A 113395-nucleotide genomic window follows, 5' to 3' on the forward strand; every position below is an offset into this window, starting at 1 on the left:
CGAGCACGTCGCCCGGTTGCGCGATGTCGAGGGCGCGGTGCAGCCACAGGTTGTCCCCGCCGGGCGAATGGACCGTCAGCGCCGGGCCGCAGATGCGGAACCCCGGTGCCACGGGCTTGATGACCGGCGAGACCACGCCGATCTTGCCGCCCGCTTCATGCAGCGTGGCGGTGGGCAGCGCGCGCGCATCGTTGACGATATCGGCGCTGACCCGCTCGAATTCACGCATCATGGTGCTGCTTGCGTCGTGTTCCGCCATGGTCAGGCTCCCTTGGTCTGCAGCTGGTGGTAACGGAACTGGCGGCGCGCCTCGTCCAGGCGCATGCCGCCACGCACGGCTTCGCGGATCGCGTTTTCGGCCTGCTCGATCTGCTCGGCGGTGTCGAGCACAGCAGCTTCGTGCTCGCGCGGGATGACCACCACGCCGTCGGCATCGCCGCGCAGGATGTCGCCGGGCTGCACGCGCGCATCGCCGATATTGACGACCACGTTGGTGGCTTCGACCTGCACGCGGTCCTTGCCCGTGCGCATCCAGTGGTCCTTGCTGAACACCGGGTAGCCGAGCTGGCGGCACAGCGCAACATCGCGACACACACCGTCGATAACGGTGCCGGCAATGCCGCGGCGGTGCGCGATCTCGGTCAGGATGTCGCCCCAGACCGTGGCATTGTCACGGCCGCCGTTGTCGAGCACGAGGATGCTGCCCGGCGGCACGTCGTCGATGTAGTCGCCCACGGTGCCGGGCGGGTTCGATGCCGGGCCGTACAGCAGCGTGTAGGCGCGCCCTGCCGTGGAAAAGCCTTCGCCACGGGCCTTGATGCGGTAGCACTGGCCCGCTATGCCGAGCTTGTCCAGCGCGTCGCTCAGCGTGGCCGTGTCCAGCTTCGCGGCGCGCGCGACGTTGATGTCCTGTTGTTCACTCATCTCTCTCAACCCTTCAGCATGTGTTCGTAGTTGCCGCCCATGACTTCCCCGATGGGCGTGCCACCCAGGATGGCTTTCGCCATCACGGACTCCTTGCGCACGATCGCTTCTGCTGTCTCCAGCACGCGCGCGATGTCGCGCGCGGCGATGAAGATCACGGCGCTGCGGTCCGCGACCACATAGTCGCCCTCTCCCACCGTGACGTGGCCGATCTGCACCGGGACATTGGTGCCCTGCTCCACCACGCGGCTGCGAGCGGTGAACGCGGTCAGCGCACGGCTGAACACGGGGAAATCGAAATCGAGTGCTTCGTCGATATCGCGCACCGGGCCGTCCGCCACGACGCCCGCGACGCCGCGCACCTTGGCCCCGAGCGACAGCAGCCCGCCCCAGCTTCCCGCCTCCACGCCGGTGCGCTGCTCGACGACGATGATGTTGTCCGGGCCCGCCTGCTCGATCGCCGTGCAGCCGAGATGGCGCGTCGGTCCGGACGGCGGCGCACCGGTGCCGAGCTTGACGGTGATGGCACGGCCTGCAATGCGCCCGGTGCCGGAGCGCTGCGGCAGGCCGGTCACGGTACCCGGCAGTTGCAGCTTGTCGAGCGCGTCCGATACCGCGCAGCAGTCGAGCCGGCGCAGGCGTTGTACATAGGATTCGGATTCAGTCATGATCGATGGGTATGGCTCTGTTCAGTGGTTCAATCCAGGGTATGCCAGGCCGCAAAGCACAGGCCGGTCCCGGTCATTGCAGGCGTGCGGTAGCCCGGCACGTACGAAACCCAGTCGAGGTCGAGGTCGTGCACGGCCTCGACGGCAATCAGCCAGTTGCGGATCTCCGAGCTGCCCGCCTGGAGCTGGCGCGGATCCAGCGATGCAAGGAAGCCACTGTCCTTCCTGCGGATTGCTTCGATGATCGCGTTGTCGAGTTCGGCATCCACCACGAAGTGGCTCAGGCCGCCGGAGGCCAGCACGCCCACGCGCAGGTCTTCGGGATAGGCGGCAATCAGCTCGCGCAGCGCAGCGCCAAGCTGGATGCAGCGGCGCGGCGTGGGCTGGTTGGGTGGGTCGAAGGTGTTGACGATGATCGGCACCACCGGCAGATCCAGCCCCTGCAGGTAGCGCCGATGAATAAACGAAAACGCATGGCCTTCGAACTGGCCACGCTCGAGGCCATCCATGGCGGCGATGTCGAAGTCGCGGTCGCACAACTCGCGGATCAGCCAGCGGCCCATGTCGGCGTTGACCGGGTAGTCGCGGTCGGCATCGGGCTCCTGGCGGGCCATGCGGGCCTTCTTGTACCAGCTGTCGGACTGGCTCTCATCGCGCTTCGCATTGCGGATGGTATCGCCGTAGTAGATCGCGAAAGCCGGGTTGTTGGTCGTGCGGAACAGCTCGGTCTGGTCATCGCCAACCACCAGCAGCACGTCGAGCCGGGCGGCGCGGATGCGGTCGCGCAACTCGTCCATCGCCGCTTCGGCCTGGTCGTAGCGCTCGCCCATGCGCTCGGGCGTCACCATGGACTCGGCATCGTCCGGGGCGATCGCGAGCAGCGCTTCGTAGGTTGTTGGGTTGCCAGCGCGGTCGAAGTAGTGCGGGTTCTTCGGATCGACCTGGCGGAAGCCGTGTTGCCAGTCTTCACGCTGGCAAACCAGCATGATGCTGTGGGAAGAGCCGAATGCGGCGACGAGTCTTGCCATGGAAGTGTCCTTCGTTCAAACGATGTAGGCGGCGCGCAGCTCGCCGACCTGTGCCGCGCTGTAGCCAAGCTCGCGCAGGATGTCGTCGGTATTAGCGCCCTGCTCCGGAGCGGGCTGCGGCGGCAGCTCGCGCGGATAGCGCGACAGGCGCATCGGCTGACCGACCAGCGCCACATCGCCAAGCTCGGTGTGCTGCATCGGCCAGGCCACGCCAAGGTGCTTCACCTGCGGATCGGCGAATACCTGATCCACGCGATGGATCGGTCCGCACGGCACGCCGGCCTTTAGCAACCGCTCGGTCCATTCGGCGGTGGTGCGCGTGCGCAGCGCCGCCTCGATCGCGGCATTGACCTTGTCGCGGTTGCGCACGCGCTCCGGATCGGAACCCAGGCCGGGCTCGTCGACGAGATGCGGCACTTCCAGCGCCTCGCACAGGCGCTTCCACATGGTCTGGCCGATCGCGGCGATATTCAGGTAGCCATCGCTGGTGGCGAACACGCCCGTGGGCACGGTCAGCGGATGTTCGTTGCCGGTCTGTTCGGGAATCTTGCGGTCGACCAGCCACTGCGCGGCCTGGAAGTCCAGCATGGCGATCTGCGCTTCGAGCAGCGAGGTCTGCACCCACTGCCCTTCGCCCGACGCCTCGCGCTCCAGCAGCGCCGTCAGGATGCCCATCGCGCAGAAGTGGCCTGCACACAGGTCGGCTAGCGGAATGCCGACGCGCATCGGGCCTTCGCCTGGCTTGCCGGTCACGCTCATCAGCCCGCCCATGCCCTGCGCGATGGAATCGAAGCCGGGCCAGCCCGCATAGGGTCCGTCCTGCCCGAAGCCGGAAATGCTCGCGTAGACCAGCCGCGGATTGATCGCGCGCAGCGCGTCCGGGCCGATGCCGAGGCGGTGCTTTACGTCGGGGCGGTAGTTCTCGATGAAGACGTCGGCGCGGCTGACCAGCTCATGCAGGATCTTCACGCCCTCCGGAGTCTTCATATTGAGCGTGAGGCTTTCCTTGTTACGGTGCAGGTTCTCGTAGTCGGCACGGTTGTGGTCGCGCCCGCCGATCATGTCGTCGCCGCCCGGCGCGCCTGGAGGAATCTCCAGCTTGATCACGCGCGCGCCCATGTCGGCGAACAGCCGCACCGCAGTGGGGCCGGCGCGCACGCGCGACGCGTCGAGGATGGTGAAGCGGGACAGCGGGCCCTTGCGCTCGGCCGCGCCGCGTTCGTCTTGTCTGGTGTCAGCCATGGTCGTTGCCTCAGGTGCTTATGCCGGGGTGAACATCGGCACGGCATAACCGCCGTCGCTCGGCTTGAACACGACCTTCACGCGCTGGCCGATCTCGATCTCACGCGGATCGCAATCCACCAGGTTGGTCATCATCGTCACGCCTTCGTCCAGCCTGACGTAGGCGAGCGTCCAGGCGGCCTCGCCCTTGCCCATGGTGCTGAACGAGTAGACCGTGCCGAAGCCGCTGGCATCGCGCCACTCGGTGCGGTCGGACTGGCAATGCGGGCAGATGTCGCGCGGGTAGTAGTGCGGCGCGTCGCAGCCCAGGCAGGTCTTCAGCAGCAGGCGGCCGGCGTCCGCGGCTTCCCAGAACGCCTGGCTTTCCGGCAGCGTGCGCGGCGCGGGAATCTTGCGCGGACCGGCGGGCGGCGCCTTGGCGGCCGGGTTGGCAGGGGTGGCCGGAGTAGCGGGTGTGCTCATGGTGTTCATTCCCTTTCAAGAATCAGCGTGGCCGCGGTATGGCGCGAAGCCAGTGCGCCGCCGATGCCGCTGGCCAGTGCCAGGTCGCAGTTGCCGACCTGCACCGCGGGATGCGCCTCGCCGCGCAGCTGGCGCACCGCTTCAATCACCTTGGTGACGCCGCCGCGATTGGCCGGATGGTTATTGCACAGGCCGCCGCCATCGGTGTTGAACGGCAGGCGTCCCACGCCGGAAATCAGGCCGCCGTCGGCAACGAACTTGCCGCCCTCGCCCTTCTTGCAGAAGCCCAGGTCTTCGAGCTGCATCAGCACGGTGATGGTGAAGCTGTCATACAGCGACGCATACTTGATGTCGGCAGGCGTGACACCGGCCTCGGCGAATGCCGCCGGGCCAGACCAGGCGGCGGCCGACCAAGTCAGGTCGATGTTGCCGCCCATGGCGTGCTTGGGCGCTTCGCCGGTGCCCCGCACCTTCACCACCGGACGCTTCAGCTGGCGCGCGATCTCGGGGCGCGCGACGATCAACGCGCCACCGCCGTCGCTCATCACGCAGCAGTCCAGGCGGTGCAGCGGGTCGGCGACCATCGGCGAATTCACCACGTCTTCCACCGTCACCACGTTGCGCAGCATGGCGTTCGGATTGTGTTGCGCGTGGTGGGACGCTGCGACCTTGATCCACGCGAGCTGCTCGCTGGTGGTGCCGAACTCGTACATATGGCGCTTCGCCACCATGCCGTAGAGGTTCTGCGTGGCCGGGCCGAACGGCAGCTCGAAGGCCACGTCGGGCGCATCCGGGTCCGGGGCCCGCAGCGCCAGCGCGGCGCCGGCCGCGCGGGGGCGCCCGGCCAGCGTGATCAGCGCGACGTTGCAGCGCCCTGCAGCGATGGCCTCGGCGGCGTGCGCGACGTGCAGGATCGGCGCGGAGCCGCCGCATTCGGTGGAATCCACGTGGCGCGGTTTCAGGCCGAGGTATTCCACGATCGTGGTGGTCCCAAGGCCGGGGGCATCGCCGGCGCAGAAGTAGCCGTCGACGTCGGCGGCGGTGAGGCCGGCGTCGGCCAGCGCGCCGCGGGCCACATCGGCATGCAGTCGCGCGACCGACAGGTCATCGGCTTTGCGTGTGGGATGCTCGTACGCCCCCACGATGTAGGCGGATCCGTTCAGGGTCATGATGAAAGGCAGGTACTTGGGAAGAGATGCCGGGCGCCGCTCCGGGCGTTACTGGTCGGGGGTGAAGCCACTGGCCTTGATAACCGGCCCCCAATAGGCAAGTTCCTTGCGCTGGAGGCGGTCCAGCTCCGCGGCCGGCCGGAAGTCGGGGTGCAGCGTGGCCCGCGTCTGCAAGGTGGCGCGCACATCGGGCATGGCGAGCACCTTGCCCAACGCCGCCTGCATGCGGTCCAGTTCCGCCTTGGGCGTGTGCGCTGGTGCCCAGATGCCGGCCCATGCTTCACCACTGTCGACAGCGACACCCTGCTCGGTCGCCGTGGGCACACCCGGCAGCAGCGGCGAGCGCGCCGCGCCGAATACGGCGATGATGCGAACCTTGCCGCTCTTGGCATGCGGCAGGATGTCGCCTGCGGTCATCACGGCCGATGAAAGCTGCCCGCCAAGCAGGTCGGTGACGAGCGGGCCGTTGCCCTTGTAAGGCACGACGTTCATCGGGACGCCAATGGCCTTGCCGAACTGCAGGCCGGTGAAGTGCGTCTGCCCGCCCAGACCGGCGGTGCCGAACATGGCCTTGCCGGGGTGCGCCTTCACCCATTCCACGAAGCCCTTCATGTCGGTGACGCCCGTCTGGCTGCTGACCACCAGCGCCAACGGATAGGAAATCACCACCGCGACGGGCGTCAGGTCAGCCAGCAGGTCGTACTTGAGCGTGGCCGGCGGGTACAGCAGCGTGGGGAAAATGGCGGTGGCATTCGGCGCGACCATATAGGTCAATCCGTCCGGCGCGCTGTGCTTGAGCATGCCGGTCGCCACTCGGCCACCGGCGCCGGGGCGGTTGTCGACGATCACGGTCTGGCCGAGTTCGCCCTGCAGTTTCTCGGCCAGCACACGCGCCACGGTATCGGTGGAGCCGCCTGGCGGAAAGCCGACCAGGAACTTTATCGGTTGCTTCTCCTGCGCCTGCGCGCCGCAGGCGAATGCCAGGCCGAGTGCCAGCACACCGCAAGCTGACCTTAGGGTATGGATGAGGGCCATTGTCTTTGTCTCCTGTGTATTTTTTCGCGAACCGACCAGGCGCCGCTTAACTTTGCCTTGCCTGCCTGGCGAAACTCGCCAGGTGGTATCCGGCGTCGCCGAACAGCTGGTTGATGACCAGCAGGCGCTTGGCGTAGTGCCCGACGCGGCATTCGTCGGTCATGCCCATGGCGCCGTGCATCTGGATCGCCCACTGCCCGACCTGCCGACCTGCCTGGGCGATCACCGTCTTGGCCGCTGATACCAGCCGGCGGCGCTGCACCGGATCGCCGTCGGCGACCGCCATGGCGGCCACGCAGGCCATCGACTTGCACTGTTCGAGCGCGATCAGCATGTCCGCGACGCGGTGCTGCAGCACCTGGAACTTCGCCAGCAGTGAACCGAACTGCTTGCGCGTCTTCAGTTGCTCCGCGGTCAGGACCAGCAGGGCTTCCAGCGCGCCGACGGCCTCCGCGCATAGCACGGCATTCGCGCGGTCAGCGGCGGCAACGATCACCGGCAGCGCCGCACCGGGCTGGCCCAGTACCGCGCCGGCACCGGCGCCGACTTCGCGCAGCGTGAGGTGCGCGGCGCCGCGGCCATCCAGCGTGCGGAACTCGCGCACGGCCAGGCCTGGCGCGTCGGCCGGAACCAGGAAGAGCGTCACACCCTGCTCGTCGGCGGCATCGCCAGCGGTGCGCGCGGCCACGATGAAGGCATCGGCCTGCGCGCCATCGAGCACGAGCGACTTGGCACCGTCGAGAACCCAGCCGTCGCCATCGGGGCGCGCCAGCGTGCTGACGCGCGACAAGTCATAACGTGCGTCCGCCTCGCCAATGGCCAGGGCCAGCCGTGCCTGGCCCGCTGCCAGGGCCGGCAGCCACTGCTGCCGCTGCGTTGGCGTGCCGGCCTCGTCGAGCAGTTGCCCGGCCAGCACCACGCTCGACAGCCACGCGCCGCCGCCAAGCGCCCGGCCCAGTTCCTGGGCCACGAGCATCATTTCGGTCGGGCCCTGCGCGCTGCCGCCCATGTCTGCCGCGAGCGGCAAGCCGAGCAGGCCAAGGTCGGCCATGGCGGCCCAGCGCGCGGCGGCCTCGTCGGCGGTCTCGGCATCGCCACGGCGATGCGCAGGGTACTCGCCGTCGCAGAAGCGGCGCACCGCATCGCGCAGCGCGATATGTTCGTCGTTGAGTGAAAAATCCATGGTCTCGGTACGGTGTCAGGCCGCGAGGAAGGCCTTGCTGATCAGGTTGCGCTGCACTTCGTTGACGCCGCCGTAGATCGACAGCTTGCGCGCGTCGAGGTAGTTGGCCGCCAGCGCCGACAGTTCGATCGGGCTGGCGGGTTCGTCCTGCTCGCCGCGCAGCGCGGCTTCTTCGAACGGCACGGCATGCGGGCCCGCGACTTCCACCAGCAGCTCGTAGATGGCCTGGCGCAATTCGGTGCCGCGCACCTTGAGCATCGACGCTTCCACCGCCGGCACCCGGCTCTGCTGGTTGGCGCTGAGCAGGCGCAGCGCGGTGAATTCCAGCGCCAGCAGTTCGATCTCGAACTGCGCCAGGCGCGACTGCAGCACCGGATCGCCGTCCAGCCCCTCGCTGGCCGCGAGCGCCCGGGCGCGCTGCAATTGCTGCTTGCATGAGCCGATGCCGGCGATGCCGGTGCGCTCATGGCCAAGCAGGTATTTGCCGTAGGACCAGCCCTTGTTCAGCTCGCCCACGAGGTTCTCCACCGGCACCCGCACGTTGTCGAGGTAGCACTCGTTCAGGTCGGTGCCGCCTTCGAGCATGCGGATGGGCCGGACCTGTACGCCCGGGCTGTTCATGTCGATCAGCAGGAACGAGATGCCCTCCTGCGGCTTGGCCGCGTTCGGGTCGGTGCGCACCAGCGCGAACATCATCGAGCACCAGTGCGCATACGAGGTCCACACCTTGTGGCCATTGACCACGAAATGCTTGCCGTCCGGCTCCAGCTCGGCGGTGGTACGCACCGCCGCCAGGTCGGAACCGGCCCCGGGCTCGGAGAAGCCCTGCGCCCACCACGTATTGCTCTGGCGGATGTCGGGCAGGTACTTCGCCTTCTGCTCGGGCGTGCCGAAGGCGATCAGCACCGGCCCCAGCATCTGGATGCCGCTGGCGATAATGCGCGGCGCGCCGCCCAGCATGGTTTCCTCATCGAAGATATAGCGCTGCACATGGTTCCAGCCCGGCCCGCCATGTTCCACGGGCCAGCCCGGCGTCAGCCAGCCGCGCGCTTCGAGAATGCGGAACCAGGTCACATAGTCGGCATGCTCCAGGCGCAGGCCGAGTTCGACCTTGCGCCGGATGTCCGCAGGCAGCTTCGCCTTGACGAAGGCGCGCACCTCCTGGCGGAACGCTTCGTCGGCGGGGGAAAAAGTCAGCTTCATGGTGTGTGTGCCGTGGAGTGTGTGCCCTAGATTCAGGCTTGCGGGACGCAGACGACCAGTGCATCGAGCGCGAGCACGCGGTCGGGATAGGCCACCAGCGGGTTGACATCGATCTCGGTGATCGCGGGGTTGGCACGCATCTGCGCGCCGATCAGCGTCACGGCCCGCGCAATGGCCGCCACGTCGACTGCCGCCGCGCCACGGATGCCACGCAACAGGGACGCCGCCTTGAGCCGACCCAGTTCCGCGATCACATCGGCTTCAGCGAGATCCGCCGGAATCAGTCGCACATCCTTCAGCGCCTCGATCCACACACCGCCCAGGCCCACCAGTACGACCGGCCCCCAGCCTTCATCGCGCCGTGCGCCAACCACCAACTCCAGCCCGCGCGGACCCATCGCCTCGACCAGCACGCCATCGAGCGTCAGCCCTGGCCGGTGGGTGGCGATGTTTTCCTGCAGGCGGTTCCAGCCGGCTCGCAGCGCGGCTTCATCGGCCAGGCCGACAATCACACCGCCCACGTCGCTCTTGTGCGGCAGCTCGCTTGCCTGCGCCTTGATCACGACGGGGTAGCCGATGCGCGCGGCAATCACCGACGCTTCGTCGGCACTCGTTGCCAATGCACCTTCGGGCACGGTCAACCCGGCCGCGGCCAGCCACGCCTTGCCCTGATATTCCGCGAACACGCCCGAAGGCGGAACAGTGCCAGGCAACTGCACCGCCGCGGGAACCGACTGGCTGGCCCGATCGGCGCGCTGCAGGGCTTCGCCATAGGCCGACACCCGGGCAAGCGCGCGCAGCGCGCGGTCGGGCGAACGGAAGAACGGCACGCCGCTGGCGCGGATGGCGTCGACAAAGAATGGCTCGATCGGGCCGCTGTCGCCGGTCACGACCAGTACCGCCGGCTTGTCCGCGCGGGCCAGTGCCGGGACGATGTGCTCGGCTTTGTCGCGCTGCGCCACCTCGGGCCCTGCCGGGATGCTGAGTACGATGCTGCCCACCGCCGGGTCGGACAGCATGGTCAGCAGGACTTCGCCGACCAGTCCGGGGTTGCGCACGCCGATGGTGGTGTAGTCGAGCGGGTTCTCGGCGACTGCGTAGTCCGGCAGCATGGCCTTCAGGCGCGCCGTCGTCTCCGCCCCCAGGGGCGGCAACGCCAGTCCCAGTCCGTCGCAGAAGTCCAGCGCGACGTTCTTCATCGCGCCGGACCCGGTCATAAAAGCCGGGCCACCGGCAGGCGGCACCGGGAAACGCAGCAGGATGGCTGCGGCGTCGACAAGCTCGTCAGGGGTATCAACCAGCACGACCGCCTCGCGCGCCAGCGCCACACAAGCGGTGGCGTGATCGCCGGCCAGCGCGCCGGTGTGGGACTGGGCCGCTTCGCGCGCCCGTTCGCTGCGGCCCGGCATCAGCATCACGATGGGCTTGCCAGCCTGGCGGGCCTTGCGCGCCAGCGAGAGGAACGTACGCGGGCGCCGCACCTGTTCGGCGTAGACGGCCAGCACGCGGGTCTGCGGGTCGTCGATATAGTGGGCAACAAAATCCTCGACGCCGAGCGACGCCTCATTCCCCGTGGATACCACGGCGGTCAGCGGCAGGCCGCGCCCGACGAAGGCGTCGCGCATGTTCGCTGCCATCGCCCCGCTTTGCGCCACCACGCCGATACCCGGGCTAGCGTCGCACGGATAGGGCTGGACGGCCTCGAAGGTCACGGGCACGCCGGCTCCGAAATTCGTGAAGCCCATGCAGTTCGGCCCGAGCAGCAGCATGCCGGCGTCGCGCGCGGCGGCGGCCAGCTGGTCCTGCCGTTCGCGGCCGGCCTCGCCGGTCTCCGCATAACCGGACGCGAACAGGACCGCCGCACGGGTGCCCTTCGCGGCCAGGCTGCGCACGGCATCGAGCACGCCCGCCTCGGGAATCGCCAGCACGGCCAGGTCGATGCCGGCGGGCAGTTCATCCACCGTTTTCACACAGGCGCGGCCGTTGATCTCGGTACTGCTGCGGCTGACCAGGTGAATGGCGCCGGCGTAGCCGAAGCGTTCCAGGTTCGCCAGCACGAAGCCGCCGGACGATCGCGGGTCCGCCGAAGCACCGACGATGGCAATGGAAGCCGGACGGAGAACGCTGGTCACGGCAGCCACCGCGGCTTTGGCCGCCGGTTGAGGCTGTCCGGCCTGCGCGCCGGGAAAGTCAGAGGTCTTCATGGGTTGGGACATCCAGGAAAGAAGCTGTTGTTTCGTGTTGGATGAATTCTGGCATACCAGAATTGCAGTTTCAATACACCAGAAAACCCAATTTTCCAAAATCTACTAGGTGATTTCCCTTAGCCGAAGGGCGGTGACCGGAGGTCCGGCAGGCTCTGCGAAAGCGCTCCAGGCCACTGCCGCGGAGGGACTGTGACCACTGACAGCGTCACATCCTTGCAGGCGCCAGGCCAAGCGCAGCGCGGGATTCCGGGGAAAACGGAGACACCGTTCGCGCGCCCCGCAAGCCTCCCTTCCTCCCAGCATAGGAGAGGAACACGGGCGAACCCCGAACATCTCAGCGGCGAACTTTTACTGGATTCTTTGCATACCACTATTTTTTTGTTGTATATTTTTGAACAACAAAGAGACGCTTGTTTGCGCTCAACCGTATGCAACGAACCAATCCCACCGTGAATCCTTCGCCCCTCGCCGGGCGCCACAGCCGGGCTGAAGACATCCGCGCCACGCTGGAGGCCGAGATTGAAGCCGGTGTCCTGTTTCCCGGCGCACCGCTTGACGAGCGCGAACTGGCGCATCGCTTCGGTGTATCGCGCACGCCGGTGCGTGAAGCGCTGCAGCAGCTGGCCGCGCACGAACTGGTCAGCATTACCCCGCGCCAGGGCGCGGCAGTCGCGCGCCTGTCCGTCGGCAAGGTACGGGCAATGCTCGAATACGTGGGCGAGCTGGAATCCCTGGCTGCGAGGCTGGCAGCGCGCCGCGGCGACGAAGCGCTGCATGCCGCGCTCGACGCGGGCCTGTCGCTGTGCCGGCGGGTCGCCGCAACGCCTGGTGCGGTCGGCTACGCCGCCGCGAACGCCGCGTTCCACGAAGCCATCTACCAGGGCTGCCGCAACGAAATCCTCGCCGGCCATATCCGCACGGCGCGACGCTGCCTGCAGCGCTATCGAATGCGCGACTTCGCCACCGGCCTACAGGTGGCCAAGTCGCTCGAAGACCATCAGCGCATCGCCGATGCGATCCAGGCCGGCGACGAACAGCAGGCCGCTGCCGCCATGGCGCTGCATGTGCCGGCGGGCACCACCGGCTTCGCCGAATTCCTGGCGACTGTGCCGACCCATTTCTTCGACGGCGGCATGGCCGCCGCGTCCTGACCACAGTCCCCCGATCCCTCAGGCATCCCATGACCAGACCACTCCGTTCGCTCGATGTGCCCGGCCTCGCGCACAACGCCCCCATTCCCACCGGCGCCCGCGTGGGCAATGTCATCTGCACCTCCGCCATCTCGGGCAAGGATGCGGCTACCGGTGAATTGCCTCCCGGCGCGGCGGCACAGGCCGCGCACGCGTTCCGCAATCTCGCCAGCGTGCTGGCGGCCGGCGGCGGCAGCGTGGCGGACGTGGTGAAGCTGACTGTCTACGTGAAGGACAACAGCGTGCGCGACGCCGTCAATGCCGAATGGCTGCAGTGCTTCCCCAACCCCGAAGACCGCCCCGCGCGGCACATCGTCGTGCATGACCTGCAGCACGGCATGCTCCTGCAACTCGAATGCCTGGCCGTCCTGGCCGGCGCCAACCAAGGCTGAACACCATGATCATCGATTCCCACGCCCACGTCGTCATGCCTCCGGAGAGCTTCCGCTACATGGCGGAACTCGTTGGCGGACGCGCCAACCCGTCCACCACGCCGAAGATTCCGGATGCCTCCGTACGCAAGGCGGCCGAAGAACTGGTGCGCAGCATGGACGCCGTCGGCACCGACGTGCAGTTCATTTCGCCGCGCCCCTACCTGCAGATGCATTCGGTCAAGCCGGGCCGCGTGACCGAGCTGTGGTCACGCCACTGCAACGACATCATCGCGCGCTTCGTCGCCATGTTCCCGGACCGCTTCCGCGGCGTGGCCGGGTTGCCGCAGCACATGCTGGAATCGCCGGCCGAGCGCGCGGTGCCGGAACTGGAACGCTGCGTGAACGAACTAGGCTTCGTCGGCTGCCTGATCAACCCGGACCCGACCGAGAGCGAAGGCCCGACGCCGCCGGGCCTTGGCGATCCGTTCTGGTATCCGCTCTACGAGGCCATGACGCGCCTGGACGTGCCGGGCCTGATCCATTCCGCCGGCAGCTGCAGCGCCCGCGAGTCGTACACGCTCAAGTTCATTAACGAAGAAAGCATCGCCGTCATCTCGCTGCTGAATTCGAAGGTATTCCAGGACTTCCCGAACCTGAAGATCGTGGTGGCGCACGGCGGTGGCGCGATTCCTTACCAGATGGGCCGCTTCCGCTCGTGGTCGGTGCGCAAGGGCGAGACCGTCGCGTTCGACGAGCAGCTGCGCAAGCTCTACTTCGATACCTGCAACTACTCGACCGAGGCGATCGACCTGTTGCTGAAAGTAGCCGGCACCGACAACGTGCTGTTCGGCACCGAGAAGCCCGGCACCGGCAGCGCGCGCGACCCACTGACCGACCGCGACTACGACGACATGAAACCGGTCATCGAAGGCATCTCGTGGCTGACGGATGCGCAGCGCAAGAACATCTTCGAATGCAACTGCAGGCGCCTGTACTCGCGCGCCTTCCGCACCGACGAGGAGTGCTGAGATGCCGCTGACCCGCGAAGACAATGACCTGCTCACGCGCGTCGAGAACGGCGCGCCGATGGGGGAGATGATCCGCCAGCATTACTGGCTCCCTGCGGTGCCGTCGGCGAAGCTGGTGGCCGATGGCGCGCCCGTGCGCGTGCGGCTGCTCGGCAGCAACTACGTGGCGTTCCGCCGCACCGACGGCCAGGTCGGAGTGCTCGACGAGCTGTGCCCGCACCGCAAGACCTCGCTGCTGATGGCCCGCAACGAAGACAACGGCCTGCGCTGCATCTTCCACGGCTGGAAGCTCGACACCAGCGGCGAGGTCATCGAGGCGCCGAATCATGTCGGCGATCAGGCGCAGTTCTGCAAGCACGTGCGCGTGAACCGCTACGGCGTACAGGAGCGTGGCGGCATCGTGTGGGTATGGCTGGGCAAGGGCGAGACGCCGCCGAAGTTCCCGGACCTGCCCTTCACCTCGCTGCCCGAAGACCAGCGTTCGGTCACCAGCCAGGAAGTGCCGACCAACTGGGTGCAGGGCGTGGAAGCGTCGATGGATTCCTCCCACGTCGGCGTGCTGCACGAATCGACCACGCAGATCACGGCGGGCTCGGGCAACCAGCGCCTGCACATGACGAAGGCCCTCGCACCGCGCCTGGAGTTCGAGGACCGTCCCTACGGCTACCGCTATGCCGCGCTGCGGCCGCTGCCCGACGACCAGTTCTATGCGCGCGTGAACAACTTCGTCATGCCGTGGTACGGCATCATCTGCGCGCCCGATGAAAAGGGCCCGAGCACCGTGTTCTTCTCGACGCCGGTGGATGACGTCACGCACCGCGCGTGGTTCGTGCATTTCAATCCGCACCGCCCGCTCGGCATGACCGTCATGTCGGCCACGCCTGATGTGTGGAACTTCCCGCCGCTGCCGCCGGGCACGCCCGCCGACAACTGGGGCCAGAACCGCGACCTGATGCGCCGCGGCCACGCCACCGGGTTTCCGCAGCACCTCGGCACCGAGGACTTCGCCATGTTCATCGGGCAAGGGCCGATTGCCGACCGCACCACCGAGCAGCTCTGCTCGGCCGACGGCGCGGTGCTGCGCGTGCGCCAGGCGCTGTTGAAGTCGGTCCGCGAGTTCGTCGCCGGCAAAACCCCGACGCTCGCGGACAACCCAGATCTCGACTACAGCCGGATCGTCTCGATCGGCGGCGTGCTGCCTGCCGGCGAAGACTGGCGCTCGCTGACCGCGGCGCCCTGAAGCCGCCGGCACAAGACTGACAAGAAGACGGAGACAAAGATGACCAGCCCCCGCTTCCACTCGCGCCGCCAGCTCTTGCTGGCGGCGTGCGCAGGCCTCGCCGCGCCTGCGGCCTCGTTCGCGCAGCTGCGCGGCAAACCCGCCATCCGGATCCTGCTGGGACTGCCGCCCGGAGGCGGTACCGACGCCATTGCGCGGTTCTTTGCTGATTCGCTGCCTGCGCTGCTCGATCAGCCAGTGATCATCGAGAACCGTGTTGGAGCCGGTGGCAGGCTGGCAGCCGATGCGCTGAAAACAGCCCCGCCGGACGGTCTCACCTACATGATCGCGCCCAATGCGACACCGACCTTCCAGACGCTGGTATTCGGCAAGCAACTCAAATGGGATCTGTGGAAGGACTTCGAGCCGGTGGCCGGACTTGTCTCCTTCCCATGTGGCATGGCGGCCGGCCCCAAGACGCAGGCGAGCAATGCAACAGGCTTTGTACGCTGGGCCAAGGCCAATCCGGACAAGGCGAACTTCGGTGTACCCGGACTCGGAGGCCAGAACCATTTCCTTGGCATCCAGTTCGCCAAGAGCGCGGGAATCGACCTGCCAGTGGCTCCATACAAGGGTACGCCTCCGATGATTACCGATCTCCTCGGAGACCACATCGCCAGCGCCGTCACACTGCTGGAGGATTTGCGCAAGTACCACCAATCGGGGCGCGTCCGGCTGCTCGGCATTTTCAGCGACAAACGCTCCGTGTTGGCGCCTGACATCCCCACGATGGCCGAACAAGGCTTCGACGTTACCCAGGGTGACGGCTGGACTGCGATGTGGGCGCCGGCCCGCACGCCGGCAAGGGAGATAGCGCGCATACAGACGGCACTGCGCACCATCCTGTCTTCGCCGCAATCGCGCGATTTCCTGATGAAGCAGCTTGCTGTCGTACCCGACTACCTGGATGGCCAGCAGATGGCTCGCCGCCAGCGCGCCGAACTTGAAACCTGGGCGCCTGTCATCAAGGCCTCCGGCTTCCGCGCAGAGCTCTAACCGACAGGAGAGACACAGCCATGCTGAGCGAGGACAGGAATCGGCTTCTGACCAGCGTCGGTGCGGGCACACCGATGGGGGAAGTGTTGCGCCGCCACTGGCACCCGGTCGCGGGTATCGACGAACTGGAGCGAGACCCTATCAAGCCTATCCGGCTAATGGGCGAGGACCTGGTCCTGTACAAGGACCTGAGCGGCAACTACGGCCTCGTGGACAGGCACTGCGCTCACCGCCGCGCCGATCTCGCCTACGGGTATGTAGAAGCGAACGGCTTGCGCTGCAACTATCACGGTTGGTGCTATGACCATCGAGGCCGCTGCGTCGAGCAACCGTTCGAGCAAGTGGTCGACCCGGCAGGAAGGCTGCGGGAGCGCGTACACCTCAAAGCGTATCGGGTTGCCCCGAAAGCCGGCATGCTGTGGGCATATCTCGGGCCGGAGCCAGCGCCCCAACTGCCAGACTGGGAGCCCTTCAGTTGGGCCAACGGCTTCGTCCAGGTGGTATTCGCCGACGTCCCCTGCAATTGGCTGCAGGCGCAGGAGAACTCCATCGATCCAGTCCATTTCGAATGGATGCATGCCAACTGGGGACGGCAGTTGCGCGGAAACGCGGGACAGCGCGCACCACGGCATCTGCAGGTTGCCTTTGCGGAATTCGAGCACGGCTTTATCTACAAGCGCATTAGCGAAGATACCGACGAGCGCCACCCGCTCTGGACCATCGGACGCGTGTGCCTTTGGCCAAATGGCTTCTTCCTCGGCGACCACTTCGAATGGCGTGTACCGGTCGACGACACCAATACGCTAAGCGTTACGTGGTCCTTCATCCGGGTGCCCCGTGAAGCCGAGCCCTTCGTGCAACAGGAGATTCCCAGCTGGGCCAGCCCCACCCGCGATCCTGCCACTGGTCGTTGGATCTCCAGCCATGTCATCAACCAGGACATCATTGCCTGGGTCGGGCAAGGCCCGGTGACGGACCGCACACGCGAGACCTTGGGCGCCAGTGACAAAGGCATCGCGATGATCCGCCGTCGGCTACTCGACGATATCGATGCCGTGGCACAAGGACACGATCCCAAGGCGGTAATCCGCGACGCGCAAGCCAACCACCGCGTGATGCTGCCAAGCGATTCGCGTGAATTCTTCCTGAACGGCCTGCCCCGCGCCGAATATGAACGACACCCCAAGTGGGGCAAGCTACTGCGCCACTTCATCTTTCACGCCGGACAACCGGAGGTTGTCCAACGAGCCTATGAGGCTGCCACCGGCGTCGTCATCGAAGACATTGGTGTCGTAGATGTCTGAGCCGGGGAACCTGCCTCCCACGGCAAAGCCCGTGGCTGCTGGCCCATGACGCCATGCCTGGAGATAATCAATGAACCCTACCGATACCCTGCAAGTCCGGGTCAAGTCCATCAGCTGGGAAGCCGAAGGCATCCTGGCCTATGACCTGCGGCCCGAGCCGCCGCTGCGCACCCTGCCTGCCTTCGCCGCCGGTGCGCATATCGACGTGCACCTGCCCAATGGCCTGATCCGCAGCTACTCGCTGCTGAATGCCCAGAGCGAGCCGCACCGCTATGTGATCGGCGTCAACCGCGACGCGCAGAGCCGCGGCGGCTCGCGCTACCTGCACGAGACCCTGCGCTGCGGCGACGTGCTGACGATCAGCCCGCCACGCAATAACTTCCCGCTCGACGAATCCGCGTCGCTGGCGGTGCTGGTGGCAGGCGGCATCGGTATCACGCCGATCCTCGGCATGATCCACCGCCTGCGCGAACTGGGCCGCCCCTGGCGGCTGCACTACGCCGCGCGCACGCGCAAGCAGGCGGCCTTCGTCGAAACGCTGGAAGGCATGGCAACGGAGGGCGGCGAGGTACACCTGACCTTCGACCGCGAGGCTGGCGCCGAGCGCCTGGACGTCGCGGCCATTGCCGCCAGCCTGCCGGAAGGCGCGCACATCTACTGCTGCGGTCCCGTGCCGATGCTGGAGGCCTTCGAACAGGCCACCGCATCGCTGGCGCCCAAGCGCGTGCATCGCGAGTACTTCGCCGCGCGCGAAGCCGCGGCCACCGCGGGCGGCTTCACCGTCGAACTCGCACGCAGCGGTCGCAGCATCGAGATCCAGCCGGGTCGGACCATCCTGGAATGCCTGATCGCCGAAGGCGTCGAGCCCATGTACTCGTGCCAGGAAGGCGTCTGCGGGACCTGCGAGGTGCGCGTGCTGGACGGCGAGCCGGACCACCGCGACCTGGTGCTGAACGCGGCCGAGCGCGCCGCCAACGACCGGATGATGGTGTGCTGCTCCGGCGCGAAGACCCGCAAGCTGGTGCTCGACCTGTAGCCGCCACGCCGACGAACACGCAATGCAAAGAGGAAAGAAGAGGAGCATGAGATGAGCACCGCACTGGTGACCTATGAACTCGACGGCAACGTCGCCCTGATCGGCCTTAACCGCCCCGACAAGCGCAATGCCATCAACGAAGACGTGGTATGGGCGCTGCACGACGCCGTGGTGCGCGCCGGCGAGGAAGCCGATGTCGGCGTGCTGTTCGGCCACGGCAGCAATTTCTGCGCGGGGCTGGACCTGAAGGAAGCGCTGGCGCGCGCCTCGGGCGAGCAGCCGCGCCCGCGCAAGCGCACGCGGCATTCCTGGCACACCGTGTTCGACGGCATTGCGCGCGGGCCCATCCCATTCGTCGCGGCGCTGCACGGCGCGGTGGTCGGCGGCGGGCTGGAACTGGCCACCGCCGCGCATATCCGCGTCGCGGACGAATCGGCGCTGTTCGGCCTGCCGGAAGGACAGCGCGGCATCTTTGTCGGCGGTGGTGGCACCGTGCGCATCCAGCGCGTGGTGGGCTACACCGTCATGGCCGACATGATGCTGACCGGCCGCCTGCTCAATGCGCAGGAAGGCGAGCGCGAACACATCGTGCGCTACGTGGTGCCGCAGGGCCAGGCGCTGGCCAAGGCGCGCGAACTGGCGGCGCTGGTCGCACGCAATACCGCCGACACGAACTGGCGCATCACCAACGTGCTGCCGCGCATCAACGACCTGTCGCACGACGACGGGCTGTTCGTCGAGTACCTGACCTCGAACATCCCGCGTCCGCCAGAGGCGGCCGAACGCCTGCGCGATTTCGTCGAAGGCCGTGCCAAACCTCTCGCCTCCCCCGGTGCGAAATCCGACTGAACGCAGGAACACCATGACGACCACGATTCAATCCGACGCCGACACAAACATGCAGGCCACGGCCGATTATGTCCGCTTCGCCCAGGCCGAAGCGGCGCGCATCCCGGACTTCCCGCAGGACCTGCCGCTGCGCCCCGTGCACGAGGTGGCCGTGGTGGGCGCCGGCACCATGGGCGGCGGCATCGCCATGGCGCTGGCCAATATCGGCATTCCGGTCACGCTGATCGACAGCAGCCAGCAGGGGCTGGATACTGGCCTGCGCCGCGTGCGCGACAACTACGCCGGCAGCGTCTCGCGCGGCAAGCTGGAAGCGACAGCCATGGAAGCCAGGCTGTCGCTCATAAAAGGCTCCGTTACCCTGGCCGATGCCGCGTCCGCCGACATGGTGATCGAAGCCGTCTTCGAGGACATGCCGCTGAAGCAGCAGGTGTTCCGTGAACTCGATGCGCGGTGCAAGCCCGGCGCCATCCTGGCGACCAATACGTCCGGGCTGGACGTCGATGCCATCGCGGCGGTCACGCGCCGCCCGCAAGACGTGGTCGGCGCCCACTTCTTCAGCCCGGCACACGTGATGCGCCTGCTCGAAGTGGTGCGTGCCCGCGACACCGCGCCGGACGTGATCGCCACGCTGATGGATCTGGGGCGGCGCATGGGAAAGACCGCCGTGCTGGCACGTGTCTACCCCGGCTTCATCGGCAATGCGCTGTTCCGCAACTACACGCGCGAAGCGCATTTCCTGGTCGAGGAAGGCGCACTCCCTCATGAAGTCGACCAGGCCCTCACCGGCTTCGGCTATGCCATGGGCATCTTCGCCGTGCACGACATGGCCGGCAATGACGTGGGCTACCAGACCCGCAAGGCGCAGATGGCCACGCGGCCGCAGGACCGGCGCTGGAACGACCTGATCCTCAAGCTGACCGAGCTTGGGCGCCTGGGACAGAAAAGCGGCAAAGGCTGGTACCGCTATGAACCCGGCAGCCGACAGCCGCTGCGCGATCCGGAGGTCGAGGCCTTCATCGAACAGGAATCCGCACGGCTCAGCATCGTACGGCGCCCCATCGGCGCCGAGGAAATCATCAAGCGCTGCGTCTACGGCATGGTCAACGAGGGCGCGAAGCTGCTCGAAGCCGGCGTGGCGCTGAGGCCCAGCGACATCGACACCGTCTACCTGACCGGCTACGGCTTCCCCGCGCGCCATGGCGGCCCGATGTACTACGCCGATCGCATCGGGCTGCGCGAGGTGTACGCCGACATCGAGCGCTTCCACGCGGAGCACGGCTACTGGTGGGAACCGGCGCCGCTGCTGGCCCGTCTGGCGCGCGAAGGAAAGACCTTCGCCGACTACCAGCGCGGTCACGCGTGAGGCCGCGAACCGATTTTCCCGACTTTGCCCCGCACGTCGTTGCATTCCTAATACGCACTAACGTATACCACTATTTTTCTTAAACATACCAGTAAGCGATAGTTCTGCCACTTCCCGAATCGCGGAAATGACAGCCAAAACATGGAGGAGAACATCATGAAAAGAAACCTGGTCGGCCTTGCCTGCGTCATCGCCAGCGCCACCGCGGGCGCGCAGACATCGGGCGTCACGCTGTACGGTGTGGCCGATGCCAACATCGAGTACACCAACAACAACCTGGGAACGGGCCCGGACGGACATTCCAAGGTCGCCGTGAACTCGGGCGGTCTGTCCCCGAGCCGCTGGGGCCTGCGCGGCACGGAAGACCTGGGGGGCGGCAAGCAGGCGATCTTCGCGCTGGAAAGCGGCTTCACCCTGGATAACGGCGTTTCCACGCAAGGCGGACGCCTGTTCGGCCGCCAGGCATGGGTCGGCCTGCGCAGCGGCTCGCAGCAAGTGACGCTGGGCCGGCAATATACGTCGCTGTTCCTGATGATGGCCAACTACTCGCCCACCGCTTATGCCACCACGTATGAACCCGTGGTCGGCATTGCCGGCGCGAACCTGCGCGAAGACAACATGGTGAAATACCATGTGGACCTGGGCCCGCTGACGGCCGAAGCACATTGGGCCTTTGGCGAGCAGGCCGGAACGGTCACGGGCTCGTCGGCTTTCGGCGGAGGCTTCGACTACCGTATCGGCTCGTTCGGCGTCGCCGGTGCCTATGACAGCCTCAACAGCGCCAAGACCGCCGATTACACCCGCACGCAGAAGGCAGCGCTTGGCCTGCGCTACCAGATTACGCCGGAGCTGCTGGCCCAGGCGGCGTACCGGTACAACAACAACGGCACGCGGGCGGCCAATACCGCTGCTCGCGACGACCTGTGGTGGTTTGCGCTGAACTACCAGGCGACCGGGGCGTTGCTGCTCACGGGCGCGTTCTACTACGACAACGTCAAATCGCTGTACACCGCGACCAGCAAGACCAATCCGAGCAATCCGTGGCAGGCCACGTTCATCGCGGATTACTCATTGTCCAAGCGCACTGATGTCTACCTCAGCACGGCGTACACCAAGAATGCGTCGCTGAACTTCGAAAGCCTGAATGGCGCCGCGGCCGCTTACCAGATCGCGCCGAACGAGAAGAGCCAGTTCGGCGTCGCGATGGGCATGCGGCACAAGTTCTGAGCTGCCGCCTCAGGGTGCGCCTCGAAGTGCTGACCCTTCCCATAAGAGAGGAGGAGCTTTCGGGCCGCCCGCCTGGCGGATCAGGCCGCCCGCGAGGCTGCGGGCTTGCGGCCACGCCTGGCGCCGCCGCGGGGTGCGGTGCTTCTGGCGGCCGCCGCTTCGCCGCCGCCCTCGCCCTCGAGGTAGCTGGCCGGCAAGGTGGAAAGGAACTCCGAGAATCCGGTAGTGCCAACCGGCGCATGTTCAAGCATGGCCGCATGCGCGGCGGCTTCATCGCCGCCCAGGATGGCCTCGGCAAGCCGCTGATGGTCTTCCAGGACGCGCTGCCGGCGCGCCGGCGTCTGGAAGATGCGCGGGCGGTAGCGCTGCATCAGCCGGCGGATGCCCTGGATCTGCGCCACCAGGTACTCGTTGTGGCTACCCGCGTAGACCGTGTCATGGAACTCCGCATTGGCCCTGGCAAAGCGCTTGCCATCGTCCTCGGCATGGGCCTGCTCGCATTCGGCGCGGGCCGCCTTCAGGCTGACGCGCTGATCGTCGTCCATGCGGCGCGCGGCCAGCTTCGCCGCCACGGCCTCCAGCTCGCCAAGCAGCTCCAGGGTTTCGCGCAACTGCGTGATCGACAGGCGCGACACAAATACGCCCACGCGCGGCACGATGCGGACCATGTTCTGCACGGACAGCTGCTGCAGCGCCTCGCGCACCGGCGTGCGGGAAACGCCGAAGCGCTCGGCCAGCATGCGTTCGTCCAGCGGGGTACCGGGCGGCATGTCGCCATCCTCGATCTCGCGCTGGATCGTGGCCTTGATCTCGCCGGCCATGCTCTTCTTTTCGGACTGTGTCATCTGATCTGGTGTGAGCCGTCTTTACCACACAGTATACCGAAACAGGATACTGGCATGCCATCCAGCCCCAATGGACAGACATGCCCCGCGTGCTGATCCTGACCGCCCCCGCCCTGCGTGTTGGTGCATCACGCCTGGCGCAGGTTCTCCAGCATGTCCCGGACCATCTCCTCCAGGCCGTACTGCGGTGCCCAGCCCCAGTCGCGCCGCGCCACCGAATCATCGATCGAATCCGGCCAGCCCTGCGCGATCGCCTGTCGGTAGTCCGGTTCGTAGCGCACCTCGAACCCCGGGACCTGCTTGCGAATCGCCGCGGCAATCTCGGCCGGCGTGAAGCTCACGCCGGCAACGTTGTAGCTGCCGCGCTCGGTCAGCTTGTCGGCCGGCGCCTCCATCAGTTCGATGGTCGCGCGGATGGCGTCGGGCATGTACATCATCGGCAGCCGCTCGTCTTCGCGCAGAAAGCAGGTATAGGGCTCGCCCTTCACCGCCGAATGGAAGATGTCCACGGCATAGTCGGTGGTGCCGCCGCCGGGCGGGGTCTTGTGCGAAATCAGGCCCGGATAGCGCAGGCTGCGCACGTCCACGCCGTGGTTGTCGTGGTACCAGCGGCACCAGCCCTCGCCCGCCTGCTTGGAAATGCCGTAGACGGTCGTCGGCTCCATCACGGTCTTCTGCGGCGTGTTCTCGCGCGGCGTGGTCGGACCGAAGGCGGCGATCGAACTCGGCCAGAACACGCGCTCGATGCCGAACTGCCGCGCGTGCTCCAGCACGTTCAGCAGGCTGGTCATGTTGAGGTTCCATGCCCACTGCGGCGCCTTCTCGCCGGTAGCCGACAGCGCCGCGGCCAGCAGGTAGATCTGCGTGATGCCATGGCGTTCGACGACGGTCGCCAGCCCGCCGCGGTCGGTGGCGTTGAGCATCTCGTGCGTCAGGTGCACATGGCGTCCGGTCGGCACCACGTCGGACGTGATGACATTGGTCCTTCCATAACGCTCGGCCAGTGCCAGCGCCAATTCGGAGCCGATCTGCCCGTTGGCGCCGACGATCAGGATTTTCGGTGCCGTGTCGCTCATCGGGCCAGCCCCAGTTCACGGCCGGCCTGACCGAACGCATCGAGCGCCGCCTGCAGCGCCGCTTCGTCGTGCAGCGCGCTCATCTGCACGCGGATGCGCGCCTGGCCCTTGGGCACCACGGGATAGAAGAAGCCGACCACATATACGCCAAGCTCCAGCAGCCGCTGCGCGAGCTGCTGGGCTTTCTCCGCGTCGTAGACCATGATCGGGATGATCGGGTGCTCGCCCGGCTTCACGTCGAAGCCAAGCGTGGCCAGCCCCTTGCGGAAGAACGCGGTGTTGCGCTCCAGCCGGTCGCGCAGTTCCGTGCTGCCTTCCAGGATGTCGAGCACCGCGATCGATGCGCCCACGATGGCCGGCGCCACCGTGTTCGAGAACAGGTACGGCCGCGAGCGCTGGCGCAGCAGCGCGACCACTTCCTTGCGCGCGCTGGTAAAGCCGCCGGACGCACCGCCGAGCGCCTTGCCGAGCGTGCCGGTGATGATGTCGATCTTGCCGAACAGCCCGCGCAGTTCATGCGTGCCGCGCCCGCGCGCGCCGAGGAAGCCCGTGGCATGGCATTCGTCGATGCCGAGCAGCGCGCCATGCGCGTCGCAGAGCGTGCGCATCTTGTCCAGGCGCGCAATGGTGCCGTCCATGGAGAACACGCCGTCGGTGAACACCAGCTTGTGGCGCACGCCATCGGCCTGCGCCTGCGCCAGCTGCGCACGCAGGTCGTCCATGTCGTTGTGCTTGTAGCGGTAGCGGCGGGCCTTGCTCAGGCGGATGCCGTCGATGATGGACGCATGGTTGAGTTCGTCGCTGATGATCGCGTCTTCCGCGCCCAGCAGGGTTTCAAACAAGCCGCCGTTGGCATCGAACGCCGAGCCGTAGAGGATGGTGTCTTCGGTGCCGAGGAAACTGGCGAGCCGGGCTTCGAGCGTCTTGTGCAGGTCCTGCGTACCGCAGATGAAGCGCACCGAACTCAGGCCGAAACCGTGTGTGCGCAGCGCCTCGTGCGCGGCCTCGATCACGCGCGGATGGGAAGACAAGCCAAGGTAGTTGTTGGCGCACAGGTTGATGACCTCCCGGCCATCGGTGGTGCGCACGCGTGCGCCCTGCGGCGTGGCAATGACGCGCTCTTCCTTGTACAGCCCCGCCTGGCGGATGGCGTCAAGCTCTGCACGCACGGATGCGTAGAATGCCTCGGCACTCGACATGGTTTGGCTCCCGATGCTAGGATCTGATCGATAAATCGAACACGTTCGTTATAAAGAACGTTTTGTGCAATATAGCGAACCACTCGCCATGACGCAACCCCCTACCCAGAAGCCGCAGGGCGATGGACCGCCCGCCGTCGGCGCCGCGCTGCAGGCGCTGCGCCAGGCTCAGCAACTTTCGCTCGACGACCTGTCGCGCCGCGCCGGCGTGTCCAAGTCGATGCTGTCCCAGATCGAACGCAACCTGACCAACCCGACCGTGGCGGTGCTCTGGCGCCTGGCGAACGCATTGGGCATCAATCTTGCCGACCTCCTGTCCGCCGATGCAGGCGGTCGCCCGGTCGGCGGCATCGCGCTGGTGCAACCGCACGCCATCCCCTCGCTCAAGAGTCCTGACGGGCACTGCGAGCTGAAGATCCTCGGACCGATCGAACTGGCCGGGCGCTTCGAATGGTATGAACTGACGATCCAGGCCGGCGGCGTGCTCGCATCGGAGGCGCACGAAACCGGCACACAGGAACACCTTTCGGTGCTCAATGGCGCCATGTCGGTGCAGGCTGGAGCAGAGGAAAAGAAATTGCGGCATGGTGAAACGGCGCGCTATGCGGCGGACGTGCCACACGCCATCCGCAATCGCGGCAAGGCGACGGCAACGGCCTTATTGGTTGTAGTGCACCCGGCTTAACTGCGGCAAGGCGCAAACGCTGATCTTCTGCGGAACCGGGCCGCTGACCGGACGTCAAACGCCTTAGTCTTCGGAAACGCATTGACGCGCCGCAGCATCGGGCGAGACCAGATGTGTGGCGCAGGCATGTGTCTTGCGTAATTCCGTGGCTTCGAGCGCGCGGCTATCAGCCGCGTCAGTCCCAGCAAAGCGACCCCCTTCATTCAAGGAGACGAACGTGCTGAGCCCGCATGAACTTGCTACGCTGCTGCTCATCAGCGGCGGCGCCGAATCCCTCGATACCACCGACTCCCGGCAGATTGATCCGGTCGACCTTCACGCGCTGGTCGACAAGGAACTCGTCCGGCTGGAAATCCTGCATGGCCAGCGGCAGAGTCCGCGCCTGACGAACGACGGCCACTCGATGTTGCGCGCCATGGGTTGCAGCCGCTGAGCCGCTTCCGGGCTGCTCCCGTCACCGAACGCCGTCACCGAACGCCTATACTGACCCGCATCGGCCCACGCATGGGTGCGTGCGGGCCTGGCTTCGGACGCTGATATTTCGACGCGAGGCGACCCCTACTCTCTCACGAACGGCGCGCAGCACAACATCCCCGCGCGCCTCGACCGTCTGCCATGGTCGCGCTGGCACTGGCGCGTGGTGCTGGCGCTTGGCATCGCGTGGGTGCTCGATGGCCTCGAGGTCACGCTGGTCGGCTCGGTCGGTGCCGTGCTCGAACGGCGCGACACGCTGGCACTGAGCGCCACCGAAGTCGGCTGGACAGGTTCGCTCTATATCGGCGGCGCCGTGCTCGGCGCGCTCGTGTTCGGCCGCATGGCGGACCGCCTGGGCCGCAAGCGGCTGTTCCTGGCCACGCTGCTCGTCTATCTGGTAGCGACGCTGGCCACGGCGTTCTCATCGGGCTTCGCCATGTTCGCGCTGTGCCGCTTCTGCACGGGCCTGGGCATCGGCGGCGAATATGCAGCCATCAACTCCGCCATCGACGAATTGATTCCGGCGCGCGTGCGCGGCCGCGTCAACCTGGCCATCAACGGGAGCTTCTGGCTGGGCGCGGCGCTCGGTGCCGGGCTGAGCCTGTTGCTGCTTGACCCGCGCGTGCTCGGGCCGGTGTGGGGCTGGCGCGCGTGTTTCGCGCTGGGCGCAGTGCTGGCCGTCGCCATCATGCTGGTGCGCCGGCACGTGCCGGAGAGCCCGCGCTGGCTGGCCACGCATGGACGGCTGGCCGATGCGGAGCAGGTGATTGCCGACATCGAGGCGCAGGTGTACCCGACGCGCCAGGTCCCTCCACTCGCATCAGCCATACGTTGCGAACCGTTCCACGCATCCACCTCCCCGTCCGTGCGCGACGTGATGCATCTTCTGATGCGGCGCTATCGGCAGCGCAGCCTGATCACGCTCGCACTGATGCTGGCGCAGGCCTTCTTCTACAACGCCATCTTCTTCACCTACGCGCTGGTGCTCACGCGCTTCTATGGCGTGCCGGATGGCCGCGTGGCGCTCTACATCTTCCCGTTCGCGCTCGGCAACGCGGCCGGGCCACTGTTGTTGGGGCCGCTCTTCGACGAAGTCGGCCGGCGCCGCATGATCGCCATCACCTACGTGTTGTCAGGCATCGGCCTGGCTGCAACCGGATGGGTCTTCACGCAAGGCTGGCTCGATGCCACGGGCCTGGCCCTGTGCTGGTCCGCGGTGTTCTTCCTGGCGTCGGCAGCGGCCAGCTCCGCCTACCTGACGGCGAGCGAAGTCTTCCCGCTGGAAATGCGCGCGCTCGCCATCTCGATCTTCTATGCGCTGGGGACGGGGATGGGCGGCTTCATCGCGCCGGTACTGCTAGGCGCCTTGATCGAACGCGGCAGCCGCGACGCGGTGGCGGCGGGCTATGGCCTTGGGGCCGCGCTGGTCATCGCTGCGGGGCTGCTGGCCTTGCGCTATGGGGTCGATGCGGAACGGCGACCGCTCGAAGACGTGGCACGACCGCTGGGAAATGACTGGCGCAACACACTGGATTGATATGGGCGCAGTGCCCCTATCTGGCTCGCGAAAATTCCAGAATGCCGCGCGCGCTCATTGTCGCGTTACTATAAAAAATCATTCTTTCATTCCGATGAATGATTGATGATTTTTTCGAACAGACTGACCAATCAATCCAAAGATGAAAATTACACTTGATGCGCTTCAGGTGGTGGAGTCCATTGCGCGCTGCGGCACGTTCGGACTGGCCGGCAAGGAGTTGCATAAGGCCCCCTCTTCGCTGAGCTATGTCGTGCAGAAACTCGAAAGCGACCTGGGCGTCACGGTGTTCGACCGCAGTGCGCACCGCGTCAGCCTGACCACCGCGGGCGAAGTCCTGCTCGAAGAAGGCCGCCGGCTGCTGCGCGCCGCGAATAACCTCGAGGAGCGCGTCAGGCGCGCCGAAGCCGGCTGGGAATCCGAACTCCGGATCGCCACCGACGCGCTGGTGCCGTTCGACGCGGTGCTGCCGTTCATCTCGGCATTCCAGGCCGAGAACAGCTATACCCGGCTGCTGTTCTCGCAGGAGATGCTGGGCAATAACTGGAAGGCGCTGGCATCGGACAGCGTCGACCTGCTGATCGGCGCCGTGGGCGATCCGCCCGCGGTCCAGGGCCTGTTCTCCGTGCCGGCCGGGAGCGTGCGGTCTGTCTTCGTCGTCGCGCCGGGGCATCCGCTGGCGGCGGTGGAAGAGCCGATCGATTGCGCCGTGCTGTGGCAGCACCAGTTCGTGGAGGTGAGCCTGCCGCAGGAAGACGCCGCACAAGCTGCGCCGGCTCGTCCGCTCGTGGACGGGCAGCGGCACATCAGCGTGCCGACGCTCGATGCCAAGCTCTCGGTGCTGCTGTCCGGGCTGGCGTGCGGCTACCTGCCGGCCTGCGCGGCGCAGCCGTACCTTGACAAGGGGAAGCTCGTGGCCAGGCGGCTGGGCGAGGAACGTCCGCCGCAGATGCTGCATATCGCCTGGCGCAGCACGGACCCCGGCCGGGCCATCGGCTGGTGGATCGAGCGCAAGGACATGCTGGCCGAGACCCTGCGGCAGCAACTGGGGCTGCAGGCCCCCGGCGGCTCCCGCGATCAAGACCGGTCATCGACCATCGAGCGCATGCCAGCCACGTGACTGGCGCCGCGCTCGCACTCAGGACCTGTCGCGCAGATCGTGCCAGGCGACCAGCAGGAATCCGCCCACCAGTCCCAGGTGCTCGAAGAACGCGTTCGCCATCATGAAATGCGCGTCGCCGGAGACTTCCCAGAAGCGATTGGCCAGGAACGTGGCCATCAGCGTGAAGCCGGCCAGGCCCAGTGCGCCGAGCCAGCGGTAGAAGCCCGTCAGGATCATGACGGAGGCGCCCAGTTCCAGCGCGATGGTCGCTGCCGCCAGCGGCCCGGCAGGTGCCAGGCCGAAATGCTGCATCTCCGCAATGGCGGCCGGGAAGTCCAGCGCCTTGTTCAGACCGCCCTGCAGATAGGCGGCGCACAGTCCCAGCATGGCCACCCAGCGCACGGCCGGCGTGGCGAACCGGGATACCCCGGTCCCGGCAGCGGGCGAGGTGACACGGCCTTGTTCGATCATTGCAGACCCTCCCTGTTCGCGCAGTGCTTGCCCCCGGCCCGCGACGGCGCCGCCCGGCGAAGCGATGCCATATTAATTCATCATGCGTTGGTGAAAGGGTGTCATTCACGAGTTTATTTTCTCGACGCCGGCCCACTATGGTTGCGTTGATTCATCACCGCCTCTCCATTCGATCTTCCATCCAGTTCTTCGAATAGTCTGTTCGAAATAATTCGTTATGCCGGCCACCGATGCGTCGATATACTTTCGCCACGCGACGCGGACGGTCCGGCGAGTACACCGTTCCATGCGTCGTGCGGATATCGTTGCCAGCACGCAGACTCGCACAGTCAGCCGAAACGCATCGCCCCGCCATGCCGCCGTGTGCCCGCGTGCCAGACCGGTGACATGGCAGCCTTTCCATCCCAGGAGAAAACCGTGAGCAATCCGAAGCTTGAAGTTCTGACCCCGCAGAACTGCCAGTTGATCTTCATTGACCAGCAGCCACAGATGGCATTCGGCGTGCAGTCGATCGACCGGCAAACCCTGAAGAACAATGTGGTCGGGCTGGCCAAGGCCGCCAAGATCTTCAATATCCCGACCACGATCACCACCGTCGAGAGCGAAAGCTTCTCCGGCTTCACGTACCCGGAACTGCTGGACGTGTTCCCCGACCACAAGCTGCTGGAACGCACCTCGATGAACTCGTGGGACGACCAGAAGGTGCGTGATGCGCTCGCGGCGGCGAATCGCAAGAAGGTGGTGGTCTCAGGTCTGTGGACCGAGGTGTGCAACAGCACCTTCGCGCTCAGCGCGATGCACGATGCCGACTATGAGATCTACATGGTCGCCGATGCGTCGGGCGGCACCTCGAAGGAAGCGCACGACTATGCGATGCAGCGCATGATCCAGGCCGGGGTCGTGCCCGTTACCTGGCAACAGGTCCTGCTCGAGTGGCAGCGCGACTGGGCACACCGCGACACCTATGAGGCCGTGATGGCGCTGGTCAAGGAACACTCGGGTGCCTATGGCATGGGTGTGGACTACGCGTACACCATGGTCCACAAGGCGCCGCAACGCACGGCGAAGACGCACGAGGCCATTCCCGCCGTTCCTGCGCGCTGACACCATCGCCAACTGAGCGCGGGCGCCGCGGCGATGGCCGTGGCGCCCGGCCCGCCGCCAGTTCTTTGCCGCAGCCGCAGCGCCCGGCGCAGCAACTGCCCACAGGAGTTTCTCCATGAATGCCTCGACCGCGCCTGACCTGATTCTCGTCAACGGCAAGTTCACCACGCTTGACCGGGCCAATCCGCAAGCCGAAGCCGTCGCCATCCGCGATGGCCGCTTTGCCGCCGTCGGCACGAAGCAGGAGATCATGCAGACCGCCGCCGACGACACGCGCGTGATCGACCTCGGCGGTCGCCGCGTGATTCCCGGGCTGATCGACAGCCACATGCACATCATCCGCGGCGGCCTGAACTACAACATGGAGTTGCGCTGGGACGGCGTGCGGTCGCTGGCCGACGCCATGCACATGCTGCGCGACCAGGTGGCGCGCACGCCGGCGCCGCAGTGGGTGCGCGTGGTCGGTGGCTTCACCGAGCACCAGTTCGCCGAGAAGCGCCTGCCGACCATCGACGAACTGAACGCGGCGGCGCCGGACACGCCCGTATTCATCCTGCACTTGTATGACCGCGCCATCCTGAACGGCGCCGCACTGCGTGCGGTCGGCTACACGAAAGACACGCCAAACCCGCCGGGTGGCGAGATCATCCGCGACGCGCGTGGCAATCCCACCGGTCTGCTGCTGGCGAAACCCAATGCCACCATCCTCTATGCGACGCTGGCCAAGGGGCCAAAGCTGCCGCCCGAGTACCAGAAGAACTCCACGCGCCATTTCATGCGCGAAGTGAACCGTCTGGGCGTGACGGGCGTCATCGATGCGGGAGGTGGCTACCAGAACTACCCCGAGGACTACAGCATCATCGAAGAACTCCATCGGGAAGGCCAGCTCACCGTGCGGCTTGCATACAACCTGTTCACGCAGAAGCCAAAAGACGAGCTGAGCGATTTCCGCACCTGGGCCGGCAAGGTCAAGCCCGGACAGGGCGACGACCTGTACCGGCACAACGGCGCCGGCGAGATGCTGGTCTATACCGCCGCCGACTTCGAGGACTTCCGCGTCGAGCGGCCCGAGATGCCGCCGTCGATGGAAGGCGACCTGGAGCCCGTGATCCGCCTGCTGGTGGAGAACCGCTGGCCGTGGCGCCTGCATGCCACCTATGACGAGACCATCTCGCGCGCGCTGGACGTCTACGAGAAGGTGGCGCGCGACATGCCGTTCGATGGCCTGCACTGGTTCTTCGACCATGCCGAGACCATCACCGACCGCAATATCGACCGCATCGCGGCGCTGGGCGGCGGCATTGCCGTGCAGCACCGCATGGCCTACCAGGGCGAGTACTTCGTCGAACGCTATGGCGCGAAGCCGGCCGAGCACACGCCGCCGGTGAAGAAGATGCTGGAACGCGGCGTCAAGGTCGGCGCAGGCACCGATGCCACGCGCGTGGCCTCCTACAACCCGTGGGTATCGCTGTACTGGCTCACCACCGGCAAGACCGTGGGCGGCTTGTCGATGTATCCGCAGGCCAATGTGCTCGACCGCGAAACCGCGCTGCGGCTCTGGACCGAAGCCAACACGTGGTTCTCGAACGAAGAAGGCAAGAAGGGTCAGCTTGCCGTGGGCCAGCTGGCGGACCTTGCGGTGCTTTCGCAGGATTACTTTGCCGTGCCCGGCGACGATATCCAGGACATCACTTCCGTGCTGACCGTGCTCGGCGGCAAAGTGGTCCACGGCGACGGCGACTTCGGCAAGCATGCGCCGGACCTGCCGCCGCCCATGCCGGACTGGTCGCCGGTACGGCATGTGGGCGGCTACCAGCCGCGCCCGACGGCGCAGGCCCGCGCGCTGGCGCTGGGCACCGCGTGCGGCTGCGACAGCGCCTGCGGCGTGCATGGCCACGGGCATGCCAGGGCATGGACGTCCGATATGCCGGTTTCGGACGAAGGCACATTCTGGGGCGCGCTCGGCTGTTCGTGCTGGGCATTCTGATCCGGCCCGGTCACCACCTGAAGCGGTCCTCACCAACAGGAGGCCAATGATGAAGGTCTATATCGTCTCTCTCGCCGCCGGCATCCTTGTCGGCGTCATCTATGCCCTGATCCAGGTACGCTCCCCGGCGCCGCCGGCCATCGCGCTGATAGGCTTGCTCGGCATGCTGATCGGCGAACAGGTCGTGCCGACGGTGAAACGGATGGTTGCCGGCGAACCGGTCACCGCCGCGTGGTTCCGCAGCGAATGCGTGCCGAAGATCACCGGCGCGCCGCCCAGGGCGGATGGCACTGCCGAAGCGCCGGTCACGCTCGCCTCGCGCGGCAAGGAAGACGGCCCGTGAGCGAGCGCCGCCACAGACCTGCCAAGCGGCATCGATGACAACCCGCGCCAAGCGGCGGTGCCGCTGCCTTGCCGCATTGGCTGCGGCGCAATGCGCCATGGCAGCAGCACCGGCGCTGGCAGACAATGCCGTGACCCTCTATGGCCGGCTCAACACAGCCGCCGAGTACGTGACCGTCACCACGGCCACCGACGGCACCAGGCCTGGCAACCTCTCGCGCCTGACGAACAACCGTTCGGTATTCGGCCTGCGCGGCGAAGAAGAACTCGGCTACGGGCTCAAGGCGATCTGGCAGGTCGAGAGCACGCTGTCGATCGACACCGGTGCCGGCCAGATCGCCGCGCGCGATACGCGGCTCGGCCTGCAGAGTCCCTACGGCACGGTGTTCATGGGCAACTGGGACACGCCCTATACCAGCTCGACCAAGGGCTACGATCCGTACTATCCGACCACGGCCGGCTATATGGCGCTGATGGGCAACGGCGCCGCGGCCACCACCGACAACGTCGAGAACACCAGCTCGTTCGACCGGCGCCAGAAGAACTCGCTGCACTACCAGACCCCGAAATGGAATGGCCTGGGTGGTGCCTTCGCGTGGGGGTTGCCGGAAGAAAGGAACACCGTGCCGCGCAACCCCGCGCTGTACTCGTTCGCGGCGGGCTATGACCGCGGCCCGCTCAACCTGACCCTGGCCTACGAGATCCACCACGCCTACCAGACCGCCGGCCGCAACGACGATGCGATCAAGGCCGGCGTGTCCTACCAGTTTCCCTCCACGCGCATCAGTGCCGCCTACGAGCGCCTGCACTACCGCACCGCCACCGGCGACCTGACGCGCAACGGCTACTATGTCGCATTGGTGCAGCAGCTCGGCACCGGCAGCGTGCGCGCCGGCTTCACCTTCGCGTCCGACGGCGCGGGCAGCGCCACAGAGACGATCGGCTCTGTGCGCAGCGGCGCGCAGACCGGCGCGTTCCAGGTGACGGTCGGATATGACTATCCGTTGTCCAGGCGCACTGCCGTCTATGCTTACTACAGTCGCATCAACAACCGCAGCAACGCCGCCTATGACTTTGCCATCAACAGCGTTGGCGTCCACGCGGGCGCGGACCCGCAGACCTTCGCGCTCGGCATGCGCCACAATTTCTGACGGGCGCTCCGCGCCCTCGCGGAGACAGCCTTGAACCCCGCCCAGCCTGCTGACGCCGCCGCTCCCGTGGCAGGGCCGGCGACTGGCTACATCCTGTCCTTTATCGCGGGCTATGTGGACGTGGTCGGTTTCATCTCGCTGTTCGGCCTGTTCACGGCACATGTGACGGGCAACTTCATCATGATCGGCGTCGATATCACCGGTCATGCGCCGGGCCTGCTGGCCAAGTTGCTGGCACTGCCGGCCTTCGTGCTGGCCGTTGCGGCGACCCGGCTGGCGGAGGTGCGCATCGCCCGGACGGGACGCTCCCCGGTTGCGCCGTTGCTGCTGGTGGAAGCCGTGCTGCTGGCACTGTTCCTGGCCGCCAGCCTGCACGCGGCGCCGGTCACCGACCCGTCGGCACCGGCGGCGATCGTGGCCGGCATGCTGGCCGTCGTGGCCATGGGCATGCAGAACGCGCTGTCGCGGACTTCCCTGCTGGATCTGGGCCCGACCACGATCATGACGGGCAATACGACGCAGATCGTGGTCGATCTCGTGGACCTGCCGGGCGCATCCGGTCCGCAGCGGGACGCGATCCGGCGCAGGCTGCGCAAGATGGGGCCGGCCCTGGCCGCGTTCGCGCTGGGTGCCATCCTCGGTGCGCTCGGCTTTGCCAGGTTTTCGGTCTGGTGCATGCTGCTGCCCACCGCCTTGCTGGTCGCGATCTGCGTTCCGGCCTGGCGGCGCGGCCAGGTGTCCGCAACCGGCTGAACGGAGCCCACATAGCCGGGAGAAAACCAGGTGCCAGACGACCACCCTGCCATCCTCTTCGGCGCGTTCGACCGTCACAACTTCGGCGACCTGCTGCTGGCACATGTCGTCGCCGATGTCGCGGCAAAGGGCATGAGCGGGCGTGCGCTGCACTATGGCGGGCTGGCGGAGCGCGACATGTCGGCGTGCGGCGGCCACGCGGTGCAGGCGCTGGCGCAACTGGCCGCGCGCGTGGGCGACACGCCGGTCGACATCCTCCATGTCGGCGGCGAGATCCTGACCTGCAGCGCCTGGGAGGCCGCCGTGATGCTGCTCCCGCCCACCCAGGCGCTAGCCGTCATCGCGCGGCTCGATGCCGATCCGGCCGGACGCGCGGCCTGGGCACGCGAGCAGCTTGGACTGCACGATCTTGCGCCCTACCTGCTGCCCGATGGCCTGTTTGCCAACGTCGTGAAGGTGAGCTACCACGCGATCGGGGGGATCGATCTCGACCGGCTGGAGGCCCCCATGCGCGCCGAAGTCGTGGCCAAGCTCAAGGCCGCCAACTGCGTTGGCGTGCGAGACCGGCACACCCACGCGATGCTGGAATTCGCGGGCGTCGGCTGCCATCTCGAGCCGGACCCTGCCGTGATGGTGGCCGAGCTGTTTGCGCCACGCATCGGCCGGCATGCGCGGCGCGGCGAGCCGGCCGGCGTCATGGCCGCATTCCCGCACGGCTACCTGGCCGTGCAGTGCAGCGCAGACTTTGGCGACGACGCCACGCTGACGACGCTTGCCCGTCAACTCGAACAACTGGCCCGGGCGGCGAATCTTGGCATCGTGCTGTTCCGCGCGGGCGCGGCGCCCTGGCATGACGACCTGGACGTCTACCGGCGGCTGGCGACGCGCATGAACGGCGTGCACGTAGCCCTGTTCAGCTCGCTCGACCTGTGGGACATCTGCGCGCTGATCGCCCATAGCCGCGGCTTTGCCGGCAGCAGTTTGCATGGCGGCATCGTCGCCGGCGCCTGGGCGCTGCCGCGCATGGGACTGCTGCGTCCGGGGCAATCGCTCGCGGCAAGCAAGCAGGCCGCCTTCGATGCGACCTGGGGCACCGGCAGTACACCCTCGGCAGTGCCGGTCGACGCGCTTGCGTCCGGCATGGCGCAAGCCATGGCCGAGGCGCCGGCGCAGCGCAAGGCACTGGCCCGGGACCTGGTGCAGGCCTGCCGGGCGGGCTTCGCCGGGCAGTGAGTTCATGAAGCTGGCCGGAGAGGCTCTATACAAACCACACAGCCCTATCCGTGTCAGTTCCCTGGGCACTTTCCGCGCTGTGACCCTAGCAGCAGCGCGCGCGGGCACTGCAGAGAAAACCAGACATCACCAAGCTGTCGGAAACGCTAAGTCTGCCGGCCAAAGCCAAAGCGCCGAACACCGTTTCCGCCCCCAGAGCAGACAACAGGAATGGTGATGCCCGCTTGAACGCCTGCCCGTTCATGACGCACGCCTGGCTCCTGTTCATCTGTTATGCATTGTTCCAACGCGACGTAGTGTGGAAGAAGTCGGCGATTTCTTGATGCTGGTTGTTGGCACACGCAATGCGGTAGACCATCTGCTCAAGTGCCAGGTGCAGTACGCCCAAACCAAAGGGCGAAATACCGTCGGCTTGCTGGGATCGAGGGTGACACGCCCGTTGATGACGTTGGCTCCGGAGGAAATCCACGGATGCCTACATTCAAAAATTGATATGCATCATCACATTTGTCGATGTGCGAACCGATGGACTGATCTACCACGACGAACAGAATATACTTTTCCATTCCGAACCCTTATTACCATCCAAATACCAAATATTATTCACGTTAATTTTATGCGGAGAAGAATGGAGGCCGTCTGGCAGGGTGAAGCTGCAAATACTATCGGAGAATTTTCGTAAAAATCCGATGGCATAACGCAGTTTACGGAATTTACCATACAACCTTCGTGATACTTCCACCGTGAACCACGGCTATGCCCTCGATTATCTCTGATTCAAGGCTTCCTAATGTTAAGGGCTCCATCTTTGCTGACTTGGCACGAGCGGCGAAAAAGCATGGCGCAGTGAATCTGTCTCAAGGGTTTCCCGACTTCGCTCCTGCCCAACGCTTGCTGGATGCCCTTTGCGACAACACATGGCGTTGAGCGACTCTATCAGGAGAGGTCTGTATCGGCGCTACTACATCCAAGGAAATTACTCTCGACGATCAAAATACCGTTCCGTCACGGGCATATGCTCTTTGGCGGCACTATTCCGGTTATTGGCGCTGTGAGCGCCGCGCAGTTCTTTCGGGCCGAACTCCACGACCCGGTGCTTGGCAGGACGCTCACATGTGCATACGAAGTCAAGGTCATTTGATAGGAGAATATCTTGCTGAAGCCACATCTTGAGTTTGTTTCCCTGGACCTGCATGAAGGATGGAGTGCCCCCATGGGCTATCCCGAGGGGATCGAGGAGAAGCTTCTGTGTGGGAAGCTCTCATCAGAGACTCGTACGGGAAGCAGAACACGGCTACTTCGTTTTGCTCCGGGGATCTATACGACCACGCCATTTGTGCACGAGTATTGGGAAGAGGTCTACCTCCTTCAGGGCGACCTGATCGTAGGGAACGATGCCAACGGAAATGGCGGAACACCTTTTGGCCCGAATACCTATGCTTGCCGGCCGCCCGGTGCATTTCACGGGCCGTTCAAATCCGAAAAGGGCTGCATGCTGCTGGAAATCCATTACTACGCGAGGGATTACGTTGTGGCGATGGCGTCGGAGCGGGGCCAGGAATGACGACGTCTACCATCTATGCAAGAGAGCAGCGACGGCTCCGACTGGCGCAATGGACAACTTTCTGGCTCGCCATAGTGGCCTATATGGTGTCGTTCTTCCACCGTGTGGCACCTGCGGCGCTGTCGATGGAACTGCAAACCGCATTTTCTGCATCCAGCATCGAACTCGGATCCATTGCTGCGGTGTATTTCTTTGTAGTGATGGCCATGCAAATTCCAACTGGAATCATCGCCGACACGATGGGCCCGAGATTGCTACTCGCTGTCGGGTGCTTTATGGCCGCATTGGGTGCCGCTATCTTTGCCAGTGCTCATACACTTGACATGGCATATATCGGACGTGGCCTGATCGGATTTGGTGCAGCCATTCCATTCGTGGCTCTGCTTCGTCTGAATGCGTCGTGGTTCTCATCGCGGCAGTTCGCGACCCTGAGTGGCTTGACACTGCTATTCGGCAACCTGGGCTCGATTTTATCGACGACGCCGCTGCAGATGTTGGCGCAGGTAGTAAGTTGGCGCGCGATTATTGGTGGCATTGGCGCTCTCACGCTGTTAGCCGGCGTGCTTATCGCAATCTTTGTGCGAAATACGCCATCCGATCTTGGACTGTCCCATCCAGACGGTCCATCTCATGCACCAGCACCTCCTGCTGGCACGGCATGGGCGCGACAGCTGACAGCTGTCTTGACGAACCCAAGGACATGGCCGTGCTTCATGGTGGGCTTCGGGATTTGCGGCACCTTCTTCACCTTCACGAGTCTCTGGGCTGTACCGTTTCTCGTAGAAGCGATCGGACTGACAAAAGCCGAGGCATCTACGCATGTGCTTGTCATGATTCTGTGTCATGCACTCACGGCGCTCGTTCTTGGCAGGGCTTCGGACCGTCTGGGCAACCGCAAAGGACTCCTGTTGGTGCTTGCCTTCGTCTACCTTGTCTCGTGGTTGCCAATGCTGGGGACGATGAAGGCGTTCACGGGTGAAACTTACGTAGTCTTTGCGTTGCAGGGCATCGCATCGACCGGTTACACGCTGATCTGGGCGATTGCGAAAGAGGTAAACGCCCCAAATTCTGCCGGCATGGCGATTGGCGTCACCAACACCAGCATGTTCATGGCCGCAGGTATCCTTCAGCCGGCAATTGGTGCATTGATTGACCATTTAGGGATGCCAGGCATGACCTATTCCATCGGATTGCTCGCTGCGATCTCGGCAGTTGGCCTGCTCGCGGGGCTGTGTCTTGTGGAAACTCACGGAAAGAACGTCTACGTTGCGAGGGCAGCATAATGCTTTACACGTTCTACAACGTCGATTCACCCGGCTCGGATTTGCGAGATACCCACAGGCCGGCGCATCGCCAGTATCTAGCAAGGTTCGCAGATCGGTTTGCATTTGCAGGACCGTTGCTTGCGGATGATGGAGTTACACCGATAGGCAGCCTGCTGGTGCTCGACTTCGACTCACTGGAGGAGGCGAAAGCCTTTATCAATGCGGAGCCATACACGACTGCCGGACTCTATGCCAGCGTGAGCGTTCGGCCGTTCCAGAATCTGTGGACACAGCGCAGGGGCTTTCCGTTACCGAGTTAGCGTCGGGATGCTGTCAACTTGACGAAGTCGAGGTGCCGGGTGCTGCCCCGCCGTCGCCGGGCCACTGGCGGCTGACCACTACGCCGGGTTCGAACGGCAACGCCTCGATGTCGCGCAAGCTGAACTGGCGGCGGTAGTACCAGCGCACTGCGTGGCTGACGGTCACGCCGGGGAACCAGGGTCCGCGGTACGCCCACCAGCCATCACACGCGCTCGACGCGCACGAAGAACTCGACCCCTTCCTCGGTGTTGTCCAGCGCCTGGCCAAACGTGATCCAGCCGTGACCGCGCAGCATGACGTCGTCGCGGCGCAGGATGAAGCTGTCTTCGCCGTCGAGGGTGACATGCGTGCCGTTCGAACTGCGGTCTACCAGCACATAGCGGCCGCCGCGCGTCTCCACGGTGGCCTGGAAGCGCGAGGCGCGGCGGTCCGACACCACGATCGTCATGCCGCTGTCGCGACCGATGGTGACCGGCGCCGAGGCAAGATTCATCTCCACCACCGCCGAGCGGTAGCGCAGCGTGAGAAACACCGAGCAGGCGGTCCGGGGGCTTTCGGTATCGATCAGCGTCAGGTCGGTGGCCTGCTGCCAGATCGCCTCGAACAATTCGACGGGTTGCTCGCGGCCGCGCACTTGTGTCGGGTACAGGTAGCGCGTGGCCTGGCGCAGCCAGTCAGGAAGCTGCTCCACGGATTCCGCGCTGGTGATGATCTGTCCGCGCGACGCCAGCTTGCACAGCCGCGCGGCAAGGTTGACGGTGTCGCCGAACACGTCGCCCGATGCATCGGACAGCACCGGGCCATGGTGAAAGCCGATATGGATCGACATCGGCACGCCGGACACCGGCGGCAGCTGCGACACCGCGAACTGCATGTCGAGCGCGGCTTGCAGCGCGCGCGCGGCCGCGGGGAACAGCACCATGATCTCGTCGCCGATGGTCTTGACGATGCGCCCGCCAGCCGCTTCGGAGCAGGACCGCATGACGCCCAGACACCGCGCGACCGCGGCCATGGCCGCCGCATTGCCGGCCACCTCGTACAGCCTGGTGCTGCCGCTGAGGTCAGCGAACATCACCGACCCGTCCGGCGCCTCGTTAAGCGGTTCTCGGTCCATTTGCGCCCGGACCCGCCGCCCGTCCGGCGGGCCAGGTCCCCATGCAGTCACGCGATCGCGCCATGCTGGAATTCTGGCACCGCGGCTGGCTATGCTCAACCTGAATGGCTAGCCGCCACGGCCCCCATGATCGACCGGAATTCAGCTCAAGCCATCGAGCACGAGATGCTGCCCATGCACGGACGCCGCCGCATCGGACGCCAGCATCGACACCATGCGCGCGGCAGACCCGGTCGATACCCAGCGCGCCGGATCCGCATCCGGCATGTCGCGCCGGTTGGCCGGCGTATCGAGCACGCTCGGGGCAATGCTGTTGACGTTGATGCCGGCCCCGCGCACTTCGCGCGACAGGGTTTCGACCAGCCGCTGCAGCGCACTCTTGGACGCAATGTACGCGCCCATGGCGGCGGCGCCTGCCGACGCACTGCGCGCCGTCACGGCAATGACCTTGCCGCTGCCCCGCGCCTGCATCGCGGGAATGAACGGACGCGTCACGGCGATGAAGGACCACGCGTTCAGGTCCATCATCCGCGACCACGATTCGCGGCTGATGGCGTGCGTAGCCTCGCCCATCTCGAAGCCGCCGGCCACGTGGACCACGACATCGACCGCGCCGAAGGTGTCGAGGATCTCGGCGCCGACCGCGGCCATGGCGCTACTGGACGTGACATCGGCCTCGCGCAGCAGCATGCCGCCGTCCCCGTCCGGATGGGCAAAGACGCTTTGCAGGTGCTGCAGCTTATGGTCGATCAGGGCCAGGCGGCAGCCCTCTGCGGCGAAACGGCTGGCCACTGCGCGGCCCAGGGCGCCGGCGGCGCCGGTGATGACGACATGACGAACGGCGGTTTCCATCTCCCGGCTCCCGTGGCAAAGGACTGACTCCACCATAGTCGGGCCGCGCCGAAAGGGAAATCCCGGATGTCGCGCGAACTGTACAGCACGGAATTGCTTCACCCGTCTATGGCGCCCGGCGCGCGCATGGCGCAAGATGCGGCTGCGTCACCTAACCCAGGATCTCCAATTGCCTCTGAACCGCTTGCGGCAAAGCGCCACCCTTCTCGCCGTCGTGGCGCTGACCGGCTCGATGGCCTCGCTCTGCATCGGGACCTCGTTCGCCAAGTCGCTGTTCTCCGCGCTCGGCGCGCAAGGCACCACCGCGCTGCGCGTGGGCTTTTCGGCGTTGATCCTGCTAGCCGTGTGGCGCCCGTGGCGGATACCGCTGTCCGCCGCCAATGCGCGGGCCATTGCGCTGTATGGGGCCGCGCTGGGCGCGACCAACCTGCTGTTCTACATGTCGCTGCGCACCATTCCGCTCGGCCTGGCGATTGCCGTCGAATTCACCGGCCCGCTCACCGTGGCGGTGCTGTCGTCGCGCCGCGCCATCGATTTCCTGTGGATTGCGTTCGCCGTCACCGGGCTGCTGTTGCTGCTGCCGCTGGGCGAGGCTTCGACCCATCTGGATCCGGTCGGCATTGGCTTCGCGCTGGCGGCGGGCGTCGGCTGGGCGCTCTATATCATCTTCGGCCAGCGCGCCGGCAACGCACACGGCGGCCAGGCGACCTCGCTCGGGCTGACCGTGGCGGCACTGGTGGTGCTCCCGTTCGGCGTGGCGCATGCCGGCACGGCGATGTTCAGTCCGCCGCTGCTGCTGGCCGGGCTGGCCGTGGGCGTGCTGTCGAGCGCGATTCCCTACTCGCTTGAAATGGTGGCGCTCAAGCGCCTGCCGCGACGCACCTTCGGCATCCTGCTCAGCATGGAGCCCGCGATGGGCGCGCTAGCTGGACTGGTGTTCCTGCACGAGCAGCTCAGCGCAATCCAGTGGCTGGCGATAGGCAGCATCATCGTGGCCTCGATCGGCTGCACGGCGACGGCCCGCGGAAAGCCGGCCGGTTAATCCGCGCTTCGTATCGGCCAGAACGTTCTGGCCGAACTTGCAGCCTCTTCATGGTTTTCCCTCTGCCCTGCGAGCTTGACTGAATCTGGTGCCGGCTCCAAATTGGACCGCGCGGTACAACACCGGCCTTCCATAAAAACAGGAGACAGAGCATGCGAACCATCAAGGTGGCACTGGCAGCAGTCGGACTCGTGACCGGACTCTGTTCGGTAGCCGCGGCCCAGACGTGGCCCGCCAAGCCCATCACCATGGTGTTGCCGTTCCCCGCCGGCGGTTCCGCCGATGTCGTCGGACGCGCCATGGCCGACGAAATGGGCAAGCGGCTCGGACAACCCGTGGTGGTGGAGAACCGTGCCGGCGCAAGCGGCATCGTCGGAGCCAGCTATGTCGCCAAGGCTCCCGCCGACGGCTACACCATGATGTTCACGACCACGCTGCCCATCATGACCAACCAGTTCGTGTACGCGAAGCTGCCCTACGATCCGCGCAAGGACTTCGCGCTGATCTCGCAGGTGGCCACGGGCCAGCTGGTGCTGGCCGTGCCCGCGAGGTCGGTGCAGGCAAAGAGCGTGAAGGAATTTGTCGAGTGGTCGCAACAGAACAAGGGCAAGGTCAACTACGGCTCGTGGGGCGTGGGCTCGGCCGCGCATTTGATGGGCGCGTTCATGAGCAACAGCCGCGGCATGGAGATGAGCCATATCGCCTACAAGGGCGAGGCGCCGATGCTGCAGGACCTGATCGGCGGACAGGTGCAGATGGCAATCGGCTCGTATATGTCGATCAAGCCTTATCTGGAGTCCGGCAAGCTGCGCGCGCTCGCGGTGACGGGCGACAAGCGCATCGACGGCATCCCGGACGTGCCGACGTTCCAGCAGGCGGGGCTGACGGAGCCCGAGTTCCGCCCGGTCGGGTGGCTGGTGCTGGTCGCACCGGCTGCGACGCCGGCCCCGGTGCTGGCCCGGCTCGAAAAGGAAGCCATCGCGGCCGCCAACACCACCGCGGTCAAGGCTCGCTTGCAGGTGGCCGGGCTGGAAGCCATGGGCACGACGTCGGCCCGTTTCCGCGATGACTACCAGACCGCCATGCCGGTACTCGAGCGCATCGTGAAAGTCTCGGGCGCGCGCGTGGAGTAGTTCGACGCCTGGTTCAGCGGGCAGTGGCCCAGTCGGCAGCTATCGATGTGGCAGGGTTGGCCGCGGTGGCACCGAGCGCAAGCGTGGCCTCGTGGAGGTGGCTGTCCTCGGGGTTGCGCCGGCAGCTGAACCCCAGGCCGCGCAGGATGCCCAGCATGCGCCGGTTCTCGCTGAGCACATCGCCGCGCATGCGACGCATGCCGGCTGCATGCGCCAGTTGCAACAGCCTGGCGATCAGCCGACGGCCAAGCCCCTGGCCTTGCCAGGCATCGGCCACGAGCACGGCGAATTCCGCCGTGCCGTGGCTGGTCACCACGAACTGGCCGTTGGCGATCACCGCTTCGGCCCCGCCGTCAGCGCTCGCAGCCGTTACCACAAGGGCTACGCCGTCCGCGCCAGACGAGACCAGTCCTTCCACAACTCCATCGGCCACGCGGCCGCCGGTCAGGAAGCGGAAATAGCGGCTTTCGCGCGACAGGCCCTCAACCATGCTGCGTACCGCTGCGCCGTCCTGCGCTCGCGCGGCGCGCAACGTCACCGGCTCACCGCGCCGCAGTGTCCAGTTTTCGTTGCCAAAAGGACGTGATGTCCGCGCCGCCCGTCCCAGCCATGATTCGTACATCGTCGCCACCTGACTTCATAATTAGTAGTCCGAGTATAGGCAAACCCCTGACTTTTGCAAACGAAGTCAGCGTGCTATGCTCGGTGCATCATGAAAGCCACGGCCACGGACCTTCGCGACTGTTCGATCGCTGCCACGCTCGCGCTGATCGGCGAGAAGTGGACGATCCTGATCCTGCGCGACATCTTCCAGGGTGTCAGCCGCTTTGATGATTTCCTGCACCGGCTGGAATGCTCACCCGCCGTGCTGTCCGCCCGCCTGAAGACGCTGACCGAGGCCGGCCTGCTGCGCCGGGTTGGCTACAAGGAGCCCGGCGAGCGCGAGCGCTTCGAGTACCGGCCGACCCGCGCCGCGGTGGAACTGCTGCCGGTACTGGTCGGGCTGATGCAATGGGGAGACCGCCATCTGGCGGCCGATGGCACGGGCCCGGTGGAAATCCGCTCGCGCCGCAACGGTCAGCGTGTCAGCGCGGCGCTGATCGACGAAGACGGCCGGGCGGTGTCGCCCTCCGACATGCACGTCATCCGGCTCGCGCCAGCGGGCACGCCACAAGATTGATTGCGCCTGGCACCGCAGCGAATCATTGCAGCGCACCATGACTGTGCCATGCCGGCCGACGCGCCCCATCTGAGCGCGCCGGCAACTCCCACACCCCACCCGTTCGCGGCAAAACATCCGGTTCACCATCACTTCGCCCCTGGCACAGCGCTTGCGTAAATGACGCGGGCGGATCAACGGCGATCCCTCCACCCCACAAACGCCGCGGCTATGCCAAGTAGCCGCTGCATGGACAACGGCGTCCCCTGAACCGGCATCACCCTGGTTCGCGGGACGCCTTTTGTTTTCTGGGCGGTGCGCACGCACCGCTCTTCGGAGCGAAAGAGATGACTGGCAAAGCCACCCGCATCGACCTGCTGAGCCTGGGCACGCCGCAGATGCGCGCCTTCCACCTGACCTGGATGGCATTCTTCGTCTGCTTCTTCGCGTGGTTCGCCTGCGCGCCGCTGATGCCTGTGCTCAAGGGCGAGTTCGGCCTGACACCGGCGCAGATCGCCAACATCAATATCGCGGCCGTGGCGGTGACCATCCTGGTGCGGTTGGTGATCGGCCCGATGTGCGACCGCTTCGGCCCGCGCAAGACCTACACCGGCCTGCTGGCGCTGGGCGCGCTGCCGGTGATCGGCGTGGCGTTCGCGCAAAGCTACGAGACCTTTCTCGCGTTCCGCCTGCTGATCGGCGCGGTCGGCGCGAGCTTCGTCATCACGCAGTACCACACCTCGGTCATGTTCGCCCCCAACGTGGTCGGCACCGCCAACGCCGCGGCGGCCGGCTGGGGCAATGCCGGCGGCGGTGCCGCGCAGGCGCTGATGCCGATGTTGCTGGGCGCCGTGCTGATGCTGGGCGTGGACCACACCATGGGCTGGCGCGTGGCGCTGCTGGTGCCGGGCGTGCTGATGCTGGTGATGGCCGTCATCTACTGGTGCTTCACGCAGGACTGCCCGGAAGGCAACTACGCCGACATGCGCGCGCGCGGCCAGGCCATCACGGGCAGCGGCAAGGGCGGCGGCTGGGAGAGCTTCCGCATGGCCAGCGCCAACTACCGCGTGTGGCTGCTGTTCATCACCTACGGCGCCTGCTTCGGCGTGGAAATCTTCATCCACAACATCGCCGCCACGTTCTACGTGGACCGCTTCGGCCTGAGCCTGAAGGCCGCAGGCCTGGCGGCCGGCAGCTTCGGCCTGCTGGCGCTGTTCGCCCGTGCGCTAGGCGGCTGGCTGTCCGACAAGGTGGCGCGCCGCCGCAGCCTGGATGCACGCGCGTCGCTGCTGTTCGTGCTGATCCTCGGCGAAGGCCTGGGCCTGCTGTGGTTCGCGCACGCCGGCACCGCCACGCTGGCCGTGATCGCCATGCTGCTGTTCGGCCTGTTCACCCACATGGCCTGCGGCGCCACCTATGCGCTGGTGCCGTTCATCGATCGCAAGGCGCTCGGCGGCGTGGCCGGCATCATCGGCGCCGGCGGCAATGTGGGCGCGGTGGCCGCGGGCTTCCTGCTCAAGGGCCTGGGCGACCTGCAGCAGACGCTAACCGTGCTGGGCGTGCTGGCGGCACTGGCTGCGTTGTGCGCCATCGCCATCCGCTTCAGCGCCGAGCACAAGGCGCAGGAACAGGCGCTGTACGACAGGGCGCTGGCCAACTGAATCCCCGCATCTCCACGAAAGCAGTATCCCAGAGCAGCACAGACTGACTACCGGACAAGGAACGCATCATGAAACTGATCATCGTCGGCCACGGCATGGTGGGTCACAAATTCCTCGAATCGCTGGCAGACGCCGGCGCGCAGAACCTGGAAGTGACCGTGCTGTGCGAAGAACCGCGTCCCGCCTACGATCGCGTGCACCTGTCCGAATTCTTCGCCGGCAAGTCGGCCGACGATCTCTCGCTGGTGCCGGAGGGCTTCTTCGAGCGCAACAACAACATGCTGCTGCGCCTGAACGCGCGTGCGGTGTCGATCGACCGTGCCGCGCGCACCGTGACGGTGTCGACCGGCGAGACGCTCTCCTATGACAAGCTGATCCTCGCCACCGGCTCGTATCCCTTCGTGCCGCCGGTGCCCGGCAAGGACCGCAAGGACTGCTTTGTCTATCGCACCATCGAAGACCTGGAAGCGATGCGTGAATGCGGCGCGCGCTCCAAGACCGGCGTGGTGATCGGCGGCGGCCTGCTGGGCCTGGAATGCGCGAAGGCACTGCGCGACATGGACCTGGAGACCCACGTGGTGGAGTTCGCGCCGCGCCTGATGGCAGTACAGGTCGACGAAGGCGGCGGCCGCATGCTGCGCCAGAAGATCGAAGGCCTGGGCGTGACGGCCCACACCGGAAAGAACACCGTCGAGATCGTCGACGGCGAGGATGGCACCCACCGCATGGTGTTTGCCGACGGCACGCACCTCGACACCGACATGATCGTGTTCTCGGCCGGCATCCGCCCGCGCGACGAACTGGCCCGCGCCAGCGGCCTGACGGTGGGCGAGCGCGGCGGCATCGCGGTGGACAACCATTGCCGCACCTCCGACCCGGACATCTACGCCATCGGCGAATGCGCGCTGTGGCAAGGCAAGATCTACGGCCTGGTGGCTCCGGGCTATGACATGGCACGCGTGGCTGCCCGCCACCTGCGCGGCGAAGCCGTCGAGTTCGGCGGCGCCGACATGAGCACCAAGCTCAAGCTGATGGGCGTGGACGTCGCCAGCATCGGCGATCCGCACGGCGCCGTGCCGGGCACCCGCATCTACCAGTTCAGCGACGACCGCAAGGAGGTCTACAAGAAGCTGGTGGTGTCGGACTGCGGCAAGTACCTGCTGGGCGGCGTGCTGATCGGCGATGCCAGCGAGTACGGCACGCTGCTGCAGATGATGCTGAACAGGATCGAACTGCCGGAATCGCCCGAGTTCCTGATCCTGCCCGACAGCAGCGGCAAGGCCCGGCCGGCGCTGGGCGCCGACGCATTGCCCGACACCGCGCAGATCTGCTCGTGCAACAACGTCTCCAAGGGCGAGATCTGCGGCGCCGTGTGCGACGGTGCCACCAGCATCGGCGCGCTCAAGACCTGCACCAAGGCCGGTACGGCGTGCGGCGGCTGCGTGCCGCTGGTCACGCAGATCATGAAGGCCGAGATGAAGAAGCAGGGCATGGCCGTCAACAACCATCTCTGCGAGCACTTCCCGTACTCGCGCCAGGAGCTTTACCACCTGGTGCGCGTGGGCAAGTTCAAGTCCTTCGACGCGCTGCTGGAAGCGCATGGCAACGGCATGGGCTGCGATATCTGCAAGCCGACCGTGGGCAGCATCCTGGCGTCGTGCTGGAACGAATTCGTGCTCAAGGAAGAGCACGCCAGCCTGCAGGACTCCAACGACTACTATCTGGCCAACATCCAGAAGGACGGCACGTACTCCGTGGTGCCGCGCATGCCGGGCGGCGAAGTCACGCCCGAGGGGCTGATCGCCGTGGGACAGGTCGCCAAGAAGTACGGCCTCTACACCAAGATCACGGGCGGCCAGCGCGTGGACCTGTTTGGTGCACGTGCAGAAGAACTGCCCTATATCTGGGAAGAACTGATCGAGGCGGGCTTCGAATCCGGGCATGCCTATGGCAAGGCGCTGCGCACTGTGAAGTCGTGCGTCGGCTCCACGTGGTGCCGCTATGGCGTGGACGACTCGGTCGGCCTGGCGGTCGCACTGGAGAACCGCTACAAGGGCCTGCGCGCGCCGCACAAGATCAAGTTCGGCGTGTCGGGCTGCACGCGCGAATGCGCCGAAGCGCAAGGCAAGGATGTCGGCGTGATCGCCACCGAGAAGGGCTGGAACCTCTATGTGTGCGGCAACGGCGGCATGAAGCCGCGTCATGCCGAACTACTGGCCGGCGACCTGGACCGCGCCACGCTGATCCGCTACATCGACCGTTTCCTGATGTTCTACGTGCGCACCGCCGACCGCCTGCAACGCACCAGCGTGTGGCGCGACAACCTGGAAGGCGGCCTGGACTACCTCAAGGCCGTCGTGCTCGACGACAAGCTCGGCATTGCCGCCGACCTGGAAGCGGACATGCAGCACGTGGTCGACACCTATGAAGACGAGTGGAAGAAGGCCGTCACCGACCCGGAAACGCGCAAGCGCTTCCGCCACTTCGTGAACAGCGAGCGCCGCGACGACAACCTTGTCTTCATCGAAGAGCGCGGGCAGATCCGCCCGGCCACGCCGGAGGAACGGAACTTGCAACGTTCCCGCCTGAGCCACATTCCCGTGGTAGCCGTGCCCGCAAAAGCAGCCTGAATGCAGCCGAACTCAAGGAGAACGTGATGAGCCATTCCCACTATCCCGAAACCTGGACCGCGATCTGCACCCTGCGCGATATCGTGCCCAATACTGGTGTCTGCGCGCTGGTCGACGAGCAGCAAGTCGCGGTGTTCCGTATCGGCCGCGGCGAAGAGGTCTACGCCATCGAGAACTTCGACCCGAATTCGCAGGCGGCCGTGCTGTCGCGCGGCCTGGTCGGCAATCTGGGCGAGCGCCTGGTGGTGGCGTCGCCGATCTACAAGCAGCACTTCGACCTGCGCACCGGCGAATGCCTGGAGGCGCCAGAGCACTCGGTCAATACCTATCCGGCGCGCGTCTATGACGGCAAGGTCTGGGTGGCCGCCGATCTCGCCATGCGCGAAGTCGAGGAAGAGCTCGCAGCCTGACAAAATCCTATTCCTGACGGAGACCTTGCGCATGACGCCATCCGCCCCCTCGCAGCCCCGGCCCCGGCTAGTCGTCGTCGGCAACGGCATGGCCGGCATGCGCACGGTCGAGGAACTGCTCAAGCTGGCGCCTGACCTGTACGACATCACAGTGTTCGGCGCCGAGCCCCACGGCAACTACAACCGCATCCTGCTGTCGCCGGTGCTGGCGGGAGAAAAGACCGTCGACGACATCATGCTCAATACGCGCGAGTGGTATGCGCAGAACGGCATCGAGCTGCTGGCCGGCGACCCGGTGGTGGCCATCGACCGCCCGCGCCGCACGGTGCGCGCGCAGTCGGGACGCGAGGTGCACTATGACCGCTTGCTGCTGGCCACCGGCTCCAAGCCTTTCATCCTGCCGGTGCCCGGTCACCGGCTTGATGGCGTGATCGCGTTTCGCGATATCCAGGATGTCGAGACCATGCTGCATGCCGCGCGCAACCATCGCCACGCCGTGGTGATCGGTGGCGGGCTGCTGGGGCTGGAGGCCGCCAACGGCCTGCTGCGTCAGGGCATGGACGTGACCGTGGTGCACCTGTGCGACAGCCTGATGGAGCGCCAACTCGACAAGCCTGCCGCCACGCTGCTCAAGGGCGCGCTGGAACGCAAGGGCCTGCGCTTCATGCTGGGCGCGCAGACCGGCGAGATCCTCGGCGACACGCGCGTGACCGGCGTGCGCTTCAAGGACGGCAGCGAGATCCCTGCCGACCTGGTAGTGATGACGGCCGGCGTGCGCCCGAACATCGAGCTTGCGGCCGGTGCCGGGCTGCACTGCGAACGTGCCATCGTCGTCGATGACACGCTGCAGACCTACGACCCGCGCATCTATGCCGTGGGCGAATGCGTGCAGCATCGCCAGGCCACCTTCGGCCTGGTTGCGCCGATCTGGGACCAGGCGCGCGTGTGTGCCGCGCATCTGGCTGGCTCAGGGCATCGCCGCTATATCCAGCAGTCCACGGCGACCAAGCTCAAGGTGACCGGCGTGGACCTGTACTCGGCCGGCGACTTCATCGGCGGCGAAGGCAGCGAAGACCTGGTCCTGCGCGACGCGCGGCGCGGCGTCTACAAGCGGCTGGTGCTGCAGGACGGCCGCCTGATCGGCGCGGTGCTGTACGGCGACGTGCAGGACGGGCCGTGGTACTTCGACCTGATCCAGCAGCGCGCGCCGGTGGCGGCGCTGCGCCAGCGCCTGCTGTTCGGCAAGGCTCAGTGCGAGGCGCTTGCGGCCTGACGCACGGCCCACCCGCTGACAACGACATCGCCCCACGGAGAAAGCGTGAATCTGTCCGACATCCCGGTGGTATCCGCCACCCCGACCACCACCACCGCCACCACCTGCCCCTACTGCGGCGTCGGCTGCGGCGTGCGCGCCACGGTGCGCGCCGACGGGCAGGTCGAGATTGCAGGGGATGCGGAGCATCCATCCAATCAAGGCCGGTTGTGCGTCAAGGGCTCGGCCCTTGGCGAGACGGTGGACCTGCAAGGCCGCCTGTTGCATCCGAAGGTGCGCAGCGCGGACGGCGCGCTCGAACAGGTGTCGTGGGACCACGCGCTCGACACGGTCGCGCAAGGGTTCTCGCGCATCGTCCGCGAACACGGCCCCGATGCCGTCGCGCTCTATGTATCCGGCCAGTTGCTGACCGAGGACTACTACGTTGCGAACAAGCTGATGAAGGGCTTCATCGGCACCGCCAATATCGACACCAATTCGCGCCTGTGCATGTCGTCGGCGGTGGCCGGCCACAAGCGCGCCTTCGGTGAAGACCTGGTGCCCGGAAACTACGAAGATCTGGAACTCGCGGATCTCGTCGTGCTGGTGGGGTCCAACACGGCCTGGTGCCATCCGATCGTGTTCCAGCGCCTGGTGAAGGCCAAGGAAGCGCGGCCCGAGATGAAGATCGTCGCCATCGACCCGCGCCGCACTGCAACCTGCGAACTGGCCGACCTGCACCTGGCGGTGCGTCCGGGCACGGACGTCTGGCTCTTCAATGGCTTGCTAAGCTACCTGTCGCGCGAAGGCCACGCCAACACCGCCTTCATCGGCGCCAGCACGTCGGGGCTCGATGATGCGCTGCAGGCAACCGTCGATTGCAACGACCCGAAGGCCGTCGCGCGCGCCTGCAAGCTCGACGTCGAGGACGTGCTGGCCTTCTATCGCCTGTTCGGCGAGACCGAGAAGGTCGTGACGGCTTTCTCGCAAGGCGTCAACCAGTCGTCCGCCGGCACCGACAAGGTCAACAGCATCATCAATTGCCACCTGCTGACCGGCCGCATCGGCCGCGCCGGCATGGGCCCGTTCTCGCTGACCGGGCAGCCGAACGCGATGGGCGGCCGCGAAGTCGGCGGCCTGGCCAATATGCTGGCCGCGCATATGGAGCTGACCAACCCGCTGCATCGCGACATCGTGCAGGACCTGTGGCAAGCGCCGGTCATGGCCGACCGCGCGGGCCTGAAGGCCGTCGAACTGTTCAATGCGATCGAGCAGGGCCTGGTCAAGGCCGTATGGGTGATCGCCACCAACCCGGTGGTCAGCCTGCCCGACGCCGATCAGGTCCGCCGCGCATTGGCCAAGTGCGAACTCGTGGTCAGTTCCGACATCATCGAACGCACCGATACCAACGACGCCGCGCACGTGCTGCTGCCGGCGCTGGGCTGGGGCGAGAAGGACGGCACCGTCACCAACTCGGAGCGCCGCATCTCGCGCCAGCGTGCCTTCCTGCCGGCACCCGGCGAGGCGCGCGAGGACTGGCGCATCCTATGCGACGTGGCCCGTCGCATGGGCTTTGCCGGCTTCGACTACGCCGGACAGCACGAAATCTTTGACGAACATGCACGCCTGAGCGCGTGGCGCAATGTCGAAGCGCCGCGCGCGTTCGATATCGGTGGCCTCGCCGACATGGACAAGGACAGCTATGACAATTTCGAACCGGTGCAGTGGCCGGTGGTCGCGGGTTCGGCCGCGGGGACGCGCCGGCTGTTCGAAAACGGCCGCTATGCCCACGCCGACGGACTGGCGCGCTTCGTCGCCACGCCGACGCGTGCGCCGGCACACGCGCCGGACGACGACTATCCGCTGATCCTCAACACCGGCCGCGTGCGCGACCAGTGGCACACCATGACGCGCACCGGCAAGTCGGCCCGCCTTGCGGACCACCTGCCAGAGCCCTTCGTCGACATGCATCCGCAGGACGCACTGCTATGCGGCGTGGGCGAAGGCAAGCTCGCGCGCGTTTCCACGCGCTGGGGCGCGATGGTGGCGCGCGTGCGGCATGGCGGCGGCATTCCGCGCGGCAGCGTGTTCGTGCCGATCCACTGGAACGGACAGTTCAGCTCCGACGCGCGCGTCGGCGCGCTCGTCAACCCGGTGGTCGACCCGGTGTCCGGCGAACCCGAGTTCAAGCACACGCCGGTGTGCGTGGAACCGTTCGGCGTCAACTGGCATGGCTTCGTGCTGAGCCGCAAGGAACTGCCCGCCGACACCCTCACCTACTGGACGCGCGTGCAGGGCCAGCGGTTCCAGCGCTACGAATTCGCCGGGCGCGAAGCCATTGCTGACCGTGCCGCATGGGCACGCAGCCTGCTGGGCGTGACCGACCCGGATGCGGACTGGCTTGAGTATGAGGACCGCAGCGCCGGCACCTATCACGCGGGCTATGTCGTCAATGACAGGCTGGAGGCGTGCGTCTACATTGCCACCCGCCCGGATCTGCCCTCGCGCTCCTGGCTGGCGGAGCTGTTCGGACGCGAACGGCTGGAGGATGCCGACCGCATCGGCCTGCTGATGGGGCAGCCGATGCAAAAAGGCGCCGACGCGGGCCCGACGGTGTGCTCGTGCTTCGGCGTGGGCCGCAATACAATCTGCAACGCGGTCCGCGAGCATGGCCTGACCACCCCGGCCGAGATCACGGCATGCGTCAAGGCCGGCGGCAACTGCGGCTCTTGCGTGCCGGAGTTGAAGAAGCTGCTGGTGGAGGTTCGGGTGGCGGAGGCTGCCTGATCCCCCGAACGAGCGGCCCCGCCGCTCGTTGTCTGCGTCTGTTGCAATTCCCCAACGCATTGTGAAGAACTGTGATATCTGACGTCCGGCGTGTGGTTCGCACCCGCACCACGCCGTCCATCGTCGGATAGGCAGGATTTGTCGACATCAACGCCTCAGACTGCGTTCTCCTTCGTCTGAGGGGAAAATCCCCCGTTCCCGAGCGCCTCTTAACCGGGCGGCACGCAGGTCCATGCGATCCCGCCGACTGTCCCGTTCGAAGAACGCGGCGAATATCCGTTCACATCCGCCGAGTTTCTTCGCACAAATTGGCTTAGAGTCCTGACTGACTCCAACCTCTTCGGGCATCGATTCCCCGCTGATGCTGGGGCATGAACCTGGTTTTTGACTCTCCGAAGGAAATCCATGAAGAAACTGACTGCCGTATCCGTGCTTGCCGCGGCCGGGCTGCTCGCCATGCTCGGCGGCTGCGCCACCGAATCCTCGACTGCGCTGCCCGTGCAGAAAGTCGAAAGCGCCAGCCGGCCATACAACGGCGTGCGCACGCCGATTGCCGTAGGCAAGTTCGACAATCGCTCGAACTACATGCGCGGCGTGTTCTCGGACGGCATTGACCGCCTGAGCGGCCAGGCCAAGACCAGCCTGGTCACCCACCTCCAGCAAACCAACCGCTTCAACGTGCTCGAGCGTGAAAACCTCGACGAGATCAAGCGCGAGGCGTCGATCAAGAACCAGGCGCAACGGCTGAAGGGCGCCGATTACGTGGTGACCGGCGACATCACGGAATTCGGCCGCAAGGAAGTCGGCGATGTGCAGCTGTTCGGCATTCTCGGCCGGGGCCGCGAGCAAGTGGCCTATGCCAAGGTCAACCTGAACATCATCAACATCAGCACCTCCGAGGTCGTGTACTCGACGCAGGGCGCCGGCGAATACAAGCTGTCGAATCGCGAAGTGATCGGTTTTGGCGGCACGGCCAGCTATGACTCGACGCTCAACGGCAAGGTGATGGACCTCGCCATGCGCGAGGCGATCAACAACATGGTGGCCGCCATCGACAGCGGCGCCTGGAAGCCGGCCCAGTAACCGGCTGTCTGCAAGACTACGAGAACAATGATGATAAACACGGTCACGCTGCGTAGCGCAGCGTTCTTGTCGGCAGCGGGCAGCCTCCTGCTTGCCGGCTGCGCGGGCCCACAGCCCATGTATCAATGGGAAGGCTATCAGGTCCAGGTCTACGAATACTTCAAGGGCGAATCGAAGGAGGCGCAGGTCGCCGCGCTCGAAGAGGGCCTGCAGAAGATCAAGGCAAAGGGTGGCGCGGTGCCGCCGGGCTACCATGCCCAGCTTGGCATGCTCTACCTGAACATCGGCAAGGGCGACCAGATGGTCAAGGAATTCCAGACCGAGAAAACGATCTTCCCCGAAGCCACGCCGTATATGGACTTCCTGCTCAGGAACGTCAAGACCGATACCCGGACCGACACCAAGGTCAGCACCGCCGTGGACGCCAAGTCCGGCACCGCCGCAGGGAGCAGCAAATGATGCGCCGACTTCTGACCTATGTCGCGAGCCTGGGCATCGTCATGCTCTTCGCGGGCTGCGCCGTGCCGAACAAGCAGGTGGACTACGCCGCGTTCAAGTCGAGCCGGCCGCGCTCCATCCTGGTGTTGCCGCCGCTGAACGAATCGCCCGACATCAAGGCGACCTACGGCATGCTCGCCCAAGCGACCGCGCCGCTGGCGGAATCCGGCTACTACGTGCTGCCGGTGGCGCTGGTTGACGAGACCTTCCGCCAGAACGGCCTGACCGTTCCCGGCGACATCCACGCCACGCCGGTCGCCAAGCTGCGCCAGATCTTCGGCGCCGACGCCGCGCTGTACGTGACCGTGGCCGAGTACGGTTCGAAGTACCAGGTCTTCAGCAGCGTCACCCGCGTGGCGGCCAGTGCAAAGCTGGTGGACCTGAAGACGGGCGATGTGCTGTGGAGCGGCACGGCCTCGGCCGCAACCGACAGCTCCAGCAGTGGCGGCGGCCTGATTGGCATGCTGGTCAGTGCGGCGATCACGCAAGCGGTCAACCACTCGCTTGATGCGAGCTACAAGGTCGCGGCGACTACGAGCTACCGCCTGCTGTCAGCCGGGCAACCCGGCGGCATCCTGTACGGTCCGCGCTCGCCTAAGTACCAGTCGGATTGATATCCGGCGTATTGGCCGCAGGACGTCCGCGTCCTGCGGCCTGGATTCGGATGAAGCCCCCCTACCCCTCCGCCCGCTCCGTCCGATGCGCCACCGCCCTTGCCTCATGCGGTGACAACTGCATGAAAATCCAGGCCGACGCACACGTAATCAACCCCATGCAGACAAAGGTGGCATGAAACGCCGGCAGCACGCCCGACGGCCTGTTGCCAAACCCCTGCTCGAACGTAGTCAGCAGCGCTCCCGCCGAGGTGACGGCCAGGCTCATCGACAGCATCTGCACCATCGACAGCATGCTGTTGCCGCTGCTGGCATTGGTCCCGCTCAGGTCCTTGAGCGTGACGGTGTTCATCGCGGTGAACTGGATCGAATTGACCATGCCGAACAGCGCCAGTAGCGGGATGACCATCCACAGCGGACGCTGCGGCGTGATCAGCGCGAACGCGGCCATGACGACGCCGACGGCAAACGTGTTGGTGACCAGCACGCGGCGATAGCCGTGCCGCTCGATCAGACGCGTGGCCAGCCGCTTGGATGCCATGCCGGCCGCAGTGATAGGCAGCATCATCAGGCCAGCATTGAACGGCGAGTAACCCAGGCTTATCTGCAAGGTCAGCGGGATCAGGAACGGCATCGAGCCATTGCCGATGCGCGCGAACAGATTGCCCAGCAGCCCCACGCTGAAGCTGTGGATGCGGAACAGCCGCAGCGTGAAGAGCGGCTGCGGGCGGCGCCCGGCGTGCAGCACATAGGCCGTCAGCGCGGCCATGCTGGCGATCAGCAGCATCAGCACGGTCGCATGCTGGAAGCCCAGCTCCGCCAGCCCGTCCAGCGAGAACGACAGCGCCAGCATGGCAACGGCCAGCAGCAGGTAGCCCGCGACATCAAAGCGGCCAATGCCGGCCTGTCGCACATTCGGCATGTAGCGCACCGTCGCCAGCGCACCGAGAATGCCGACCGGGACATTGATCAGGAAGATCCAGTGCCACGACAACGCCTGCGTCAGCCAGCCGCCCAGCGTCGGGCCGATCAGCGGGCCGATCATGCCCGGGATCGCGACGAAGCTGAGCGCCTGCAGGTACTGGTCGCGCGGAAAGGTCCGCAGCACCGAGAGCCGGCCCACCGGCAGCAGCATGGCGCCGCCCACGCCCTGCACCACGCGCGCCGCGACCAGGAACTGCAGCGTGCCCGCATACGCGCACAGCAGCGAGCCGAGCACGAACAGCCCGATCGCGGCCTGGAAGATGGTGCGCGTGCCAAAGCGGTCCGCCAGCCAGCCCGACGCCGGGATGATCACGGCCATGGTGAGCGAGTACGCAATCACGACCGACTGCATGCGCAGCGGACTTTCGCCAAGGCTGCGCGCCATCGACGGCAGTGCGGTGTTGACGATGGTGGAATCCAGCGTCTGCATGAAGAAGCCGACCGCCACCACCCACAGCATGATGCGGCGGGTGCGGTCGTCAGGCATGGGCGTGGTCATGGCTGTGTACTCCGGTGCTGGCCGCGGACAGGCCAAAGCCGCAACATCAGGCCGGCCAGGGGGCGGCGTGGCAAGTCTGCCTTGTCTTACATCGCCGCGCGCAGGCCGACGAAGTAGCGCCGGCCCGGCGCCGGCTCGAAATACCGGCCATTGGCTTCGTTGACGATGACCGAGCCGATGTACCTGCGGTCGGTGATGTTGTCGATGCGGCCGAACGCAAACAGCCGCGTCTTGCCGAGGCGGAATTCGTAGCCGGCGCGCAGGTTGAAGGTGGCATAGCCGGGCGCGGCCTGGGTGTTGAGGTCATCCGCATAGATCAGGCTGTCGACGTGCATTTCCGCACCGAGCACGAGCGGCGGCAGCGGCCGCCAGGCAACATCCAGGTTCAGGCTGTGGCGCGCCGTGCCGGGCAGGCGATTGCCGGCTTTGACAGTCTGCCCCTGCGCGTTGAGAAACGATTCGCCGAAATAGGCGGACAGGTAGGTGTAGGCCAGGCCGGCCTCGAACTGGCTGCCGGCCTTGCCGTCAGCCGATGCGCCGACCTGCGCGCCGAAGCCGCCTCGCCAGGCCAGCTCCATGCCGCGGCGGTGTACGCCATTGACGTTCTGGTAGACGGTGCGTCCGGCGTTGTTCGACAAGGGCACCACCTCGTCATGGCTGTCGGCATCGAATAGCGCCGCCTCCAGCCGCTGGCGCTGCTGCTGCCATTTGACGCCGATCTCGCCCTGGCGACTGGTGGACGCCTGCAGGCCAAGGTTGCTGCCGACGCCGCCCGGGCCGTAGGCGACCTCGGTCAGCGTCGGCGATTCAAACCCGCGGCCCAGGTTGGCGTAGACGTTGAGCGTGTCGAGCGCATGCCAGACCATGCCGAGCACGGGGCTGACGTTGTTGTACGTGGTCGTGCCGCTGTCGTCGGGGCTCGCGGTGGTGATGTAGTGATCGTCGATGCCGAGCTTCACGCGGCTGGCACGCACGCCGCCCACGAGTTCCCAGGACGGATGGAAGCTCCAGTCGAACTGCGCGAAAGCGCCGAGATCGGTGGCCGTGTCGGTCTCGTCGCGGCGCAGCGCGCCCTGGGCGCCGTTGTTGTTGACGAAGCCGGTGCGGCCGTCGCGCATGCCATTGGCTTCCACACCCGCGGTCCATTGCAAGGGCAGGCCGCCGGCGGTGGTACGGCGCGTCCATGACAGCGCGCCGCCGCCGTAGGTCCGGTCAAGGTCGACGATGCCCCCGGAGGACGTCGCGGCAATGCCGCTCATGCCGAGCCGCTGGTTGAGCTGGCGCGTGCCGACATAGAGACGGCCCTGCAGGCTGTCGGCCTCGGTCAGCTTGTGGTCCACCACCACGCCGGCCTGCGTCTGTTCGACGGTCTTGCCGGTATCGAACTGCGTGGCAGCCGGCACCGCCTGGCGCGGGTTGGCATCGGCCTGGGCACGCGTCAGGCCCAGCGGGTCTTGCGCCAGCGGCTGGTTGAAGTAGTTGAACTGGCCGGTCACACGCGTGGCGTCGGTCGGCTGGGCCACGACCTTGGCATTGAGCTGGTAGCGCCGCGCGGCACTGTGGTCGCGGTAGCCATCGGTCTGGAAGGTCCAGGCGTCCAGCGTGCCGCCCAGCTTGTCGTTGCCGCCGCCAAGCGACACGCCGGCCTGCCACTGGCCGTCGGAGCCGAATCCGGTCGACGCACGGCCGGTGAAACCGTCCTTGGGCGGATCCGGCGTGAATACCTGCACCACGCCGCCCGAGGCATTGCCGAACATCTGCGCGAACGGGCCGCGCAACACCTCCACGCGGCTGGCATTGGCAAGGTCGGCGGTGGAGGCCTGGCCCTGCCCGTCGGGCATGGTGGCGGGAATGCCGTCGACATACAGCCGCACGCCGCGCACGCCAAAGGTCGAGCGCGTGCCGAAGCCTCGCACGGAGAGTTGCAGGTCCTGCGAATAGTTCTGGCGATCGCGCACCGCGACACCCGGCACGCCGGTCAGCACCTCGGACAAGTTCACGAGCGGCGAGGTCGCGCGCAGCGGATCCACCGGCACGTTGTCCACCGCGGCAGGCGCATCGAACCGTCGCTGTTCGCTGCGCGATGCGCTGACCACCACGTCCGGCAGCGACGCCTCCGGCTCGCTGGCCATCGCCTTGCCGGTCGCCGCCATGCCGGCCAGTACGCAATACACAGACACCGCTGTATGCCGCGCCACGAGTTGCCGGATTGCCAGGATCTGCTTGCCGCCTGTTGTCATCGTTGGAGAGCGGTTGCGGGACTGGCGCGGTCGTGGGATCAATCCGGCGCCGGAATTAGGTGGATGCGAGATAACTTTAGATGGTCTGCGCCGGATTTGCCATGCGTGGAGTGAGCGGAACATCCCATCCCGAGACGGGGCCGTTGCATCAAAAAAATTCAATGACTTATTTCCATCAGGCCCACCGCGGATTTCCCTCACCCGCCTAGACTTCCCTCAACGGCAGCAAACAAAGCCAAGCGCCGCAGCGAATCAAATTCAATCCATTTGTTTATTCAGTGAGGCAAGACACCATGAACACCCACCAAACCCGAGTCGCCATCGTCTACCACAGCGGCTACGGCCACACTGCCAAGCAGGCCCAGGCCGTCGCTCGCGGCGCCGCCAGCGTGGATGGCGTGGAAAGCCTGTTGATCAGCGTCGATGAAATCGACCAGCACTGGGACACGCTGGAAGAGGTCGACGGCATCATCTTCGGCGCGCCGACCTACATGGGCAGCGCCTCCGCTCAGTTCAAGGGCTTTATGGACGCGACGTCGCGCAACGTCTTCGCCAAGGGCGGCAAGTGGGCGAACAAGGTGGCAGCCGGCTTTACCAATTCGGCATCGCGCTCGGGCGACAAGCTCGCCACGCTGCAGCAGATCTCCATCTTTGCAGCCCAGCACGGCATGCACTGGGTGAACCTGGGTCTGCCTCCGGGCCACAACAACTCCAAGTCGACCGAGGATTCACTGAACCGCCACGGCTTCTTCCTGGGCGCCGCGGCACAGTCCAACGCCGATGAAAGCGCCGACGTAGTGCCGCCGCTGGCGGACCTGCGCACCGCCGAACACCTGGGTGCGCGCGTCGCTGACGTCGCACTGCAACTTGCCGCGGGCCGCCGGGCGCTCGCCACGTTGAAGCAGGCGGCCTGATGCCATCAGAAGCGCAACCCCTCGGTTGCGCTTTTCCGTTTGGCCTCCTAACCTGCAACCATACAGTTGCTCATCAGGAGACCGCAAATGACATCACGCTCCACGGACCGAATCGAACGGAGCATCCTGCTTCAGGCGCCTGTCGCCAGCATCTGGCATGCGCTGGCCGATGCCGAAACCTTCGGCAGCTGGTTTGGCGTGAAATTCGCCAGCGGCGTCGTGTTCGCGCCGGGGACGCGCGCGTCGGGGCATGTGACTTACCCCGGCTACGAACACATCCCCTTCGACATTCAGATCGAACAGATGGAACCGCAGCGGATGCTGTCGTGGCGCTGGCATCCCGCGGCCGTCGAAGCTGGCCGCGACTATTCCGACGAGCCGACTACGCTCGTTGTATTTGAATTAAAACCCATCGGGAATGGCACGCAGCTGACCGTCGTCGAATCAGGCTTCGACCAGATACCGCCGCAGCGGCGCCTGGAAGCATTCCGCATGAACAGCGGCGGCTGGGACGAACAGATGCGCAATATCGCAAGCCATGTCGATCATCCCGCCTGAAACCCTGCCCGACATGCGCAGGAGTGCCGCGATCTTTGCCGCGCTCGGCGATGAAACGCGCCTGAGGCTGGTCATGGCGCTGGGCGCGGGGGGGGCGATGTCCATTGCTCAGCTTACGGCGGGCAGTGCCATGACGCGGCAGGCAGTCACCAAGCACCTGCTGGTACTGGCCGAAGCCGGCCTGGTGCATGACATCAAGGCAGGACGCGAGCGGCTCTGGCAAGTGGAGCCCGCACAGGTTGAGCTGGCGCGCCGCTCTCTCGAATCCATCGAGCAGCAGTGGGACCATGCCCTGCTGAAACTGAAGGCCGCGTTCGAAGTGCAATCGCCAGCGTGAAAGCCGGTGACCGGAAAAAGAGGCCGGATGACATCCGGCCCAAGGCATCTGCGCGCGCAGCGCAAGTGCCGATATGATCGAGGCCCGTCCGGCCATGCCGGACGGGCGGTACGTCTTAGAAGCGGTGGCGCAGGCCGACGGTGGCGCCGGTCTGGTTCTCGCCCGGCACCACGGTGCCGGTGCCGTTCAGGCCCAGCGACGAGCCCGACTTGTTCTTCGCGAAGCCAACGTTCAGGTAGACATCGGTGCGCTTGGACAGTGAGTAGTCGGCCGACATCACGAGCATCCACGGGTCCGCGTCGCTGTTGTGCGTGTCGGTGTAGTACGCCGCGCCGGTCAGCTGGAACGCCGGCGTGAAGCGGTACTGCGCGCCCGCCCAGTAGACGTTGCTGCGCACCGGCGCCGCGGTGGCGCTGCCGGTACCGTCATCCTTCATCCAGCGGTAGCCCGCGAAGACCTTGCCCTCGCCGATCGCGACCGCCGTACCGATCGCCGCGCGCCGGGCGCTGCGATCCTGGAGCGCCACGGTGCCGCCCTGGTACTGGTCGTAGGCGGCGCCAACCGAGAAGGCGCCTGCCGCGTAGGCCAGGCCACCGCCAAAGTTGCGGCCGGCCTTGGGCGAGCCCGGCACTTCACCGTTGTTGTCGCGGCCAAAGCTGTAGAAGGCCGTGGCGGTCAGGCCGCCGAACTTGCCGGTGTACTTGATGGCGTTATCGGCACGATTGTTGAACGCCGAATCGACGGTGTTCAGCGAATAGCGCGGGCCCACGCCCATCGGGTCATAGGCGCCGAACAGGTCATACAGCGCGTTTTGCTGGCGGCCCAGCGTCACGGCCCCGAAGTCGCCCTGCAGGCCGACAAAGGCCTGGCGGCCAAACAGGCGGCTGCCCTGGCCGGAAAGGCCGGTATCGATATCGAAACCGCTTTCCAGCACGAAAATGCCCTTCAGGCCACCGCCCAGGTCTTCCGTGCCGCGCAGGCCCCAGCGGGAGCCCGACAGGTTGCCGGAATTGAGCCGGGTCACGGTGCCGTTGGCACCATTGCTGCCGGCAACATGATTGATGACTTCGACGCCGGCATCGACGATGCCATACAGCGTCACATTGGATGCGGCCTGCGCCTGGACCAACCCGGGTGCCGCCGAGGCTGCGGCTACCGTCACTGCAAGGAGAGCTTTCTTCACTGATTTATCCAACTTATCGTTCTATGGGAGAGACCTGCCCAGAACGGCCTGGAATGCGTGGCATACCCTGGCCACCCCGGAGGCCTGCGCATTGTGGCGAGCGGATGTGAAAGCTTTATGACGTAATGGCCACGATGCATGGCTTGAAAGTGCCTCTAGCCTCCCTTTTTTTCAGACACCTCGATGCAATACGGGACGTTTTGGTAGGATTCAGTCTTTTCGAAGACCGGTATTCCCGAGTGCCCTGCTCTGTCCTGTGCCCCCGCCTTGTGATGATCGTGGTTGCTTCATGAGGCTGGACAAGATCAAGTCCCTGCTCGTCCCGCCGCTGACCCAGGCCTGGGCGCAATGGCAACCGGTGCAGCGCCTCAAGTCCCTGCCCTCCATGCGGCGCCCAACGCGCAGGCAGGCACTGCTCGCCGTGGCAGCCGTGCCGGCGGCGTTCCTGCTCTATGTGCTGGTGCTGATTCCGTTCACGCCGGGCATCAGCGACATCCGCAAGGCCCGCTTCGAGCGCCCGGCGCAGGTGCTGTCCGCCGACGGCAAGGAACTGGCCGTGTTCAAGTGGGCCAACCGCGACTGGGTGAAGCTGTCGGAAATCTCGCCCACGGTGATCGATGCCTTGATCGCCACGGAAGACCACCGCTTCTACCAGCATCATGGCCTGGACTGGCGGCGCACGGCCTCGGCCGCGCTGCACACCTTCTCCGGCGACCGCCAGGGCGGTTCCACCATCACCCAGCAGCTCGCGCGCAACCTGTACCCGGACGAGATTGGCCGCGCGCCGACCATGACGCGCAAGCTCAAGGAGGCGATCACCGCGTTCAAGATCGAGGCCCTGTACACCAAGGAACAGATCCTCGAGACCTACCTGAACACGGTGCCGTTCCTGTACAACGCGTACGGCATCGAAATGGCCGCGCGCACCTACTTCGACAAGTCGGCCCGCTCGCTCGACGTGCTGCAGAGCGCCACGCTGATCGGCATGCTCAAGGGCAACAGCTACTACAACCCGGTGCTGAACCCCGAGCGCGCGCTCGACCGGCGCAACACGGTGCTGGCGCAGATGGTCAAGCGCGGCCGGCTCGACGCCGCGCGCTTCGAGCAGCTGAAGAAGCGGCCGCTGCGCATCGACTTCGAGCGCCAGACCGAACCGCCCGGCCCGGCGCCGCACTTTGCCCTGCAACTGCGCAAGTGGCTGATCGGCTGGGCCGACCGCAACGGCTATGACATCTACGCCGATGGCCTGGTCGTGCACACCACCATCGACGCGCGCCTGCAGGCGATGGCCACGCAGGCCGTCACGGCGCAGGGCAACCGGCTGCAGTCGATCGCCAATGCCGCGTGGGCGCCGCGCGCCGGCTGGGCGGCCAGCAAGGACCTGGTGCAGGCCTTTGTCCGTGAAACGCCCGAATACCGCAGCGCCGTGGCCGCCGGCACGCCGGCCGACGAGGCGCTCAAGCACCTGTTGGCCAACACTTCCTTCATGCAGGCGCTGCGCCAGCAAAAGACGCGCATCCAGGCGGGCTTTATCGCCATCGATCCGCGCACCGGACAGATCCGCGCCTGGGTCGGCAGCCGCGACTACACCCAGGACGCGTTCGACCACGTGCAGAGCGCGCGCCGCCAGCCGGGCTCCACGTTCAAGCCCTTTGTCTACGGCGCTGCATTCGAGCAGGGCAAGACGCCCGACGATACGCTGGTGGACCAGCCCGTCGAAATCCAGCTCGCCGGCGGCGAAGTCTGGCGCCCGACCGACGAAGGCCGCCCGAGCGGCCGCGCCATGACGCTGCGCGACGGCCTGGTCTATTCGCGCAACACCATCACGGCCCAGCTCATGCAGGAGGTGGGTCCGGCGCGCGTCGCGCGGCTCGCTCGCGCCATGGGCGTGCGCGACAGCAAGCTCGACCTGGTCCCGTCGCTGGCGCTGGGCACGAGCCCGGTGACCCTGCGGGAAATGGTGGCGTCCTATGCCACCATCGCCAACGCGGGCGACTATATCGCCCCGACGATGGTGACCCGCATCGAAGACCGCGACGGCAAGGTCCTGCAGGAATTCCAGCCCGCGCGCGCCGAGCGCGCCCTGCCCACCGACACCACGCAGACCCTGCTCGACGTGATGCGCGACGTGATCGACCGCGGCACCGGCGCCAGCATCCGCTCGCGCTTCGGCATCCGCGCCGACGTGGCCGGCAAGACCGGCACCACGCAGGACAACGCCGACGGCTGGTTCATCCTGATGCATCCCGAACTGGTCGCGGGCGCGTGGGTCGGCTTCAACGACAGCCGCGTCACGCTGCGCAGCGACTACTGGGGACAAGGCGCCCACAGCGCGCTGCCGATCGTCGGGGACTTCTACCAGCACTCGCTGCGGGCCCGCATCATCGATGGCCGCGCGCGCTTCGCCGAGCCCGAGGAATCCGGCGTCTTCAGCGCGCTGGCCACGCAGGTCCGCGGGTGGTTCACGCGGCTGTTCGGCGGCAAGGGCCCGACGGAAGCACCGGCCAGCCGGCCTGCCCCGCGCCGCCCGGCGTTGCCGTCGCCGGAAGCGGATGTCACGCCGCAACCGCCGGCGCAAGCCACCACCACCGCCGACGCTTCCGACGCCAGCGCCGGCATGGCGCTCGACCGCGGCGAAGTCGTCGTCACGCCGGAGCCGGCACCCGCGGAACCGGCCGACGCCACAGCCGGCACCGCGCCGGCACCACCGGCTTTGCCGACCCTGCCCCCCACTGCCCCGGCATCCCCCGCACCGGGCGCCACCAGCACGCCAGGCTGACCTGCGGCCAGCGCTTCTCCCGCTGGCATGCCCCGCAGCGCACCTGCGGCACGCCGTCCACCGCGACGCGCGGACGACTGCTGGCGACCGGACCGATCCGTGCCTACATTGATTCCATCGGTGTCAGCGGGAGGGCGTGGCCATGTCCAGACAACTTGCCGTGATGATGGTGCTGCTGGCGGCCAGCGGGCTGGCCCAGGCCGTCACCAAATGCCAGAACGGGAACGAAACGCTCTACACGTCGGCGTCCTGCCCGGCGGGCTACCGCAACGTCACGGGCACCATGCGCTCCCACGTCATGACGGTCCCCGGCGCCGCGAAGAACCAGAAAGCCGACCGCGCGATGTCGGCCCTGCGCATGCAGTCGGCCGCCCAGGACCGGGCCGACGAGGAAATGGACCTGCGCGCCCAGAACGCATTCTGGAACCAGTGCCTGGCCATCGACTACCGCGTGCGCGCGACCGAGCGCGCCATGCAGACCACTGAATACTGGAGCTACGCCGACCGCTACCGCGAACACGCGGACGCCTTGCGTGCGCTGCAGTTCGGCATGGGCTGCCTGGGCTGAGTGCCTCGGACGGCGGCGCGATGGCGGCGTGACCGATCCGGCATGCGCACGTCGCCGCGCGCATGGCATGTGCGAAAACAGACGGTCATTACGGACGAACCCCTGCGTCATAGCACCTGTGACCCGATCGTGGTCACCAGGCACCCCTGCCGTTGCAGGGATGCGAGCGATCCACATGACGAGGGGGCCCGAACATGAAGATCCGCCTAGCCTGCCTGGCCGCACTGTCGGTGCTGCCAGCCGCCGCGCTTGCGCAAGCCAGCGCCACACCGTACGGCATCCTCGATGCCAGCGTGGAGCACGTATCCAACGTGCCCGCCACTGGCACGGGCGGCCACTATGTCATGCGTGAATACTCGACGAATCTCTCTGCGACGCGTTGGGGCCTGCACGATGGCAAGGAGCCCGGCACCGGCCTGAAGGCCTTCGTCGCGATGGAAAGCGGCGCCTATGCCGATGTCGGTAGCACCAGCCAGGCCAACCGCGCCAGCCTCGGCGCAGCCTATGCGCTGGGGCCGGCCAGGGCGGTGGCCGGCTATCGCTGGTCGTATGACAGCTTCAGCACGATTGCGCTGCGCAGCAACCTGTACTGGCTTGGCCTGCAGTACCAGCTCACGCCCGGGATCCAACTGGGCGGCGCGGCCTACTACAACGATGCCCACGGCAGTTCCGGCGATCCGTACAGCTTCATGCTGACCGGGTCCTATGCCTACTCCAAGCGCACCGATGTCTATACCGTGCTGGGATTTGCCAGGAGCCGCAACGGCCCGGCCATGGGACTGACGGGCTTCGGGCCGTCACTGAATCCGTATGCGACCGCGCTGTCGGGGCCGACCGAGCAGGTCGGCGCGCGGGAAAGCCAGTTCGGCGCGGTGATCGGACTGCGGCACCGGTTCTGACAATGCTTTCGCAGGGGCCGTCTCGCGTGCCGCGATATCAGTGCATCACGACCAGCATGCCGTAAAACAGGACCGCCAGGAACAGCGTCTCCAGCACCATCAGCGCCACCGGCTTCCAGCCCACGGACAGGATGTCCTTGAGGTGCGTCTTCATGCCGATGGAGACCATCGCCATGACCAGGCACCACTGCGAGGCGAACTGTCCCGCCTTGACCAGCGACGCGGGCAGCCAGCCAGTGCTGTTGATCGCCACCAGCACCGCGAACGCCACGGCGAACCACGGCAGCAGCGGCGGACGCGTACCCGTGCCGGCTTCGCCCTGTGCGCGCTGATGACGTTGCGACAGCCACGCGGCCAATGCGATCACGGGCAGCAGCATGGCCACGCGCATCAGCTTGATCAGCGTGGCCGCATCGCCGGCTTCGTGCGAGATGCTGTAGCCGGCGCCCACGACCTGCGCCACGTCATGGATGGTGCCACCGATAAAGGCTCCGGCCTGCAGCGCAGGCAGCGCCAGTACTTGCGCGATCATCGGGTACAGCACCATCGCCAGCGTGGACAGCGTGCTGACCGAGATCACCGTGAACAGCGTGGCGCGCTCCTTCAGCGGATGCTGCGGCATGGCCGCGGCCAGCGCAAGCGCCGCCGAAGCGCCGCAGATGGCGACGGCGCCGCCGGTCAGCAGGCCGAAGAAGGTCTGGAACCCCATCAGCCGCGCCAGCACGATGCCGCACAGGATGGTCAGGCCCACCGCCAGCACGACCATGGCAACGGAGTGCCAGCCGAGCGCGGCAACCTGCGACGCCGTGATGCGCAGCCCAAGCAGGGCCACGCCCAGCCGAAGCACCTGCTTGGCGCTGAAGTCGATGCCCGAAGCGCTGGACGGCTCCTTGGACAGGAAGTTCAGCGCCATGCCCAGCAGCAACGCGAACAGCATCACCGGTGCGTGGTAATGGTCGGCCAGCGACATGGCGGCGACGGTCACCACCGCGCTGATGATCATGCCGGGCAGATAGCCGCGGAACGTGGTCAACGAGCTTGGGCTCAGGAATCTTGCGGACATGGCTGTCTCTCCGGACATCGGTGGGGGGGCAGCCCGTCCTTGGAAAAGGCTTCTGGCTGAGTTGTCGGACGTGGCGAACGCCGGCTTGCTTGCTATACGCTCAATGTAGGCGGTAGCCCGCGCGCATGCTTTGCATTGCCTGCGGCAAGCTTGACATTTCGTGCCAGGGGTCTTGCGCTATCGAGTGCGCGTCACATCGATGACAGGCCCGCGCGAACGGCTCACACCGGTCCGGGCAGTGTTTTCAGTCCGAGCCAGAGCACACCGATGACGACATTGACCGGCACGATCAGCACACCGGGCACATAGAAGATCGCCGACAGGCCGGGCTCGCGCAGCATCAACTCGACCGCGCCGCCGAGGGCGAAGAGGATCAGCCCGCACCAGAGCCAGCGCCGCATGTACGTCAGCAGCCAGTGTGCGTGCATCTTGTTGAAGCGCCACGCGGCCGAGCGTTCCAGCAGATTCCCTCTGCTGGCGTCCTTGTACAGCCAGTCAAAGAAGAAATAGCGGTACAGCAGGGTGCGAAAAAGAAGTTCTCGCATAATTACCCAGTCTAGCAACTGCGTGTCACGCCGGCGCGAGACGAGACGGCGTGGCGGCTTTCCCGCCACCCACGTTCGCGCCGATCCCGCTGACCGCCGGCCGTGACCGAAGCTAGCCCATGATATTCACGCCGCCATCCACATACAGCGTCTCGCCCGACAGCCGGCGGGCATAGGGCGTGGCAAGAAATGCGCAGGTGAAGCCGACATCCATGATGTCGACCAGCTCGCCCAGCGGCGCGCGCTGGGCGGCATCCGCGAGCATCAGGTCAAAGTCCTTCAGGCCCGAGGCCGCCCGCGTCTTGAGCGGTCCGGGCGATATCGCATGCACCCGTATGCCCCGCGGCCCCAGCTCGTAGGCCAGGTAGCGTGACGCCGCCTCGAGCGCGGCTTTCACGGGCCCCATGACGTTGTAGTTGGGCACGACTTTGTTGGCACCGTAGTAGCTCATCGTGAACATCGTGCCGCCGTCGCGCATCAGCGGAGCGGCCAGCCGTGCCATCCGGATGAAGGAGTGGCAGGAAATGTCCATCGCCTTGGCGAACCCTTCGGCGGAACAGTTCAGGAGACCGCCCTGGAGATCGTCCTTCGGCGCCCAGGCGACCGAGTGCAGCAGGATGTCCAGCTTGCCCCACTTGTCTTCGATCTGCCGGAACAGCGCCGCCATCTCGGCTTCGCTGGAAACGTCGAGCGGCACGAAGATCGGTGATTCAAGCTCTTGCGCCACCGGCTCCACATACTGCCTGGTCTTTTCATTGGCATAGGTGATCGCGATCTCGGCGCCCAGGTCGTGAAAGGCCTTGGCGCAGCCGTAGGCGATCGAATGCTCATTCGCGATGCCGCAGATCAGGGCCTTTTTGTTGGCCAGGATCGGCTGTGGTATCTGGACTGTCATGTCACATCCCCTTGGTATCGATCAATGCCCTGGTATGCCTGGCGATCATCAGCTCTTCATCGGTCGGGATCACCCACACCGCAACCTGCCCGGATGCCGTGCCGATACGCGTCGCGCCGTTGGCATTGGCATTGGCCGCCGCATCAACGGTCACGCCAAGCCACGCTGCCTGACGGCACACGCGCTCGCGAATCAACGGGGCATGTTCGCCGATGCCCGCGGTGAAGACGAGCGCGTCCAGGCCCTGCGCCGCCGCGGCCAGCGAGCCCAGCTCGCGCCCGATCCGGTAGGTGTATAGCTCGACCGCCAGGCGGGCGCGCGGATCGTCGCTGGCGAGCAGCACGCGCATATCGCTCGATATGCCGGAGACGCCGAGCAGGCCGGACTGGCGGTAGATCAGGTCCTCGATGTCGTGCGCGCCCATGCCCAGTTCGCTGATCAGGTACAGGATCACGCCCGGATCGAGGCTGCCGCAGCGCGTGCCCATCGGCAAGCCGTCGACCGCGGTGAAGCCCATGGTGCTGGCCACGCTGCATCCGGCCACCAGCGCACACATGCTGCTGCCATTGCCAAGGTGGGCCACCACGGTGCGGCCGGCCGCGGCCCTGGCGTCGATGCCGGGCAGGACGCTGGCGATGTACTCGTAGGAAAGCCCGTGGAAACCGTAGCGGCGGATGCCGCGCTCGGTCATCGAAGCCGGCAGCGCAAAGGCCTGGGCGATCTCCGGCTGCGCCCGGTGAAAGGCGGTGTCGAAGCAGGCCACCTGCGGCAGTTCCGGCCGCCGTTCGGCGAGGATCCGGATCGGCTTGAGGTTGTGCGGCTGGTGCAAGGGCGCCAGCGGGCAGAGCGTATCGAGCTCGGCCAGGAGTTCGTCGTTCACCCGTGCCGGCCGCGCGAAGCGCACACCGCCATGCACCACGCGATGCCCGACCCCGACCAGCGTATGACCTTCTCCGTGGCTGCGCAGGAAGTCAGCGAGAAAGGCGACGGCGCCGCCGTGTCCCAGCTCCGTCCCGTCGCCCCACTTCCGGGTCTCCACTTCGGTGCCGGAGGCATCCGCCGCACGAAAGGTCGGCGACGTGTAAAGCCCGTCGAGACTGCCCCGCAGCACCAGCCTGAGCGCGTCGCCCTGTGCGTCGTAGGCGCAGTACTTCAGGCTCGATGAACCCGCGTTCAGGACAAGGATCACGTCGGCCATGTCGTCACCCCTGTACCTGGCCGGAATCCCGGCGTGCCTTGGCCACCAGCGCCGCCACCGCGCATGAGGCCAGGCGCGTCATGACCGCATCGGCGCGGCTGGTCAGGATGATAGGCACGCGCGCGCCCAGCACGATGCCCGCGGCATCGGCGCCGGCCAGGAAGGTCAGGCTCTTGGCGAGCATATTGCCGGCGTCCAGGTCCGGCACCAGCAGCACGTTGGCGCGCCCCGCCACGGGCGAGTCGATCTTCTTGATGCGCGCGGCGTCCAGGTTGATGGCGTTGTCCAGCGCCAGCGGGCCGTCGACCACCGCGCCGGTGATCTGGTGCCGGTCGACCATCTTGCACAGCGCGGCGGCCTCGACGGTGGACGGCACCTTGGGGTTGATCGTTTCCATCGCCGAGAGGATCGCAACGCGTACGTACTTGACCTGGAGCGCATGTGCCAGGTCGATGGCGTTCTGGAGGATATCCGCCTTCTCCTCCAGCGTCGGCGCGATGTTGACCGCGGCATCCGTAATGATCAATGCGTCGTCGTGGCCGGGCACATCCATCACGAAGCAGTGGCTGATCCGCCGGGCCGTGCGCAAGCCGCCGTCGCCCTTGACCACGGCGGCCATCAGTTCATCGGTATGCAGGCTGCCCTTCATCAGCGCTTCGGCCTTGCCTTCGCGCACCAGCCGCACGGCGGCGGCCGCGGCGGCATGGCTGTGCTCGGCATCGACAATCGGATACGCGCTGATATCGATGTCGCTGGCGCGGGCCGCCTCTTCGATGCGATCGCGAGGCCCGACCAGGACAGGTGCAATCAGGCCCAGCCGCGCCGCCTCGACCGCGCCCTCCAGCGAACTGCGATCGCAAGGATGGGCGACAGCCGTGGGCGTCGGCGGAAGGGACTTGCAGTAGTCGATCAGGCGCTGATACTTCTCGTGCATGGCTTTCACGGACTTTCTCCTGCGTCACCAGGTGGCTGTTGGGGTGCCGGCCAGGCGCCGGCACAAGGCATTACGACGCGCGCACCAGCGGTGGGCGGCGCGGCCGACCAGACTTGAGCGACAGGGCCGCACGGATACGTTCGAGCATCGCGGCCTGCAAGGCCGTCGGCGCGCGGCTCAGCAGCCGCTCGTCCTCCCTGAGCTTCTCTATAAGGGTCTGCAAGCGCTGGCGATCGTTCGGGTCGCGCAGCAAGACCGGCAGCGTCTCCAGCGCGCGCTCCGGCGCGTACAACGTAATGAGTTCCTGCTGCCCACGAATCCGGCGCCACGCCTCTGGCAGCAGTTCCGGCAGCAGTTCGGCGTAGTCCGTCACCAGTTCCTTGCGTAATTCGAGCCGCGACAGCGGCAACGGCTCGCCCTGTTGCTTGAGCAGGCAGGCCACCCGGGCGAGGGCCTCCGCGTAGCCGCCCTGTTCGATCGACGCCAGCGCGGCCTTCACCTCCGGCAGTTCGCGTGGCTCGGTCACCTTGGGCGGACCGGCGTGCGACGCCTTGTCCTGCGGAATCGCCCAGTGCAGGTTCGCGTACAGGTTGAAGAAGGTGGCTTCCGTCACCGCATCGCGCACGGCGCGGTAGGCGTCGAGGCCTGCGCTGAGCATGTCCGCGCCGGCCTGCTCGCGCTTGCGCAGCGGATGGTCGGCATCGAGCGCCTGCCGGTTCGTCTTCACCGCATCGGCGGCGGCACCCACCCATGCCATCCACGGATTCAGGTCCGAGAACGCCCAGTTCTGCATCCGCAGCGGATGGAACTCGCGCAGCATCCGTGCCGAGGTCTCGCTCGACATGGCCTGCACGAATGGCTGGGCAAACAGTTCATAGGCGCGCTGGTTGAATTCGGACAGCGCGGCGACGGCCTCGAACGGCTTCTCATCGGCGCGCTCGAAGCGGTTGAGACGTTGCGCGATCTCTTCGAGCGAATGTTCGCGGAACTCGACCTCGTATTCCACGCCGCCATCGGCCTTGCGCTCGTGGATCAGCATGCCGTAGAGGCCCGGCGGCAACAGCTCGATGCTCTGCAGCACGGAAACGATCTGCGCGTGCTCCTTCTTGGCGACCTTGCCCGAGACGAAGATGCCAAGGTGGCCGACGTCCTGGTGCATCATCCCGACGATGACCTGGCCGCGCGCCTTGATCTCCTCGGTGCTGCCATAGACATCCACCACCCAGTTGAAGGCCTGCTGCGGCGGCGTGATGTTGTCCCCCATCGAGGCAAACAGCACGATCGGGGCCTTGATGGCGCGCAGGTCGAAAGCCTTGCCGGCGGCATCCTTGACGTCGCCGCTCCACAGCTTGTTGCCGACGAACAGGTTGCGCGTGATCCATTCGATCTCTTCGCGGTTCATCAGGTAGTAGCCGCCCCACCAGTGCTCGAACTCCAGGAAACGCGGCGGCTCGGTATCGGCCTTCCTGTACAGGTTGTAGTACTTGTCCCACAAGCTGTTGGCCGGGTTCAGGTTCTCGAAATTCTGGACCAGCCACGCGCCATCGAACTTGCCGTTGCCCAGGTCCGCCGTCAGCGACGACAGCCAGGTCCCGCCCAGCAGCCCACCCGAGTAGCGCATCGGGTTGTCGCCTTCGCCCTCGCTCCAGGCGCCGCCCCAGTAGGACATCGGCGCGCCGTTGATGACGATGGGCCCGGTGTCGTCAGGGTCCGAGGCGGCGAGCATCATGGCGGCCCAGCCGCCCTGGCAATTGCCGACGATGGCCGGCTTGGGACTGTCCGGATGCAGCGCGCGCACTTTCCGGATGAATTGCTGTTCGGCTTCGCACACATCGAGCAGCGTTTGCCCCGGCTCCGGGTCGCGAAAGAAAATGACGAAGTAGACCGGATGGCCCGCGCGCATCGCCACGCCAACCTGGGAGTCATCCTTGAAGCCGCCGATGCCCGGGCCGTGGCCGGCACGCGGATCGATGATGACGTAAGGGCGGCGGCCGTTGTCGATGGTGACGCCCGGCGGCGGTGTGATCTTCAGCAGCGCATAGTTGACCGGGCGCTCGAAGGTGCGGCCGTCCAGCACGGTTTCGTAAGCGAAGTGCAGGACCGGCTTCAGGCCTTGCGCTGCATTCTCGACAAAGTTGTTGCCGCGCTGCCGGATCGTGTCCCAGAACAGGATGGCACGCTGCATGCTGTCAACGGCGTATGCATAGCAGTTCATCGGATCTGCAGCGGCCATCCAGCCAGCGGGCGTCGCCGCCTCATCGGTCATGGCTTCCTGCGTGCGATGGCTGAATGCCTCTTGTGCAACCTTCAGGCGCTTTTGCAGCACCACGCCCGTCTTCACGCCCACTTCGCGCGCGTGAGCCAACTTCTTTCCTGCGTCCATGCTGCCCCTCCGTAAGGGAACCGCCGCAATTCAATCGGTCAGAAACGCGAATCAGCAATCATCCGTCGCTGCGCTAGTTGGCCGCGGCCGGACTGACCGACACCGCTACCGCTACCGCTTCACTGTAGACGGCCTCGACGCGATCGCCCTTCTTCACGTTCTTGAGGCGCTCGGGATCTGCCACCAGCAGGTCGACCACAAGCCCCTTGGGTCCCTTCAGCGTCACGGTACTTGCGTCCTTGTTGACCGCGACGACATCGGCCGTGGCGGTCACTTCACGACCGATCACCCCTCCTGGCTTTGCACCCGGCGCGGCCCTGTCCGAGATCTTGCGCTCGCTGATCGACAGTGGCCCCTTGCTCTTTTCGAGGCTCAGGGTCAGCGCTTTCATGTATTCGATCTCGACGGTATCTCCCACCGCGAGCTGCTCGAAATTCCGGGCCTCAGGATCGACGGCAAGGTCTACCACTTTTCCGTCCTTGCCTTTGAGCGACACCGTTCGCGTCGGCGCGTCGATCTTGACGATCTTCGCGGTAAGCTTTGCCGTACCGATCGCCGTGGCCTGTCCCGGCGCATGTGTAACGTCCACGCGCGTCTCGGGTTGCGCCCATGCCGTTGTCGTTGCGGCAAGCAAGGTCGCCGCGGCCACTAATCCCTTTGCGTTCATTGGTGTTCCCCTCGATCTGAGCGTTGACCCGTAAAAAAAGATGCCTGCTTCAGTTGAAGCGCTCTCTCAGCACCTGTGCGCTGAGCTGCTGTCCCTTCCAGTACATGCCATGGATACGGCCTTTCAACTTGTCGAGGGCGTCGCTATCGAGCGCATCGAAAGTCAGCCTGGCGGAGCGCCGGGTGCCGTCGCCTTCGAGGTATTCGATGCCGTCGAACTGGGGCAACCCGTACTTCACGAGGAACGCGCCGATCTCTTCATCGGTGGCGTCGGGAACGATGTTCGCAAGCAATAGGACAGACATACTCGCCTCCCCAGCGGACCATGAATGTTGTTGTGCTGCAGGGCACCACTCTATCCGGAAGGCCGGGGCGGACCGACATGAAATCTTTGCTGCGTCGAGATAAGAAATTCTTTCGGGGAAGGGAATGCGCTGGGCTAGGCACATCATGCGAAGCGGCGTGCGTGGTGCGGCGGACTGAGCCGCGCAGCAGCCGAAGGCGATGATGCGATAGCGCGCCCACTGCCGGGCCACGGACAGTTTCGGGGCTCGTTCAATCATTGTTGGAGAGCCTGCATACGGATGCGCTCCACGCGGCAGGCAGCCGGGCAGACTCTGAAGCGAGTACCCGTACGAAATTCTCCGCACGCTACGATCAATATTCGTCCGTTAGGACAAGTAAACGCGCTTTTTGGTTACTTTTTGTCGCTCGGACAAAAAGTGACTCGCAGGCTGCGCCTGCGAAACAGCCGCGCCTGCCAAGCACGCTCCCCCGCAATTCATGACGTTGACCGCGCTACGCTTCAAACACCTTGCGCAGGGTCCGCGCCAGATCCTCAAGAGAATAAGGCTTGCTGAGCAACACAACGCCCTCATCGAGCCGGCCTTCATGGAAGATCTCGTCGCGCGTATAGCCCGAGGCAAAAATGACCTTGGCCTTGTAAGGCGGATTGCTCGCGATCCGGGCCAGTTCGCTGCTGCGGACCGTGCCGGGCATGACCACATCCGTAAAGAGCAGGTCCACGCCTTCGACCCGCTGCAACACGGCAAGCGCTGCGTCGCCGTCCTTGGCTGACAAGACCCTGTGGCCGAGCTGCGCAAACATGTCGATGGCCGACAGCCGCACGTCCGCATTGTCTTCCACCACCAGGACCGTCAGTTCGCTGGCGACATTGCCCAGGACCGCCCGCTCGTGATCGGGCTCTTCGTCCTTGTGCGTCCTGGGGAAGTAAAGCGAAACCGTCGTGCCCTGGCCGACTGCCGTCTGCAGATCGATATGGCCCTGGCTCTGCTTGACGAAGCCGAAGACCATGCTGAGCCCGAGGCCGGTTCCATGTCCTTCCGGCTTGGTCGAGAAGAACGGCTCGAAGGCGCGCGCCTTGACCTCTTCCGACATACCGGTGCCCGCGTCGACCACGGAAAACCGCACGTAGTCTCCCGACGGAAGCTCGATGGCCGATTCCTGGTTGCCATCCTGCACGGTCAGGTTGGCCACTTCGATGTGGATCGCTCCGTTGCCTCGCAAGGCGTCGCGCGAGTTGATGACCAGGTTCAGCAACGCACTTTCCAGTTGCGTGAGATCGACGAACAGATTCCAGATATCAAGCGGGACGTTCAGGTTCAGTTGAATACTCTCAGGCACCGCGCGCCGCAACAGGTCGGACATTGCATCGACCATCTTGCGCGGATTGGCCACGGTCGGGCTAAGCGGCTGCCTGCGCGCAAATGCCAGCAATTGCTGGGCAAGCTTGGCGCCGCGCGCCACCGCAGCATTGGAGGCGTGGATACGGGCCTGGAGTCGGGGGTCATTGCCGACGGCAAAGTTCAGGAGTTGCAAGTTCGACGAAATCACTTGCAGGACGTTGTTGAAATCGTGTGCGACGCCACCGGTCAGGCCACCGACGGCCTCCAGCTTCTGCACCTGGCGCAGGCGGTCCTCCGCGCTGGTCCGGGCTCTTACCTCCTGGGCGACGCGCTCTTCCAGGTTCTGGTTCAATGCGAACAGGGCTTGCTCGGCCTTGCTCCGGTCAAGCTCCGCCTGCAGCCGCTTGCGCTCCGCAAGCACGCGTTCGGTGGTTTCAAAGACATTGGCGATCACGCCGGCTGGAGCGCCGTCGTCATCCACGACCGGGCTGTAGTGGAGGTCCATCCAGACTTCTTCCGGCCTGCCGTGCCGGTGGAGCGTGAGCGGCTTGTCCTTGTACGAGAGGGTTCCGCCCGCAAGGACCGTGTCCACGACATGACGGTTGAATGCCGCAACCTCCGGCCACCCCTCTTCAACCGGCTTGCCCAACAGGAACGGGTGCCGGCCGCCGGCGAACACCGCGTAGGCGTCGTTGTAGACCATGACGCCTTCCCGGCCCCAAAGCATCACCAGGGGAACGGGGCAGGCAAGGAGAAACTGTATGTTGGCATTCAGGCTGCTCGACCACGTTTCCCGAGCGCCGAGTTCGGTCTCGCGCCAGTCGTAAGCGGCGATGCGGTGGGCCATCTCGCCGCGCCATCCGGGGCACAAGTTCGTGGATGACGGCCAACCTGTGGATGCAATCATGACACTGATCCGGAAAGCGGTTCTGGCAACTATACCCGCCCCGCAGGAGCCCCGCTTCCCGCCGCAAGGGTCGCCGGATGCCAAGCGCCGGAAGATGCATACAACGCAACATCCGGCTCGACTGAGCGGTAGTTGCCGGCCGGTAACGGGACGCTAGACCAATCCGATATCTGTCGCACTTGCCCCGGGAAACACCTGCGCCAGCCGCGCATCGTCCAGCCCGTACAGCCGCCGGAATATCCCGCCCAGCACGGCGCGATACTCGTTGCGCACGGGGTAGTCGCGATTCTGGTTGAGCGTGGTCGCCTCCACCGCCACCTGTTCGCCGGCGATGCGGCCACCGCGCACGGCGCCGCCGGCCACCCAGTAGACCGTACCGTGGCCGTGGTCGGTCCCGCGCGAGCCATTCTCGCGAAACGTGCGGCCGAACTCCGACACCACCACCACGGTGGTCTTGCCCCACGCCGGCCCCATCTCCTGCGCAAACCCGGCGAGGCCGCGTCCGAGGTTGTCGAGCAGGTTGGCCAGTTGCCCCTGCGCGGCGCCCTGGTTTGAGTGCGTGTCCCAGCCCCCGACGTCGACGAAGCCAAGGTTGAACTTGTCGCGCATCAGCCCCGCCATGCGGCGCGCCTCGACCTCGAAGCCGCGCGCGCTCAGCGAGCGGCGGTTGGCCGCCTGCATGTCCTGCATGCGCGCGGCCATGGCATCGATGCCGCCCGCCACGGCGGCGCGGGCCTGCATCGCCTGCGCCTGCTCGGCCACGGTCTGGCGCAGCTCGAAGCCTTCGTCGATCAGCGACTCGAAGCGCGTGCCGCGGTACATCTGCGCGAGCGCGCGCGTCTGGCGCGCGTCGAACGGTGTGCGGCCCGTGCCCTTGAGCGAGACATTGGGAACATCCTGGCTGCCGGACAGCACCAGCGGCAAGCCGTCGGTGAAGGCCACCGGCGCGGCGCGCCCGCCCATCGACCGGGCCAGCCGGTTCAGGAAGCCGCTGCCGTGCAGCGACGCCGCGTCGTGCCGGCCATCGCTGCTGCCTGGGGTACCCGAGGCGCCCGACTCGATGCTGTCCTGCGTCTCGAAGTGGCTGCGCGACATGTCATGCGTGCCCGCGAACGGCACGAAGGCAAGCTGCTGCTGGCTCCACAACGGCAGCATGGTGTCGGCCAGGGCCGGATGCAGTGCCCAGTCGCCGATGCCACGGCGGCCGCTGTCGGACGCAAAGGATGGCGCCAGCGCCAGGGCCGCCGCGGGATCGCGTTCCGCCCCGGCGGGCACCGGCCGCCGGATCGCGATATTGGGCCGCGAGTCGTAGTAGAAATCACTGCCGGCAGGCACCAGCACGCTGGCGGCATCATAGGCGCCGCGCAGGAACACCAGCAGGAAGCGCGCGTCCGCCTGCGCCGGCAGCGCATACACGCGCGACATGGTGGCGGGCAGGGCCAGCGCCAGTCCGGCGCTGCCCATTGTCTTGAGCCATTCCCGACGTTTCATCTCGAAGTCCTTGCGTGTGCATCCGTGCATCGTGTGCCTCGCCTGGCTGCCGGATCAGCGCTGCATCCACTCGGGCGAGCTGAGCAGCAGCGTGTTCCATTCGGCCTGGGTTTCCGCCTGCGCGAGCGACGTGCGCGTCTGCGGTCCGAGCGTGGCTTCGATGGTGTCGTAGTAGGCCTTGCCCGCGACCACCGGAAAACGCGCCGGGCCGGGCGGCAGATTGGCGTCGCCGGCAAACAGCCCCGCCGGGCCGGAGCCGATGGCACGCGCGATCTCGAAGCGCTTGACCATTTGCCCGGAACTCGCCCAGGCGCCTTCCGCCGCCGGGTAGCCATCCGGCGTGACGTGCCCGTAGAGCGGCTCGCCCAGCTGGTTCAGCCAGTTCATGACCGGACGCAGGTTGGTGACGGTACGGCCGTCATACGCCAGGCGCATCGACGCCATCACGAACGCCATCGGGTCGCGGAACTTGCGGCCCGGCGCCGCCAGCACGCGGTCGAGTTCGGGGGACAGGAACAGGGTGGTCAGCACGGCGGCAATGTCGCCGTCGGTACGCGTGAAGGTGGCGGCCATGCGGTCGACCAGCGCGGCCGGCGGATTGTCGGCCACGAAGTAGGCGGCGAGCTTCGCACTGATGAAGCGGGCCGTGGCGGGATCACGCGTCAGGATGGCGACCGCGCGCGCGGCTTCGCCAAACCCGGTCGGCTCGATGCGCTGGCCGAGCAGCGTCTTGGCGCCAAAGTCGTGCCGGTTCGGATTGAACTCGAACAGCCCGTCGCCGCGGTACAGCGCCGCGCGCGCCGGCGCCAGCCGCGGCGGCTCGCCGCGCGCGTTGACGCCAAAGCCCGTCAGCACGCGCGCCAGTTCCTGCACGTCCTGCTGGGTGTAGCGCGAGCCGCTGGGTCCGCCCGACACGCCCAGCGTATGCAGCTCCATCAGTTCGCGCGCATAGTTTTCATTGACGCGGTTGGCGCTGCTCTGCGTGTTGTCCAGGTACTCCAGCATGGCCGGCGCGGTCACGGTGGCCAGCACCAGGTCGCCGAACTTGCCCAGCGCGCGTGGCCGGATGGTGTGTTCCTCGTAGTCGGCCAGGGCCCAGCGCACCTGCCCCTTGGCGCCATAGACGCTGAAGTGGTTCATCCAGAACCACGTCATCTGCTCGCGCAGCTGGGCCGGGGAGTACAGCGCACGCAGCAGATGCCGCCGGCTGGTGTCGGCGATGGCTTCGCGCCCCTGCCGGTTCAGCGCCTCGCGGGCCTGCTGTTTGGCCATCTCGTCGGGCAGGCCGGCGATGCGCTGGCGTTCCTCGCGCGCCGCGCGCGTGCGTTCGACGGCGGTGCCCTGCAGGTTCGGCAAGGCGGCCATGGCGGTGGTCACCGCCGGCGGGTCGGTGGCCGGCATGCGCAGCTGCTCCTCGAGGAAGCGCTTGCGGCCCAGCTCGCGCAGCCGGGCGATGCTGGCCTGGTCGGCACCGAAGCTCACGGTATTGAGCCAATGCAGGTCCGCCGCGCTGAGCGGCCCGGATTCGGCCAGTGGCTGCTGCGCGCAGGACGCCAGCGCCAGCATGCAGGCCGCGGCCAGCAGCATGGCCGTCAGCGCGCGCCGCACGCCGGGGATGCCGGCGCCGGCAGGAAGGGTCGGCCACCCAGCGTTCATGCCTGGCTCCTTGTCTGGCGATGCAGGGACATGGTCCCTCTTACGTGGCGGGTGCGCTGGCGGTTGACAGGGCGCCGCCCGCCGCGCGGTAACGAAAACTTTCATGGGGCGGTCCCGCGGCATCTCATGCGTCGCCGGAAACACCCCGCTTTCCCAGCCGATTACTAGGCCGATTACCAGGCCGATTGCCGGAATCGCCAAGACTTTCCGCCGGATGGGCGTTAGTTTCTGCGGCATGCCGGTACCACGGGTCTCCGTTGCGCCGGCTCCCCGTTGAACCATCATCGTCCCTCCGGCCGTGAATCCCTATGTCTCGCCCCCAAGCTTCCGCCGGCTGGCTGCCCAGCCTGGCCTTTGTCCTGATCTGGTCCACCGGCTTCATCGTCGGCAAGGCCATCCTGCCGCTGGCCGATACCAGCCTGTTCCTGCTCGCGCGCTTTGCACTGGCCGCGCTGATGTTCTGCATCGCCGCGCTGGCCGCGCGCGCCGCCTGGCCGGCGTGGCATGATGTCCCGCGCCACCTGCTGGCCGGGGCGCTGATGCAGGGTCTCTACCTGTGCGCCGCCTTCGGCGCGGTCGCGCACGGCCTGCCGCCGGCCGTGATGGCGTTGCTGGGTGCCTTGCAGCCCCTGCTTACGGCATTGCTTGCCATGCCCCTGCTGAAGGAGCTACCTTCCAGACGCACCTGGCAAGGCCTGGCGACCGGCGCGGCCGGTGTGGCACTGGTCGTGGTGCCGGTCCTGCAGGCTGGCGCCGGCCAGTCCGCATCGGTCGTATCGCCCTGGGTCTTGCTGGCCGGGCTGCTTGCCATTGTCTCGATCACCATGGGAACCCTGCTCCAGAAGATGTCGATTGCCGCCTCGGATCTCCGTACCAGCTCTGCGTGGCAGAACGTCGGCGCCATGCTGGTGGCAGGCCTGGCCGTGTGGCTGTCGCCGGCGCCGCACTGGCAGCCGGGGCCGGTCCTGTGGGCCGCGCTCGGCTGGGCGGCGCTCGGGATCTCCGGCGCCGGCACCTGGCTGCTGCTCGGCATCGTGCGGCGCGGCCAGGCCGCCGGCGCCGCGGCGCTGATGTTCCTGGCGCCGCCGCTGGCCTCGGCGCAGGCGTGGCTGCTGTTCGGCGACCGCCTGGGTCCGCTGCAGTGGCTGGGCATGGCCGTCGCGGGCGCGGGGGTCTGGCTGTGCCAGACGCGGGAAAGGCCACGGCATGTCGCCGCCCGCTGAACTGGCGCACCCGGGCGCCCCAAGCCCGCTGGTCGAGCCCCGCCGCTACCACCCATGGCCGGCGGGGCATGCGCACGACCATCACCAGTTGCTGTTCGGCCTGGACGGGGCCACCGAGCTTGAGATCGATGGCCATCTGTACCGGGTCGACCGCCACCACGGTCTGATCGTGCCGGCCGCCAGCCACCACGAATTCCTCGGGCTGACCGGCAACCTGCAGGTGGTCGCGGATTTTCCCGGCGCGTCGGTCGCACTCCCCGCGCGCTTGATGGAACGGCCGCGCGCCTTCGTGCTGGATGGCGCCCTCGGCACACGTGTGCGCGCGCTGGCGGGGTTGCGCCCCGCAGGCACCCGCGCGACACACCTGAACTGGACCGTGGCCGCGACGCTGGCCAGCGACCTTGCCGACGCCCTCAGCACCGCGGACGGCCATGGCACCACGACCGTGTTCCCGGTCATGGCCATCGACGCCTACCTGCGCGCGAACCTGTCGTCGGCCCTGCATGCGGGCCACCTGGCCGAGCGCTTCGGCTGGAGCGTGCGCCGCTTCCACACCCTGTTCGCCGAGGCGTTCGGCGACACGCCCCACCGCTACCAGACGCGCTTGCGGCTGGACCGCGCGGTGCAACTGCTGGCCGGCACCGGCCTGCCGCTCGCGGAGGTGGCGCTGGCGTCGGGCTATCCCGACCAGACCACCTTCACGCGCAGTTTCACGCGCCGCTTCGGCCAGCCACCGGGAGCATGGCGCGCATCGGCGAGCGGCGTCAGTCCTCCGACGCCAGCGCCCGGTTGATGCGCAGCGCGAGCAGCGTGCAGACCGCACCGGACAACAGGTAGGCACTGACCGCGATCAGCCCGAACTTGGCCGACAGCCCCAGCGCCACCAGCGGTGCGAAGGCCGCGCCGAACAGCCACGCGAAATCCGTGGTCAGCGCGGCGCCGGTATAGCGGTAGCGGCGCTCGAAGTTGGACGTGACCGCGCCGGCCGCCTGGCCGTAGGACAGGCCGAGCAGGCCGAAGCCGATCAGGATGAACAGGTCCTGCGCCACCGGTCCGCCACCCATCAGCAGCGGCGCGAACAGCGCAAACATGCCGATCAGCAACGCCATGGTCCCGAGCGTGGTGCGGCGCCCGATGCGGTCGGCGATGCGTCCCGAGGCAATGGTGCCCAGGATGCCGATGAACGCCCCGGCCACCTGCACGCTCAGCACATCGGTGATCGGCTGCGTCTGGTGCAGTTCCACCCAGGACAGCGGGAACACCGTGACCAGGTGGAACAGCGCAAAGCTGGCCAGCGCGGCGAAGGCGCCCAGGAAGATGTTGTAGTCCTGCTTGCTGATGAGCTCGATGGTGCTGATCGGTTCCAGCTCGTCCTCGTCCAGCAGCTGGGTGTACTCATGCGTCACCACCAGCCGCAGCCGCGCGAACAGCGCCACCACGTTGATGGCGAAGGCCACGTAGAACGGATAGCGCCAGCCCCACTCCAGGAACTCGCCGCGCTCCAGGCTCAGGTTGAGGAACAGGAACAGCGAACCCGCCACGATAAAGCCCGTGGGCGCGCCGAGCTGACCCATCATCGCGTACCAGCCACGGCGCGCGGGCGGCGCGTTCAGGGCAAGCAGCGACGGCAAGCCGTCCCACGAACCGCCGAAGGCGATGCCCTGCAGCGAACGGAACACGGCCAGCAGCACGATGGCGGTATGGCCCAGCGACGCGTAGCCGGGCAGGAAGGCGATGCCCACCGTGGCCGTGCCAAGCAGGAACAGCGCCGCCGTCAGCTTGATGCCGCGTCCCCAGCGCCGCTGGATGCGCATGAACAGCGCCGTGCCGAACGGCCGTGCGACAAAGGCCAGCGCGAAGATGGAGAACGAGTAGAGCAGGCCGTCGAGCCGGTCCGCGAACGGAAAGTAGACCGTCGGGAAGACCAGTACCGATGCGATGCCGTAGACGAAGAAGTCGAAGTACTCGGACGCCCTGCCGATGACAACGCCGGTGGCGATTTCAGCCGGCGCGACGTGCGCGGCCCCCGGCGGCGGAGGTGCAGTAGGGGACGCACGATGCTGATGGGTCATGCTGGCCATCCGTATACCTCCACAGAGAGTAACGAGGCTAGTGAGGAATTTGCCCCCTGGCGATTAGCCCCTGAGCGCCTAAACTGCCATAGTTGCTCAGAACAGTCTAAGTCACGTACGCTTCTGCGTACAGGATGGCAACAGAGGACCCAAGCCTATGCGATCCGACCGTTCGACTAAGGCAGTACCGCGCGCAGCACGCTGGATCCTGCTGGCCCTGGCAGCGGCTGCCCTGTGTGGATGCAGTACGGTTCTGATGTCGCCGAACGGTGACCTCGCGATCCAGCAGCGCAACCTGATCCTGATCTCGACCGGGCTCATGCTGCTGATCATCGTGCCGGTGATCGTGCTGACGCTGCTGTTCGCCTGGCGTTACCGGGCCTCCAATACCAGCGCGACCTACAATCCCGACTGGGACCACTCCACGGTGCTGGAACTGCTGATCTGGTCGGCACCGCTGCTGATCATCATCGCGCTGGGCGCGGTCACCTGGGTCAGTACCCACAAGCTCGATCCGTACCGGCCACTCCAGCGGCTCGACGCCCAACGGCCCGTGCCCACCGATGTGCAGCCGCTGACGGTCGAGGTGGTGGCTCTCGACTGGAAGTGGCTTTTCCTGTACCCCGAGCAGGGCATTGCCAGCGTCAACGAGGTCGCCGCGCCGGTGGACCGGCCCATCCGCTTCCGCATCACGTCCACGAGCGTGATGAACTCCTTCTTTATCCCGTCGCTGGCCGGGCAGGTTTATGCGATGCCTGGCATGGAAACCAAGCTGCATGCGGTGATGAACCAGCCCGGCGACTATGAAGGGTTCTCCGCCAACTACAGCGGCGCGGGTTTCTCGCATATGCGCTTCCGCTTCCACGGCATGAGCCACGATGACTTCGAGCGCTGGGTGCAGCGCGTGAAGACCAGCGGCACGCCGCTGTCGCGCGACAGCTACCTGAAGCTCGAACAGCCCAGCGAGCGCGATCCCGTGCGCCACTACGCCAGCGTCGCGCCCGACCTGTTCGACGCCATCCTGAACCGCTGCGTGCGCGCGGGGCAGATCTGCCAGAAAGACATGATGGCCATGGACGCACGCCGCCAGCAAGGCGGTGCACTGGGCGCCGTCTGCACGGCGAGCAACACGCCGAAGGCGCCGTTCGACCCGGCCACGCCGTACGGCGAACGCAGCGCGGTATCGCTGCAGTAGCACAGCCGGGACGCCATCGCCCCGAAACGACTCACCCTCACCCCTCACTCTGGCCCTGGAGCACAACATGCAGGAGCGATCCGAACTCGCCACGCTTATCTTCGGCCGCCTGAGCTGGGAGGCCATACCGCTGCACGAGCCGATCCTGCTGGGCACTTTCGTCGTCGTGGTCCTCGGCGGCCTGGCGCTGGTGGGCGCGGTGAGCTACTACCGCCTGTGGGGCTACCTGTGGCGCGAGTGGTTCACCAGCATCGACCACAAGAAGATCGGCATCATGTACGTGATCCTGGGGATCATCATGCTGCTGCGCGGCTTTGCCGACGCCGTGATGATGCGCATGCAGCAGTCCGTCGCGTTCGGCGACAACCCTGGCTTCCTGCCGCCGCATCACTACGACCAGATCTTCACCGCGCACGGCGTGATCATGATCTTCTTCGTGGCGATGCCGCTCGTGACCGGGCTCATGAACTTCGTGGTGCCGTTGCAGATCGGCGCGCGCGACGTCGCTTTTCCGTTCCTCAACAACTTCAGCTTCTGGATGACCACCGGCGGCGCGGTGCTGGTGATGATGTCGCTGTTCGTCGGCGAGTTCGCGCGCACCGGCTGGCTGGCCTATCCGCCGCTGTCCGGCATCGTCCACAGTCCTGACGTGGGGGTGGACTACTACATATGGTCCTTGCAGGTGGCGGGGGTGGGAACGGTGCTATCGGGCATCAACCTGCTGGTGACCATCGTCAAGATGCGCGCGCCGGGCATGACGCTGATGCGCATGCCGATCTTCACCTGGACCGCGCTGTGCGCCAACGTGCTGATCATCGCCGCGTTCCCGGTGCTGACCGCGGCGCTGACCATGCTGGCGCTGGACCGCTACCTGGGCATGAATTTTTTCACGGCCGACCAGGGCGGCAGCGCCATGATGTACGTGAACCTGATCTGGATCTGGGGCCACCCGGAGGTCTACATCCTGATCCTGCCCGCGTTCGGCGTGTTCTCCGAGGTGGTGGCCACGTTCTGCCGCAAGCGCCTGTTCGGCTATGCGTCGATGGTCTATGCCACGGTGGTCATCACGGTACTGTCCTACCTGGTGTGGCTGCACCACTTCTTCACGATGGGATCCGGGGCGAGCGTCAATTCGTTCTTCGGCATCACCACCATGATCATCTCGATCCCGACCGGGGCCAAGCTGTTCAACTGGCTGTTCACCATGTACCACGGGCGCATCCGCTTCGAGGTGCCGATGCTGTGGACGGTCGGCTTCATGGTCACCTTCGTGATCGGGGGCATGACTGGCGTGCTGCTGGCGGTGCCGCCCGCCGATTTCTCGCTGCACAACAGCTTGTTCCTGATCGCCCACTTCCACAACGTGATCATCGGCGGCGTGCTGTTCGGGCTGATGGCCGGCATCACGTACTGGTTTCCCAAGGCCTTCGGCTACCAGCTGGAGCCGTTCTGGGGCAAGTGCTCGTTCTGGTTCTGGCTGGTCGGGTTCTACTTCGCGTTCATGCCGCTGTACATGCTCGGCATGATGGGCGTGACCCGCCGCATGAGCCATTTCGAAGACCCCGCGCTGCGGATCTGGTTCCTGCTCGCGGCATTCGGCGCCTTGCTGATCGCGCTGGGCATCGGCTGCTTCCTGATCCAGCTGGTGGTGAGCTTCATGCGGCGCGAGGCGCTGCGCGACGTGACCGGCGACCCCTGGGATGGCCGCACGCTCGAATGGTCGACGTCGTCGCCGCCGCCGGCCTACAACTTCGCCTTCACGCCGATCGTCCATGACACCGACGCCTGGTGGCAGATGAAGTCCCACGGATTCCAGCGGCCCTTGCAGGGTTTCATACCGATCCACATGCCGAAGAACACGGGCGCGGGCATCATCCTGGCTGGGCTCAGCACGGTGTGCGGCTTTGCGCTGATCTGGCACATCTGGTGGCTGGTGGTGGTGTCGTTCGCGGCCCTCATCGTCAGTGCGATCGTGCATACCTTCAACTACAAGCGCGACTACTACATCCCGGCCGACACGGTCGGCAACACGGAGGCAGCGCGCTCTGCGCTGATGGCCCACCATGCCTGATACCACGGCCCCGTTCCCCGCCGGCCGCGCGCAGGCCGCGCCCGCCGCCACGCCGCACGCCGTACCGTCCGGCCACGGCGTCGAGGAAGGCGAACTGCGCTTCTACATGACCAGCGAGTACCACGTGCCCAACGGCACGCTGCTCGGGTTCTGGGTCTACCTGATGAGCGACTGCCTCATCTTCGCCTGCCTGTTCGCGGCCTACGGCGTGCTGGGGCGCAACTATGCGGGCGGCCCGACCGGCGCCGAGCTGTTCGAACTGCCGCTGGTGGCGCTGAACACCTCGTTCCTGCTGCTGTCGTCGATCACGTATGGCTTTGCCATGCTGCAGATGCAGCAGGGACGCGTCGGTGGCACGCAGGGGTGGCTGGCCATTACCGGCGTACTCGGCGCCTCGTTCCTTGCCGTGGAAATCTACGAGTTCGTGCACCTGATCGGCGAAGGGGCGGGCCCGTGGCGCAGCGGCTTCCTGACGTCGTTCTTCTCGCTGGTGAGCACGCACGGGTTGCACGTGACCTTCGGCACCATCTGGCTTATCACGCTGATGGTCCAGGTGGGCCGGCACGGGTTGATTCCCGAGAACCGCCGGCGCCTGATGTGCCTGTCGATGTTCTGGCACTTTCTGGACGTAGTCTGGATCGGCGTCTTCACCTTCGTTTACCTGATGGGAGTGCTGCCATGAGCGCACCGGACCACACGCTCGCGCATGGCCACGACGGCCATGACGGCCACGACGGGCATGGCCATGACGAAAGCCATATTCATATCTCGATGAGCGGCTATGTGACCGGCTTCGTGCTGTCGGTGATCCTGACCGCGATCCCGTTCTGGCTGGTCATGGGCAAGGTGTTCGAGAAATCCACCACCACCGCGCTCGTGCTGCTCGCGCTGGGCGCCGTGCAGATCGTCGTGCACATGATCTATTTCCTGCACATGAACGCCAAGTCGGAAGGCGGCTGGAACATGCTGGCGCTGATGTTCACGCTGGTTCTGGTGGTGATCACGCTGAGTGGCACGCTATGGGTGATGTACCACCTGAATTCGAACATGATGCCGGGGATGGTGGATGTGAGGCAGTTGCCCTGACCGCGTGGGATCGTTCTTGGCAGACGTCGCTGTTCCGCCGGCGTACCGGCGACCTCCTACCGCTGCGCGCACTCGGTGAAAACCGAGGGAAGAGAAGAAACGGAAGCACCGGCACCAGCGCCGTTGATGCCCCCGGCCAACCGACTACTGAGCCGCGCAGCAGCCGAAGGCGATGATGCGATATCGCGGGCAGTGTCGAGCCACGGACAGGTTCGGGGCTGGTTCAATCATTGTGGGAGAGCCTGCATACGGACGCGCTCCACGCGGCAGGCAGCGGGGCAGACTCTGAAGCGAATACCCGTACGAAATTCTTCGCACGCTACGATCAATATTCGCCCGTTAGGGCAAGTAAACGCGTTTTTTGGTTACTTTTTGTCGCTCGGACAAAAAGTGACTCGCAGGCTACGCCTGCGAAACAGCCGCCCCTGCCAAGCACGCTGCCCTTCAATTTAGCGAACCCAAAAAGATACCCATAGATAACAATTCGCACTCAAAAAACAATTCCCTTCAAATTAAAGCAACAAATGCCACGCCTTTGTCATTAATCTTGCGGGCTATTTTTCGTTTCCGATCCTCGCATTGCCGGCACGGGACAGCGCCCCTGCCGCCTATGACGCGATAGCATTGCGCGCACAGCCAAAACCTGAGCAAAAGCGTGCGGTGAAGACCGGAAACGATCCCTGCACCCACCACCCCACAAGGGCCGGCGGGACCTTCCTTTGAACGGAGACAACGACAAATGAGTGCAAATACCGAGCACTTGCAGCGCGGACTCGGCGAACGCCACATCCGCCTGATGGCACTGGGATCAGCCATCGGCGTAGGGCTGTTCCTCGGGTCGGCCAATGCGATCCGGATGGCCGGCCCGGCCATCATGCTGGCCTATATCATCGGCGGCGCCATGATCTTCCTGATCATGCGCGCGCTCGGCGAAATGGCCGTCCACAACCCGGTGGCGGGCTCCTTCTGCCGCTATGCGCAGGACCATATGGGCCCGCTGGCCGGATACTTGACCGGCTGGAACTACTGGTTCCTGTGGCTAGTGACTTGCGTGGCCGAGATCACCGCCGTGGCCATCTACATGGGCGTCTGGTTCCCCGACGTGCCGCGCTGGATCTGGGCACTCGCGGCGCTGGGCGCGATGGGCTCGGTCAACCTGCTGGCGGTCAAGGCCTATGGCGAGTTCGAGTTCTGGTTCGCCATGATCAAGATCGTGACCATCGTGCTGATGCTGTTCGGCGGCGGCGCCATGATCGTATTCGGCCTGGGCAATGGCGGCGTCGCCACCGGCATCAGCAACCTGTGGGCGCATGGCGGCTTCCTGCCCAATGGCGCCAGCGGCGTGCTGATGTCGCTGCAGATGGTGATGTTCGCCTACCTGGGCGTAGAGATGATCGGCCTGACCGCCGGCGAAGCGAAGAACCCGCGCAAGTCGATCCCGGATGCCATCAACTCGGTGTTCTGGCGCATCCTGATTTTCTACGTCGGCGCGCTGTTCGTGATCCTCTCGCTCTACCCGTGGAACGAGATCGGCGCACAGGGCAGCCCGTTCGTGATGACCTTCGAGCGCCTGGGCATCAAGACCGCGGCCGGCATCATCAACTTCGTCGTGCTGACCGCGGCGCTGTCCTCGTGCAACGGCGGCATCTTCAGTACCGGCCGCATGCTCTACAACCTGGCGCAGCAAGGCCAGGCGCCGGCCGCCTTTGCCAAGGTGGACCGCAATGGCGTGCCGCGCCGCGCGCTGCTGGTGTCGATCGCCGCGCTGCTGTGCGGCGTGCTGCTGAACTACCTGGTGCCCGAGAAGGTGTTCGTGTGGGTGACGTCGATCTCCACCTTCGGCGCGATCTGGACCTGGGCCATCATCCTCGTCACGCAGATGCGGTTCCGCCGCGGCCTGTCGCCGGCCGAGCGCGACAAGCTGGCCTTCCGCATGCCGTTCTGGCCGTATGGCTCGTGGATCGCGCTGGCCTTCCTTGCGCTGGTGATCGCGCTGATGGCCTATTTCCCGGACACGCGCGTGGCGCTGTATGTCGGACCGGCCTGGCTGGTGCTGCTGACGGTGCTGTACTACCGCCTGGGCGTCCAGGCACGCGGCCCGGTCAGCTACCAAGTCTGACCCAGGCGGGCGGTGCGCCTGCGGGCGCCCGCCGCTACAATGGCCCCCGGGCAATCCACTGCCAGGGGGCCAGATGTCCGAACTCTACGCCGCGCCACCCCGCCATGACAGGGCGGCGAATCCAGACGCCGGCCACGCCGGCGTCATCGCGAATTCAGCCGAGGATGCCGTAGCGCGCGCCGCCGCCGTGGCCGACACGATCGCGCGCACGGCGGTCGAGCAGGCGGACCACGCCATGCGCCACTGGACCGACCCGGCGCCAGGCCCGGTGAGCATCGGCTCTCCAGAGCACCTGCGCATGTTCTCCAACATGCTGCTGCAGACCCACAACCCCTACAAGCCGGCCGTGATCGAATGGCCCACGCTCTCGCCTGACGCGCTCCGGCGCGTCACCTCCCTGCCGATCTGGGACATTGCCGTGCAGACCGAGGGCCGCGCCTCGATCCGCGTGAAGACCTTTGCCGAAACCGTCGCCGACCCGCTGCTGCGCAGCGCGCTGGACATGGACGGCGCCGAGGAAGCGCGTCACAAGGTCGTGCTCTCGAAGATGGTGGAGGCCTACGGCATTCCGCTCGCACCCGAGCCCGACTATCCGCCTCCGGACGACCCCGAGTGGGGATGGCTGGTGACCGGCTACAGCGAATGCATCGACAGCTTCTTCGCCTTCGGCCTGTTCGCCATGGCGCGGCGCTCCGGCTATTTCCCGGCGGAGCTCGTGGAGACCTTCGAGCCCGTGATCCAGGAAGAAGGCCGGCATATCCTTTTCTTCGTCAACTGGGCGGCCTGGTATCGCAGCAACCTGCCCTGGTGGCGCAGGCCGCTGTTCGCGCTGAAGGTGGCGCGGGTGTGGGCCTTCCTGGTCTGGGAGCGCATCGGCATCGCGCGCGGCATCGACGCCGACGGCGCGGCACAGGACGCCAACTTCACGATGAACGGCTCGGAAGCGCTTGGCGATTCGCTGTCTCCAGCCGCAATGATCGACCTGTGCCTGGCCGAGAACAACCGCCGCATGGCAGGCTACGACGCTCGGCTGCTGCGGCCCGAAACCGTGCCGCGCCTGGCAAGGCTGGCGCGCCGCTTCCTCAAATGACCATGACCACTGCGTTTGCGCTGTCCCTGCTGTCGCTGGCGATCTGGTGCGTGCTGCTGTTCGGCCGCGCGGGCTTCTGGCGCGTGCGCAAGCCTGCGCCGGCCCCCGCACCCGATGCCTGGCCCGAAGTCGTGGCCATTGTCCCGGCGCGCAACGAGGCTGACGTCATCGGCCGATGCGTGGCCGGCGTGCTCGGCCAGCAGTACCCCGGAACGCTGTCCCTGGTCGTGGTCGACGACCACAGCCACGACGGCACGGCGAAAATCGCGGCCAGCGCGGCAGCCGGGACGCCGCGGCCCGGCACCCTGACCGTTGTCCCCGCCCGGGACCTGCCGGCCGGATGGAGCGGCAAGGTATGGGCCCAGTCGGAAGGACTCGATGCCGCCGCTCGCGTGGCGCCGGGGGCCGCCTATGTCTGGCTGACCGATGCCGATATCTGGCACGGCCCTGGCGTGCTGGCCGGCCTGGTTGCCCGCGCCGTGCATGAGCGCCGCGATCTCGTGTCACTGATGGTGCGGTTGCGCTGCGCCTCGGCCTGGGAACGGCTCATCGTGCCGGCTTTTGTTTTCTACTTTGCCAAACTCTATCCGTTCGAACGCGTCCGCGACCCGCGCAGCGCGGTAGCGGCCGCGGCGGGCGGCTGCATGCTGGCAAGCCGCGCGGCCCTGTCCCGCATCGGCGGATTCGCCGCCATTCGCGGCGAGTTGATCGATGATTGCAGCCTGGCCGCGAAGATCAAGCCCGGTGGTCCCATCAGCCTCGATCTGGCCGATGACAGCGTGTCGCTGCGGCCCTATGACGACTGGCGCAGCCTGTGGGACATGATCGCCCGCAGCGCCTATACGCAGCTGCGCTACTCGCCGCTGCTGCTGGCCGGCACGGCGCTGGCGATGACCGTGACCTACCTGGCGCCGCCGCTGCTGGCGCTGGCAGCAGGCGCCCGGCTATGGCCGGCCTGGCTCGCCTGGGCGGCGATGTCGCTGGCCTACCTGCCGATGCTGCGCGAATACCGCCAGCCGGCCTGGCTTGCGCCGCTGTTGCCACTGACGGCGCTGTTCTACCTTGGCGCCACGCTGGATTCGGCGCGGCGCTACTGGCTGCGCCGCGGCGGGCAATGGAAGGGCCGCAGCCAGGCGCCGGTGCGGTCCTGAGGCTTCAGCCCAGGTATCCCGCCTCGCGGAACCAGGCCAGTGCGTCGCGCAGGCCGTCCAGATAGGGACGCGGCTGGTAACCCAGTTCGCGCCGGGCCTTGTCGCAACGGAAGAACATCTTGTACTTCGACATGGTGAGCCCGTCCACGGTGATAAACGGCTCCTTTCGTGTCACGCGCGCCACGGCCTCGGCCGCGTGGGCGAGCGGATACAGCGGCCAGCGCGGCAGTTGCACGGTCGGCGGCCGCCGGCCGCAGAGGCCGGCGATATCGCGCAGCATCTGCTGCAACATGACGTCATCACCGCCCAGGATATAGCGTTCGCCGGTCCGGCCGTGCTCCAGCGCCTGGAAATGGCCCGCGGCCACATCGTCCACGTGGGCCAGGTTGAGCCCGGTCTCGACAAAGGCGGGGATCTTCCCGGTGGCGGCTTCGACGATGATGCGGCCGGTCGGCGTGGGACGCACGTCGCGCGGGCCGATCGGCGTGGACGGGTTGACGATCACCGCCGGCAGGCCGCGTTCGGCCACCAGGCGCTCGACCACGCGTTCGGCCAGCACCTTGCTGCGCTTGTAGGCGCCGATGGCCTCGTGCGGTGCCAGCGCGGCCGTTTCGTCGACCGGCGCCGTAGCACCGGCTACGCGCAGCGTGGCCACGCTGCTGGTATAGACCACGCGCTCCACGCCGGCCTGTTGCGCGGCCTCCATGACGGCCATGGTGCCGTCGACATTGGTCCGGACGATCTCCTCGGGGTCGGGTGCCCACAGCCGGTAATCGGCCGCCACGTGGAACAGGTAACGCACGCCCTGCATGGCAGCCGCGACGGCGGCCGGGTCGCGCATATCGCCCTGCACGACCTCGACCGGCAAATCCGCCAGGTTGGCACGCGGGCTCGACGCGCGCACCAGCGCCCGCACGCGCCAGCCACGTGCCAGTGCCTGCCGCAACACCGCGGATCCGAGAAAACCCGATGCACCCGTCACCAGAACGTAATCGTTTACTGTCATAAACCGGTTTCACGATGAGATGGAAACGCCGCAACATGGAAAGGGCCGTCAGACATTTCCGGCGCGTCCGGTATATAGTAACCATCATGTGTCGGAAATGTGATTTCTGTACACCTTCCCAATCACTGAAACCCGTTGAAGGGTCCAGGGGGCCTACCGTATGCAGGTGATTCTTGCTCAACCCCGAGGCTTCTGTGCCGGTGTCGTGCGCGCGATCGAGATCGTCGACCGCGCGCTCGTCAAGCATGGGGCGCCGGTCTTCGTGCGACACGAGATCGTGCACAACAAGCATGTTGTGGAGGGATTGAAGAACAAGGGCGCGCGCTTTGTCGAAGAACTCGACGAGGTCCCCGCGGGCGCCGTGACGATTTTCAGCGCACACGGCGTTTCGCGCGCCGTGGTGGCCGATGCCGGACAGCGGCAGTTGCATGCGATCGACGCGACCTGCCCGCTCGTGATCAAGGTGCATAACCAGGGCCGGCAGTACGCGGCCAGCGGCCGCACCGTCATCCTGATCGGCCATGCCGGCCACCCGGAGGTTGAAGGCACCATGGGCCAGATCCCCGGCAAGGTGATCCTGATCCAGAACGAGGCCGAGGTCGCCAGGCTCGACCTGCCCGCCGACACGCCGGTGGCCTACGTCACCCAGACCACGCTCAGCGTGGACGACACCCGCAATATCATTGCCGCGCTGGCCCGCCGCTTCAGCGACCTGGTCGGCCCCGACACCCGCGACATCTGCTACGCCACGCAAAACCGGCAGAGCGCCGTGCGCGACCTGTGCAAGCTGGCCGATGTCATCTTGGTCATTGGCGCCACCAACAGCTCCAATTCCAACCGGCTGCGCGAGATCGGCACCGAAAGCGGCGTGCCGAGCTACCTGATTGCCGATGGCAGCGAACTCGACCCGGCCTGGGTCGCGGATGCCAATATCGTCGGCATTACCGCCGGCGCCTCCGCACCTGAAGAAATGGTCGAGGACGTAATTGCCGCGCTGCGCCGCCTGGGCCCCGTGGAAGTCTCGACCATGGCAGGCCGCGAAGAGCACGCCGAGTTTCGCCTGCCCGCCGAACTGGTCGACGTCCGCCCCGCGGCGGCCGCTCCGCAGCCCGTCGAGAAAGTCCCCGGCTGAACCCACAAGAGAAGGAAGTCCCCCTTGCCTATTCCGTTCCTGCAGGTTGCCCGCGTGGGCGCCTACATCGTCGGCAAGCATCTGGCGCGCCAGAAGCGCTATCCGCTCGCGCTCATGCTGGAGCCGCTGTTCCGCTGCAACCTTGCCTGCAACGGCTGCGGCAAGATCGACTACCCGGACCCGATCCTGAACCAGCGCCTGTCCATCGAGGAGTGCCTGGGCGCGGTCGACGAATGCGGCGCCCCGGTGGTGTCGATTGCCGGTGGCGAGCCGCTGCTGCACAAGGACATGCCCGAGATCGTGCGCGGCATTGTCGCGCGGCGCAAGTTCGTCTACCTGTGCACCAATGCGCTGCTGATGGAGAAGAAGCTGGACCAGTACGAGCCCAGCCCCTACTTCGTCTGGTCGGTCCACCTGGACGGCGACCGCGAGGCGCACGACCATTCGGTCAGCCAGGAAGGCGTCTATGACCGCGCCGTCGAAGCCATCCGTGCCGCCAAGGCGCGCGGCTTCCGCGTCAATATCAACTGCACGCTATTCAACGATGCCAAGCCCGAGCGCGTGGCCGCTTTCTTCGACACGGTCAAGGCGATGGGCGTGGACGGCATCACGGTCTCGCCGGGCTACGCCTACGAGCGCGCCCCGGACCAGCAGCATTTCCTGAACCGCGGCAAGACCAAGCAGCTGTTCCGCGACATCCTGCGCCGCGGCCGCGGCAAGAAATGGTCGTTCAGCCAGTCGACCATGTTCCTCGACTTCCTGGCCGGCAACCAGACCTACCACTGCACGCCCTGGGGCAACCCCGCGCGCACGGTGTTCGGCTGGCAGCGGCCCTGCTACCTCGTCGGCGAAGGCTATGTGCAGACCTTCAAGGAATTGATGGACGAGACCGACTGGGACGCCTACGGCACCGGCAACTACGAGAAGTGCGCCGACTGCATGGTCCATAGCGGTTACGAGGCCACCGCCGTGGCCGACACGTTCGCGCATCCGCTCAAGGCGCTCGGCGTGAGCCTGCGCGGCGTGAAGACCGATGGGGCGATGGCCCCGGACATCCCGCTCGACAACCAGCGTCCCGCCGACTACGTCTTCTCGCGCCACGTCGAGATCAAGCTGGCCGAGATCGGCCGGGCCCAGCCGCGCAAGGAACGGCCCGCCAGGGCGGAGACCACGGCGACCCACTGAGTGCCGATGCCCGCGGAAGCTGCGGCCATGGCCGCGACCCTGCTTGGCAGCGCGCTGACCTGCGTGTCGGCGGGCTATGCCATGACCGCCGCCGTGCTGACGCGGCGCGCGCACACGCGCGTCGCGCCACTCGCCCAATCCGGCGAACTCCGCGTCAGCGTGCTCAAGCCGTTGTGCGGGGCCGAGACGCGCCTGTACGACAACCTGGCCACGCTGTGCCGGCAATCGGTCACGGGACAGCAACTCGTATGCGGCGTGCGTGATCGGGACGATCCCGCCATCGCCGTGGTGCAGCGCCTGCAGCAGGACTTCCCCGACACCGACATCACGCTGGTCATCGACCCGCGCGTGCACGGCACCAACCTCAAGGTCAGCAACCTGATCAACCTGGCCGAGCAAGCGCGCCATGACTGGCTGGTCGTGGCCGACAGCGACATCGCCGTGCCGCCCGACTACCTGGCACGCGTCACTGCGCCGCTGGCCGACCCCCGCGTCGGCATCGTCACCTGCCTGTACCGCGGGCGCCCGGTCGATGCCTTGTGGGCGAAGCTCGGCGCGCAGTTCATCGACGACTGGTTCGCGCCGTCGGTGCGCATCGCGCATGCCGGAGGATCGCGCCGCTTTGCCTTCGGCGCGACCATCGCGCTGCGACGCGACACCCTGACGCGGATCGGCGGCTTCGCATCGCTGTCCGACCGGCTCGCCGATGACTTCTGGCTGGGCGAACTGACCCGGCAAGCGGGATTGCGCACGGTCCTCTCCGACGTGGAGGTCACCACCGACGTGACCGAGACGCGGCTGCCCGAGCTTTGGACGCATGAACTGCGCTGGCTGCGCACCATCCGCTCGCTGAATCCGGCGGGCTTTGCCTTTACCTTCATCACCTTCACGTGGCCGATGCTGGCGTTGGGCGTGGCGCTGTCGCCTGCTGCATGGATGGTCGCCATTGCGGTAGCCGGCATTCTCGCGCGCAGTGCATTGGCAGGCACGGCAGCCGCGGCATTGCGCGCACCGTTGCGGGACGTGCTTTTGCTTGTCGGCTGGGCCGCTGCGCTGGGTGGCCAGCGGGTCCGATGGCGGCAGCAAGTCCTGTCCGTGCAGGACCCTGGCATGACACGGTGACACATGATGACCAATACAAGACAACGCTGCGACGCGCTGCCCGATGTAGCCAAAACGGCTACATGCACTCCAGGCCAACAAGCCGCAGCTGACCTGACAACATCGAAGCCAACACTATGAAAAAAACCCTGTTCCTCCAGGCCCCTTCCTTCGATGGCTTTGACGGCGGCGCCGGCTCGCGCTACCAGGCCAAGCGCGAGATCAAGTCGTTCTGGTATCCGACCTGGCTGGCACAGCCCGCCGCGCTGGTGCCGGGCAGCCGCGTGCTGGACGCGCCCGCCGACGAGCTGACGCCGCAGCAGACGCTGGATATCGCCGTCGAGTACGACCTGGTCATCCTCCACACCAGCACGCCATCGTTCCCGACCGACGCCAAGTTCGCGGAGGAACTGAAGAAGCGCAAGCCCGGCGTGATGATCGGCATGGTCGGCGCCAAGCCCGCGGTCGACCCGGGCGGCACCCTCGGTGTGAGCGATGCGATCGACTTTGTCTGCCGCGAGGAATTCGACTACACCTGCCAGGACGTTGCGGCCGGCAAGCCGCTCAAGGACATCCTGGGGCTGTCGTACCGGCTGCCCGATGGCTCGCTCGAGCACAACGGCCAGCGCCCGATGATCGAGAACATGGACGAGCTGCCCTTCGTGGCGCCCGTCTACCGGCGCGACCTGAAGATCGAGAACTACTTCATCGGCTACCTGAAGCACCCCTATGTGTCGATCTACACGGGGCGCGGCTGCCGTTCGCGCTGCACGTTCTGCCTGTGGCCACAGACCGTGGGCGGGCACCGCTACCGCACGCGCTCGGCCGAGAGCGTGATTGCGGAGGTGAAATGGATCAAGGAGAACATGCCCGAGGCGAAGGAGATCATGTTCGACGACGACACCTTCACCGACTTCAAGCCGCGCGTGGAGGAAATCGCGCGCGGGCTCGGCAAGCTGGGCGTGACCTGGTCGTGCAATGCCAAGGCCAACGTGCCGTACAGCACGCTCAAGATCATGAAGGAGAACGGCCTGCGCCTGCTGCTGGTCGGCTATGAATCGGGCGACGACCAGATCCTGCTGAACATCAAGAAGGGCCTGCGCACGGATATCGCGCGCCGCTTCACGGAAGACTGCCGCAAGCTTGGCATCCAGATCCACGGCACCTTCATCCTGGGCCTGCCCGGCGAGACGCAGGAAACCATCGAGAAGACCATCGCCTACGCCAAGGAGATCAACCCGCACACCATCCAGGTGTCGCTGGCGGCGCCGTACCCCGGCACCACGCTGTACCAGCAGGCGGTCGACAATGGCTGGCTCGAAGAGAACAAGGTCATCAACCTCGTCAACGACAAGGGCGTGCAGCTCGCGGCGATCAGCTACCCGCACCTGTCCAAGGAAGAGATCTACGGCGGCGTGGAGCGCTTCTACAAGCAGTTCTACTTCCGCCCGGGCAAGATCTGGGCGATCGTGCGCGAGATGCTTGGAAGCTGGGACATGATGAAGCGGCGGCTACGCGAAGGCGTGGAGTTCTTCCGCTTCCTGCGTTCGCGCGAGGCCTGATCCTGCTGTCTCATCGCACTGCCGCCTCGCGTCCTGCGCGCGGCCTGATCATCACCGCAGACGACTTCGGGCTGCATACCGCGGTCAACGAGGCGGTGGAACTCGCGCATCGCGACGGCGTGCTCAACGCGGCCAGCCTGATGGTGTCCGCGCCCGAAGCCGCCGACGCGGTGGCGCGCGCGCGGCGCCTGCCTTCGCTGCGCGTCGGCCTGCATGTGGTGCTGGCCGATGGCCCGGCGATGCTGCCGCGCACGGCCATTCCCGATCTCGTCGATGCGCGCGGCCGCTTCGGCTCGGCCATGGCGCGCGACGGCTGCCGCTTCTTTTTCCTGCCGCATGTGCGCCGCCAGCTCGCCGCGGAAATCCGCGCGCAGTTCGAGGCGTTTGCCGCCACGGGGCTGCCGCTCGACCACGTCAATACGCACAAGCATTTCCATTTGCACCCGACCGTGCTGTCGCTGATCCTGTCGATCGGCCGTGAATTCGGCCTGCGCGCCGTGCGGCTGCCGCTGGAAGCCGATGCGCCGCTGCTGTTGCGCCCGTGGCTGGTCCTGCTGCGCCGGCGGCTGCGGCGCGCGGGCATCGCGCACAATGACTACGTGGTTGGCATCGCGCGCAGCGGTGCCATGGATGAGGCCGTGCTGCTCGCCGCGCTCGCCGGGCTGCCTGACGGCATCGGCGAGATCTACCTGCATCCGGCGGTCACGTCGGGCGCGGCCATCGCACCGACCATGGCCGGCTATCGACACGCCGACGAACTGGCGGCGCTGCTGTCGCCGCGCGTGCGCGCGGCCCTCGATGCGGCCGGGGTGCGGCGCGGCGGCTTTGCCGACGTGCTGGCCACGGCCTGATGACTCTCGCATGAAACGCATCGCCTACCTGACCGGCCTGCTGGGCCTGCTTGCGCTCACCGCCCTGGTGATACACGAAGGTCTCAGCGATATCGCCACCGTGATGGCGCAGGGCGGCTGGCTGCTCCTGCTGCTGGTGCCGCTGCATGCGCTGCCGCTGCTGCTCGATGCGCAGGGCTGGCGCGTGCTGCTGACCTCGGCCGATCCCGAAGAGAAAGCGGGTCTTGGCTTCCTGCTGTGGGTGGCCAGCGTGCGCGAAGCGGTGAGCCGCCTGCTGCCGACCATGAGCATCGGCGGCGAACTGGTCGGCGTGCGCTTGAGCCGGCTGCGCATCCACGACACCACGGCCGTCACGGCCACGATCGTCGTCGAGGTCATGGTCACGCTGTTCGCGCAGTACCTGTTCTCGGCGCTGGGCGTGCTGATGCTCATCGCCGCGCTGCATGACAGCGGCCAGGCCTGGATCATCCTGGCCGGGCTGCTGCTGTCGCTGCCGGTGCCGGTGGTATTCGCGCTGTCGCTGCGCCATGTGGCGCTGTTCGAGAAGCTGGAGGGCGCGGCGCGCAAGCTGTTCGGCGAGGACCACCGCATTGTCGCCATGATCGACGGCGCGCGGCTCGATGCCCATATCCGCGCGCTCAACCGGCGCTGGCGCGAACTGCTGGCGGCACTGGCCTGGCAATTCGCGGGGCTGGTCAGCGGCACGCTCGAAATCTGGTTCGCGCTGATGCTGCTTGGGCACCCTGTCCCGTTCTGGCAAGCCTTCGCGATCGAGTCGCTCACGCAAGCCGTGCGCCACGTGGCCTTCTTCGTGCCGGCCGGGCTGGGCGTACAGGAAGCCGTGGTGATGCTGCTGGGCCAGGCGCTGGGCATGGACGCCCATGTCTCGCTGGCGCTGGCACTGGTCAAGCGCGCGCGCGAGGTGCTGTACGGCGTGCCCGCGCTGCTGTCATGGCAATGGGTGGAACTGCGCCGCTGGCGGCGCGGGACGGCCAGCGGTACCGCGCCGTAGGCCCTGGCCCCAGGCCTAGCCGGCCTGCCGCGCGTTATGGTCGACGAGGTACTTCACCAGCCCGTCGACACCGCCGCGCGCGACGATGTCGGCAAACTGCTTGCGGTACACCTCGATCAGCCACGCGCCCATCATGTTGATGTCGTAGATCCTCCAGCCGCCGGGCGTGCGCTGCAGCCGGTAGTCGATCTGCATCTCATCACCGTTGTTGAGCACGCGCGATTCCACCACCACATCGCCCGATCCGCCGCCGGGCTGCGCCGGCTTGAAGCGGAACTTGACATTCTGCTCGCGCAGCTGTGCAAGCGACACCGCATAGCTGCGCACCAGCAGCGTCGTGAATTGTTCGTTGAGCTGCTTCTGCTGTTCCGGCGTGGCATTGCGCCATGCGCTGCCGACCGCCAGCCGCGTGGTGCGGCCGAAATCCGTATAGGGCAGGAATTGCTTCTGGACGACGGCGGTGATCTTCGCCAGGTCGCCGCCGCGGGTCTCGGGGTTGGTCTGGATGGTCGTGATCACGCCTTCGACCGCCGCCTGCACCAGGCGCTCCGGTGCGGCCTTGAGATCGCCGGGCTGCACGGTCTGCGCCTGCGCCGTGGCCACCATGGCGACCGCCGCAACCGGTGCAAAGGAAATCAAGCCGAATCTGTTCATGCCGATGTGTGCTGCTAGATGCGTTTGAAAAGGCTCCGGACGCCGCGCCGCATCGCGCCCGGGATGCCGGGCCAGTATAGCGGAACGAAGATGCCGCTTCCGGCTGCGCCGCATGCGCCACGCGCCCCCGGGCTGATCGCGTGCCAGCCGGTATACTCGCGGCTCAAGCCCCGTCCCGAGCACGCCATGCTGACTTCGCTGCTGACCCGCCTCGTCAGGCTCGCCACGATCCGCGCCTGGCTGGTGATCGTGGCGAGCCTGCTGCTCACCGCTGCCAGCGGCTTCTATGTGGCGCGGCACTTCGCCATCAACACGGACATTGGCCGCCTGCTGGAATCCGACGCGCCGTGGGCCCGGCGCGATGCGGCCATCGGCGAAGCGTTTCCCCAGCGCGGACAGATGATCCTGGCCGTGGTGCAGGCGCCCGCGTCGGAACTGGCCGATGCCGCCGCCAACGAACTCGCCGATGCACTGCGGCGCCATCCGGAGCACTTCCGCTCCGTCAGCCAGCCCGGCGCGGGCGAGTTCTTTGCGCGCAACGGCCTGCTGTTCGCGCGCACGGCCGAAGTCGAACAGGTCACGCAGCAACTCGTCCAGGCGCGCCCGCTGCTGAACCAGCTCGCGCACGACCCGACGCTGCGCGGACTGTCCGACACGCTTGCCGCCACGCTGGGCCTGCCGCTGACGATGGGCCAGATCAAGCTGTCCGATATGGACACGTTGCTGGGCGCGAGCGCGGGCGCGCTGGAGCAGGTGCTGGCGGGCAAGCCGGCCGCAATGTCGTGGGCCGGCCTGCTCGACGACCGCCTCAAGCCGGACAAGGAGGGACGCGTCTTCAGCTTTGTCTCGGTCAGCCCCGTGCTCGACTACAGCGACTTGCAGGCCGGCGCGGCCGCGGCCGATGCCATCCGCGCCGCGGCCGCCGAACTGAAACTGGCGCAGCGCTACCAGGCCAGCGTGCGCCTGACCGGCCCGCAGCCGCTCGCCGACGACGAGTTCGCCTCGGTCAGCGACGGCGCCGCGCTCAATGGCTTGCTGACGGTGCTGGTGGTGGTGCTGATTCTCTGGATGGCGTTGCGCTCCGTCCGCCTGATCCTGGCGGTGCTGGCCAGCCTGTTCACGGGCTTGCTGATGACCGCCGCACTGGGCCTGGCCATGGTGGGTGCGCTCAACATGATCTCGGTCGCCTTCGCGGTGCTGTTCGTCGGCCTTGGCGTGGACTTCGGCATCCAGTTCGGCGTGCGCTATCGCGCCGAACGCCATGACCGCGACCATATTGCGGAGGCGCTGGAACATGCCGCACAGGCCACCGCGCTGCCGCTCACGCTGGCCGCCGCGGCCACGGCGGCGGCGTTCTTCTGTTTCCTGCCCACCGACTTTCGCGGCGTCGCGGAACTGGGGCAGATCGCCGGCGTCGGCATGATGGTCGCGTTCCTGACGACGTTCACGATGCTGCCTGCCCTCATCCAGGTCCTGAAGCCGCGCGGCGAAGCCGAGGCCCCGGGCTTTGGCTGGCTGGCCCCGGCCGACGCGTTCTTCGAGCGCCACCGCAAGCCGGTGCTGCTGTTCACGTGCGCCGCCATCCTGCTGGGATCGCCGCTGCTGCTGCGCCTGCGCTTCGACTTCGACCCGCTGCACCTGAAGGACCCGCACTCGGAATCGATGGCGACGCTGCTGGCGCTCAAGGATGCGCCGGAAGCGGGCACCGACGATGTCACCGTGCTGGCCCCCTCGCTCGATGCCGCGCGCGAGATCGCAGCCAAGGTCTCGCCGCTGCCCGAAGTGGCGCGCGTCGTCACGCTGCAGACCTTCGTTCCCGACTACCAGCCGGCCAAGCTCGCGGCCATCGGCACGGCGCGCACCGCGCTGATGCCCGTGCTCACGCAGCAGACCGCCACGCCGGCGAGCGACATGGCACGCGTGAATGCGCTGCGCAATGCGTCGCGCCAGCTCGCCATCGCGGCGGACGAACATCCCGAAGCCGGCGCCGCGCAGGCAACCCGCCTGGCCAAGGCGCTGAAGCGGCTCGCGGACGCCGATGCCGTCACGCGCGACCGCGCCGAGCAGGCCATTGCCCTGCCGCTGCGCCTGGCCCTGGGCCGCCTGCGCCTGATGCTCGATCCGCTGCCCGTCTCGCAGCAAACCCTGCCGAAGGAAATCGCGCGCGACTGGCTGACCCCGGATGGGCGCGCGCTGGTCAGCATCACGCCAAGGCTGCCGCAGCAGGACGGCATCGAACGCGAAGCCGCGCTCAACCGGTTCATCGATGCCGTGCTCCACGTCGAGCCGAACGCAACCGGCGGCCCGATCGCCATCCGCGGCTCCGCCGATACGATCATGGGCGCCTTCGCGCAGGCCGGCGGCTGGGCCGTGCTGTCCATCACGATCCTGCTGTGGATTGCGCTGCGCCGGATTGGCGATGTGCTGCGCACGCTCATCCCGCTGCTGGTGTCGGCCATCGTCACGCTCGAACTGTGCGCGGCATTCGGCATTGCGCTGAACTTCGCCAACGTGATCGCGCTGCCGTTGCTGCTCGGCATTGGCGTGGCCTTCAAGATCTACTACGTGATTGCATGGCGCCATGGCAAGACCAAGCTGCTGCAGTCCAGCCTCACGCACGCCGTGCTCTACAGCGCGGCCACCACCGCCACGGCGTTCGGCAGCTTGTGGCTGTCGCAGCATCCCGGCACCGCGAGCATGGGCAAGCTGCTGGCGCTGGCGCTGATGTGCACGCTGGCCGGCGCGGTGTTCTTCCAGCCGATCCTGATGGGCCGCCCGCGCGAACACGTGCACCGGCCCCACGCAAAACCCGTTGAATAACGATAACTACCGCGACTCATCCGCAGCTCCATGCCGCTCCCATCAATGACGCGCCAGCCCGGACGGCTGGCATGCCTCGCTCTCGTTCCGCTGCTTGCGGCCGGCTGCGCCACCGGCCCGCAGGCCAATCCCGATGACCCGCTCGAACCGGTGAACCGCGTGGTCTTCAAGGTCAACGACAAGCTCGACCAATACGTCGCCACGCCGGTCGCCAAGGGCTACCGCGCAGTCACGCCGCAACCGGTGCGCACCGCGGTGACCAACTTCTATTCGAATATCGCGGACGTGGGCAACTTCGCCAACAACCTGCTGCAGGGCAAGGGCGTGGATGCGGCCGAGAGCCTGATGCGGGTGGCCATCAATTCCGTGCTGGGGATTGGCGGGCTGATCGACATTGCCACGCCGGCCGGCCTGCAGAAGCATTCGCAGGACTTCGGGCTGACGCTGGGCACGTGGGGCGTACCGTCAGGGCCCTACCTGGTGCTGCCGTTTTTCGGCCCGAGCTCGTTCCGGGATGGCGTGGGCCTGTATGTGAATTTCCAGTTCGACCCAACCACCTACCTGGATCCGGCCTGGCGCAATTCGCTGTTTGCCATGAACGTGGTGGACGTGCGCACCAACCTGCTCGGCGCAACGGACCTGCTCTCGCTGGCGGCGCTGGACAAGTACGCATTCGTGCGCGATGCCTACGTGCAGCGCCGGCGCTACCTGCTGGATGGCGGCAGCGGCAAGCTGCCCGACTACGGTGACGACGAGGAGGCGGAAGGCGCGGCCATGCCGACGCCCGCCTCATCGCCGGCACCGGCGTCCGCGCCGGGCGCGGAGCCCGCGGCGCCCGCCGGGACACCGCGGCAATAGCGCCCAGGCGCCGGGAGACTCAGCCGCCGATGCCCAGCAGCACCACCTCGAACGTGAGCGTGGCATTCGGCGGAATCGTGCCCGGCACGCCGCGCGCGCCGTAGGCGGTTGCCGCCGGGCAGGTCAGCCTGGCCTTGCCGCCGACCTGCATGGTCTGCACGCCTTCGGTCCAGCACGGGATCACGCGGTTCAGCGGGAACGAGATCGGCTGGCCGCGTTTGTACGAGCTGTCGAACTCCGTGCCGTCGGCCAGCGTGCCGCGGTAATGCACCTGGACCGTGTCGGTGGCCTTGGGCGACGGGCCGGTGCCTTTGACCAGGTGCTGGATGGTCATGCCCGAGGGCAGCGTCTGCGGCGCTGCGGCTGCCGCCGGGGCCGACGCGCCCGGTGCGGCCGCCACGGCGGCGCAGGCAAAGGTCATGGCGCTGAGAAGCAGAGCGATTCGTTTCATGGGAAATCCGGTGCAGCGGCGTTGTGGAATGAGCGGGCAGTGTAACCCGCGCGGCAGGGACCAGACGCGCCGGTTCACGGAAACGAAACACCCGCCTTGGGGCGGGTGTTTGCGGGAACGGATCTGAGGACGCGCGCTAACCGACCATGCCGGGCATGGTGGTAATCCTCTGCGCGAAGTCGCTGTGACGGCGGTCCATGGAAAAAAAATTCTCGGACCCGGGCGATCTGTCAATCTTCCGACTGACGAGCGGAGGGCAATGTAGCCCGCGCAGGCGTGCGCGGGCCGGCTCGGAGACTCAGGTAAGTACGTTGAAGACGAAGCCCAGCGCAATGGCCGCGCCGATCGTTTCCACTGCTGCCAGCGCGAGCAGGTTCTTCACAATGAACGCATCTTCCTGCTTGGTCACCATGGTGTAGTCTCCGTAGGAATTCATGTCCGACTGGAAAGCGATGAGCAACCCTTGCAACGTGCAGCCCGATCTTCCATCCAGCCACGTCTTGTGCGCGTTTCCAGTAGACTCCAACGCCAGCGCCGGCGAAAGCTGGAACAAACCCGAATATTGCGACGGCGCGAACCGGCACACAGTATGGTGTTGCCACATGACGCCAAACTTCAGGAAAATACCGGAACGACCGAAGCTGTATGAGGCAGGCGCAGGCCTGCGTTGATCCCTTTCCGATTGTTGACCGGCATGGAACCCCAGGAACCTCTCTCGTTCGAATTCGTTTCCGTCGAGGAAGCGAAAAAGATTCTGGACGGCGCACCGCCCGAGCACGCAGCGCCCGACTGGCCCAGCCTGCGAAGGCCCGTGCCGCCCGACACGCTGACCCTGACGCCCGCGGCAGTTCGCTGGCTGGCCTCGCTGCCGCCCGAAGCCCGGCCCCTGGAGCTGTGCCGCCGTTTTCCGCGCATCGGCAACCAGCTCGCTGCGTTGTGGAGCCATCCCGATGGCATCCTGGCCTACCTCGAAGACTTGCTGATCGACAAGCGCGGCGGGCGCCAGGGCTTTCCCGATGGCATTGCGCTGGAGCTCTCGCGGCTGCAGGAACACCTGCGGCCACCGCAGGCGTAGCGCGAATATTGGCCTTCGCGGCGTACCGCTTGCATTCCCCAAATCCTCTGGTACAATGCGCAGCTCACTTGCCCAGGTGGCGGAATTGGTAGACGCACTAGGTTCAGGTCCTAGCGGTGGCAACACTGTGGAGGTTCGAGTCCTCTCCTGGGCACCAAGATTTGGAAAAGGCTTGCTTCGGCGAGCCTTTTTTCATTGGTGCGCGCGATGTCAGCAGTGGGCCAGCACGTTGATGAGCTTGCCAAGCGGATCGCGCACGTAGAAGCGCCGCACGCCCCACGGTTCCAGCGCGGGGCCGTACTCCACCGCAATGCCGGCTGCCCGCACGCGCTCGAGCGCCGCGTCAAGGTCATCGACCTCGATCGACAGGTCCGGCACCGGCGTTCCCGAGCCACCTTCCGAAGCCACGCTGATTTGCACCGACATGGACTCGTGCGAGCCATAGGTGGCAAGCCATCCGTGATCCATCAGCAGTTCCAGGCCCAGAACGTCCCGATAGAACGCACTAGCCGTATCGAGATCCGGCGCAAAAAGATTCGCGACAATGCGTTTGACTTTCATGGCACTCCGGCGGCAAGTTGAATGGCAGCCCGCAGCGCCGGCTGCCCGCATCAGGAAACTGCCGATGATGACACGGAACGGCAAGCCCGGATGACCGGGCCTCTTCCGCAATCGGGCCGCTTCAGCGCGCCTTTTCGTCAGGCGGGCGCACCTGGTCGATTTTTGCCCCGCCCGTCCCCTTGCGCGGGCTGCCATGCAGGCCGGAGGTCGAGGTCTTGCCGGCGGACTCGGCGTCCGGACGCGCGGCAGGCTTTCCCGGCAGGCCCGCGCCTGTTGCAGGCGGCTGCGGCGTGTCGTTCAGACCCTTGCCCCAGCCGCCGGGATTGTCAGCCCCTTTGCGCGTGGCCGCGGGCGCGCTGCCCGGCGCCATGGGCCCGATGATCCTGCTGTCCTTCGGGCCGTAGTCGGCACGGTTCGACGTATCCTGGGCCAGGCCCGTCACGCTGCAGCACAGAGTCATCGTGGCGATCGCGGCGGATGCCGCACAACGCATGTCACGCATGGTCGCTACCCGCGATGATGGGCCACGGCTTCGGAAACCTGCGCGGGACCCTCGTAGCGTTTTTCGGGAATGCCCTCCAGCGCATCGACGATCGCGTCGTCGGCGCCGCTGTCACGCGCGGCCGAAACCAGCGCGCCGCGCGTGGCCGGATAATCGACGCCCTTCAGCGCCTTCTGCAGCGCGATCGGGTTCGGCTGGTTGCGAGCGGAGTCACCCTTGCCGCCCTTGTCTTTGTCGCGTTCCATATCCATACCGTTGCCTCCATCGGTTCCCCTGCACGGCAAGACGTTCCGCGCAGGCTGCCTGCCTGGACTTGAGGGACGCAAAGCCCATGCCGGAATCGAAGCACGTCTGTCGCGATGGACGACAAAAGCCATCACGCGACGCAGCCCATCCGGGACCGCGCCGCGTGGAAAAAAATTGCATCGGGGAGGTGCGCGGATTGCAAAACCCGCGCCGCGCTCACGACCAGCCGTCGCGAATGCGCATGATGGTCTGGCGCGACACGCGCAGTGTCCGCGCCAGCTCGCTGATCGACGTGCCGACACGGATGGCGGCGCGGATTTCTTCGTGCATGTCGGGTTCCAGCAAGGGCTTGCGCCCCAGTTTCGCGCCGCGATCGGCGGCCTCCTGTGCGCTCAGCTTCATGCGCGCACTGCGCCCCTGGCGCTCCAGCCGTTCAATGGCGTGCAGGGTACGCATGGTCACGGAGCCGGGTGCGGTCAGGTCGTCATCGCCGACTTCGACGCAACACACACGTACGCCCAGCGCGCGGCAGCGCTGCGCCGTGGCAATGACGTCACGCAGGTTGCAACCGAGGCTGGCGAGCGTAGCGGTGAGGATGGTGTCCCCCGCGCGCAGGCGCCGCAGCATCTGCTGGAACGCCGGACGCTCAAGGGCCGGCCCCGTTCCCGACGTGCGCTCCCACCAGGCGTTGCCGATATTCACGACGTAACCCGCAGCGTCCAGCGCCATGCACTCGCTTTCAAACTCGCTGAGGCTTCCTGCCTGATTCGTATAGAGATACATGGACGGCATTCGATCTCCTTGCCGTTTGCCGGCGGCCTGACACCCTGACGGTGTCCGGAATCGTAGCATTCATAACGGCTCGCCGATATGTCAGCACAGCTCAACCTTTCTTACCATCTTGTTAAGACGCTGAAACAACAAGGATCGGTTGCACTGCGAATGCAAACCGGCCGCGACTGGAGACAGAAAGTGCCGATGACGACGCAACAATATTACGATCATACGGTGGAAGGTTCCGCAACGCTGCTCTCCGACGATACCTGGCAGGCGGCCGGCTGCGTAGTGCATGCCGGCGCCGTGCTGGTGGAGTCGGGCACGCTGGGCCTTTTCCGGACCCGTGAACGCGCGCAGGCTCAGGGGCTGGCCTGGGCCAAGAGCTGGATCGACATGCATCCGGACTCGGAAATCACCGCAGCTGAATCCGCCGCCGACGACAATGCCGTCACTCTCCAGCCCGAGGCCGCCGTGCGCGTGCGCACGGCGCCCGACTGTACATCCAAGCGATTGTTCGATATCGAAAGACATATCGCTGAAGTCCGCAGCAACATCCGTCGCCAGATTCGCTTCACGCGACAGCTTCGCGAAGATGGGCTGCCGACGGCGTTTACCGAGATGCTGTTGCACACCTTGTGCCAGACCGTGATGTCGTTGCGCGCGCAGCGCAACCGGCTGCGGCAGCAGACCAACGCCGCCTCGAGTTCGCGCTCGCGCAGCCGCTAGGCGGGACAGCGGAAGGACTGAAAGCCCGAAAGCCCGAACGCCCAAAAGAAGAAAAAGCGAAAAGTCATCGGCGCCTGGAATCGCCCCGGAGAATGGGACGGCTTCCAGGCGCCGTGTCCGCTTCAGCGCGTGCGCAGGCGCAGCAGCGTCGTCAACAGGGTGTCCAGCACGATCGGCTTGGACACGTGGGCGTCAAAGCCGGCCTGGAGCGCGGCGTCGATGTCCCGCTGTTGCCCGTAGCCGCTGAGCGCGACGGCGGTCAGGTTTTCCAGGCCTGAGAGCTGGCGCGCGGCACGCAGCAGTTCGAAGCCATCCATGCCGGGCATGCCAAGATCGGACAGCAGCAGGTCCGGCGCGCTGGACGCCATCTCCCTGAGTGCGGCCTCGGCGTCCGTGGCGACCTGCACCACCGCGCCTTCCGATTCGAGCAGCATCCGGAACGTCTCCACCGTCGGCGCATCGTCGTCCACCAGCATGACGCGCATGCCGCGCAGCAGCGAGGGCGTCAGCGGCACCTCGCCGTCGTCGTGCGGCTCGCCCGACCCGGCCGGCAGTTCGACCGTGAAGCTGGCGCCGCGGCCGAATCCGGCCGAGTCCGCACTGACCGTGCCGCCATGCAGCGTCACCAGTTCCTTGACCAGCGACAGCCCGATGCCAAGACCGGTTTGCCGGCCGAGCGGACCGCCGCCCTGGTGGAACATGTCGAAGATATGGGGCAACGCCTGCTGGTCGATGCCATGCCCACTGTCCCGGACGACCAGCCTGGCGTGATCGCCCCGGTTCTCCAGCTTGACGTCGATCCGGTCGCCGTCCCGCGTGAACTTGAGCGCATTGCTGATCAGGTTCCAGACCACCTGCTCGATCCGCGTGACGTCGGCATTGATCCACACCGGCGTCTCGGCCAGTTCGCAGTGCAGCGTCAGGTTCTTGCGCGAAGCGTCCTCGGACACGGCATCGCAGACGCGCTGTACGACCTCGCGCCAGTCCAGCGGCTCGCGCGTGAGCGAGAGCTTGCCGGTACGCACGCGCGACATATCGAGCAGGTCGTCGATGATCTGCGCCTGGTTCTGCACCGTACGGCGGATGGTCGCCGTCGCGCGCGCGATCAGCGGATTGCGGCGTGCCTCGCTCGAGCGCGAGATCAGTTCGCTACTCGCGCTGATCAGGTTCAGCGGGTGCTTGAGTTCGTGCGACACCACCGCCAGGAATTCGTCTCGCCGCACCTGGTCTTCGTCGTGCCGCCATGACGACTCGTTGCGCGGGGCGCCCTGCGGCAAGGCCTCGTCGAGATCGCGCGCGATCTTGGCGTAGCCGCTGATCCCGCCGCTTTCCAGCCGCGACAGCACGCCGCTGGAACGGAAGCGCGTGCCGTCCTTGCGCACGTGCCAGCGGTCTTCCTCGACCCGCCCGTACTTGCGGGCCTGGGTCATCTCTTCGGCCGGCACGCGTTCTTCGCGGTCTTCGGGCGTGTACAGGACATCGGACGACCGGCCCAGCATCTCGGCCTCGTCGTAGCCGAAGATGCGTTGCGCGCCGACGTTCCAGCTGGTGACGCGGCCTTCGTCGTCGAACGTGATGATGGCGTAGTCGCGCGTGCCTTCGGCAACGATGCGCATGCGCCGCTCGCCCTCGCGCAGGCGCTCTTCCGCGGCCCGGCGCGACGTGATGTCGATGAACGACAGCACGGCGCCATCGATGCGGTCCTCGGTGGTCCGGTAGGGCAGCAGCCGCGCCAGGTACCAGCGGCCGTCGCTGCTGCGCACCTCGCGCTCGATCAGCCGCAGCGAGTCGAAGGCTTCGGCGGCATCGTCCGACAGCTTGTCATACTCGAGCCGGTGCGTGATGTCGAGCAGCGACCGTCCGATATCGGACGGGATGATGCTGAACACGTCCGTCGCCCGCGGCGTATACCGCTTGATGCGGATATTCCGGTCCACGAAGATCGTGCCGATGTCGTTGGCCGTGATCAGGTTCTGCAGGTCGTCGTTGATCTTGCTGGTCTCTTCGACCTTCGACTTGAGCTCGGCGTTGACGGTGGTCAGTTCCTCATTGATCGATTGCAGCTCTTCCTTGCTGGTCTCGAGCTCTTCGGTGGCCGAGCGCAGTTCCTCGTTGATGGCCTGCAATTCCTCGTTCGACGCCTTGAGTTCCTCGGTCGAGGTCTCCGACTGTTCGATCGTGGCCTGCAGCTGCTCCTTGGTGCGCTGCAGCTCGCTTTCGAGCTGGCTGACCACCGGGTCGCGCAGCGGCTTCGACGCTGCGGCATCCGCCTCGGCCATGCTGTCCTCGACCTCGTCGAACAGGATCAGCACGAAATCCGCGTTGGCTTCGACGTCGTGGACGGGTCGCGCAATCATGTTGACGAAGAAGCGCCGGCCATCGCGCTCGAGCTGCACGCGGCGCGCTTCAACGCTGTGGTTGGCCTGCAGGGCCTGGAAGATCGCGGTGCGCAGTTCGAGCCGCAATTCCGGCCGCACCGCCGCGATGATGTTGTGCGACGGCTCGCCGCCGGCATATTGCAGGAAGCGACCGGCGCGGTCCGACAGGTGGACGATGTCCGATTCGCGGCTGACCAGCACGCTCGGCGGTGCATGTTGCTCGATCACGCGCTGGTGCAGGTCGCCGAACGAGAACTTGCGGCGCCCCGTATGGGGCGTGATCATCATCGGCAGGGTCGACGCCATGGTCGTGGGCGCCTGCGGCATGGGCGCATCGGCGCGCACCGCCACGTTGGCGCGGTAGATCCTGGCCTTCTTGTCGACCACGCTGAACAGGTTCGCAACGCTGTCCGCCGCCTCCGAGCCGCCCAGGAACAGGTAGCCGCCGGGGCGCAGCGCAAAGTGGAAGGTGCGCAGCACTTCCAGCTGGGCATCGCGATCGAGGTAGATCAGCATGTTGCGGCAACACACCATGTCGAGCCGCGAGAATGGCGGATCGCGCAGCACGTTGTGCAGCGCGAACAGTACATGTTCGCGCAGTTCTTTCTTGACGCGGTAATGCCCGGCATCGCGCGTCAGGAACTGGCGAATGCGGCCGGCGTCCACATCGGCCGCGATCGCCTCCGGATAAAGCCCCATGCGCGCCTGTGCGATGGCCCGCTCATCGATGTCGGTGGCGAAGACCTGGTACGGCACGGCTTCGGCCGTTTCGCCTGTTGCCTCCTGCAGGAGCATGGCCAGCGAGTAGGCTTCCTCGCCGGTGGCACAACCCGCGCTCCAGACACGGATCGGATCGCCCTCGGCCCGGCGGGTCTCGATGATCTGCGGCAGCACTTCCGCGCCCAGCGCGTCGAAGGACTCGCGGTCGCGGAAGAAATTGGTCACGCTGATCAGCATGTCCTGCAACAGCAGCGGCGTTTCGTCCGGGTGGCCGTGCAGGAAGTCGCGGTACTCGGATAGCTCGCTGAGCCCGTTCACCTGCATGCGTCGCTCGATGCGGCGCAGGACGGTGGCGCGCTTGTACTGGCGGAAGTCATGCGAGGTGCGCGTGCGCAGGATCACCATGATCTCGCGCAGGATGTGCTCGGTATCGGCTGCGGCAGCGACGCTGTCGCCGGCTTCGGCATCCGAGGGCAGGCGGATGCGACTGGCGTTGGTCCACAGCTCCATGAGCTTCTGCGGCATCTCCGGCACCGGCAGGATGATGTCGACCTGTCCGGTGCTGACCGCGGCGCGCGGCATGCTGGAAAACGCCGCGTCCTCCGGCTGCTGCGCAATGACGATGCCGCCGAGCTCCTTCACGCGCGTGATGCCGACCGAGCCGTCCGCGCCCGCGCCGGACAGCACGATGGCCGCGGCCCGTTCGCGATGCGCCTCCGCCAGCGAACGGAAGAACAGGTCGATGGACGCGCGGCGGCTGTCGTGCGCGGCCACCGCTTCGACGCTCAGGTAGCCGTCCACCATCGACAGCGTCATCGACGGCGCAATCACATAGATCTGGTTGGCCTCGATGGTCGTGGTGCCCGTGACCTGCGTCACCGGCATGGCGGCGACCGCGCCGATCACGGCGGGCAGGTTGCTCGCGTGGTCGGGGGCGAGATGCACCACCACCACATAAGCTGCGCCGCTACGCCCCGGCAAGGCTTCAAAGAATGTCTTGAGCGCCTCGATGCCGCCGGCCGACGCACCGATGCCGACGACAGGAAAAGAGAGTTGGCTGGGGAGCGATTTCACTCGGGATGGAGCCATCGTGGTGCGCAAATTTGCTGATCTGGGGGGAAGAAGGAAATATTACTACGCAACGCCCTTGCCAGCGCGCCCAAATGGGGTAATAGGCGCCCGTCAGTGCCGGTATCACGACGTGGCGCGCAGGCGACTCGAACCACGCCCGTTCCGGGGCAGGCATTGCCCATCGTGTTGCGCATCCGATATCCGGTTCGTCATGGCATGACGGATCTCCGCGGACCATCGCACCGGCAGCATCCTGTGTCACGGATCTTGCGTGGGACTCACCACATCCACCCGCTCCCGCGATTCCGCATAGCGCCCGGCGCACGCCGGGCCGGCCGCGCCACCGCGCAGGGCCTCTCCCGGCCATGACCGGCCGGCAAGGACAGGTATGGCCCACCATTCCGTCACCAATTCCGACCACCATCCGCTTCCCCTTGCCCAGCGCCGCGACAGCCAGGGCGACCCGCCGGTGCCGCTGGCCCGCCTGTTCGCGCAGGCCGCCACGCCCCTTCCCGAGCTTGACGATGCCGGCTTTGCCGACTCGATCGACCACTATGCCAATGCACGCGTGGTGCTGCTGGGCGAAGCGTCGCACGGCACGGCCGAGTTCTACCGCGCGCGTACCCGGCTGACCCAACGGCTCATCAGCGAACATGGCTTCACTGTCGTTGCCGTCGAGGCCGACTGGCCCGACGCCGCGGCCATCGACCGCTACGTGCGCCACCGCAGCGCGCCGCCGGCATCCGCGGGCCCCAACTTCTCGCGCTTTCCCACCTGGATGTGGCGGAACACCGAAGTCGCCGCCCTGGTCGACTGGATGCGCGACTTCAATCTCCAGCGCAACCCCGCGGAGCGCGCCGGCTTCTTCGGGCTCGACATCTATAGCCTGTCCGCATCGATGGCGGCGGTGCTGGCCTACCTGGAGCGCGTGGACCCCGCGGAAGCCGCGCTCGCGCGCCGCCGCTATGCGTGCCTGGTGCCGTGGCAAAGCCAGCCCGCGCGCTACGGCCACGCCGTACTGTCGGCGACGGCCTCGGCCTGCGAGGACCAGGTCATTGCCCAGTTGCGCGCGCTGCTTGAAAAGCGCATCGAGTACGCGCTCGGCGACCACGACGCATTCTTCGAAGCAGCCCAGAACGCCCGCCTGGTCGCGTCCGCGGAACAGTACTACCGCGCCATGTACCAGGCGTCGGAGGCCAGCTGGAACCTGCGCGACACCCACATGCATGACACGCTGACGCGTT

The 113395-nt window shown here is 66.3% G+C and carries 104 protein-coding genes, 1 tRNA gene and 1 pseudogene (2 of these 106 only partly in view); 63 read left to right on the forward strand and 43 right to left on the reverse strand.

Annotated features, from left to right (window positions below; translation table 11 throughout):
• The 11 genes in view from AC3FKH_RS08640 to AC3FKH_RS08690 are tightly spaced (at most 48 nt apart) and all read right to left on the reverse strand, a layout consistent with a single transcriptional unit that may run on beyond the window.
• On the reverse strand, positions 1 to 259 hold the start of the coding sequence (locus tag AC3FKH_RS08640) for a 4-carboxy-4-hydroxy-2-oxoadipate aldolase/oxaloacetate decarboxylase (protein ID WP_488674644.1). The gene continues 404 nt to the left of window position 1, outside the view; the window shows 259 of its 663 coding nt (coding positions 1-259); it begins with the start codon at positions 257 to 259; the stop codon falls past the left edge of the window.
• 2 nt (positions 260 to 261) lie between these two features.
• Entirely contained in the window at positions 262 to 924 is a 663-nt protein-coding gene (locus tag AC3FKH_RS08645) for an RraA family protein (RefSeq protein WP_488674646.1), read from the reverse strand.
• Between the two features lie 5 nt (positions 925 to 929).
• A complete protein-coding gene (locus AC3FKH_RS08650) occupies positions 930 to 1592 on the reverse strand; it encodes an RraA family protein (RefSeq protein WP_488674647.1) in 663 nt (220 codons plus the stop codon).
• Positions 1593 to 1621: 29 nt separating this feature from the next.
• The gene (locus tag AC3FKH_RS08655) at positions 1622 to 2620 is read right to left on the reverse strand and encodes a DODA-type extradiol aromatic ring-opening family dioxygenase (protein WP_488674649.1); all 999 of its coding nucleotides are present in this window, start codon (positions 2618 to 2620) and stop codon (positions 1622 to 1624) included.
• Positions 2621 to 2635: 15 nt separating this feature from the next.
• Positions 2636 to 3862 (reverse strand): CaiB/BaiF CoA transferase family protein, encoded by a 1227-nt coding sequence (locus AC3FKH_RS08660; protein ID WP_488674651.1) that lies wholly within the window; start codon positions 3860 to 3862, stop codon positions 2636 to 2638.
• 18 nt (positions 3863 to 3880) lie between these two features.
• The gene (locus tag AC3FKH_RS08665; RefSeq protein ID WP_488674653.1) at positions 3881 to 4324 is read right to left on the reverse strand and encodes a Zn-ribbon domain-containing OB-fold protein; all 444 of its coding nucleotides are present in this window, start codon (positions 4322 to 4324) and stop codon (positions 3881 to 3883) included.
• A gap of 5 nt (positions 4325 to 4329) precedes the next feature.
• Positions 4330 to 5493 (reverse strand): thiolase domain-containing protein, encoded by a 1164-nt coding sequence (locus tag AC3FKH_RS08670; RefSeq protein ID WP_488674655.1) that lies wholly within the window; start codon positions 5491 to 5493, stop codon positions 4330 to 4332.
• A gap of 48 nt (positions 5494 to 5541) precedes the next feature.
• Positions 5542 to 6528: a Bug family tripartite tricarboxylate transporter substrate binding protein gene (locus AC3FKH_RS08675; RefSeq protein ID WP_488674657.1), complete on the reverse strand. Its 987-nt coding sequence runs from the start codon at positions 6526 to 6528 to the stop codon at positions 5542 to 5544.
• A 46-nt stretch (positions 6529 to 6574) separates the two neighbouring features.
• A complete protein-coding gene (locus AC3FKH_RS08680; RefSeq protein WP_488674658.1) occupies positions 6575 to 7711 on the reverse strand; it encodes an acyl-CoA dehydrogenase family protein in 1137 nt (378 codons plus the stop codon).
• A gap of 15 nt (positions 7712 to 7726) precedes the next feature.
• The gene (locus AC3FKH_RS08685) at positions 7727 to 8914 is read right to left on the reverse strand and encodes an acyl-CoA dehydrogenase family protein (RefSeq protein ID WP_488674660.1); all 1188 of its coding nucleotides are present in this window, start codon (positions 8912 to 8914) and stop codon (positions 7727 to 7729) included.
• A gap of 32 nt (positions 8915 to 8946) precedes the next feature.
• Entirely contained in the window at positions 8947 to 11118 is a 2172-nt protein-coding gene (locus AC3FKH_RS08690) for an acetate--CoA ligase family protein (RefSeq protein WP_488674662.1), read from the reverse strand.
• Between the two features lie 452 nt (positions 11119 to 11570).
• On the opposite strand from AC3FKH_RS08690, the gene AC3FKH_RS08695 reads away from it, so the two are divergent.
• The 10 genes from AC3FKH_RS08695 to AC3FKH_RS08740 all read left to right on the forward strand — a co-directional run bounded on the left by AC3FKH_RS08695 (position 11571) and on the right by AC3FKH_RS08740 (position 21767).
• A complete protein-coding gene (locus AC3FKH_RS08695) occupies positions 11571 to 12272 on the forward strand; it encodes a GntR family transcriptional regulator (protein WP_488674664.1) in 702 nt (233 codons plus the stop codon).
• A 29-nt stretch (positions 12273 to 12301) separates the two neighbouring features.
• On the forward strand, positions 12302 to 12703 hold the full coding sequence (locus AC3FKH_RS08700) for a RidA family protein (protein WP_488674666.1): 402 nt from the start codon (positions 12302 to 12304) through the stop codon (positions 12701 to 12703).
• Positions 12704 to 12708: 5 nt separating this feature from the next.
• The gene (locus AC3FKH_RS08705; RefSeq protein ID WP_488674667.1) at positions 12709 to 13713 is read left to right on the forward strand and encodes an amidohydrolase family protein; all 1005 of its coding nucleotides are present in this window, start codon (positions 12709 to 12711) and stop codon (positions 13711 to 13713) included.
• 1 nt (position 13714) lies between these two features.
• Positions 13715 to 14953 carry a Rieske 2Fe-2S domain-containing protein gene (locus AC3FKH_RS08710; RefSeq protein WP_488674668.1) on the forward strand — a complete coding sequence of 413 codons (1239 nt, stop codon included), beginning with the start codon at positions 13715 to 13717 and terminating at the stop codon, positions 14951 to 14953.
• 75 nt (positions 14954 to 15028) lie between these two features.
• Positions 15029 to 15988 carry a tripartite tricarboxylate transporter substrate-binding protein gene (locus AC3FKH_RS08715; RefSeq protein WP_488674670.1) on the forward strand — a complete coding sequence of 320 codons (960 nt, stop codon included), beginning with the start codon at positions 15029 to 15031 and terminating at the stop codon, positions 15986 to 15988.
• 20 nt (positions 15989 to 16008) lie between these two features.
• Positions 16009 to 17292 carry a Rieske 2Fe-2S domain-containing protein gene (locus tag AC3FKH_RS08720; protein WP_488674672.1) on the forward strand — a complete coding sequence of 428 codons (1284 nt, stop codon included), beginning with the start codon at positions 16009 to 16011 and terminating at the stop codon, positions 17290 to 17292.
• A gap of 70 nt (positions 17293 to 17362) precedes the next feature.
• Positions 17363 to 18328 carry a PDR/VanB family oxidoreductase gene (locus AC3FKH_RS08725; protein WP_488674673.1) on the forward strand — a complete coding sequence of 322 codons (966 nt, stop codon included), beginning with the start codon at positions 17363 to 17365 and terminating at the stop codon, positions 18326 to 18328.
• Between the two features lie 51 nt (positions 18329 to 18379).
• The gene (locus tag AC3FKH_RS08730) at positions 18380 to 19177 is read left to right on the forward strand and encodes a crotonase/enoyl-CoA hydratase family protein (protein ID WP_488674674.1); all 798 of its coding nucleotides are present in this window, start codon (positions 18380 to 18382) and stop codon (positions 19175 to 19177) included.
• Between the two features lie 13 nt (positions 19178 to 19190).
• On the forward strand, positions 19191 to 20540 hold the full coding sequence (locus tag AC3FKH_RS08735) for a 3-hydroxyacyl-CoA dehydrogenase (RefSeq protein ID WP_488674676.1): 1350 nt from the start codon (positions 19191 to 19193) through the stop codon (positions 20538 to 20540).
• A 156-nt stretch (positions 20541 to 20696) separates the two neighbouring features.
• On the forward strand, positions 20697 to 21767 hold the full coding sequence (locus AC3FKH_RS08740; RefSeq protein ID WP_488674678.1) for a porin: 1071 nt from the start codon (positions 20697 to 20699) through the stop codon (positions 21765 to 21767).
• A gap of 80 nt (positions 21768 to 21847) precedes the next feature.
• Here AC3FKH_RS08740 and AC3FKH_RS08745 read toward each other — a convergent pair whose 3' ends face one another.
• From AC3FKH_RS08745 to kbl, 3 genes are all read right to left on the reverse strand, one after another.
• Positions 21848 to 22612 carry a GntR family transcriptional regulator gene (locus AC3FKH_RS08745; RefSeq protein WP_488674679.1) on the reverse strand — a complete coding sequence of 255 codons (765 nt, stop codon included), beginning with the start codon at positions 22610 to 22612 and terminating at the stop codon, positions 21848 to 21850.
• Between the two features lie 128 nt (positions 22613 to 22740).
• Complete coding sequence (locus AC3FKH_RS08750; RefSeq protein ID WP_488674680.1) at positions 22741 to 23688, reverse strand: L-threonine 3-dehydrogenase; 948 nt, start codon at positions 23686 to 23688, stop codon at positions 22741 to 22743.
• Positions 23685 to 24887, reverse strand: coding sequence for a glycine C-acetyltransferase (kbl, locus tag AC3FKH_RS08755; protein ID WP_483733734.1), 1203 nt, complete (start codon positions 24885 to 24887; stop codon positions 23685 to 23687). The genes AC3FKH_RS08750 and kbl overlap by 4 nt, the downstream gene beginning before the upstream one ends.
• An 88-nt stretch (positions 24888 to 24975) precedes the next feature.
• Here kbl and AC3FKH_RS08760 point away from each other — a divergent pair, with 88 nt between their 5' ends.
• The 4 genes from AC3FKH_RS08760 to AC3FKH_RS08775 all read left to right on the forward strand — a co-directional run bounded on the left by AC3FKH_RS08760 (position 24976) and on the right by AC3FKH_RS08775 (position 28703).
• Positions 24976 to 25572 (forward strand): helix-turn-helix domain-containing protein, encoded by a 597-nt coding sequence (locus tag AC3FKH_RS08760; protein WP_488674682.1) that lies wholly within the window; start codon positions 24976 to 24978, stop codon positions 25570 to 25572.
• A gap of 217 nt (positions 25573 to 25789) precedes the next feature.
• Positions 25790 to 26005 (forward strand): hypothetical protein, encoded by a 216-nt coding sequence (locus AC3FKH_RS08765; protein ID WP_483733732.1) that lies wholly within the window; start codon positions 25790 to 25792, stop codon positions 26003 to 26005.
• 105 nt (positions 26006 to 26110) lie between these two features.
• Complete coding sequence (locus tag AC3FKH_RS08770) at positions 26111 to 27583, forward strand: MFS transporter (RefSeq protein ID WP_488674880.1); 1473 nt, start codon at positions 26111 to 26113, stop codon at positions 27581 to 27583.
• A 142-nt stretch (positions 27584 to 27725) separates the two neighbouring features.
• Positions 27726 to 28703: a LysR family transcriptional regulator gene (locus AC3FKH_RS08775; RefSeq protein WP_488674684.1), complete on the forward strand. Its 978-nt coding sequence runs from the start codon at positions 27726 to 27728 to the stop codon at positions 28701 to 28703.
• An 18-nt stretch (positions 28704 to 28721) separates the two neighbouring features.
• Here the strand turns inward: AC3FKH_RS08775 and AC3FKH_RS08780 are convergent, their stop codons facing one another.
• Entirely contained in the window at positions 28722 to 29072 is a 351-nt protein-coding gene (locus AC3FKH_RS08780; RefSeq protein ID WP_488674882.1) for a DoxX family protein, read from the reverse strand.
• 501 nt (positions 29073 to 29573) lie between these two features.
• Between AC3FKH_RS08780 and AC3FKH_RS08785 the strand changes: the two genes are divergently transcribed.
• The 10 genes from AC3FKH_RS08785 (at position 29574) to AC3FKH_RS08830 (ending at position 38875) form a co-directional block, all read left to right on the forward strand.
• Positions 29574 to 30260: a hydrolase gene (locus AC3FKH_RS08785; RefSeq protein ID WP_488674686.1), complete on the forward strand. Its 687-nt coding sequence runs from the start codon at positions 29574 to 29576 to the stop codon at positions 30258 to 30260.
• Positions 30261 to 30375: 115 nt separating this feature from the next.
• On the forward strand, positions 30376 to 32247 hold the full coding sequence (locus AC3FKH_RS08790; protein ID WP_488674688.1) for an amidohydrolase: 1872 nt from the start codon (positions 30376 to 30378) through the stop codon (positions 32245 to 32247).
• Between the two features lie 49 nt (positions 32248 to 32296).
• A complete protein-coding gene (locus tag AC3FKH_RS08795; RefSeq protein ID WP_488674884.1) occupies positions 32297 to 32590 on the forward strand; it encodes a XapX domain-containing protein in 294 nt (97 codons plus the stop codon).
• Between the two features lie 34 nt (positions 32591 to 32624).
• Positions 32625 to 33740, forward strand: coding sequence for a porin (locus AC3FKH_RS08800; RefSeq protein WP_488674690.1), 1116 nt, complete (start codon positions 32625 to 32627; stop codon positions 33738 to 33740).
• A 30-nt stretch (positions 33741 to 33770) separates the two neighbouring features.
• Positions 33771 to 34493 carry a YoaK family protein gene (locus AC3FKH_RS08805; protein WP_488674692.1) on the forward strand — a complete coding sequence of 241 codons (723 nt, stop codon included), beginning with the start codon at positions 33771 to 33773 and terminating at the stop codon, positions 34491 to 34493.
• Positions 34494 to 34523: 30 nt separating this feature from the next.
• Positions 34524 to 35726: a polysaccharide pyruvyl transferase family protein gene (locus AC3FKH_RS08810; protein ID WP_488674694.1), complete on the forward strand. Its 1203-nt coding sequence runs from the start codon at positions 34524 to 34526 to the stop codon at positions 35724 to 35726.
• 898 nt (positions 35727 to 36624) lie between these two features.
• Positions 36625 to 36867, forward strand: coding sequence for a DUF2848 family protein (locus AC3FKH_RS08815; protein ID WP_488674696.1), 243 nt, complete (start codon positions 36625 to 36627; stop codon positions 36865 to 36867).
• Positions 36868 to 36939: 72 nt separating this feature from the next.
• Entirely contained in the window at positions 36940 to 37290 is a 351-nt protein-coding gene (locus tag AC3FKH_RS08820) for a cupin domain-containing protein (RefSeq protein ID WP_488674885.1), read from the forward strand.
• Positions 37287 to 38573 carry an MFS transporter gene (locus tag AC3FKH_RS08825; protein WP_488674698.1) on the forward strand — a complete coding sequence of 429 codons (1287 nt, stop codon included), beginning with the start codon at positions 37287 to 37289 and terminating at the stop codon, positions 38571 to 38573. Before AC3FKH_RS08820 ends, AC3FKH_RS08825 begins: the two co-directional genes overlap by 4 nt.
• Positions 38573 to 38875, forward strand: coding sequence for a YciI family protein (locus tag AC3FKH_RS08830; RefSeq protein ID WP_488674700.1), 303 nt, complete (start codon positions 38573 to 38575; stop codon positions 38873 to 38875). Before AC3FKH_RS08825 ends, AC3FKH_RS08830 begins: the two co-directional genes overlap by 1 nt.
• Positions 38876 to 38918: 43 nt before the next feature.
• Here AC3FKH_RS08830 and AC3FKH_RS08835 read toward each other — a convergent pair.
• The 3 genes and pseudogenes from AC3FKH_RS08835 to AC3FKH_RS08845 all read right to left on the reverse strand — a co-directional run.
• Positions 38919 to 39041 (reverse strand): annotated as a pseudogene (locus tag AC3FKH_RS08835) (IS6 family transposase); the annotation flags it as partial.
• A gap of 37 nt (positions 39042 to 39078) precedes the next feature.
• Positions 39079 to 39990 carry an adenylate/guanylate cyclase domain-containing protein gene (locus tag AC3FKH_RS08840; protein WP_488674702.1) on the reverse strand — a complete coding sequence of 304 codons (912 nt, stop codon included), beginning with the start codon at positions 39988 to 39990 and terminating at the stop codon, positions 39079 to 39081.
• Positions 39991 to 40131: 141 nt separating this feature from the next.
• Positions 40132 to 40842 (reverse strand): SDR family NAD(P)-dependent oxidoreductase, encoded by a 711-nt coding sequence (locus AC3FKH_RS08845; RefSeq protein WP_488674704.1) that lies wholly within the window; start codon positions 40840 to 40842, stop codon positions 40132 to 40134.
• A gap of 169 nt (positions 40843 to 41011) precedes the next feature.
• Here AC3FKH_RS08845 and AC3FKH_RS08850 point away from each other — a divergent pair, with 169 nt between their 5' ends.
• Together AC3FKH_RS08850 and AC3FKH_RS08855 are read left to right on the forward strand one after the other, a co-directional pair.
• Positions 41012 to 41884 (forward strand): EamA family transporter, encoded by an 873-nt coding sequence (locus AC3FKH_RS08850; protein WP_488674706.1) that lies wholly within the window; start codon positions 41012 to 41014, stop codon positions 41882 to 41884.
• Positions 41885 to 42036: 152 nt separating this feature from the next.
• Positions 42037 to 43017: a Bug family tripartite tricarboxylate transporter substrate binding protein gene (locus AC3FKH_RS08855; protein ID WP_488674708.1), complete on the forward strand. Its 981-nt coding sequence runs from the start codon at positions 42037 to 42039 to the stop codon at positions 43015 to 43017.
• Between the two features lie 13 nt (positions 43018 to 43030).
• Here AC3FKH_RS08855 and AC3FKH_RS08860 read toward each other — a convergent pair whose 3' ends face one another.
• Positions 43031 to 43639: a GNAT family N-acetyltransferase gene (locus tag AC3FKH_RS08860; protein ID WP_488674710.1), complete on the reverse strand. Its 609-nt coding sequence runs from the start codon at positions 43637 to 43639 to the stop codon at positions 43031 to 43033.
• A gap of 90 nt (positions 43640 to 43729) precedes the next feature.
• Between AC3FKH_RS08860 and AC3FKH_RS08865 the strand changes: the two genes are divergently transcribed.
• From AC3FKH_RS08865 to AC3FKH_RS08905, 9 genes are all read left to right on the forward strand, one after another.
• Positions 43730 to 44197, forward strand: coding sequence for a winged helix-turn-helix transcriptional regulator (locus AC3FKH_RS08865; protein WP_488674711.1), 468 nt, complete (start codon positions 43730 to 43732; stop codon positions 44195 to 44197).
• A 326-nt stretch (positions 44198 to 44523) separates the two neighbouring features.
• The gene (locus tag AC3FKH_RS08870) at positions 44524 to 45837 is read left to right on the forward strand and encodes an MFS transporter (RefSeq protein WP_488674713.1); all 1314 of its coding nucleotides are present in this window, start codon (positions 44524 to 44526) and stop codon (positions 45835 to 45837) included.
• Between the two features lie 68 nt (positions 45838 to 45905).
• Positions 45906 to 48467, forward strand: a complete 2562-nt coding sequence (gene nirB, locus AC3FKH_RS08875) for a nitrite reductase large subunit NirB (RefSeq protein ID WP_488674714.1) — start codon at positions 45906 to 45908, stop codon at positions 48465 to 48467.
• Between the two features lie 26 nt (positions 48468 to 48493).
• A complete protein-coding gene (nirD, locus tag AC3FKH_RS08880) occupies positions 48494 to 48877 on the forward strand; it encodes a nitrite reductase small subunit NirD (RefSeq protein WP_488674716.1) in 384 nt (127 codons plus the stop codon).
• A gap of 31 nt (positions 48878 to 48908) precedes the next feature.
• Positions 48909 to 50150, forward strand: coding sequence for an NAD(P)/FAD-dependent oxidoreductase (locus AC3FKH_RS08885; RefSeq protein ID WP_488674718.1), 1242 nt, complete (start codon positions 48909 to 48911; stop codon positions 50148 to 50150).
• A 45-nt stretch (positions 50151 to 50195) separates the two neighbouring features.
• The gene (locus AC3FKH_RS08890; protein ID WP_488674720.1) at positions 50196 to 52916 is read left to right on the forward strand and encodes a molybdopterin-dependent oxidoreductase; all 2721 of its coding nucleotides are present in this window, start codon (positions 50196 to 50198) and stop codon (positions 52914 to 52916) included.
• Positions 52917 to 53321: 405 nt separating this feature from the next.
• Positions 53322 to 53999, forward strand: coding sequence for a CsgG/HfaB family protein (locus AC3FKH_RS08895; RefSeq protein WP_488674721.1), 678 nt, complete (start codon positions 53322 to 53324; stop codon positions 53997 to 53999).
• A 30-nt stretch (positions 54000 to 54029) separates the two neighbouring features.
• A complete protein-coding gene (locus tag AC3FKH_RS08900) occupies positions 54030 to 54458 on the forward strand; it encodes a DUF4810 domain-containing protein (protein WP_488674887.1) in 429 nt (142 codons plus the stop codon).
• The gene (locus AC3FKH_RS08905) at positions 54455 to 55111 is read left to right on the forward strand and encodes a DUF799 domain-containing protein (protein WP_483733714.1); all 657 of its coding nucleotides are present in this window, start codon (positions 54455 to 54457) and stop codon (positions 55109 to 55111) included. Before AC3FKH_RS08900 ends, AC3FKH_RS08905 begins: the two co-directional genes overlap by 4 nt.
• A 61-nt stretch (positions 55112 to 55172) precedes the next feature.
• Here the strand turns inward: AC3FKH_RS08905 and mdtD are convergent, their stop codons facing one another.
• Positions 55173 to 56594 carry a multidrug transporter subunit MdtD gene (mdtD, locus tag AC3FKH_RS08910; RefSeq protein WP_488674724.1) on the reverse strand — a complete coding sequence of 474 codons (1422 nt, stop codon included), beginning with the start codon at positions 56592 to 56594 and terminating at the stop codon, positions 55173 to 55175.
• Between the two features lie 86 nt (positions 56595 to 56680).
• Complete coding sequence (locus tag AC3FKH_RS08915; RefSeq protein WP_488674725.1) at positions 56681 to 58834, reverse strand: TonB-dependent receptor family protein; 2154 nt, start codon at positions 58832 to 58834, stop codon at positions 56681 to 56683.
• Between the two features lie 293 nt (positions 58835 to 59127).
• Between AC3FKH_RS08915 and AC3FKH_RS08920 the strand changes: the two genes are divergently transcribed.
• The 3 genes from AC3FKH_RS08920 to AC3FKH_RS08930 all read left to right on the forward strand — a co-directional run bounded on the left by AC3FKH_RS08920 (position 59128) and on the right by AC3FKH_RS08930 (position 60643).
• Entirely contained in the window at positions 59128 to 59748 is a 621-nt protein-coding gene (locus tag AC3FKH_RS08920) for a flavodoxin family protein (RefSeq protein WP_488674727.1), read from the forward strand.
• A gap of 87 nt (positions 59749 to 59835) precedes the next feature.
• On the forward strand, positions 59836 to 60306 hold the full coding sequence (locus AC3FKH_RS08925) for an SRPBCC family protein (RefSeq protein ID WP_488674728.1): 471 nt from the start codon (positions 59836 to 59838) through the stop codon (positions 60304 to 60306).
• The gene (locus tag AC3FKH_RS08930; RefSeq protein ID WP_488674730.1) at positions 60287 to 60643 is read left to right on the forward strand and encodes an ArsR/SmtB family transcription factor; all 357 of its coding nucleotides are present in this window, start codon (positions 60287 to 60289) and stop codon (positions 60641 to 60643) included. Before AC3FKH_RS08925 ends, AC3FKH_RS08930 begins: the two co-directional genes overlap by 20 nt.
• A 115-nt stretch (positions 60644 to 60758) precedes the next feature.
• Here AC3FKH_RS08930 and AC3FKH_RS08935 read toward each other — a convergent pair whose 3' ends face one another.
• A complete protein-coding gene (locus AC3FKH_RS08935) occupies positions 60759 to 61826 on the reverse strand; it encodes a porin (protein WP_488674732.1) in 1068 nt (355 codons plus the stop codon).
• Between the two features lie 289 nt (positions 61827 to 62115).
• On the opposite strand from AC3FKH_RS08935, the gene AC3FKH_RS08940 reads away from it, so the two are divergent.
• The 3 genes from AC3FKH_RS08940 (at position 62116) to AC3FKH_RS08950 (ending at position 66072) form a co-directional block, all read left to right on the forward strand.
• Entirely contained in the window at positions 62116 to 64605 is a 2490-nt protein-coding gene (locus AC3FKH_RS08940; protein WP_488674734.1) for a penicillin-binding protein 1A, read from the forward strand.
• A 142-nt stretch (positions 64606 to 64747) separates the two neighbouring features.
• A complete protein-coding gene (locus AC3FKH_RS08945; RefSeq protein WP_488674735.1) occupies positions 64748 to 65173 on the forward strand; it encodes a hypothetical protein in 426 nt (141 codons plus the stop codon).
• 194 nt (positions 65174 to 65367) lie between these two features.
• Positions 65368 to 66072 (forward strand): porin, encoded by a 705-nt coding sequence (locus AC3FKH_RS08950; RefSeq protein ID WP_488674737.1) that lies wholly within the window; start codon positions 65368 to 65370, stop codon positions 66070 to 66072.
• A 37-nt stretch (positions 66073 to 66109) separates the two neighbouring features.
• Here AC3FKH_RS08950 and AC3FKH_RS08955 read toward each other — a convergent pair whose 3' ends face one another.
• From AC3FKH_RS08955 to AC3FKH_RS09005, 11 genes are all read right to left on the reverse strand, one after another.
• Positions 66110 to 67135: a YeiH family protein gene (locus tag AC3FKH_RS08955; RefSeq protein WP_488674739.1), complete on the reverse strand. Its 1026-nt coding sequence runs from the start codon at positions 67133 to 67135 to the stop codon at positions 66110 to 66112.
• Between the two features lie 221 nt (positions 67136 to 67356).
• Positions 67357 to 67680: a hypothetical protein gene (locus AC3FKH_RS08960; RefSeq protein WP_488674889.1), complete on the reverse strand. Its 324-nt coding sequence runs from the start codon at positions 67678 to 67680 to the stop codon at positions 67357 to 67359.
• Positions 67681 to 67792: 112 nt separating this feature from the next.
• Positions 67793 to 68575, reverse strand: a complete 783-nt coding sequence (gene fabI / locus AC3FKH_RS08965; RefSeq protein ID WP_488674740.1) for an enoyl-ACP reductase FabI — start codon at positions 68573 to 68575, stop codon at positions 67793 to 67795.
• Position 68576: 1 nt separating this feature from the next.
• The gene (locus AC3FKH_RS08970; RefSeq protein WP_488674742.1) at positions 68577 to 69773 is read right to left on the reverse strand and encodes an acetate/propionate family kinase; all 1197 of its coding nucleotides are present in this window, start codon (positions 69771 to 69773) and stop codon (positions 68577 to 68579) included.
• A 4-nt stretch (positions 69774 to 69777) separates the two neighbouring features.
• Complete coding sequence (locus tag AC3FKH_RS08975; RefSeq protein WP_488674744.1) at positions 69778 to 70716, reverse strand: phosphate acetyltransferase; 939 nt, start codon at positions 70714 to 70716, stop codon at positions 69778 to 69780.
• A gap of 61 nt (positions 70717 to 70777) precedes the next feature.
• Positions 70778 to 73090 (reverse strand): DUF3141 domain-containing protein, encoded by a 2313-nt coding sequence (locus AC3FKH_RS08980; protein WP_488674746.1) that lies wholly within the window; start codon positions 73088 to 73090, stop codon positions 70778 to 70780.
• 73 nt (positions 73091 to 73163) lie between these two features.
• Entirely contained in the window at positions 73164 to 73757 is a 594-nt protein-coding gene (locus tag AC3FKH_RS08985) for a hypothetical protein (protein WP_488674748.1), read from the reverse strand.
• A 49-nt stretch (positions 73758 to 73806) separates the two neighbouring features.
• Positions 73807 to 74061 carry an RNA-binding protein gene (locus tag AC3FKH_RS08990; RefSeq protein WP_488674750.1) on the reverse strand — a complete coding sequence of 85 codons (255 nt, stop codon included), beginning with the start codon at positions 74059 to 74061 and terminating at the stop codon, positions 73807 to 73809.
• Positions 74062 to 74554: 493 nt separating this feature from the next.
• Positions 74555 to 76249, reverse strand: coding sequence for an ATP-binding protein (locus AC3FKH_RS08995; RefSeq protein ID WP_488674752.1), 1695 nt, complete (start codon positions 76247 to 76249; stop codon positions 74555 to 74557).
• Between the two features lie 213 nt (positions 76250 to 76462).
• On the reverse strand, positions 76463 to 77800 hold the full coding sequence (locus AC3FKH_RS09000) for a DUF1501 domain-containing protein (protein WP_488674754.1): 1338 nt from the start codon (positions 77798 to 77800) through the stop codon (positions 76463 to 76465).
• A 54-nt stretch (positions 77801 to 77854) separates the two neighbouring features.
• Positions 77855 to 79387, reverse strand: a complete 1533-nt coding sequence (locus AC3FKH_RS09005; RefSeq protein ID WP_488674891.1) for a DUF1800 domain-containing protein — start codon at positions 79385 to 79387, stop codon at positions 77855 to 77857.
• A gap of 377 nt (positions 79388 to 79764) precedes the next feature.
• Here AC3FKH_RS09005 and AC3FKH_RS09010 point away from each other — a divergent pair, with 377 nt between their 5' ends.
• Positions 79765 to 80679, forward strand: coding sequence for a DMT family transporter (locus AC3FKH_RS09010; RefSeq protein ID WP_488674756.1), 915 nt, complete (start codon positions 79765 to 79767; stop codon positions 80677 to 80679).
• On the forward strand, positions 80663 to 81472 hold the full coding sequence (locus tag AC3FKH_RS09015; protein WP_488674758.1) for a helix-turn-helix transcriptional regulator: 810 nt from the start codon (positions 80663 to 80665) through the stop codon (positions 81470 to 81472). The genes AC3FKH_RS09010 and AC3FKH_RS09015 overlap by 17 nt, the downstream gene beginning before the upstream one ends.
• Here AC3FKH_RS09015 and AC3FKH_RS09020 read toward each other — a convergent pair.
• Positions 81444 to 82760 (reverse strand): MFS transporter, encoded by a 1317-nt coding sequence (locus AC3FKH_RS09020; protein ID WP_488674760.1) that lies wholly within the window; start codon positions 82758 to 82760, stop codon positions 81444 to 81446. The genes AC3FKH_RS09015 and AC3FKH_RS09020 overlap by 29 nt on opposite strands.
• A gap of 148 nt (positions 82761 to 82908) precedes the next feature.
• On the opposite strand from AC3FKH_RS09020, the gene cyoA reads away from it, so the two are divergent.
• The 7 genes from cyoA to AC3FKH_RS09055 all read left to right on the forward strand — a co-directional run bounded on the left by cyoA (position 82909) and on the right by AC3FKH_RS09055 (position 91463).
• A complete protein-coding gene (gene cyoA, locus AC3FKH_RS09025; RefSeq protein ID WP_488674762.1) occupies positions 82909 to 83946 on the forward strand; it encodes a ubiquinol oxidase subunit II in 1038 nt (345 codons plus the stop codon).
• A gap of 67 nt (positions 83947 to 84013) precedes the next feature.
• Positions 84014 to 86017 (forward strand): cytochrome o ubiquinol oxidase subunit I, encoded by a 2004-nt coding sequence (gene cyoB / locus AC3FKH_RS09030; protein WP_488674764.1) that lies wholly within the window; start codon positions 84014 to 84016, stop codon positions 86015 to 86017.
• A complete protein-coding gene (cyoC, locus tag AC3FKH_RS09035) occupies positions 86010 to 86699 on the forward strand; it encodes a cytochrome o ubiquinol oxidase subunit III (protein WP_488674766.1) in 690 nt (229 codons plus the stop codon). The genes cyoB and cyoC overlap by 8 nt, the downstream gene beginning before the upstream one ends.
• Entirely contained in the window at positions 86696 to 87103 is a 408-nt protein-coding gene (cyoD, locus tag AC3FKH_RS09040; protein WP_488674768.1) for a cytochrome o ubiquinol oxidase subunit IV, read from the forward strand. Before cyoC ends, cyoD begins: the two co-directional genes overlap by 4 nt.
• 739 nt (positions 87104 to 87842) lie before the next feature.
• The gene (locus AC3FKH_RS09045) at positions 87843 to 89222 is read left to right on the forward strand and encodes an amino acid permease (protein ID WP_488674770.1); all 1380 of its coding nucleotides are present in this window, start codon (positions 87843 to 87845) and stop codon (positions 89220 to 89222) included.
• Between the two features lie 235 nt (positions 89223 to 89457).
• Positions 89458 to 90312 (forward strand): ferritin-like domain-containing protein, encoded by an 855-nt coding sequence (locus tag AC3FKH_RS09050; protein WP_488674893.1) that lies wholly within the window; start codon positions 89458 to 89460, stop codon positions 90310 to 90312.
• On the forward strand, positions 90309 to 91463 hold the full coding sequence (locus tag AC3FKH_RS09055) for a glycosyltransferase (protein ID WP_488674772.1): 1155 nt from the start codon (positions 90309 to 90311) through the stop codon (positions 91461 to 91463). Before AC3FKH_RS09050 ends, AC3FKH_RS09055 begins: the two co-directional genes overlap by 4 nt.
• Before the next feature lie 4 nt (positions 91464 to 91467).
• Here the strand turns inward: AC3FKH_RS09055 and hpnA are convergent, their stop codons facing one another.
• On the reverse strand, positions 91468 to 92469 hold the full coding sequence (gene hpnA, locus AC3FKH_RS09060; RefSeq protein ID WP_488674774.1) for a hopanoid-associated sugar epimerase: 1002 nt from the start codon (positions 92467 to 92469) through the stop codon (positions 91468 to 91470).
• Between the two features lie 160 nt (positions 92470 to 92629).
• Here hpnA and ispH point away from each other — a divergent pair, with 160 nt between their 5' ends.
• The 6 genes from ispH to AC3FKH_RS09090 all read left to right on the forward strand — a co-directional run bounded on the left by ispH (position 92630) and on the right by AC3FKH_RS09090 (position 99312).
• Positions 92630 to 93601 carry a 4-hydroxy-3-methylbut-2-enyl diphosphate reductase gene (gene ispH, locus AC3FKH_RS09065; RefSeq protein WP_488674776.1) on the forward strand — a complete coding sequence of 324 codons (972 nt, stop codon included), beginning with the start codon at positions 92630 to 92632 and terminating at the stop codon, positions 93599 to 93601.
• A gap of 24 nt (positions 93602 to 93625) precedes the next feature.
• Positions 93626 to 94786 (forward strand): adenosyl-hopene transferase HpnH, encoded by a 1161-nt coding sequence (hpnH, locus tag AC3FKH_RS09070; RefSeq protein ID WP_483713355.1) that lies wholly within the window; start codon positions 93626 to 93628, stop codon positions 94784 to 94786.
• A gap of 27 nt (positions 94787 to 94813) precedes the next feature.
• On the forward strand, positions 94814 to 95908 hold the full coding sequence (gene hpnI / locus AC3FKH_RS09075; protein WP_488674779.1) for a bacteriohopanetetrol glucosamine biosynthesis glycosyltransferase HpnI: 1095 nt from the start codon (positions 94814 to 94816) through the stop codon (positions 95906 to 95908).
• A gap of 116 nt (positions 95909 to 96024) precedes the next feature.
• Entirely contained in the window at positions 96025 to 97449 is a 1425-nt protein-coding gene (gene hpnJ / locus AC3FKH_RS09080) for a hopanoid biosynthesis associated radical SAM protein HpnJ (RefSeq protein WP_488674781.1), read from the forward strand.
• A gap of 44 nt (positions 97450 to 97493) precedes the next feature.
• Positions 97494 to 98300, forward strand: a complete 807-nt coding sequence (hpnK, locus tag AC3FKH_RS09085; protein ID WP_488674894.1) for a hopanoid biosynthesis-associated protein HpnK — start codon at positions 97494 to 97496, stop codon at positions 98298 to 98300.
• 10 nt (positions 98301 to 98310) lie between these two features.
• A complete protein-coding gene (locus AC3FKH_RS09090) occupies positions 98311 to 99312 on the forward strand; it encodes a lysylphosphatidylglycerol synthase domain-containing protein (RefSeq protein ID WP_488674783.1) in 1002 nt (333 codons plus the stop codon).
• A 15-nt stretch (positions 99313 to 99327) separates the two neighbouring features.
• On the opposite strand, the gene AC3FKH_RS09095 is transcribed toward AC3FKH_RS09090, so the two are convergent.
• Complete coding sequence (locus tag AC3FKH_RS09095) at positions 99328 to 99966, reverse strand: MlaC/ttg2D family ABC transporter substrate-binding protein (protein WP_488674785.1); 639 nt, start codon at positions 99964 to 99966, stop codon at positions 99328 to 99330.
• A gap of 186 nt (positions 99967 to 100152) precedes the next feature.
• Between AC3FKH_RS09095 and hpnN the strand changes: the two genes are divergently transcribed.
• Both hpnN and AC3FKH_RS09105 read left to right on the forward strand, forming a co-directional pair.
• Positions 100153 to 102786 (forward strand): hopanoid transporter HpnN, encoded by a 2634-nt coding sequence (hpnN, locus tag AC3FKH_RS09100; RefSeq protein ID WP_488674896.1) that lies wholly within the window; start codon positions 100153 to 100155, stop codon positions 102784 to 102786.
• Positions 102787 to 102816: 30 nt separating this feature from the next.
• Positions 102817 to 103644, forward strand: a complete 828-nt coding sequence (locus tag AC3FKH_RS09105) for an MlaA family lipoprotein (protein ID WP_488674787.1) — start codon at positions 102817 to 102819, stop codon at positions 103642 to 103644.
• A 19-nt stretch (positions 103645 to 103663) separates the two neighbouring features.
• On the opposite strand, the gene AC3FKH_RS09110 is transcribed toward AC3FKH_RS09105, so the two are convergent.
• Positions 103664 to 104095 (reverse strand): FKBP-type peptidyl-prolyl cis-trans isomerase, encoded by a 432-nt coding sequence (locus tag AC3FKH_RS09110; protein WP_483713347.1) that lies wholly within the window; start codon positions 104093 to 104095, stop codon positions 103664 to 103666.
• A gap of 298 nt (positions 104096 to 104393) precedes the next feature.
• The gene (locus tag AC3FKH_RS09115; protein WP_483714524.1) at positions 104394 to 104531 is read right to left on the reverse strand and encodes a hypothetical protein; all 138 of its coding nucleotides are present in this window, start codon (positions 104529 to 104531) and stop codon (positions 104394 to 104396) included.
• Between AC3FKH_RS09115 and AC3FKH_RS09120 the strand changes: the two genes are divergently transcribed.
• The 3 genes from AC3FKH_RS09120 to AC3FKH_RS09130 all read left to right on the forward strand — a co-directional run bounded on the left by AC3FKH_RS09120 (position 104530) and on the right by AC3FKH_RS09130 (position 105327).
• Positions 104530 to 104766, forward strand: a complete 237-nt coding sequence (locus tag AC3FKH_RS09120) for a hypothetical protein (protein WP_488674789.1) — start codon at positions 104530 to 104532, stop codon at positions 104764 to 104766. The genes AC3FKH_RS09115 and AC3FKH_RS09120 overlap by 2 nt on opposite strands.
• Before the next feature lie 23 nt (positions 104767 to 104789).
• Positions 104790 to 105170 (forward strand): hypothetical protein, encoded by a 381-nt coding sequence (locus tag AC3FKH_RS09125; protein ID WP_488674791.1) that lies wholly within the window; start codon positions 104790 to 104792, stop codon positions 105168 to 105170.
• 70 nt (positions 105171 to 105240) lie between these two features.
• Positions 105241 to 105327: transfer RNA gene (locus tag AC3FKH_RS09130), tRNA-Leu, on the forward strand.
• 53 nt (positions 105328 to 105380) lie between these two features.
• Here AC3FKH_RS09130 and AC3FKH_RS09135 read toward each other — a convergent pair.
• From AC3FKH_RS09135 to AC3FKH_RS09150, 4 genes are all read right to left on the reverse strand, one after another.
• Entirely contained in the window at positions 105381 to 105731 is a 351-nt protein-coding gene (locus AC3FKH_RS09135) for a VOC family protein (RefSeq protein ID WP_488674793.1), read from the reverse strand.
• A gap of 121 nt (positions 105732 to 105852) precedes the next feature.
• On the reverse strand, positions 105853 to 106233 hold the full coding sequence (locus tag AC3FKH_RS09140) for a hypothetical protein (RefSeq protein WP_488674795.1): 381 nt from the start codon (positions 106231 to 106233) through the stop codon (positions 105853 to 105855).
• A gap of 5 nt (positions 106234 to 106238) precedes the next feature.
• Positions 106239 to 106478, reverse strand: a complete 240-nt coding sequence (locus tag AC3FKH_RS09145; protein ID WP_488674797.1) for a DUF2795 domain-containing protein — start codon at positions 106476 to 106478, stop codon at positions 106239 to 106241.
• A 217-nt stretch (positions 106479 to 106695) separates the two neighbouring features.
• Positions 106696 to 107271, reverse strand: a complete 576-nt coding sequence (locus AC3FKH_RS09150) for a recombinase family protein (RefSeq protein WP_488674798.1) — start codon at positions 107269 to 107271, stop codon at positions 106696 to 106698.
• A 78-nt stretch (positions 107272 to 107349) separates the two neighbouring features.
• Between AC3FKH_RS09150 and AC3FKH_RS09155 the strand changes: the two genes are divergently transcribed.
• The gene (locus tag AC3FKH_RS09155) at positions 107350 to 107982 is read left to right on the forward strand and encodes a hypothetical protein (RefSeq protein ID WP_488674799.1); all 633 of its coding nucleotides are present in this window, start codon (positions 107350 to 107352) and stop codon (positions 107980 to 107982) included.
• Between the two features lie 122 nt (positions 107983 to 108104).
• Here the strand turns inward: AC3FKH_RS09155 and AC3FKH_RS09160 are convergent, their stop codons facing one another.
• The gene (locus tag AC3FKH_RS09160) at positions 108105 to 112169 is read right to left on the reverse strand and encodes a CheR family methyltransferase (RefSeq protein ID WP_488674801.1); all 4065 of its coding nucleotides are present in this window, start codon (positions 112167 to 112169) and stop codon (positions 108105 to 108107) included.
• Positions 112170 to 112539: 370 nt separating this feature from the next.
• On the opposite strand from AC3FKH_RS09160, the gene AC3FKH_RS09165 reads away from it, so the two are divergent.
• A protein-coding gene (locus AC3FKH_RS09165; RefSeq protein ID WP_488674803.1) for an erythromycin esterase family protein crosses the window boundary here: on the forward strand, positions 112540 to 113395 show its 5' portion. The gene runs 548 nt beyond the window's last position; only the first 856 of its 1404 coding nucleotides appear in the window; it begins with the start codon at positions 112540 to 112542; its stop codon lies beyond the right edge, outside the window.

This window comes from Cupriavidus sp. 21MJTG02-4 (assembly GCF_057798975.1).

Excerpts from the sequence above, each read along its gene's own strand:
- AC3FKH_RS08645 (WP_488674646.1), bottom strand. The coding sequence starts at position 924 with ATGAGTGAACAACAGGACATCAACGTCGCGCGCGCCGCGAAGCTGGAC.
- AC3FKH_RS08650 (WP_488674647.1), bottom strand. The coding sequence starts at position 1,592 with ATGACTGAATCCGAATCCTATGTACAACGCCTGCGCCGGCTCGACTGC.
- AC3FKH_RS08655 (WP_488674649.1), bottom strand. The coding sequence starts at position 2,620 with ATGGCAAGACTCGTCGCCGCATTCGGCTCTTCCCACAGCATCATGCTG.
- AC3FKH_RS08660 (WP_488674651.1), bottom strand. The coding sequence starts at position 3,862 with ATGGCTGACACCAGACAAGACGAACGCGGCGCGGCCGAGCGCAAGGGC.
- AC3FKH_RS08665 (WP_488674653.1), bottom strand. The coding sequence starts at position 4,324 with ATGAGCACACCCGCTACTCCGGCCACCCCTGCCAACCCGGCCGCCAAG.
- AC3FKH_RS08670 (WP_488674655.1), bottom strand. The coding sequence starts at position 5,493 with ATGACCCTGAACGGATCCGCCTACATCGTGGGGGCGTACGAGCATCCC.
- AC3FKH_RS08675 (WP_488674657.1), bottom strand. The coding sequence starts at position 6,528 with ATGGCCCTCATCCATACCCTAAGGTCAGCTTGCGGTGTGCTGGCACTC.
- AC3FKH_RS08680 (WP_488674658.1), bottom strand. The coding sequence starts at position 7,711 with ATGGATTTTTCACTCAACGACGAACATATCGCGCTGCGCGATGCGGTG.
- AC3FKH_RS08685 (WP_488674660.1), bottom strand. The coding sequence starts at position 8,914 with ATGAAGCTGACTTTTTCCCCCGCCGACGAAGCGTTCCGCCAGGAGGTG.
- AC3FKH_RS08690 (WP_488674662.1), bottom strand. The coding sequence starts at position 11,118 with ATGAAGACCTCTGACTTTCCCGGCGCGCAGGCCGGACAGCCTCAACCG.
- AC3FKH_RS08700 (WP_488674666.1), top strand. The coding sequence starts at position 12,302 with ATGACCAGACCACTCCGTTCGCTCGATGTGCCCGGCCTCGCGCACAAC.
- AC3FKH_RS08705 (WP_488674667.1), top strand. The coding sequence starts at position 12,709 with ATGATCATCGATTCCCACGCCCACGTCGTCATGCCTCCGGAGAGCTTC.
- AC3FKH_RS08710 (WP_488674668.1), top strand. The coding sequence starts at position 13,715 with ATGCCGCTGACCCGCGAAGACAATGACCTGCTCACGCGCGTCGAGAAC.
- AC3FKH_RS08720 (WP_488674672.1), top strand. The coding sequence starts at position 16,009 with ATGCTGAGCGAGGACAGGAATCGGCTTCTGACCAGCGTCGGTGCGGGC.
- AC3FKH_RS08725 (WP_488674673.1), top strand. The coding sequence starts at position 17,363 with ATGAACCCTACCGATACCCTGCAAGTCCGGGTCAAGTCCATCAGCTGG.
- AC3FKH_RS08730 (WP_488674674.1), top strand. The coding sequence starts at position 18,380 with ATGAGCACCGCACTGGTGACCTATGAACTCGACGGCAACGTCGCCCTG.
- AC3FKH_RS08735 (WP_488674676.1), top strand. The coding sequence starts at position 19,191 with ATGACGACCACGATTCAATCCGACGCCGACACAAACATGCAGGCCACG.
- AC3FKH_RS08740 (WP_488674678.1), top strand. The coding sequence starts at position 20,697 with ATGAAAAGAAACCTGGTCGGCCTTGCCTGCGTCATCGCCAGCGCCACC.
- AC3FKH_RS08745 (WP_488674679.1), bottom strand. The coding sequence starts at position 22,612 with ATGACACAGTCCGAAAAGAAGAGCATGGCCGGCGAGATCAAGGCCACG.
- AC3FKH_RS08750 (WP_488674680.1), bottom strand. The coding sequence starts at position 23,688 with ATGAGCGACACGGCACCGAAAATCCTGATCGTCGGCGCCAACGGGCAG.
- kbl (WP_483733734.1), bottom strand. The coding sequence starts at position 24,887 with ATGTCGAGTGCCGAGGCATTCTACGCATCCGTGCGTGCAGAGCTTGAC.
- AC3FKH_RS08760 (WP_488674682.1), top strand. The coding sequence starts at position 24,976 with ATGACGCAACCCCCTACCCAGAAGCCGCAGGGCGATGGACCGCCCGCC.
- AC3FKH_RS08775 (WP_488674684.1), top strand. The coding sequence starts at position 27,726 with ATGAAAATTACACTTGATGCGCTTCAGGTGGTGGAGTCCATTGCGCGC.
- AC3FKH_RS08780 (WP_488674882.1), bottom strand. The coding sequence starts at position 29,072 with ATGCTGGGACTGTGCGCCGCCTATCTGCAGGGCGGTCTGAACAAGGCG.
- AC3FKH_RS08790 (WP_488674688.1), top strand. The coding sequence starts at position 30,376 with ATGAATGCCTCGACCGCGCCTGACCTGATTCTCGTCAACGGCAAGTTC.
- AC3FKH_RS08795 (WP_488674884.1), top strand. The coding sequence starts at position 32,297 with ATGAAGGTCTATATCGTCTCTCTCGCCGCCGGCATCCTTGTCGGCGTC.
- AC3FKH_RS08800 (WP_488674690.1), top strand. The coding sequence starts at position 32,625 with ATGACAACCCGCGCCAAGCGGCGGTGCCGCTGCCTTGCCGCATTGGCT.
- AC3FKH_RS08815 (WP_488674696.1), top strand. The coding sequence starts at position 36,625 with ATGCCCTTTGCGACAACACATGGCGTTGAGCGACTCTATCAGGAGAGG.
- AC3FKH_RS08820 (WP_488674885.1), top strand. The coding sequence starts at position 36,940 with ATGGGCTATCCCGAGGGGATCGAGGAGAAGCTTCTGTGTGGGAAGCTC.
- AC3FKH_RS08825 (WP_488674698.1), top strand. The coding sequence starts at position 37,287 with ATGACGACGTCTACCATCTATGCAAGAGAGCAGCGACGGCTCCGACTG.
- AC3FKH_RS08830 (WP_488674700.1), top strand. The coding sequence starts at position 38,573 with ATGCTTTACACGTTCTACAACGTCGATTCACCCGGCTCGGATTTGCGA.
- AC3FKH_RS08840 (WP_488674702.1), bottom strand. The coding sequence starts at position 39,990 with ATGGACCGAGAACCGCTTAACGAGGCGCCGGACGGGTCGGTGATGTTC.
- AC3FKH_RS08845 (WP_488674704.1), bottom strand. The coding sequence starts at position 40,842 with ATGGAAACCGCCGTTCGTCATGTCGTCATCACCGGCGCCGCCGGCGCC.
- AC3FKH_RS08855 (WP_488674708.1), top strand. The coding sequence starts at position 42,037 with ATGCGAACCATCAAGGTGGCACTGGCAGCAGTCGGACTCGTGACCGGA.
- AC3FKH_RS08860 (WP_488674710.1), bottom strand. The coding sequence starts at position 43,639 with ATGTACGAATCATGGCTGGGACGGGCGGCGCGGACATCACGTCCTTTT.
- AC3FKH_RS08865 (WP_488674711.1), top strand. The coding sequence starts at position 43,730 with ATGAAAGCCACGGCCACGGACCTTCGCGACTGTTCGATCGCTGCCACG.
- AC3FKH_RS08870 (WP_488674713.1), top strand. The coding sequence starts at position 44,524 with ATGACTGGCAAAGCCACCCGCATCGACCTGCTGAGCCTGGGCACGCCG.
- nirB (WP_488674714.1), top strand. The coding sequence starts at position 45,906 with ATGAAACTGATCATCGTCGGCCACGGCATGGTGGGTCACAAATTCCTC.
- nirD (WP_488674716.1), top strand. The coding sequence starts at position 48,494 with ATGAGCCATTCCCACTATCCCGAAACCTGGACCGCGATCTGCACCCTG.
- AC3FKH_RS08885 (WP_488674718.1), top strand. The coding sequence starts at position 48,909 with ATGACGCCATCCGCCCCCTCGCAGCCCCGGCCCCGGCTAGTCGTCGTC.
- AC3FKH_RS08895 (WP_488674721.1), top strand. The coding sequence starts at position 53,322 with ATGAAGAAACTGACTGCCGTATCCGTGCTTGCCGCGGCCGGGCTGCTC.
- AC3FKH_RS08900 (WP_488674887.1), top strand. The coding sequence starts at position 54,030 with ATGATAAACACGGTCACGCTGCGTAGCGCAGCGTTCTTGTCGGCAGCG.
- AC3FKH_RS08905 (WP_483733714.1), top strand. The coding sequence starts at position 54,455 with ATGATGCGCCGACTTCTGACCTATGTCGCGAGCCTGGGCATCGTCATG.
- mdtD (WP_488674724.1), bottom strand. The coding sequence starts at position 56,594 with ATGACCACGCCCATGCCTGACGACCGCACCCGCCGCATCATGCTGTGG.
- AC3FKH_RS08915 (WP_488674725.1), bottom strand. The coding sequence starts at position 58,834 with ATGACAACAGGCGGCAAGCAGATCCTGGCAATCCGGCAACTCGTGGCG.
- AC3FKH_RS08920 (WP_488674727.1), top strand. The coding sequence starts at position 59,128 with ATGAACACCCACCAAACCCGAGTCGCCATCGTCTACCACAGCGGCTAC.
- AC3FKH_RS08925 (WP_488674728.1), top strand. The coding sequence starts at position 59,836 with ATGACATCACGCTCCACGGACCGAATCGAACGGAGCATCCTGCTTCAG.
- AC3FKH_RS08930 (WP_488674730.1), top strand. The coding sequence starts at position 60,287 with ATGTCGATCATCCCGCCTGAAACCCTGCCCGACATGCGCAGGAGTGCC.
- AC3FKH_RS08940 (WP_488674734.1), top strand. The coding sequence starts at position 62,116 with ATGAGGCTGGACAAGATCAAGTCCCTGCTCGTCCCGCCGCTGACCCAG.
- AC3FKH_RS08945 (WP_488674735.1), top strand. The coding sequence starts at position 64,748 with ATGTCCAGACAACTTGCCGTGATGATGGTGCTGCTGGCGGCCAGCGGG.
- AC3FKH_RS08950 (WP_488674737.1), top strand. The coding sequence starts at position 65,368 with ATGAAGATCCGCCTAGCCTGCCTGGCCGCACTGTCGGTGCTGCCAGCC.
- AC3FKH_RS08955 (WP_488674739.1), bottom strand. The coding sequence starts at position 67,135 with ATGTCCGCAAGATTCCTGAGCCCAAGCTCGTTGACCACGTTCCGCGGC.
- AC3FKH_RS08960 (WP_488674889.1), bottom strand. The coding sequence starts at position 67,680 with ATGCGAGAACTTCTTTTTCGCACCCTGCTGTACCGCTATTTCTTCTTT.
- fabI (WP_488674740.1), bottom strand. The coding sequence starts at position 68,575 with ATGACAGTCCAGATACCACAGCCGATCCTGGCCAACAAAAAGGCCCTG.
- AC3FKH_RS08970 (WP_488674742.1), bottom strand. The coding sequence starts at position 69,773 with ATGGCCGACGTGATCCTTGTCCTGAACGCGGGTTCATCGAGCCTGAAG.
- AC3FKH_RS08980 (WP_488674746.1), bottom strand. The coding sequence starts at position 73,090 with ATGGACGCAGGAAAGAAGTTGGCTCACGCGCGCGAAGTGGGCGTGAAG.
- AC3FKH_RS08985 (WP_488674748.1), bottom strand. The coding sequence starts at position 73,757 with ATGAACGCAAAGGGATTAGTGGCCGCGGCGACCTTGCTTGCCGCAACG.
- AC3FKH_RS08990 (WP_488674750.1), bottom strand. The coding sequence starts at position 74,061 with ATGTCTGTCCTATTGCTTGCGAACATCGTTCCCGACGCCACCGATGAA.
- AC3FKH_RS08995 (WP_488674752.1), bottom strand. The coding sequence starts at position 76,249 with ATGGCCCACCGCATCGCCGCTTACGACTGGCGCGAGACCGAACTCGGC.
- AC3FKH_RS09000 (WP_488674754.1), bottom strand. The coding sequence starts at position 77,800 with ATGAAACGTCGGGAATGGCTCAAGACAATGGGCAGCGCCGGACTGGCG.
- AC3FKH_RS09005 (WP_488674891.1), bottom strand. The coding sequence starts at position 79,387 with ATGCTGCTGGCCGCGGCCTGCATGCTGGCGCTGGCGTCCTGCGCGCAG.
- AC3FKH_RS09010 (WP_488674756.1), top strand. The coding sequence starts at position 79,765 with ATGTCTCGCCCCCAAGCTTCCGCCGGCTGGCTGCCCAGCCTGGCCTTT.
- AC3FKH_RS09015 (WP_488674758.1), top strand. The coding sequence starts at position 80,663 with ATGTCGCCGCCCGCTGAACTGGCGCACCCGGGCGCCCCAAGCCCGCTG.
- AC3FKH_RS09020 (WP_488674760.1), bottom strand. The coding sequence starts at position 82,760 with ATGGCCAGCATGACCCATCAGCATCGTGCGTCCCCTACTGCACCTCCG.
- cyoA (WP_488674762.1), top strand. The coding sequence starts at position 82,909 with ATGCGATCCGACCGTTCGACTAAGGCAGTACCGCGCGCAGCACGCTGG.
- cyoB (WP_488674764.1), top strand. The coding sequence starts at position 84,014 with ATGCAGGAGCGATCCGAACTCGCCACGCTTATCTTCGGCCGCCTGAGC.
- cyoC (WP_488674766.1), top strand. The coding sequence starts at position 86,010 with ATGCCTGATACCACGGCCCCGTTCCCCGCCGGCCGCGCGCAGGCCGCG.
- cyoD (WP_488674768.1), top strand. The coding sequence starts at position 86,696 with ATGAGCGCACCGGACCACACGCTCGCGCATGGCCACGACGGCCATGAC.
- AC3FKH_RS09045 (WP_488674770.1), top strand. The coding sequence starts at position 87,843 with ATGAGTGCAAATACCGAGCACTTGCAGCGCGGACTCGGCGAACGCCAC.
- AC3FKH_RS09050 (WP_488674893.1), top strand. The coding sequence starts at position 89,458 with ATGCGCCACTGGACCGACCCGGCGCCAGGCCCGGTGAGCATCGGCTCT.
- AC3FKH_RS09055 (WP_488674772.1), top strand. The coding sequence starts at position 90,309 with ATGACCATGACCACTGCGTTTGCGCTGTCCCTGCTGTCGCTGGCGATC.
- hpnA (WP_488674774.1), bottom strand. The coding sequence starts at position 92,469 with ATGACAGTAAACGATTACGTTCTGGTGACGGGTGCATCGGGTTTTCTC.
- ispH (WP_488674776.1), top strand. The coding sequence starts at position 92,630 with ATGCAGGTGATTCTTGCTCAACCCCGAGGCTTCTGTGCCGGTGTCGTG.
- hpnI (WP_488674779.1), top strand. The coding sequence starts at position 94,814 with ATGGCCGCGACCCTGCTTGGCAGCGCGCTGACCTGCGTGTCGGCGGGC.
- hpnJ (WP_488674781.1), top strand. The coding sequence starts at position 96,025 with ATGAAAAAAACCCTGTTCCTCCAGGCCCCTTCCTTCGATGGCTTTGAC.
- AC3FKH_RS09090 (WP_488674783.1), top strand. The coding sequence starts at position 98,311 with ATGAAACGCATCGCCTACCTGACCGGCCTGCTGGGCCTGCTTGCGCTC.
- AC3FKH_RS09095 (WP_488674785.1), bottom strand. The coding sequence starts at position 99,966 with ATGAACAGATTCGGCTTGATTTCCTTTGCACCGGTTGCGGCGGTCGCC.
- hpnN (WP_488674896.1), top strand. The coding sequence starts at position 100,153 with ATGCTGACTTCGCTGCTGACCCGCCTCGTCAGGCTCGCCACGATCCGC.
- AC3FKH_RS09105 (WP_488674787.1), top strand. The coding sequence starts at position 102,817 with ATGCCGCTCCCATCAATGACGCGCCAGCCCGGACGGCTGGCATGCCTC.
- AC3FKH_RS09110 (WP_483713347.1), bottom strand. The coding sequence starts at position 104,095 with ATGAAACGAATCGCTCTGCTTCTCAGCGCCATGACCTTTGCCTGCGCC.
- AC3FKH_RS09120 (WP_488674789.1), top strand. The coding sequence starts at position 104,530 with ATGTCCGACTGGAAAGCGATGAGCAACCCTTGCAACGTGCAGCCCGAT.
- AC3FKH_RS09115 (WP_483714524.1), bottom strand. The coding sequence starts at position 104,531 with ATGAATTCCTACGGAGACTACACCATGGTGACCAAGCAGGAAGATGCG.
- AC3FKH_RS09125 (WP_488674791.1), top strand. The coding sequence starts at position 104,790 with ATGGAACCCCAGGAACCTCTCTCGTTCGAATTCGTTTCCGTCGAGGAA.
- AC3FKH_RS09135 (WP_488674793.1), bottom strand. The coding sequence starts at position 105,731 with ATGAAAGTCAAACGCATTGTCGCGAATCTTTTTGCGCCGGATCTCGAT.
- AC3FKH_RS09140 (WP_488674795.1), bottom strand. The coding sequence starts at position 106,233 with ATGCGTGACATGCGTTGTGCGGCATCCGCCGCGATCGCCACGATGACT.
- AC3FKH_RS09145 (WP_488674797.1), bottom strand. The coding sequence starts at position 106,478 with ATGGAACGCGACAAAGACAAGGGCGGCAAGGGTGACTCCGCTCGCAAC.
- AC3FKH_RS09150 (WP_488674798.1), bottom strand. The coding sequence starts at position 107,271 with ATGCCGTCCATGTATCTCTATACGAATCAGGCAGGAAGCCTCAGCGAG.
- AC3FKH_RS09155 (WP_488674799.1), top strand. The coding sequence starts at position 107,350 with ATGTCAGCACAGCTCAACCTTTCTTACCATCTTGTTAAGACGCTGAAA.
- AC3FKH_RS09160 (WP_488674801.1), bottom strand. The coding sequence starts at position 112,169 with ATGGCTCCATCCCGAGTGAAATCGCTCCCCAGCCAACTCTCTTTTCCT.